The organism is Streptomyces sp. NPDC029044 (assembly GCF_040637495.1).
GTDB lineage: Bacteria > Actinomycetota > Actinomycetes > Streptomycetales > Streptomycetaceae > Streptomyces.
In genome coordinates this window covers 55,119-136,851 of sequence record NZ_JBEZWN010000014.1, presented here as the reverse complement: position 1 = coordinate 136,851, position 81,733 = coordinate 55,119, and the positions used below count along the sequence as shown (strand labels likewise).

Below are 81,733 nucleotides of genomic sequence, written 5' to 3'. Positions count from 1 at the left end.
AAACGCCCGGTTACATTCCGAACCCGGAAGCTAAGCCTTACAGCGCCGATGGTACTGCAGGGGGGACCCTGTGGGAGAGTAGGACGCCGCCGAACTTCCTTTAGAGCTCTGGCTCTTGGGCACACAGCCCAAGAGCCAGAGCTTTTTTGCGTTGAGGTAAGGTCAGGGGGCATCGTCGGTACATTTCCCACAGGAGGCCCCCGGGTGGAGGTTCAGGAGACTCGCGTCCAAACGGACCGTGTGCTCACCATCCCGAACATCCTCAGCATGGCGCGCCTCGTCGGCGTGCCCGTGTTCCTGTGGCTGATCCTGCGGCCTGAGTTCGGTGGGCCCCAAAGTGACGGCTGGGCCCTTCTGGTACTGGCCCTGAGCGGTGTCAGTGACTATCTGGACGGCAAGCTCGCGCGGCGCTGGAACCAGATCAGCAGCCTCGGCCGGCTCCTCGATCCCGCGGCCGACCGGCTCTACATCCTCTCGACCCTCGTCGGCCTCACCTGGCGCGAGATTCTGCCCCTGTGGTTGACCGCTCTACTTCTGGCGCGAGAGCTGGTTCTGCTGATCATGGTCGGCATCCTCCGCCGGCACGGCTATCCGCCGCCCCAGGTGAACTTCCTGGGTAAGGCCGCGACCTTCAACCTGATGTACGCCTTCCCCTTGCTGCTGCTCAGTGACGGAGACGGCTGGATCGCGTCACTGGCTGCTATTTTCGGATGGGCGTTCGCCGGGTGGGGTACAACGCTGTACTGGTGGGCAGGAGTCCTCTACGTGGTACAAGTCCGCCGCCTGGTCCGAGCGGACGCCACGACCGATTGAACCTCCGGATGGTCCTGCTGCCGTAGCGGAGCGATGGCCCGTACTGGATATGTGCGGGACAATCCTGGCGGGGGAAGTCGGCCAGACCGTCTCTTCGAGGAGGACGCTTCCGACATGAAGGCCGTCGTGATGGCCGGAGGCGAAGGCACGCGCCTTCGTCCTATGACCTCAAGCATGCCCAAGCCGCTCCTGCCGGTGGCCAACCGGCCGATCATGGAGCATGTTCTGCGGCTGCTCAAGAGGCATGGGCTCAACGAAACAGTCGTGACTGTCCAGTTCCTGGCGTCGCTCGTCAAGAACTACTTCGGTGACGGCGAAGAGCTCGGTATGGAGCTCACCTATGCCAATGAGGAGAAGCCACTCGGTACCGCCGGAAGTGTCAAGAACGCAGAGGAAGCGCTGAAGGACGATGCCTTCCTCGTCATCTCCGGCGATGCTCTGACGGATTTCGACCTCACCGAGCTCATCAATTTCCACAAGGAGAAAGGCGCGCTCGTCACGGTCTGTCTGACGCGTGTGCCCAATCCGCTGGAATTCGGTATCACCATTGTCGATGAAGAAGGCAAGGTGGAGCGCTTCCTGGAGAAGCCCACTTGGGGCCAGGTCTTCTCCGACACGGTGAACACCGGCATCTACGTGATGGAGCCCGAGGTCTTCGACTATGTCGAGCCCGACGTGCCCGTCGACTGGTCTGGCGATGTCTTCCCGCAGCTGATGAAGGAAGGCAAGCCCATCTACGGCTACATCGCCGAGGGCTACTGGGAGGACGTCGGCACGCACGAGAGCTATGTGAAGGCCCAGGCCGATGTCCTGGAGGGCAAGGTCGACGTGGACGTCGACGGGTTCGAGATCTCCCCGGGCGTATGGGTCGCCGAGGGAGCGGAGGTCCATCCCGACGCCGTCCTGCGAGGGCCCGTCTACATCGGTGACTACGCCAAGGTCGAGGCCGGCTCCGAGATCCGTGAGCACACCGTCGTCGGGTCCAACGTGGTCGTCAAGAGCGGTGCGTTCCTGCACAAGGCCGTCGTCCACGACAACGTCTACGTGGGGCCGCACAGCAATCTGCGTGGCTGCGTGGTCGGCAAGAACACCGACATCATGCGGGCGGCGCGAATCGAGGACGGGGCGGTCATCGGTGATGAGTGCCTGATCGGTGAAGAATCGATCGTCCAGGGCAACGTGCGGGTCTATCCCTTCAAGACCATCGAGGCCGGCGCCTTCGTCAACACCTCGGTGATCTGGGAGTCCAGGGGCCAGGCGCATCTCTTCGGCGCCCGCGGTGTGTCCGGCATCCTGAACGTGGAGATCACGCCGGAACTCGCGGTCCGTCTCGCAGGCGCGTACGCGACGACGCTGAAGAAGGGCTCGACCGTCACCACGGCCCGGGACCACTCCCGTGGTGCCCGTGCCCTCAAGCGGGCGGTGATCTCCGCGCTGCAGGCCAGCGCGATCGACGTGCGTGACCTGGAGAACGTTCCGCTGCCGGTCGCCCGCCAGCAGACCGCGCGGGGCAGTGCGGGCGGCATCATGATCCGTACCACGCCCGGGGTGCCGGACTCCGTGGACATCATGTTCTTCGACGGGAACGGCGCGGACCTGTCGCAGGGCAGCCAGCGGAAGCTGGACCGGGTGTTCGCACGGCAGGAGTACCGGCGGGCGTTCCCCGGTGAGATCGGGGATCTGCACTTCCCGGCCAGTGTCTTCGACTCGTACACCGGGTCGTTGCTGCGGAACGTCGACACGACGGGCATCTCCGAGTCCGGGCTGAAGGTCGTCGTGGACGCGTCCAACGGAAGCGCGGGACTCGTCCTGCCTAGCCTCCTCGGCAAGCTCGGGGTGGACTCGCTGACGATCAACCCCGGCCTCGACGAGTCCAGGCCCACGGAGACGGCCGACATGCGGCGGTCGGGGATGGTGCGTCTCGGGGAGATCGTGGCGTCCTCGGGGGCGGCTTTCGGTGTGCGGTTCGACCCTGTCGGTGAGCGCCTGTCGCTCGTCGACGAGAAGGGGCGGATCATCGAGGACGACCGGGCGCTGCTCGTGATGCTGGACCTGGTCGCCGCCGAGCGGCGCAGCGGCCGGGTCGCGCTGCCGGTGACCACGACCCGGATCGCCGAGCAGGTGGCGGCGTACCACGGGACGCAGGTCGAGTGGACGACCACCTCACCGGACGACCTCACGCGCGTGGGCGGTGAGGAAGGGACGATCTTCGGCGGTGACGGCAAGGGCGGCTTCATCGTCCCCGAGTTCAGCAGCGTGTACGACGCGACCGCGGCGTTCGTGCGGCTCATCGGGCTCGTGGCGCGGACGCAGCTCACGCTCAGCCAGATCGACGCGCGGATCCCGCGGGCGCACGTCCTGAAGCGCGATCTGGCGACCCCGTGGGCCGTCAAGGGGCTCGTGATGCGGCGGGTCGTCGAAGCGGCCGGAGATCGCTTCGTGGACACCACGGACGGGGTGCGGGTGGTGGAGACCGACGGCCGCTGGGTGATGGTGCTGCCCGATCCGGCCGAGGCCGTCACCCACCTGTGGGCCGAGGGGCCGGACGACGCCTCCGCGCAGGCCCTGCTGGACGAATGGTCGGGGGTCGTGGACAGCGCCGGCCGGTAGAAAGGGCTGCACGCGTGCGTGCCGGACAAGTGTCCCCAACGGGGCCTGTCCGGCACGCCGGTGGGGCCGTTCGGAGGTAGTGCTCGCGACGTGCGACGATGTGCGGCATGCCGCAGCAACCCCCCATTCGGAGCACACCCGCGCGGCCCCGGCGCCCGGATGCGTCCATGTCGTTGCTGACCAACGTCATGGACCACAGCCTCGACGACGGATATGCCGAGGCCGCGGCGCGCAAGAAGGCCGCGGGAGACAGCGGCATGCCGAAGACGCTGCGGGCGAAGCTGGGGCTCGCCGCCGGACTGGTGCTCGCGGCCCTCGTCGTGACCCTCGGAGCGGCGCAGGCGCAGGTCGCGGCTCCGGTCGTCGCCAAGGAGCGGGAAGAGCTCGTCGACCGCATCGACCGGGAGACCGAGGCGGCGGACAAGCTGGAGGACTCCGTCGACGAGCTGCGCGCGGACGTGAGCGCACGGCAGCGCGAGGCGCTGAGGAACAGCGGCGGCAGCGCCGACTCCGACCTGGTGGGCATCCTGTCGGGCGCGGCCGCGGTGCACGGCCCCGGCGTGAGGCTCGTGGTGAACGACGCCAAGGAAGCCGCCTCGGGGGGCGACGGCGACCCGCGGGAGGCCTCCGGGTTCTCCGACACCGGCCGGGTGCGGGACCGGGACATGCAGCGTGTGGTGAACGGGCTGTGGGAGTCGGGTGCCGAGGCCGTCTCGATCAACGGGCAGCGGCTGACGGCGCTGTCCGCGATCAGGGCCGCCGGGGACGCCATACTGGTCGACAACAAGCCGCTGGTGCCGCCGTACACGGTGCTGGCGGTGGGGGACGGGCAGCGGCTGAGCACGCGGTTCCAGAACAGCGCGGACGGTTTGTATCTGAACGCGTTGCAGGAGAGCTACGGCATCAGGACAGGCATCTCCGTGGAGGACGACCTCCGGCTGCCTGCCGCACCGAGTGTGACCGTACGCACAGCACAGCCGAGCGTTGAGAAGAGTGAGAAGGGCACATCGTGATCGCCGTACTGGGCCTCGTCGTGGGAGTCGTGGCCGGCCTGTTGGTCCGGCCTGAGGTTCCGGCGGTGGTCGAGCCTTATCTGCCGATCGCTGTCGTGGCGGCGCTCGACGCCGTCTTCGGCGGCCTGCGGGCCATGCTCGACGGCATCTTCGACGACAAGGTCTTCGTGGTGTCGTTCCTGTCGAACGTCGTCGTGGCCGCGTTGATCGTCTTCCTGGGCGACAAGCTCGGCGTGGGCGCCCAGCTGTCCACCGGTGTGGTGGTCGTCCTCGGCATCCGGATCTTCTCCAACGCCGCGGCGATCCGCCGGCACGTGTTCCGGGCGTGAGGCCGATGAGCGATCACGACGAGAAGACCGCCGAGGACCGGGGCGACACGCGCGACGGCGGTGAGTCCGGGAACAGGCTGCGCAAAGAACTGCCTCAGGAGGTGCCCTCGGCGGCGCCTGCCGCCGAGGAGGCGCCGAAGGAGCCGGAGCCCGAGCAGGCACCGGCACCGCAGCCGGATCCCGGGCCGCGGCTGACCGGCCGGCAGCGGCTGGTGCAGGGGCTGTGGCCGCCGCGTGTCACCCGGGCCCAACTCATCGTCGCGGTCCTGCTGTTCGGTCTCGGGTTCGGGCTGGCCGTGCAGGTGGCCTCGAACAGCGACAGCGACAGCGCCCTGCGCGGTGCGCGGCAGGAAGATCTTGTCCGCATCCTCGATGAACTGGATGACCGTACTCAGCGTCTTGAGGACGAGAAGCGGGGTCTCGAGCAGCAGCGCGACGAGCTGGAGAACAGCTCGGACCAGGCCGAGGAGGCCAGGAAGCAGACGATCGAGAAGGAGCGGCAACTCGGCATCCTGGCGGGCACTGTGGCCGCGCAGGGGCCCGGCATCACCATGACGATCGTGGACACGAAGGGGACGGTCGAGGCGGACATGCTGCTCGACGCGATCCAGGAGCTGCGCGCCGCGGGCGCGGAGGCGATTCAGGTCAACGGCGTCCGGGTCGTCGCCGGCACCTATCTCGCGGACTCCGGCAAGGGCGTGAGCGTCGACGGGAACAAGATCAACGCGCCCTATCGTTTCAAGGTCATCGGCAAGCCGCAGGACCTGGAGCCGGCGCTCAACATCCCCGGAGGCGTGGTGCAGACTCTCGAGAAGGAACAGGCCACCGTCACGATCGAGCGGTCCACCGACATCGTGGTGGACGCCTTGCGAGCAGCGAAGCGGCCTGACTACGCTCGGTCGTCCTCGCAGTGAACCGGGGGTGCATGGGCGGCGTCGGGCGAGGGCATGAGGTTGCGGGGGGTCGACGCACCGAATGGGCGGTGCGTGGTGGAAACTGTCTGGTGCAGACGGACGTTGTCAGGATGTCCGGGTCGGCCAGAGTGTTCAGTCAGGGTTCGTCCTGCCCCACGGGCGGGTCTGTTTCGGTCAAGGGGAATCGCCCGTGAAGTTGTTTGCGAAGTTGTTCGGCAAGAGCGCGCGAGAGGGCAGCGACAACGCGACCGCCCGTCATCGCGCACAGCCTGACGCGGAAGGTCAGCGGCCGCTGTTCCGGGACCAGGTCGGCGGCCCGGGCGGCGATGTTTCCGGTGGTCAGGGCGCGCCGTCGGTTGACCCTGCGCAGCCCGGCGGCATAGGTTTCGGGCAACCGTCAACCTCAAGTGCGGGTGGAGGGTTTTCCGACCCGTACGCGTCCAACGCCCCCGGTGGGCAGCCGCGGCAGGAGGATCCGATGTCGGCCCTGGTGTGTACGAGGTGCGGTAACCGCAACGCGGAGAACAGCCGTTTCTGCTCCAACTGCGGCGCGCCGCTGCGGGCGGGAGCGACGCCGGAGCGTCCCTCGGAGACGACCTCCACGATCTCCATCTCCGGTCTCGAGGCCTACGACAGCGAGACCACCGGCCAGACGCCGATGCCGACCCTGTCCCCGGAGGCTCAGGCCGCCGTCGAGGCGCTGCCGCTGGGTTCCGCGCTCCTGGTGGTGCGCCGCGGCCCGAATTCGGGCAGCCGCTTCCTGCTGGACGGCGACCTGACCACGGCCGGCCGGCATCCGCAGAGCGACATCTTCCTGGACGACGTGACGGTGTCCCGGCGCCACGTGGAGTTCCGCCGCGGCCAGGACGGTTCGTTCACGGTGGCCGACGTGGGCAGCCTGAACGGCACGTACGTGAACCGCGAGCGGATCGACCAGGTCGCTCTGAACAACGGCGACGAGGTGCAGATCGGCAAGTACCGGCTGGTCTTCTACGCCAGCCAGCGGGGCTACTGACCGGGCTCCGTCCGGGCAGACCCCAGCGAGGGTCCATCCGTCAGGGAAGGTCCATGCTGCAAAAACCGAGCGGCGGTGCCGGGCACGGCGCCGCCGCCACGGACAGTGGGCTGATGAGCATCGGCGCCGTGCTGAACGCGCTGCGCGACGAGTTTCCCGAAGTGACCATCTCCAAGATCCGCTTCCTGGAGTCGGAAGGGCTCATCGAGCCGCAGCGGACCCCGTCGGGGTACCGCAAGTTCAGCGCCCATGACGTCGAGCGCCTCGGTCACGTCCTGAGGATGCAGCGCGATCACTATCTGCCCCTGAAGGTGATCCGGGAGCACCTGGCGGCCATGGAGCGCGGTGAGGCCGCCCCGCTGCCGGTCGTGGGCCGTCAGCGGGACGGAGAACCGGCTCCCGAGCCGGTCGAGGGGCCCACAGCGGCCAGGATCGGGCGTGAGGAGCTGCTCGTCGCCGCGGGTGTCGACGAGCAGGAGCTCAAGGAGTGGGAGTCCTACGGTCTTCTCACCCCACTGGAGGACGGGGCTTATGACGCCGAGGCGGTCACCGTCGCCCTGCTCGTCATCGAGCTCGGACGGTTCGGGATCGAGCCGCGGCACCTGCGGGCGATGAAGGCCGCCGCCGACCGGGAGGCCGGGCTCGTGGACCAGGTGGTGGCCCCGTTGCGGCGGCACCGGAACCCGCAGACCAGGGCTCATGCCGAGGCCCGCACCAAAGAGCTGGCGGGGCTCACGGTGAAGCTGCACGCCGCGCTGGTGCGGACGGCGCTCGGCCTGCGGCTGCCCTGAGGAGAGCGTGTGCAGGGGGCCGGATCAGGCGCCCGATACCGGCCCGACTACCCAAACATCCCGGGCACGGCCTAGGGTTGCTGTGTGAACGAGCTCGATGTCGTAGGTGTCCGGGTCGAAATGCCCTCCAACCAACCGATCGTGCTGCTGCGTGAAGTGGGAGGCGACCGTTACCTCCCCATCTGGATCGGACCGGGGGAGGCGACGGCGATCGCCTTCGCCCAGCAGGGCATGGCTCCCGCGCGGCCGCTGACTCACGACCTCTTCAAGGACGTGCTGGAAGCCGTCGGCCAGGAGCTCACGGAAGTGCGCATCACCGACCTGCGTGAGGGCGTCTTCTACGCGGAGCTGGTCTTCGCCAGCGGCGTAGAGGTGAGCGCCCGCCCGTCCGACGCCATAGCGCTCGCGCTGCGCACCGGAACGCCGATCTACGGCAGTGACACGGTGCTCGACGACGCCGGCATCGCGATTCCGGACGAGCAGGAGGACGAGGTGGAGAAGTTCCGCGAGTTCCTCGACCAGATCTCCCCGGAGGACTTCGGCAGCAGCAGCCAGTGAGTGCCTCGGCAGGGGCAGCGGCCTGAGAAGGCCAGTGGGCGGCCCGGCGGACGGTGTGGTCCGTGGCGGGCCGCCCGCCGTGTGTGAGACGGGTGAAATTGCCCGCATGTGCCGGTGGCGAGTGAGAGCGTCACACGGCTCGCGCCGCATACATTCGGCTAGCCTTTCCCCGCGGTGGGGCACGGGAAACCACTCTCAGGGTGATTATCACTCGGCGTGGCGAGTGTGGCGATCGTTGACGCACCCCAGGTGACTGCCTACCGTCGAGAAGGCAGGTCAAGGACGGAGGTCGGCGTGAGAAGCAGCGGCGACGGTACGGCTGGGGGCGGCCCCGAGCGCAGTCTCAGGGCGAGCGGTCCGTACCCTCCCCCCGGCTCACGGCCCCTCGCGGGCGGAGGATGCCCTCAGCCCGGAGGCGCGGCCGAGCACGTTCCGCAGCGACCGACAGCGGTGCCGAGCAGCGGAGGGACGACGTCCATGGCGTCCGAGCAGATCGGCTATCGCGGCCCCACGGCCTGTGCGGCCGCCGGTATCACCTACCGGCAGTTGGACTACTGGGCCCGCACGGGGCTCGTCGAGCCGAGCGTGCGCCCCGCCTACGGGTCCGGGACGCAGCGGCTGTACAGCTTCCGCGACGTGGTCGTCCTGAAGATCGTCAAGCGGTTCCTCGACACCGGGGTGTCGCTGCAGAACATCCGAACGGCCGTCCACCACCTCAGGGAACGCGGTTTCAGCGATCTGGAGCGCATGACGCTGATGAGCGACGGCGCGACGGTCTACGAGTGCACTTCTCCCGACGAGGTGCACGCCCTGCTCCAAGGCGGCCAGGGCGTGTTCGGGATCGCCGTGGGCGTGGTGTGGCGCGACGTCGAGAGCGCGCTGTCCCAGCTGCACGGCGAGCGGATCGACACCGGCGAGACCCTGGTCGGGCCCAATCCCGCGGACGAGCTCGCGCGTCGGCGGAACCGGGCCGGCTGAGCCCTCCAGCAGCGCAGGACCGCACGCGGTCGCAGGAGGCGTGACGTTTCCGCATCGCGGCGCAAGCGGTTTCCCGAGCGGCGTTCAGGGCGGTCGCGCGGGCGTTGTCAGTGGCGTAGGGCAGCATCGGAGGTGTGAGAACCGCGCCCACGATCCTGCATCTCGACATGGATGCCTTCTTCGCCTCGGTGGAGCAGGCGTCCAAGCCGAGTCTGCGCGGGAAGGCCGTGGTCGTGGGCGGGCTCGGGCCGCGGGGCGTGGTGGCGACCGCGTCGTACGAGGCGCGGGTCTTCGGGGTGCATTCGGCGATGCCCATGGGTCAGGCCCGGCGGCTCGCGCCGAACGCCGCGTATCTCGTACCGCGCTTCACCTTCTATCGGTCGATCAGCGAGCGGGTGATGGAGCTGCTGCGTGCGCTGTCGCCGCTGGTGGAGCCACTGAGCCTGGACGAGGCGTTCGTGGACCTGGAGGCCGGGGGTGTGGCCTGGGACGAGCGGTCGGCGCGGCTGGCCGGGGTGAAGCTGCGCGCGGACATACGGGCCGTCACGGGGCTCACCGGGTCGGTGGGTCTCGCCGCCTCCAAGATGCTCGCGAAGATCGCCTCGGAGGAGGCCAAACCCGACGGGCTGGTGGTGATCGAGCCGGGGACGGAGCGGGCCATGCTCGGCCCGATGTCGGTGCGGATCCTGCCGGGGGTCGGGCCGGCCACCGGTGACCATCTGAGGCGGGCCGGGATCACCACCGTCGAGGAGATCGTCGAGGCCGGAGAGGACGAACTGGTCCGGCTGCTGGGGAAGGCGCACGGGCACGGGCTGTACGCCATGGCGCTGGCACGGGACGACCGGCCCGTCGTGGCGGAGCGCGAGGCGAAGTCGGTGTCGGTCGAGGACACCTACGACGTCGACATCCACGACCGGACGCGGGTCGGGCTGGAGGTGCAGCGGCTCGCCGAGCGGTGCGTGCGGCGGCTGCGCGGGGCAGGGTTGTCCGGGCGGACGATCGTGCTCAAGGTGCGGCGGTACGACTTCTCGACGCTCACCCGCTCCGAGACGCTGCGCGGGCCCACGGACGACCTCGCGGTGATCCGCGAGGCGGCGGCCAGACTGCTGGACTCGGTCGACACGACCGGCGGGGTGCGGCTCCTCGGGGTGGGCGTCAGCGGGCTCGCCGACTACACCCAGGAGGACCTGTTCGCGCAGGCGGCGGGGGAGCGGGCCGTCGCGGAGGGCCCGGTCGAGGAGCACACCGTGGCGCCGGCCGAGGAGCAGCCGCCGCTCGCCGAGCGGCGATGGCCCGCCGGGCACGACGTGCGGCACGCCCGGTTCGGGCACGGCTGGGTGCAGGGCAGCGGTCTGGGGCGGGTCACCGTGCGTTTCGAGACGCCCTCCTCGGAGCCCGGGCGCGTGCGGACCTTCCGGGTCGACGACCCGGATCTGGAGGCGGCGGAGCCGCTGCCGTTGGTGTTACGAGGGACCCAAGGGGGAGACGAGGCACCCGAGGCGGGGCCTCAGGCCGTTTCGTCGGTGCCCGCCAGCTTGCCGAAGTCGTGGTCCGGGAGCGGGGGCGGAGCGGCGACGTCGAGACCGTAGTGGTGGTAGAGCTGTAGCTCCTGCTCGGGGGAGAGGTGGCGGCCCACCCCGAAGTCGGGGGCGTCCTTGATCAGGGCGCGTTCGAAGGGGACGTGCAGGGCGCCCTCGATCAGTTCACTGGGCTCCAGGGGGACGAAGGCGTCCCTGCTGAACAGGCCGGTCCGTATGGCCGCCCACTCCGGCTCGCCGGTGGCGTCGTCGAGGTAGACCTCGTCGATGGTGCCGATCCTGGTCCCGTTGCGGTCGAACGCCTTGCGGCCGATCAGGTTGCGCGGATCGATATCGGTTCGCACGGGCCCTCCACATGGTCGCACCTCATCCGTAAACACTACAAAACGGTACAAGTGGGGATGCGGCCACTCGAAGGTTCGTGCGTTGACCTCGCTGGTACGCTGGCAGCGGCTGTTGACCCCGTGCGGGAGAGTCCTCCAGACATCACCGGAGGCGCCGAAGGAGCAAATCCTCCCCGGAATCTCTCAGGCTCACGTACCGCACGGACGAGGTCACTCTGGAAAGCAGGGCGGGTGTCGACGGCTTCCGCTCTCACCGACGGTGAAAGCCGGAGGCCTTCGGGCGATCCGGTGAAGCTCTCAGGTTGAGATGACAGAGGGGGAGGCCGTTCGGGTACCCGTGCCGTGGTGCCCCTCGAAGGTCGTGTCGACCAGGAGGCCTCCGTAATGACCGCCCACCGCATTCCGCTCTCCGAGCTCGAAGAGGCAGTCCCCTTCGAGCAGCGCCACATCGGCCCCGACCACGAGGCCTGCGCCAAGATGCTCGCGCACGTCGGTTACGGCTCGCTGGACGAGCTGACCGCTGCCGCGGTCCCGGCCGTGATCAAGAGCGCCGAGGCGCTGGACCTTCCGGGTGCCCGCAGCGAGGCCGAGGTGATCGCCGAGCTGCGCTCCCTCGCCGACCGCAACGAGGTCCTCGGCTCCATGATCGGCCTCGGCTACTACGGCACCTTCACGCCGCCCGTCATCATGCGCAACGTGATGGAGAACCCGTCCTGGTACACGGCCTACACGCCGTACCAGCCGGAGATCTCGCAGGGCCGGCTGGAGGCGCTGCTGAACTTCCAGACGATGGTCGCCGAGCTGACCGGTCTGCCGACCTCCGGCGCCTCCCTGCTCGACGAGGGCACCGCGGCCGCCGAGGCCATGGCGCTGTCGCGGCGGCTGGGCAAGAACAAGAAAGGCCTGTTCCTGGTCGACGCGGACACGCTGCCGCAGACCATCGCCGTGATCCAGACCCGCGCCGAGCCGACCGGGGTCGAGGTCGTCGTCGCCGACCTGAGCGACGGCATTCCCGCCGACATCGCCGAGCGCGACATCAACGGCGTGCTGGTCCAGTACCCGGGCGCATCCGGTGCCGTGCGGGACATCAAGCCGGTCATCGACCAGGCGCACGCGCTCGGGGCGCTGGTCACCGTCGCCGCCGACCTGCTCGCGCTGACGCTGCTGAAGTCGCCCGGCGAGCTCGGGGCGGACATCGCGGTCGGCACGACCCAGCGCTTCGGCGTGCCCATGGGCTTCGGCGGACCGCACGCCGGATACATGGCGGTCCAGGACAAGATGGCGCGCAGCCTGCCCGGGCGGCTGGTCGGCGTGTCCGTGGACGCCGACGGGAACAAGGCCTACCGGCTGGCGCTGCAGACGCGTGAGCAGCACATCCGCCGCGAGAAGGCCACCAGCAACATCTGCACCGCGCAGGTGCTGCTCGCCGTCATGGCCGGCATGTACGCCGTCTACCACGGCCCGGAGGGCCTGAAGGGCATCGCGCGGCGCACCCACCGGTACGCCACCGTCCTCGCCGCCGGACTGGCGAACGGGGGCGTCGAGGTCGTGCACGGCTCCTACTTCGACACCGTGACCGTGCGGGTCGAGGCCCGGGCCGCCGAGGTCGTGGCCGCCGGCCGGGACAACGGCGTCAACCTGCGGCTCGTGGACGCCGACCACGTCTCGATCGCCTGCGACGAGACCACCACGCGTGCCCAGCTGCGTGCCGTATGGGCCGCCTTCGGAGTCGAGGGCGTCGTCGAGGCGCTGGACGCGGCCACCGAGGACGGGCTTCCGGGCGCGCTGCTGCGCACCGACGACTACCTGACGCACCCCGTCTTCCACCAGCACCGCTCCGAGACCGCCATGCTGCGCTACCTGCGCAAGCTGGCCGACCGCGACTACGCGCTCGACCGGGGCATGATCCCGCTGGGCTCCTGCACCATGAAGCTCAACGCGACCACCGAGATGGAGCCGGTCACCTGGCCCGAGTTCGGGCAGCTGCACCCCTTCGCGCCCGCCGAGCAGGCCGGGGGCTACCTCACCCTCATCCACGAGCTGGAGGACCGGCTCGCCGAGGTCACCGGCTACGACAAGGTGTCCCTCCAGCCGAACGCCGGGTCGCAGGGCGAGCTGGCCGGTCTGCTCGCCGTCCGCGGCTACCACCGGGCCAACGGCGACGAGCAGCGCACCATCTGCCTGATCCCGTCCTCCGCGCACGGCACCAACGCGGCCAGCGCCGTGATGGCCGGCATGAAGGTCGTCGTCGTGAAGACCGCCGAGGACGGCGAGATCGACGTCGAGGACCTGCGGGCGAAGATCGAGCAGTACCGCGACGAGCTGGCCGTGCTGATGATCACCTACCCGTCCACCCACGGTGTGTTCGAGGAGCACGTCGCCGACATCTGCGCCCAGGTGCACGAGGCGGGCGGCCAGGTCTACGTCGACGGGGCCAACCTCAACGCGCTGGTCGGGCTCGCCAAGCCGGGGCACTTCGGCGGCGACGTCTCGCACCTGAACCTGCACAAGACCTTCTGCATCCCGCACGGCGGCGGCGGTCCCGGCGTCGGCCCGGTCGCGGTGCGCGAGCACCTCGCGCCCTACCTGCCGAACCACCCGCTGCAGCCGGAGGCCGGACCGGAGACGGGCGTCGGTCCCATCTCGGCGGCTCCCTGGGGCTCGGCCGGCATCCTGCCCATCTCGTGGGCCTACGTCCGGCTCATGGGCGGCGAGGGGCTGAAGCGCGCCACCCAGGTGGCCGTGCTCAGCGCCAACTACATCGCCAAGCGCCTTGAGCCGCACTACCCGGTGCTCTACACCGGTCCCGGCGGGCTCGTCGCGCACGAGTGCATCATCGACCTGCGCCCGCTGACCAAGGCGACCGGTGTGAGCGTCGACGACGTCGCCAAGCGGCTGATCGACTACGGCTTCCACGCGCCGACCATGTCCTTCCCGGTGGCCGGGACGCTGATGATCGAGCCGACCGAGTCGGAGGACCTGGCCGAGCTGGACCGGTTCTGCGAGGCGATGATCGCCATCCGCGCGGAGATCGAGAAGGTCGGCTCCGGCGCGTGGCCCGCGGAGGACAACCCGCTGCGCGGCGCCCCGCACACCGCCGGCGCGCTCGCCGGGGAGTGGGAGCACACCTACAGCCGTGAGGAGGCCGTCTTCCCGGCCGGGGTGTCGACCGCCGACAAGTACTGGCCGCCGGTGCGCCGCATCGACCAGGCCTACGGCGACCGGAACCTGGTGTGCTCGTGCCCGCCGCTGGACGCGTACGAGGACTGATCGGCCGACCGGTCGCAGGGAGGGGCTCCGCGGTGCGGGGCCCCTCTCGCCGTCTCCCGGCGGGTCAGGGGGTGGCGAGTGACACCTCGGTCGCCTTGATCAGGGCGACGACGGGGATCCCGGGGGACAGGGCCAGCTCGTCCGCCGCGTCCCGGGTGATCGCGGCGGTCAGTTCGCCGCCCTCGACCGTGACGCGGACCGACGCCATCGCGTCGCCGACCGCGATGTCCGTGACCGTCCCGGGGAGCTGATTGCGGATCGACAGGCCCTCGATCGGCGCGGTGGCCAGGGACACCTCCGTCGACTTCATCAGGGCGCGCACGGCGGAGCCCGGGGTGAGACGGAGTTCTTCCGCGGCCTCGCGGGTGATCGCCGCGGTGAGGTCCTGGCCGCCGGTGAGGCGGACCCTGACCGTCGCCATGGCCTCGCCGGGAGTGACGGCCGTGACGGTGCCGGGGAGCTGGTTGCGGATGCTCAGGCTCATGGGTGCACGGTAGCCCGGTGGCGGCGTTCGCCCTGGCAGGCGTGCGTGTGCGTCGCCTCCGCCGCCCCTCGGGGTTCAGACGCGGTCGATGTGGACGTTCGTCGACTTCACGCGGGCCGTCGCCTCCATGCCGACCTCCAGGCCCAGTTCCTCCACCGCCTCGCGGGTGAGCAGGGAGACGAGCCGGTGCGGGCCGGCCTGGATCTCGACCTGGGCGGCGACGTCGCCGAGTTTGATCGCGGTGACGATGCCCGGGAACGCGTTGCGGGCCGAGGTGTACGGCGTGTCCTCCTCGGCGGAGCCTGACCGGGCCAGTTCGACCGAGAACGCGGCCAGGTCCCGTCCGTCGATGAGCCGACGCCCGGTCTCGTCGCGGTGGGTCGTGATGCGGCCCGCGTCCGCCCAGCGGCGGGCGGTGTCCGGGCTCACGCCGAGCAGCCGTGCTGCCTGGCCGATCGTGTAGGACTGCATGCCGGTCACGATAGGCGCGGAGGAAGGGAACGACGGATGCGGGGTTGGCCGTTGGGTATAACGCGATATAGCGTTAGTCTCGATTGGTCGGCCGGGCGTCGTGCCCGGGGGATCGGGGTGGAGTGATGACGGTGGAGATCGTGCGGACCGGTGGATCGCCCGCAGTGAGGGCGTCGCACGCGGACCGGGACCGGACGGTGGATGTCCTGCGTGTCGCCGCGGGCGACGGCCGGCTCACCCTGGACGAGCTCGAAGAGCGGCTGGAGGCCGCGTTGTCCGCCAGGACGATGGGCGAGCTCGCCGTGCTGACGGAGGACCTGCCCGGGCCCGCGGGCGGGACGCCCGCCGGGGCCGACGGCGTGGTCCGGATCCGCCAGGAGGGGGCCTCGACCCGGCGGGGCGACGGCTGGGTGGTGCCGCGGCGGCTGGAGATCCGTTCGGCGTGGGGTGAGGTGACGCTCGACTTCACCGACGCGGTGATCGCACACGACACCCTGGACATCGACCTGGACCTGCGCGCCGGCTCCCTGAAGCTGCTGACCGGGCCGGGTGTCGTCGTGGACACCGACGGCCTGGTCATGAACTACTCGGCGCTCAAGGCGCGTCGGCCGGCCGACGCCCCCGTCCGGCTGCGGATCCGGATCACCGGCGAGGTCACCTACGGACAGCTCGTGGTGCGCTCGCCGCGCAGGGGCCTCGGCAGGAGGAGCGCGACGGCCTGACTCAGCCCACGTGCACCTTCGGCCGCCGCTTCCGGTCCGGCTCCGCCTCGCGCAGGACCTCGCGGGTCACCGGGGCGACCTCGCCCTGGCCGAACAGGAAGAAGCGCAGGAAGTTGGCGAAGGGTCCGCCCTCGGTCCACTCGAAGTAGATGTGCGGGGTGCGGCCCGTCGCGTCGCGGACGTGCAGCAGCAGCGCGGCCAGGGCGTTGGGGATGGAGGACGACTCCAGGGTCAGCACGCGGTAGCGGCCGTGCAGCACCTCACCGCGTACGGTCAGGCCCGCCTCGAACTCGGACGGGTCGGTGACCGTCACCTCGACGAAGACGAAGTCCTCCTGGCCGGGTACGTCGTTGTCCTGCCGGATCTGCTCGATCTTGTCGCGGTACTCGGCGAGGTCGCGCCGGTCCGGCTCGTTGGCGATGAACTGCATCCGGCGGCTTGCCATGTCGCGGACGAAACGTTCCGCCATGTCGTCCAGCGTCACGCTGGTCACGCGGAGTTCGAACGCCCGGGCCAGCCGTGACAGCAGGGAGACCAGGATGATCCCGGCGATGAAGCAGGCGCCGATCTTCACGCCGTCCGGGCGCTCGATCACGTTGAGCACGGTCGTGTACAGGAACACCGCGGAGATCACCGCGAAGGCGATCGTCCACTTCCGCTGCCGGGCCTTGCGGGCGGCGATCGTCACCGCGATCGCGGCGGAACTGATGAGGACCAGCACGCCGGTGGCGTAGGCGCCGCCCTGGGCGTTGACGTCGGCGTCGAAGATCCAGGTGACCACGAACGCGATCAGCGTGAAGACGATGACCATGGGCCGTACGGCACGGGCCCAGTGCGGGGCCATGCCGTAGCGGGGCAGGTACCGCGGCATCAGATTGAGCAGGCCGGCCATCGCGGAGGCGCCGGCGAACCACAGGATGGCGATCGTCGAGGCGTCGTAGACGGTGCCCAAGGTGTTGCCCAGGTAGTCGTGCGCCAGGTACGCGAGAGCACGGCCGTTGGCCTGGCCGCCCGCCTCGAACTCCTTCTCCGGTATGAGCAGCGTGGTGATGAAACTGGTGGTGATCAGGAAGGCGCTCATGATCAGCGCGGCGGTGGTGAGCAGCTTCTTCGTGTCGCGGATGCGGCCGGTCGGCCGGGCCTCGGTGTCGCCCGGGTCGCCCTTCACATGCGGCATCACGGCGACGCCCGTCTCGAACCCGGAGAGGCCGAGCGCCAGCTTCGGGAAGACGAGCAGGGCGACGCCGATCATGGCGAAGACGTTGCTGTGCTGGGCGGTGAGGGCGCTCGACCAGTCGGTGACCACATGGCCCGCGGTGATGACGTGGTACAGGCCGACCACCACCACGACCACGTTCAGCGCGAGGTAGACGCCGACGAGGGCGACCGCGACGCCGATCGCCTCCAGGAAGCCCTTGAGGAACACCGCGCCCAGCAGCGCCACCAGGACCAGGGTGATCAGCATCTGCTTGTCGTGCAGGACGCCGGTCAGATGCGGATTCTCGACCAGGTGGGTGGAGGCGTCGGCTGCCGACAGGGTGATGGTGATGAGGAAGTCGGTGGCGGCGAAGCCCAGCAGGGTCAGCACGAACAACTTGCCCTGCCAGAAGGAGAGCAGCCTCTCCAGCATCGCGATCGAGCCCTCACCGTGCGGGCTCTCCTCGGCCACGCGGCGGTAGACGGGCAGGGCGCCGGCCAGCGTGACGACGACGAGGACGATGGTCGCGATCGGCGACAGCAGCCCGGCGGCGAGAGCCGCGATACCGGGCTGGTAGCCGAGGGTCGAGAAGTAGTCGACGCCCGTCAGGCACATCACCCGCCACCACGGCTGGCCCCGATGCGGGGGCTCCGGCTCGGCATGGGGCCCGGTGTGGCCGCCGCCCTTGCCCATGTCGGACAGGCCCTCCAGCATCCAGGTGCGCAGACGGCTGGAGGAGGTGGGCTCAGGACGGCTCGGTGCCGGGTGCTCAGTGGTGGCCATCGACGTGCTCCCGAAGTGCGGCTCAGCGTGGTTCCGGCCATCACTGGACGGCCCGATCAGCGTAAGCGGAGCGTGATGCCATGGCCCCTGAATGCGGGGGCCGTACGCGTCAAACTTCCGTTAAGACTCGCGGCCGGGGCGGACGTGGAGGTGAAAACGCGAGCTGAGAGCGCGTGGGGCGGCTCGTCGTGCGCGGAGTGCGGAGCTGATCTTCAGTCCCCCGAGTGGACACCCTGTGTGATCAGGAGCCGGTCGGCTTCGTAACGTTCGTCTGTCAAGCCGAATGTTTCGTCCATTCCTCCCGTCCCTGTCCCGGTCGCAAGATTCAGCGTGCACGAGGGGTTGCCACCGTTTACCCACTGTCTCTAGGGTGCGGCAGCAGCGAACCTTTCTGGAACTACTTCGAAACTTTCGAGGAGCGCATGATGGGCGACCCCGCACTGTCCCGCCGCGGCTTCCTGGCGGCCTCCGCCGCGGCCGGGCTGGGGATGACGGCACTGACGGCATGCGGCGGGGACTCGGACGGAGGGTCGTCCGGGACGACCACGATCGAATGGTGGAACATCTCCACCACCGAGCCGTCCAAGACCGTCTGGGCCGCCCTCGCCCGGAAGTTCGAGGCGCAGAACCCCAAGGTCAAGATAAAGATCGTGCAGATGGAGAACGACGCCTACAAGTCGAAGATGACGGCCCTGACCGCCTCCGGGAAGCTGCCCGACATCTTCCACACCTGGGGCGGCGGCGTACTGAAGCAGCAGGTCGATGCCGGGCTCGTCGAAAACCTCACGGACAGCACCAGACCGTGGGGCGAGGCCCTGCTGCCGGTCGCCAAAGAGCCGTACCTGTTCGACGACCAGGTCTACGGCATCCCGTTCGACATCGGCATGATCGGCTTCTGGTACAACAAGGCGCTCTTCCAGAAGGCGGGCATCGCCGAACCCCCGACCACCTGGGACGGCTTCCTCGACGCCGTACGCAAGCTCAAGGCCGCCGAGGTCACCCCGCTGGCCCTGGCCGGCAAGGAGAAGTGGCCCGGCATGTACTACTGGGCGTACCTGGCGATGCGCACCGCCGGCGCGGAAGCCCTCCAGAAGGCCTACGACAACAAGGACTTCACCGGCGCCCCCTTCGTCGAGGCGGGCGAGCACCTGGAGGAACTCGTCGGACTCCAGCCGTTCCAGAAGGGGTTCCTCGGCGCCGCCTACTCCTCACCCACCGGCCAGGCCGCCACCGTCGGCAACGGCAAGGCGGCGATGGAGCTCATGGGCCAGTGGGCGCCCACGGTGCAGGCCGACGCGGGCAAGGGCCTCGGCAAGGACCTCGGCTTCTTCCCGTTCCCCGCGGTCGAGGGCGGCAAGGGAGCCATCACCGAGGTGTTCGGCGGAGGCGGGGGGCACGCCCTGCGCCGGGGCGCCCCGCAGGAGGCCGTCGACTTCCTCAAGTTCTTCGCGTCCGAGGCGACCGACCTGGAACTGGTCAAGAAGACCGGCGTCCTGCCCGTGGTCCCCGCGGCCGAGAGAGCCATCGCCGACCCCAACATCAAGGCCGTACAGGCCCAGCTGAAGGCGGCCACCGGCTTCCAGCTCTACCTCGACCAGGCCTACGCGCCCGCCGTCGGCCAAGAGGTCAACGACAGTGTGGCGGCTCTCATCGCCGGCTCCAGGTCGCCCGGACAGGTCGCCCAGTCGATCACGAAGACCGCGAAGGAAGAGCAGTAGCCGGCGATGACCTCCACGTTCCTGCCGGACAAACGGACCGGCCCCGGCGCCGGTTCCCCGCCGCCGGCCGCCGGCCCACGGCCCTCGGGGCGGGCCCGGCGACGCGCGCTGCACTGGCTCACCGCGGCCGGCTTCCAACTCCCGGCCCTGGTGCTGTTCATGGGGCTCGTGCTGCTGCCGATGCTGTTCGCCCTGTACGCCGCGTTCTTCCGCTGGGGCGGCTTCGGCATGCCCTCCGACTACATCGGCGGCGAGAACTTCAGCCGGCTCCTCCAGGACGACGTCTTCCTCGGCGACCTGTGGCGCTGCCTGCTCCTGGTGGTGCTGTCACTCGCAATCCAGCTGCCGTTCGCGCTCGCCATGGCCGTGCTGCTCAACCAGCGGATGCGCGGCCGGGCCGTCTACCGGATGCTGTTCTTCGCCCCCTACGTCCTGTCCGAGGCCATCACCGGAATCCTCTTCGGCATGATCTTCGCCCCGGACGACGGCTTCGCCGACCAGGTCCTCGGCAAGGTCGGCCTGGAAGGGCTGGGCGGGGAGTGGTTCGCGGATCCGTCCACCGTCATGGCGACCGTCTTCCTGGTCATGACCTGGAAGTACTTCGGCTTCCACATGATGCTGTATCTCGCCGGGCTCCAGGCCGTCCCCCGGGAACTGACCGAGGCGGCGCTCATCGACGGGGCGAGCGCCTGGCAGCGGTTCCGCAACGTCACCCTGCCGCTGCTCGCACCCACCCTGCGCATCAGCGTGTTCCTGGCGGTCATCGGGTCGATCCAGCTCTTCGACCTGGTGTGGGTCACCACCGCGGGCGGTCCCGACCACCGCTCGGAAACCATGGCCGTGACCATGTTCCAGTACGGCTTCAAGCGCTACCAGGTCGGCTACGCCAGTGCGATCAGCGTGGTCATGTTCGGCATCAGCCTCGTCTTCGCTCTCGCCTACCAGCGGTTCGTGCTCCGGCGCGATCTCGAAGGGGCCACCACGACCATGCGGGGGGACGGAAAGTGACCGCCAGTCGGAAGACCCGTGAAGGCGGCAGGACCTGGGGCCTGCACCTCGTCCTCACCGCCGTGGGCGCGGTCATGGCCGTCCCCCTGCTCTACGCCGTGCTCTCCGGCTTCAAGACCACCGACGAGCTCTCGCGCAACCCGGTCGGTCTGCCGGAGTCGTGGGTGACCTCCAACTACGCCCAGATCCTCGGCTCGGGCGACTTCTGGCGGCTGATCGGCAACAGCACGCTGATCGCGGTGGGCACGACCGTCCTGATCGTCGCCGTCTCCGCCCTGTCGGCGTTCTCCTTCGCGCGGTTCGCCTTCCGGGGCCGGGAGGCGCTGTTCACGCTGTTCACCATGGGGCTGATGTTCCCCTTCGCGGTGGCGGCCCTGCCGCTGTTCCTGCTGCTGCGCTCCCTGGACCTGCTGGACAACCCCCTCGGCGTGATCCTCCCGCAGGCCGCCTTCGGACTGCCCATGACGATCATCATCCTGCGCGGCTTCTTCCGGCAGATCCCCGGCGAGCTGGAGGAGGCGGCCACGCTCGACGGGTGCAGCTCCTTCGGCTTCTTCTGGCGGGTGCTGCTGCCCATGGCCCGGCCCGCGCTCGGCACCGTCTCCGTGCTGGCCGTCGTCACCAGCTGGAACAACTTCTTCCTGCCGCTGCTGGTGTTCACCGACGCGCAGTGGTGGACGCTGCCGATCGGCGTCCAGCAGTTCCAGGGGCAGTACTCCGCCGAGTACGCCAAGGTCTTCGCCTATCTCGTGCTGGCCATGGTGCCCGCGCTCGCCTTCTACTCGGTTGCCGAGCGTCAGCTCGTCGGCGGCCTCACCGCCGGCGCCACCAAGGGCTGACGCGCTCCGTCAACGTACGGCTCTGCCCACCCACCTGTCGTGAGGAGTCGCACCATGCGCACCACCCGTCTGAGACTCGCCGGCGCCGTCGCCGCGCTCCTGGTCGCCGCCGGCCTCGCAGCCGGCACCCCCGCCCAGGCCGACCACCAGCAGCCCACCCTCGCCGACCTCGCCCAGCGGCACGGCCGCTACTTCGGCAGTGCCACCGACAACCCCGAGCTCGTGGACGGGCCCTACAAGGCCCTGCTCGGCAGCGAGTTCGACCAGATCACACCCGGCAACGGCATGAAGTGGTACGCGACCGAGCCCCAGCAGGGCGTCTTCGACTTCTCCCAGGGCGACGAGATCGTGAACCTCGCCCGGGCCAACCGGCAGAAGGTACGCGGCCACACCCTGGTCTGGCACAGCCAACTGCCCGAATGGCTCACCAGCAGGGAGTGGACGGCCCCGGAGCTGAGGGCCGTACTGAAGAAGCACATCCAGACGGAGGTACGGCACTACCGGGGCAAGGTGTTCGCCTGGGACGTCGTCAACGAGGCGTTCAACGAGGACGGCACGTACCGGGAGTCGGTCTTCTACAAGACGCTCGGCCCCGGTTACATCGCCGACGCGCTGCGCTGGGCGCACCAGGCCGATCCGCGCGTCAAGCTGTACCTCAACGACTACAACATCGAGGCGACCGGCCCGAAGAGCGACGCCTACTACCGGCTGGCCAAGGAGCTGAAGGCCGCGGGCGTCCCGCTGCACGGCATCGGCCTCCAGGCCCATCTGGCCCTCCAGTACGGCTATCCGGCCACCCTGGAGGACAACCTCCGCCGCTTCTCCCGGCTCGGCCTCGACACCGCGCTCACCGAGGTCGACATCCGGATGGAGCTGCCCGCGACCGAGGAGAAGCTGGCGCAGCAGGCCGAGTGGTACGCCGACCTGACCAAGGCGTGCCTGGCGGTACGCCGGTGCGTCGGCATCACCCTGTGGGACTACACCGACAAATACTCGTGGATCCCGGCGTTCTTCCCGGGCGAGGGCGCGGCCCTGCCGTGGGACGAGGAACTCCGGCGGAAGCCGGCGTACTTCGCGCTGCGTGAGGCGCTCGGCGGGAGGTAGCCGGGGCTGACGGCGCCTCCGGCGGCAGGGGGCGCCGTCGGCACGCGGTCAGCGCTCCTGCCGGTCCAGCAGCGCGGCGAGCTGCTGCGCGGTGAGCGGCCCACCGTCGCGTACGGGCCTGCCGATGTCGGACGGCCAGACGGGTCTGACACGAGCGACGAAGTCCGCGAAGTCCTTCCGCAGGTACCGCGGATCGGACGGCTTCAGCCGGACCTGCTGACGGCGGTCCGCCCACCAGACCTCGAAATCAGTGACGGTGCCTTCGGCGGGCCATTCCTCCGCCCGCCCTGGCAACAGCAGGACGTCGACGAAGCCCCCGACGCCCAGGCCGACATCCACGAAGATCCCGATCGCCCCGGGGCTGGGCACCTTCACGACCGTGCCCCGCAAGACCTGCCCGTAGCGCAATCTCCCCCGAATCCGCTCCCACTCCGCATCCGTAGCCACACGGCAATTCTCGCAGCCGCCCGGCTCAGGCCGGAGGTGCGGTGCTGGCCCGTACCACCAGGTCGGTGCCCAGTTCCACCCGCGGTGAGTCCGGCTGTTCGTCGCGGGTCAGCCGGAGCACCGTGCGCACGGCCAGTTTGCCCATGTCGGCCAGGGGCTGGCGGACCGTCGTCAGCGGCGGGGCCGACCAGCGGACTTCCGGAAGGTCGTCGAAGCCGACCACACTCATGTCCTGCGGCACCCGCAGCCCGCGCCGGCGCAGCGCCTCGATCGCGCCGAGTGCCATCTGGTCGCTGGCCGCGAACAGGGCGGTCGGCGGCTCGGGGAGGTCGAGCAGGGCGGCGCAGGCGGTGAACCCCGATTCGGGGCGGAAGTCGCCGGGGACGACGAGGGACGCGTCCGGCGTGATGCCGGCGCCCTCCAGGGCCGCGCGGTAGCCGTCCAGACGGGCCCGGGAGCACAGCAGACGGGGCGGGCCGGCGATCAGGCCGATCCGGCGGTGGCCGAGGGACAGCAGGTGCTCGGTGGCCGCCAGGCCTCCCGACCAGTTCGCCGCGCCGATCGTGGGGGCGTCCAGGGCGGGGGAGCCCGCCGGGTCGACGACCACCAGGGGCACGCCGAGGATCCGCAACTCCTCGTGCAGCGTGGGCTCCAGGGCCGATGTCACGAGGATGACGCCGTCGGAGGCGCGGGCCCTGAGGTTGCGCATCCACTCCCGGGCGTCGCCCGAGCGCCCGTGGATGGCCGACACCACCGTGCCCACCCCGGCTGCGTGCGCGACCTCCTCCACCCCGCGGATGATCTCCACGGCCCAGGGGCTGTCGAGGTCGTTGAAGACCAGGTCGAGCAGGGCGGCACGGGCGCCGGGGGCCGCGGGACGCCTGCGGTAGCCGTGGCGGCGCAGGAGGTCCTCGACCCGGGCCCGGGTCTGCGGCGACACGTCGGACCGGCCGTTGACGACCCGGGACACCGTCGGTACGGACACGCCGGCCTGCCGGGCGATCTCCGTGATCGTGACCTTGCCCTCGGCGTCGGCCCCACCTGCTCCCACTTGCCCACCTCCGTCGACGGGTGACCGCGAAACTTCCAGGAGTCTTCCGGAAAACGGGCATCCGTGGGAAGGCGTACGAGCCGGGAACGGCACGTCGCGAGGGGTGACGGTGAGTGACGTCCCCCGGACATGCGTCGGGGCCGGTTCGCAGGGTGTCCTGCGGCCGGCCCCTCAAGTGTGCCGGCGGGGCGTCGCCCCGCCGCGCGGCCTCAGGCGGCCGTCATCACCTGGCCCGCCAGCGGACGGTGCGGGGCGATGGCCCGGCCGTCCGGCAGGAGTTCGCCGGTGTCCTCGAAGAGCACCACGCCGTTGCACAGCAGGCTCCATCCCTGCTCCGGGTGGTGCGCCACGAGGCGGGCGGATTCCCGGTCGGCGGATTCCGCTGAGGGGCACTGGGTCTGGTGCTGGCACATGGGTGGGATCTTTCGCTGGGTCGAGATGGACGATGAGACTGAGTTGTCCGAGTCGGCTGTCGTGTCTGTTCCGCGGCTAGAAGTGTCGTTCATGGCCGCCCCCCGTTGTGATAAGTCGTCGGAACCCAGTGTTGCCCCACGGGCGTCAATCCGCAGGGATTTCGCGGCACCGCTTCTCACAGGTTCATGACGCGTCACCCGCGCGGACGGTTCATCCCAACTGCACTGTCCCTTTGGGTGGTTCGCGGTGGCCGAATGGGGCTAGTCCGCTCGGGCGGCATCCCTTTCCGGCTCGTACGAGCTGTTAGTTGCTCGTACGAGCGATCGTGTGAGGGGTAAAGCGATCGTGTGAGCGACCGGGCGCACCATTGACGCCGGACGGAGAAATGAACGACCCCGCCGCCGTAATTCGGCGGCGGGGTGCGAGGGGCTGCGCGGCGCTTCAGGCTGGTGAGCCGAGCAGTCTGGTGGGAGTCACCCGGTGGGTCAGCACCGGGAGGAGTTCGGCGACGCGGTGCGGGCGATGGGCCGCGATGCCGGGAGGTGCGGGCGCCAGTGGGACGAGCAGGTCGGTGGCGGCGGGGTGGCCGGCGGCACCGTCCGCGGTGCAGTCCTCGTGCAGCCAGAGCGTCAGCATGTACAGGCCGGGCACCGACAGCAGGCGGGGCTGGTACGACTGCGGCATCGTCTCCGCCTGGCGCAGGGCGCGTTCGGTGGACGTGATGTACGGGCCCTCGAAGAAGTGGGAGAAGGTCCAGCCGTCGGGAGTCAGCATGGTCTCCGCCGCGGCCACGGCGTGGTCGCCGCAGCGGATCAGGAAGCGCCACCCGGCCAGCCGGGTCGCGGACACGCCCTCGGCCGTCACGTGGTCGAGGACGTGCACGGGCAGGGGGAGCTCGGGTGTGGCGGGTCCCTGGGTGCCGAGCAGGGAAGGTGTTCGGGCTTCGCGGACCGCGGTGGGAGAGGAGAGCGCGGTGAGGACGGAACGGAGTGCGGGCGCGGGAGCCGGAGGGACATGCAGCGGCATGGTGGGTCGCCTCTCATTCAAAGGCACGGTGGCGCGAGGGCGGGGGCGGACGGCGCTGTCAGCTCACGAGGGTCAGAGAGGCAGGGGCCGGGGTCATGAGAACGCGAGGGGGGTGGGGTCCGCGTCGCCTCGACGGCAGGACCCATCGACCGTGGGCGCCAACCTTCTGCCTTGTTCGCGGAGTTTATACGACACGGGTTCAGACTGTGTTTCGTCTAGCCGTTTCCGGTGAGTAGAACAAGGATACATTCGGTCGGCGATACGCGAGAATCATCCTGATTTCAGGTGGGGGTGCACTGCGGTGACCTCGGCGAATGCCCGCGAACCGGTCGGCCCATTCTCGTCGGCGTTTTTCACGAGTTCCTGGGGCCCTGAAACCTGTCCTGTGCGTCATGCCGAGTGAATGTGCCACCGGTCACTCGTGACCAGCGTAACGGCCGACGGGTCCGGCCGGGACGTTATCGATCGCTTTGGCTGGGCATCCTCCACCTGACCGGGACCCCGGCGGCCCTGGATCCTGGCCCGCAACACCGAGGAAGGACGTTCGATGGGGGAGAAGGTCGCGGCAGGCCGGTTCGACCTGGCCGATCGCCAGCGCTACCGCGACAAGCTGCGTCAGTGCCTGACCGGCTTGGAGCGACTCCTGGCGGAGAAGCGGTTCGATCGCCCCAGGAACCTCATGGGGCTGGAGATCGAGCTGAATCTCGCGGGCGCCGACGGCATGCCGAAAATGTTGAACGGGCAAGTCCTCGAACGCATCGCGAGCCGTGATTTCCAAACAGAACTCGCCATGTTCAATCTGGAAGTCAACATTCCCCCACACCGTCTGGGGGGCCGGGTATTCGACCGCCTCGCAGAAGAACTCCGTACGTCACTGGCATATGCCGACCGGAAAGCCGGCGAGGTCGACGCCGGTATTGTGATGATCGGTATTCTGCCGACTCTCGACCGTGACGACCTGGTGTCGTCGAACCTCTCCGACGTCGACCGGTACACCCTCCTCAACGACCAGATCGTGGCCGCCCGCGGCGAGGAGTTCACCCTCGACATCGACGGCGTGGAGCACCTGAGCTGCACCTCCAAGTCCATCGCGCCGGAGGCCGCCTGCACCTCCGTGCAACTGCACCTCCAGGTGACCCCGGCCCGCTTCTCCGACGTGTGGAACGCCGCCCAGGCGGTCGCCGCCGCGCAGATCGCCGTCGGCGCCAACTCGCCCTTCCTCTTCGGCCGTGAGCTGTGGCGCGAGTCGCGGCCCCCGCTGTTCCAGCAGTCCACCGACACCCGCCCGCCCGAGCTCCAGGCCCAGGGCGTCCGGCCGCGCACCTGGTTCGGGGAGCGCTGGGTCACCTCGGCGTACGACCTCTTCGAGGAGAACCTGCGCTACTACCCGGCCCTGCTGCCGATCTGCGACGACGAGGACCCGCTGAAGGTGCTCGACCAGGGCGGCACGCCGTCGCTCGCCGAACTCGTCCTGCACAACGGCACGATCTACCGCTGGAACCGCCCGGTCTACGGCATCGCCGACGGCGTTCCGCACCTGCGCGTGGAGAACCGCGTCCTGCCGGCCGGGCCGACGGTCATCGACGTCATCGCCAACGCGGCCTTCTTCTACGGCGTCGTCCGGGCCCTCGCCGAGGAGTCCCGGCCACTCTGGACGCGGCTGCCGTTCGAGGCGGCCGCCGCCAACTTCGACGCCGCGTGCAAGGAAGGCATCGACGCCCGCTTCACCTGGCCCCGGCGCGGCCGCTACAGCGGCACCACCCAGGTCGACGCCGTGAGCCTGATCCGCGACGAACTGCTGCCGCTCGCCGAGGCCGGACTGGACGCCTGGGGAGTCGAGCCGGCCGACCGTGATCTGTACCTGGGCGTGATCGAGGAGCGGTGCCGCCGCAGGGTGAACGGGGCGAGCTGGCAGGCCGCCACGTTCCACAAGGCACTGGACGCGGGCCTCTCCCGGGACGACGCGCTGGCCGCCACGACCCGGCGGTACCGCGAGCTGATGCACAAGGGCGACCCGGTCCACACCTGGCCGGTGGGACCGCCGGAGCCGGTGTCGCCGGACTGACCGCCGCCGTCGGGGTGACGTCCCCCTGCCGCCATACTGATCCGACACGTCGGTGAAGTGGAGGCAGGTGTGCAGGCGGAGGCGAGCCCGGCGGGCGGTTCCATTCCCCAGCAGGGGCTCTCACGGCGGATGCTCCGCAACGAGACGCTGCTGGTCCTCGCGCTGTCGCTGGGCGCGAGCGGAGTGTCCGCGCTGATCAGCTTCATCGGGTCGGTCACCAAGCCGGGCGGCCTCAAGGACCAGGCGGCCACGATGAACGCCTCGGCCGCGCCGGGCCGGCCCTGGCTCGACCTCGCCTGGCAGCTCTTCGGCATCACCACGGCGCTCGTTCCCGTCGCGCTCGTCGCGCACTTCCTGCTCCGCGAGGGCGCGAGCCTGCGCACCATCGGCTTCGACCGCACCCGGCCGTACTTCGACCTCGGCCGCGGGGCGGCGATCGCGGCGGTGATCGGCAGCACCGGCATCGCCTTCTACCTCGCGGCCCGCGGGCTGGGCTTCAACCTCACCGTGGTGCCGGAAGCGCTGCCGCCGGTGTGGTGGAAGTATCCGGTGCTGATCCTCGCGGCGATCCAGAACGCGGTGCTGGAGGAGGTGATCGTCGTCGGTTACCTGCTGCGGCGCCTGGACCGGCTGGGCTGGACCCCCGCGGCCGCGCTGGCCGGCAGCGCCGTGCTGCGCGGCTCGTACCACCTCTACCAGGGCATCGGCGGCTTCATCGGAAACATGGTCATGGGCGTCGTCTTCGTCTACCTCTACCGGCGCTGGGGGCGAGTCGGCCCGCTCGTGGTGGCCCACTCGCTGCTCGACATCGGGGCGTTCGTCGGGTACGCGCTGCTGGCGGGCAAGGTGGGCTGGCTGCCGACGGCGTGACGCACCACGAAAGGGGGCGTACGACTCTGTCGTACGCCCCCTTCCCGTTCCTCAGGCCAGCAGGTCGCCTTCGATGACGGTGACGGCCCTGCCGGTCAGCAGGGTGCGGTCGCCGCGCAGCTTCGTCCGGACGCGGCCGGAGCGGGGGGAGGCCTGGAGCCCGGTGAGTCCGGAGCGGCCCAGGCGCTCGGACCAGAACGGGGCCAGGGCGGTGTGGGCACTGCCGGTCACCGGGTCCTCGTCGATGCCCACGTTCGGGAAGAAGCAGCGCGAGACGAAGTCGTAGCCCCGGGCGGGGTCCTCGGCGCGGGCGGTGGCGATGAGGCCGCGCTCGGAGTGGGCGGCGAGGGCTTTCAGGTCGGGGCTGAGGCCGTGCACCGTCTTCTCGTCGGCGACCTCGACGAGCAGATCGCCCACCTTCGGGCCGGTGTCGAAGGCCGTGAGCGGTTCGGCGCCCAGCGCCTCGGCCAGGCCGCCGGGCGGGTCGACGCGGGTGAGCGGGGCCGTCGGGAAGTCCATGGTCACGGAGCCGTCCCCGGCGGGTGTGGCGACGAGGACGCCGCTGCGGGTGGCGAAGCGCACGGGGCCCTCGTGGGCGCCGGTCGTGTGCAGCACGTGGGCGGTGGCGAGGGTCGCGTGGCCGCACATCGCGACCTCGGTGGCCGGCGTGAACCAGCGCAGCGCCCAGTCGGCCTCGGCCCCCTCGGGGAGCGGGTGGGCGAAGGCCGTCTCGGCGTGGTTGACCTCCAGGGCGACGTTCTGGAGCCAGGTGTCGTCCGGGAAGGAGTGGGCGCCGGTCAGGAGCAGGACCCCGGCCGGGTTGCCGGAGAAGGGGCGATCGGTGAAGGCGTCGACGATTCGGATGCGCATGCCCCGACGCTAGGGCTCCCACGAAGCCGCAGGCCAAGGCCAATTCACGGGGGCTGGACCGATTCTGCCGCCCGGGCTTCGCCGGGAGGGCCTTGTCGTTCGAGCTTCACCGATATATCGTTGAAGCATCGCGACAGATCAACGATGGAATGGAGAGTGGTTGCGATGCGTACCCACGGATTCGAGCGTGGACATGGACACGGTGGCCCGCACCACGGTCGGGGCGGCTTCGAAGGGCTGCGTGCGGCCTTCGGTCCGTTCGGGCCGGGCGGCCCCGGCTGGGGCGGGCCCGGCGGACCGGGCTTCGGTCCCGGCCCCTGGGGCGGACGAGGACGCGGGGGGCCGAGGGGAAGGGCACGGCGCGGTGACGTGCGCGCCTCGATCCTGGCCCTGCTGAAGGACCGGCCGATGCACGGCTACGAGATGATCCAGGAGATCGCCGAGCGCAGCGGCGGGGCGTGGAAGCCCAGCCCCGGCTCGGTCTACCCGACGCTCCAGCTGCTGGAGGACGAGGGGCTGATCACCAGTGCGTCCGAGGGCGGCAAGAAGCTGTTCTCACTCACCGAGGCGGGCCGCGAGGCTGCCGAGGAGGGGCCCGAGGCGCCTTGGGAAGAGGCCTCCCGCGGGGTCGACTGGGAGGCCCTGGGGGAAATCCGCCAGGCCGGCTTCGGTCTGATGGAGGCCTTCGGGCAGGTCTGGAGGACGGGAAGCAAGGAGCAGCGGGAGAAGGCGCTGGCCGTCATCAACGAAGCTCGTAAGAAGCTGTACCTCATCCTCGCCGACGAGGACTGAACCTCGTAGCGGGAAGGCGCCCCCGGTTTGTTCCGGGGGCGCTTGTGCGTGCCGGGGCCGGACTCAGGTCACGAGACCGTCCAGCCTGCGCAGTGACTCGTGCAGGGCCGCCGTGGCCGAGTCCTTCAGCTTGCCCGCCATCAGGGACACCGTCGCGCCCGTGAACTCGCCGTCGATGCGGACCCTCGTGGCGTCGCCGTCGGGTGTGAGGGTGTAGCGCGTCGCCACCGTGACGGCCATCGGGCCCTTGCCGCGGATCGCCAGCACGCGTGCCGGTTCCAGTGCCTCGACGGTCCACGCCACCTCGGCCGGGAAGTTCATGAGCCGCATGTTCTCCTGGAACGTCGCACCCACCTCCAGGGGCTCGGGGCCGCCCGACGGGAAGCTCGTATGGGTCGCGTTCCACTCGCTGTGGGAGGACCAGTCCGTGAGCCTGGCCCACACCTTCTCGGCCGGTGCCCCGATACGTGCCTCCGCGCTGACTTCGGCCATGCGACCACCTCTTCGTGTCGGGGCTGGGTGTCGCGGAACGTAGCCGTGGCGGCCGCAATGTTCAATACTGACGAACTGTCAGGTGCGAGGCCTCCGTCCGAGTCTGTCTGATCTCCTCCCTAAGGAGGAGATTCCGCTCACTGAGGTCCACTCCCCGTGGGACGCGAAAATGCTTCCCGCCGGGGATGACCCGGGCCCGCGGGACTGGTGGGGTAGAGGACGTGCAACCCCTTATCCCCCGGCAGTCGGCCCATGAGCACGGCATTCAGCGCGTGGACAACGATGCCAGGCTCAGTGACGAGCTGGCGTCGGTGGTCGGCGGTGCCCGGCGCCGGGCCGTCCGGGACGGGGACCGGCAGATCGACACCGCCCATCTGCTCCACTCGCTGCTGGAGTCCGACCCCGAGGCGCGTTCCGTCTTCGGGGAGGGACCGCAGATCGCGCGGCTGCTCGGCTATCTCGTCCAGCGCAGCATCGGCTACGGCCTGCGCTGGCAGAGCGGCGTCGAGGACTCGGGCGCCGTCCCCGTGGTGACGGAGACGGCGGGATTCTCCCCGCTCGCCGCCGCGTGCATGGAGGACGCCTGCGAACGCGCCGCCGTTCGCGGCGGACCGGCCCGTGGCACCGACCTGCTCGCGGCGATCGTCGCCGACCCGCAGGCCCGTGCGGTCGAGGTGCTCGAACGGGCCGGCGTCGACCCGCGCGAGGTGACTGCCCGGCTCGACGACCGGTCCGGCCGCTCCGGGGAGTGCGGCGAAGCCACCTGCTGAGCGGTGGCGTGAGCAGGTATCCCCGTCCAGGCAGTGAGACAGGTGCCATAGGGGATGACGCTCCTGTCGCGGCCTGCCATCATGTGCCGGTGCGTACCTCTGACAGCAGCGTGAGCGGACGCGGCAGGGGTGTGGGGCTCGGCCTCGCGCTCCTGTCCGCGGTGGCCTTCGGCGGATCCGGTGTCGCGGCCAAGCCGCTGATCGAGGCGGGCCTGGACCCGCTGCACGTGGTCTGGCTGCGCGTGGCCGGGGCTGCCCTGGTCATGCTGCCGCTCGCCGTGCGCCATCGCGCGCTGCTGCGGCGGCGCCCCGGCCTGCTCGCCGGGTTCGGGCTGCTCGCCGTCGCCGGTGTCCAGGCCTGCTACTTCGCGGCCCTCTCCCGCATCCCCGTCGGAGTGGCGCTGCTCATCGAGTACCTGGCACCCGCGCTCGTGCTCGGCTGGGTGCGGTTCGTGCAGAAACGGCCCGTGACGCGGGCCGCGGCCGTCGGTGTCGTGCTCGCGGTCGGCGGACTCGCCTGTGTCGTCGAGGTGTGGTCGGGCCTCGGCTTCGACGCCCTGGGACTGCTGCTCGCGCTCGGCGCGGCCTGTTGCCAGGTCGGCTACTTCGTCCTGTCCGACCAGGGCAGCGACGCCGGGGAGGAGGCGCCCGACCCGCTGGGCGTCATCGCCTACGGGCTGCTCGTCGGCGCGGCCGTGCTGACCGTCGTCGCCCGGCCCTGGACCATGGACTGGTCGGTGCTCCAGGGCACCGCGAGCATGGACGGCAGGCCCGTCGCCGCCGCCGTCCTGCTGGCGTGGATCGTCCTCGTCGCCACCGTCGTCGCCTACGTCACCGGTGTGGTCTCCGTGCGGCGGCTCTCCCCCCAGGTCGCGGGCGTCGTGGCCTGCCTCGAAGCGGTCATCGCCACCGTCCTGGCCTGGGTCCTGCTCGGCGAGCACCTCTCGGCACCGCAGATCGCCGGTGGGGCGATCGTGCTGGCGGGTGCCTTCATCGCGCAGTCGTCGACGCCCTCGAAGGGTTCCGCGCAGCCGGTGGCGAGCGGCGGCCCCGAAAGGGAATTGTCCCGGCGCGGAACCAGCGCATAGGGTGTCGATCATGCCTTCGAACGCACTCGTTCTTCCGCCTCCGGCCGTCTGAGGCGGGCCCTCCGGACACCGCGCCCGGCGATTCGCCGCCGCGCAGAACGGTGCTGCCCGCAGACGAAGTCCGTGGACCCCTGATCCGACCGATCCGGGGTTCTTCCCGAACTTCCGCGCACCTGCCGCCGCTTGTCGTGCGGTGTGCCGTGCGCGTCTGCGGAGAGAACGCGTGTCGAACACTGCCTTCGGCCTGCCCGTCGGGCGAGGCCTCCTCTATCTGATCGTCGCCGGTGTCGCCTGGGGCACCGCGGGCGCGGCCGCCTCCCTGGTCTACCGGGCCAGTGACATGGGGCCCGTCGCCCTTTCCTTCTGGCGCTGCGCCGCCGGTCTCGTGCTGCTGCTCGCCGTCCGCCCGCTGCGGCCCCGCGCCGGAACTCCCGTGCGTGAACCGCTCGGCCGCCGGGCGCTGCGGGCCGGAGTCACCGGGCTGGGGCTCGCCGTCTTCCAGACGGCGTACTTCGCGGCCGTCTCCGCCACCGGCCTGGCCGTGGCCACCGTCGTCACTCTGGGGGCGGGGCCCGTGCTCATCGCGCTCGGCGCCCGGCTGACCCTGGCCGAGCGGCTCGGCAGGGGCGGAGCCCTCGCCGTCACGGGCGCCCTCGCCGGCCTCGCGGTCCTCGTCCTCGGGGGAGGGGGCACGACCCTGCAGCCCGTGGGTGTGCTGCTGGCGCTGCTGTCCGCGGCCGGGTACAGCGCCATGACCCTCCTCACCCGCCGGTGGGGCCGCGACGGCGGGACCGACGCGGCGCGGACGACCGCCGAGGCCTTCGCCGTCACGAGCCTGTGCCTGCTGCCGTTCGCCCTGGCGGAGGGACTGCTGCCGCACACCGAGGAGCCCGGCCGGCTCCTGCTCCTGCTGGTCTACGTCGCCGCCGTCCCCACCGCGCTCGCCTACGGCCTCTACTTCGCGGGCGCGGCCGTCGTGCGGTCCGCCACCGTCTCGGTGATCATGCTGCTCGAACCGGTGAGCGCGGCGGTGCTCGCCGTCGTCCTGCTCGGCGAGCACCTCACGGCGGCGACGCTGGCCGGGACCCTGCTGATGCTGGGCTCGGTGGCGGGCCTCGCGGTGGGGGAGGCGCGAGGCTCCCGGACGCGCGAGGAGGCGGTGACGGTCGTGTGACGCCGTGACGGCCGGGTGAGGCGGCAACGGCCGCGTGAGGCGGTGACGGCCGTGTGGCGCGGGGCCGCGACCTAGGCTTCCTGCCTGCGCAGGAGGTGGTCGCGAGCCCTCGCGTCACCCGGGCCGCCGCGGGCCGCGAGGCCCGCGGCGATCCGGTCCCGGACTTCGGCCGGCCGGTGGTTCGCGTACTTGAACTTCGCCCGAACGTCCGTCACTTCGAGGCGCAGGACGCGAATGCCGGCGAGCATCCTGCCGTACGGGGCCTCACCCGCCGCAGCCCGTGCGGAGCCGCCCCGCGGCTGGAAGTGGTCGACCTGGCGGTTGAGCAGCGCGGCCTTCTCCGCCGGGTCGTCCACGACCTGGGCGCGGCAGCGGAGCTGTACGGCCGTGTAGAAGCTCGTCGGGGTGCCGTGCTCGGGCGGGACGTCCGGGGCGGCCTGCCAGGGCCCGGGTACGAACACGTAGTCGTCGACCACGCTCAGCAGGACGTCCGGGCAGGCCTCCAGCGCGGGCCAGAGCGGGTTCGGACGGGCGAGATGGGTGACGATCTCGTGGCTCCCGGCGTCGTAGGCGAAGTGCAGGGGCTGGACGTGGGGCGGTTCGCCCGGCGGGCCGTTGACGGCGAGCTGGCCGAAGTCGTGACCGGCCAGCCACTGCTGCCACTCCTCGTCGTCGCGGGGCGCGTCCCAGGGGTGGATCAGCATCACAGGGTCCCGAGGTAGCCGGGCAGTTCGGTGCCGGGGGCCAGGCCGGGGTCGGAGACCGGGGTGCCGTAGGTGCGCCGCACCGGGACGACACCGGCCCAGTGGGGGAGGGCGAGGTCCTCCGGTTCGTCGTTCACGCCGCCGGTGCGCAGCTTCGCGGATACCTCGTCCAGGTCCAGACGGATCACGGCGGTCGCGGCGAGTTCCTTCTTGTTGGCGGGGCGGGAGTCGGCGGAGCGGCCGGGCACGACGTGGTCGACCAGCGCGTCCAGGGCCTGCCGCTTCTCCTCGGGGTCCGTCACGTCGTGGGCGACGCCGTGCACCACGACGGAGCGGTAGTTGATCGAGTGGTGGAAGGCCGAGCGGGCCAGCACCAGACCGTCGACGTGCGTGACCGTCAGGCACACCGGAAGACCCGGGTCGGCCTGGCCGGCCGCCCGCAGCGGACGCGAGCCGGTGGAGCCGTGCACGTACAGCCGCTCGCCGACCCGGGCGTACAACGTGGGCAGCACGACCGGCGCGCCGTCGCGGACGAAACCGAGATGGCAGACGTAGGCCTCGTCGAGTATCGAGTGCACCAGGTCCTTGTCGTAGGAAGCCCGCGCCGGGGAGCGGGTGGGGACGGTGCGGTCGGTCGGGGTGTAGCCGGTCTCGGGCTGCGACGGCGTCTGCGCGGTCCCCTGCATGGCGCTCTCCATTGCACTAGTGCATACTTGGCTTTGTGCTAGGAGAGTATCCGATCAGTGGGCGTCGCGCAGCGGACATTTCCGCGAGCATTGAGCGTGCGGTGGGGGCCGGTGAGCTGCGGCCGGGGCAACTGCTGCCTCCCATGCGGGAGTTGGCGGAACGGCTGGGGGTGAACCCCAACACGGTCGCGGCCGCGTACCGGACCCTGCGCGAGCGCGGGGTCATCGAGACCGCGGGCCGACGGGGCAGCCGGGTACGGCCCGCGCCGCCGACGACCGGGCGGGATCACTTCCGGATGGACGTCCCCGAGGGCGTGCGGGACGTCGCGCAGGGCAATCCGGACCCGGCGCTGCTGCCGCCGCTCGCGGGCGCGTTCGCTGCGGCGGCCGCCGAGGGCGACCGGGCGCCCGTGCTCTACGGGGACACGGCCGTGGAGCCGGAGCTGGCCCGGATCGCGCGGGCCGGCCTCGATGCCGACGGGGTGCCGGAGGGGCCGGTCGCCGTGGTCTCCGGGGCGCTGGACGGCGTCGAACGGGTGCTGGCGGCCCACCTCAAGCCCGGCGACACCGTCGCCGTGGAGGACCCCGGCTGGGGCCGCACCCTTGATCTCGTGCCGGCGCTCGGACTGCGGACCGTCCCGGTGGGCGTCGACGACGAGGGGCCTCGCGCGGAGGACGTGCGCCGGGCACTGGAGGCCGGGGTGCGCGCCCTGATCGTGACGGACCGCGCGCAGAACCCGACCGGCGCGGCGGTGAGCGCGCAGCGCGCGCGTGCCCTGCGATCCGTGCTCCGGGAGCACCCGGAGGTTCTGCTGATCGAGGACGACCACGGGCACGGCATCGTCGACGTGCCCCTGCACCCGTTGGCCGGAGTCACCCGGCACTGGGCGTTCGTCCGTTCGGCGGCCAAGGCCTACGGCCCCGACCTGCGGCTCGCCCTGCTCACCGGGGACGCCCTCACCGTGGACCGGGTCCTCGGACGGCACCGGCTCGGACCGGGCTGGGTCAGCCGGCTGATGCAGCGGGCCCTGGTGCGGCTGTGGGCCGACGGCGCGGTGGACACGGCCGAGGTGGCGGCGTCGTACGGGTCGCGGCGGGACGCGCTGATCGACGCGCTCGAACGGCGTGGTGTCGCGGCGCACGGGCGCAGTGGCATGAACGTGTGGGTGCCCGTGCCCGACGAGACCGGCGCCGTCTCCCGGCTGCTGCACGCCGGCTGGGCCGTGGCCCCCGGAGCCCGCTTCCGGCTGGCCGCCCCGCCCGGCATCCGGGTCACCGTCTCCACGCTCGCCGGGGGCGAGATCGAGACGCTGGCCGACGCGATCACCTCGGCGGTCGGGCCCGCTCCGGCGCGGAGCTACGACTGAGACAGGGCCTCGGGCCGACGGTGGGGGCTCCTTGCCGGACGCTCCGCCGGACGGCCCGCCCGAGTCGTCGTCGGGCGGCCCGCCCGCGACGGGGCCGGGGCGCGGGCTGTGCGCGGAACCACGACCGGGTTGCGGCTTCCGGGTCCCGGACCGGCGCGCAGCCACGGCCATGGCCCCGGGCCTCCGCGGAGGCGGGCCGGCCGGGCTTTTCGAGCCGCGCGCAGTGAGGGGCGAACTACAGCTGAGGGCATCCGGCCTCCGTCGAGCTGGGAGGGAGAAGTCGCCAGGGGTTTCCGGACCCGCGAGGGGTGGCGACGGAGCTGCCACGTCACCCCTGACTCGCGCCCGGCCACGGCCGGGGCGGTGCCCGAGCGTTGGGTCCTGTGGGGCTGTTCCCGTGGAGCTGGGGCGCGGGCTCCGGTCGGGGTTTGGGGGGGCCGTGAGGGGCGGGGCTGAGGGGCGGCTGCGCTGGGCTTTGGCTGGTGGCGATCGCCGCCTTGGGCGTACTGGGTGCGGGCCCTCGTGTCGGGCTGTGGCTGGGGCGCTGCCCGAGCGTTGGTTCCTGTGGGGCTGTTCCCGTGGAGCTGGGGTGCGGGCTCCGGTCGGGGTTTGGGGGGCCGTGAGGGGCGGGGCTGAGGGGCGGCTGCGCTGGGCCTTGGCTGTTGGCGATCGCCGCCCTGGGCGTACTGGGTGCGGGCCTTCGTGTCGGGCTGTGGCCGGGGCGGTGCCCGAGCGTTGGGTCCTGTGGAGTTGCTGCCGTGGAGCTGGGACCGGAGCTCCGACCGGGGCTTGCCGGGCCGCGCGGGGCGGCGGATGAGACGCGGCGCAGGCCGGGCTCGCGCCCGGCTGCGGCCGGGGTGCCGCCCGGGCGTTGGGTCTCTGCGGGGCTGAACCCGCGGCAGCGGCCAGGGTGTTGGGCCCTGCGGAGCTACGGTCGAGATGTCCGGCGGGGCTTCGGGCGTATCTGGGTGAGGGCCGCCCCCGTCAGGACGATCACCGCGCCGACCGGGGTCGACCACGTGAGCGCCTCGCCGAGGAGAGCCACGCCCGCGGCCGTGGCGATGACCGGGATGAAGTACGTGACCATCTGGGCGGTCGTCGGGCCGACCTCGGCGACCAGGCCGTACTGGAGGAGCACCGCCAGTCCCGTGCCCAGTGCGCCCAGGGCGGCGATCGCCAGCAGCGGGCCGACGGACACGTGGGCGGGCAGGGTCGTGAACAGCGGGGTGACGACCGCCAGCTGGACCGTCGCGAGCAGCAACTGGGCACCGGTCATCGACAGGTGGGAGTTCCCGGTGCCGGCCAGGGTGCGGCGGACGTAGATCCAGCCGATCGGGTAGCTGAGGGAGCCGAGCAGGGCCAGTGCCGTCCCGGTGGCGTCCAGGCCGTGGAAGCCCTGCCAGGCTCCCAGCACCGTGAGCACCCCGAGGAAGCCGACGCCGAGCCCGGCGACCCGGACCCGGGTCGGACGGTCCTCCGACAGGGCGACCAGCGACAGCGCCATGCCCCACAACGGTGAGGTCGCGTTGCAGATGCCGGCCAAGGTGGACGGAATGGTCAGCTCGGCGTAGGCGAACAGCGAGAACGGCAGGGCGTTGAGCAGGAACGCGGCGACCGTCAGATGCCCCCAGACTCGCAGCCCGCGGGGCAGCCGCTCACGCCGCACCGCCATCGCGGCGGCCAGCACCGCCGTACCGAACAGCAGCCGCCCGAACGTCACCTGGAACGGCGCGTACGCCCCCGTGCCCACCTTGATGAGGAGGAAGCTGAAGCCCCAGATCAGGGACAGGGCGGCGAATCGGAGGCGCCAGTCGAGGCGACGGCGGGCCGGTGCGGACGGGGCGTCGGCGAGCCGGCCGGGCGGTGTGGTGACGGTGCTCATGTCAGCCACGATGTGGCACCGGAACCTTGTAGCACAATCGAGATTTCGCACTCGGTACTGCGTAGCATTGCTTACATGTTGAACCTGGAGCGCTTGCGCACCCTCGATGCCCTGGCCCGGCACGGCTCGGTCAGCGGCGCGGCCGAGGGGCTGCACATCACCACGTCCGCCGTCTCGCAGCAGCTCTCCAAGCTGGAACGGGAGGTCGGGCAGCAGCTCCTCGCCAAGAACGGCCGGGGCGTGCGGCTCACCGACGCGGGCCGGCTGCTCGCCGAGCACGCCGCGCGCATCCTGTCCCAGGTCGAACTCGCCCAGTCGGACCTGGAGGCACAGCGCGGCCAGGTCGTGGGCGAGCTCAGACTGTCGGCGTTCCCCACGGCCGCGCGGGGGCTGTTCCCTCACGCGCTGTCCGCGCTGCGCCGGCAGCACCCCGCGCTCCGGCTGCGCTCCTGCGAGCTCGAACCGGAGCTCGGCATCGCCGCAGTCGTGCGGGGCGACCTCGACCTCGCCGTGGTGCTCGACTGGTACAACAAGCCGATGGCCCTGCCCGACGGCTTGGTCAAGGCGTCGATCCTGGACGACCCGGCCGAGGTCGCCATGCCGGAGGCCCACCGGCTCGCGGCGCGCGAGGAGGTGGATCTCGCCGAGTTCGCCGACGACGAGTGGATCACCTGGGGCGAGGGCGAGTTCTGCCACGAGTGGCTGATGTTCACCCTGCGCTCCAAGGGCGTCGAGCCGATCGTCGGCCACCGCGCCGCCGAGAACCACACCCAGCTGGCGCTGGTCGCCGCAGGGCTCGGGGTGTGCATCGCCCCGGTGCTCGGCCGCCGTCCCGTGCCCGCCGGGGTCGTGACCGTGCCGCTGAGACAGCGCGTGCGGCGGCATGTGTACGTGGTCTGGCGCGCGGACGCGGACCGCCGCCCGTCGATCCGGGCGGCGGTGCAGGCCTTGCGGGCGGCGGGGGAGAGCGTCGGCTGACGTTCCGGGAGCGGCTGCTGCCCGGCCCTCGGCCGGCGCTTCGGAGGAGCGGCTACTGCCCGGACAGTTTGCGGAAGTCCCAGGAGACGATCTTCTCCGGAGTCAGCCGGATCCAGGCGTGACGGCCGTCGTGCGGCATCTCCTCCAGGCCGAAGTTCTTCCGCGCGAACAGCGTCTCAGGGACGTCGAGTTCGGCGCGCAGCTCGCCCGTGCGCGGTATCTCGCCCACGAACTCGACCGTGCCGGACAGCTCGGCGCCGCGCAGCTCGTCGTACTCCTCGCCGGTGTCGACCACGATCGCCACCCGCGGGTCGCGCCGCAGGTCGGTCCAGCGCTTGCTGCGCACGACCGAGTACAGCCACATCGACGCGCCGTCCCAGGCGAACCACAGCGTGCTCACGTGCGGTGCGCCGCCGGCCGAGACCGTGGCGACCCGGCAGGTGCGCTGGGTGGTCAGGAAGTCGTCCAGCTCGCCCGGCGTCATCATGATCTTCCGGCCCCTGCGCTGCTGCGTGACAGTCATGCGCCCCCTCTTTCTCCCACGTCGTGCCAGAGGAGATCCTCTGACATCACGTCAGAAAAGGATGGGTTCTCTTCCGTCCGTGCGCAATGGTGGTTACGCTCGCCCGCCCAGCCGCCGGTGACAGGGGGAACCGTGCCCTCGTACGAACCGCTCAGCCGACTCCTCGAACCGGGCACCACCGTCCTGCTCACCGTCGAGTGCCAGGAGGGCGTCGTCGGGGCGGACAGCGCCCTGCCCGAACTCGCCGAAGCGGCACGCGCCGGCGGTGCCCTCGCCAACGTCGCCCGTCTGGTCGCGGCCGCCCACGCAGGGGGCGTCCAGGTCGTGCACGCCGTCGCCGAGCGCCGCCCCGACGGCCGCGGGGCCAGCCGCAACGCCCGTCTCTTCCGTGCCGCCGCACGCCTGCCCGTCCAGCAGGTGGCCGGCACCCCGGCGGTGCGGGTGGCGGCCCCGATCGAGGTCGCCGAGGAGGACCTCGTCGTACGGCGGCTGCACGGGCTGTCACCCCTGACGGGCACCGACGTCGACCCGCTGCTGCGCAACCTCGGCTGCCGCACGCTGATCGTCACCGGGGTCTCGGCCAACGTGGCCGTGCCCAACGCCGTGTTCGACGCCGTGAACCGCGGATACACCGTCGTCGTCCCGGCGGACGCCATCGAGGGGGTGCCTTCCGACTACACCCCCGCGATGATCCGCCACACCCTCGCGTTGGTCGCCACGGTCGCGACCACGGACGAGGTACTGGCGTGCCTGGAGCGGCCGGGCGGAATCAGGCGAGCGTGATGGAGTCGCCGTTCACCGCCACCTTCTTCGCCTCCAGCGGCTTGACCGCGGGGCCCTTCTTCACACTGCCGTCGAGGACGGAGAACTGACTGCCGTGGCATGCGCAGGAGATGATGTCGTCCTTGAGGTCCACCATCGGACAGTTCTGGTGGGTGCAGATCGTCGAGAAGGCCTTGTAGTCGCCCGCGGCCGGCTGCGAGACCACCACCTTCTCGTCCTTGAAGATCTTGCCGCTGCCCTCGGGGATGTCGGTGGTCTTCGCGAGCGCCGCACCACCGGCTCCCGCTCCGGCGGACGAGCCGCCCCCTTCGTTCGTCGCGCCGCCGCCCTGTTCGGTGGACGGGTCGGACGCCTTGTCGTCCGACCCGCACGCCGTCAGCGCCACGGTGAGCCCCGCCGCGCCAACCGCCGCCACGACGGTGCGGCGGCTCGGTCCCGACATCGGCTGAACTGATTCGCTGGTCATGCTGACGTTCCTTCCGGGGGTTTCGTGATCTGCGGAGAGGTACGGCCCTTGCGGACCGGCTGTTCAGACCCTGCCGAAATCCTGGCCCGTTCGCGGAAGGACACGGGTAAAGCGGAGCTGTCGGTTGGCTGTCGGGTTCCGGCCCGGTGCCGCGAGGCCGTCGCCGTGACCGCCGCGAACGTCAGTAACCTGGGGCGATGCTCAAGGAAGTGATCGCGACCCGTTTCATCGCGCCCCTGCGCGAGGGCGGTTCGCTGCCCGGCCTGGTCGAGGCCGACGACTCCGGCACCTACGTCCTGAAGTTCACCGGTGCGGGGCAGGGCCGCAAGACCCTGGTCGCCGAGGTCGTCTGCGGTGAACTCGCCCGCCGGCTCGGGCTGCGGATGCCGCGCCTGGTCACCGTCGAGCTCGACCCGGAGCTGGGTCTGGGCGAACCGGACGAGCAGGTGCAGAGCCTGCTGAGGTCCAGCGGCGGCACCAACCTCGGCATGGACTTCCTCTCCGGCGCGCTCGGGTTCGACCCGCTCGCGTTCCCGGTGAGCCCCGAGGAGGCGGGCCGGGTGGTCTGGTTCGACGCGCTGGTCAACAACGTCGACCGGTCCTGGCGCAACCCCAACCTGCTGAGGTGGCGGGGCGAGTTGTGGCTCGTCGACCACGGCGCGACGATGATCTGGCACCACAACTGGCCCGGCGTGGACGCCTCCGCCGCCCGCCCGTACGACGCCTCCGACCACGCGCTGGCGTCCTTCGCGCCCGATGTCGCCTCCGCCGCCGCCGAGTTGGCGCCCCTGGTCACGGAGGAACTCCTCGCCGACGTCACCGCACAGATCCCGGAAGCCTGGCTCACGGACGAACCCGGCTTCGCCGCGCCCGACGACCTCAGACAGGCCTATGCGCGCCCGCTGCTCGCCCGGGCCGCCGTCATCCACGACCGCATCCAGGGGCTGAAGTGAACGACCGGCACATCATCAAGGGCGGACCGCGGGACCGCCACGTCTACGAATACGCCGTCCTGCGCGTGGTCCCGCGCATCGAACGCGGCGAATGCGTCAACGCCGGGGTGCTGGTCTACTGCCGCGCCGAGGCGTACGTCGGTGCCCGCACCCACCTCGACGAGGCCCGCCTGCTGGCCCTCGACCCCCGGGCCGACGTGGCCGGGGTCCGAGCCGCCCTGCGCGCCGTCGAAAGCCTCTGCGCGGGCGGCTCCGCGGCCGGCCAGGCGGCGTCCGACGACCCGGGCCGCCGCTTCCGCTGGCTCGTCGCACCCCGCTCCACGATCGTCCAGCCCGGCCCCGTGCACACCGGCCTGACCAGGGACCCGGCGGTGGAGGCCGAGCGGTTGCTGGACCTGCTGGTGCGGTGAGGACGCCCCGCGCGTCCGTCAGTGCCGGCGACGGCGCCTCACCAGGCAGCCGGCCGCGAGGACGGCACCCGCCGCGAAGGTCAGGCCGATCCCCGTCTCCCAGTCGCTCGGCCCCCAGGACACGGCGCCCCCGGCCCCACCCCGCACACCGCGGGAAGGGGCGGCGGACGCGGGCGCACCGGTGCCGGGGCCGGACGGACTCGCGGACCCGGACGGGCTGACGTCCCCGGACGGGCTGACGGACGGGCTCGCGGACGGGCTCGCCGATGGGGAGGGGCTCGCGGAGGCCGACGGCCGGACGGGGGAGATGACACCCGAGCCGACGCGGGGCAACGCCTCGCACGCGATGCCGTCGTCCGGACCCGGGTCCTCGTCGAGTCGGTGGGGGTCGCGCGGATCCGCCTCGAAGGCGGCCTGCGCGTCCTCCTGGAAGGCGAAATCACGGCAGTCCAGGTCCTGCCGGGCATGAGCGGGGTCGGCCAGCGGCACGATCGCGGCGATCGCGAACAGCGCGCCGATGGCACCGGTGCGACGGCGCATGGAGCGCCTCCCTTCCGGCCACGGTTGGCTCGCGCTCCGACGCTAGGCGCCGGGCGGTGCGGCGGCGCGTGTCCGTAGGCCGATCGGGTGTCCCGGAAGGTGCCGCCGGGCAAGGTGGGCCCGGGTGATGGATCACATGCCGCCCCCGGCCGTTGACACCGCGTGCCAGGGCTTCTAGCGTCACACCCACTGAAGGTACTAAGCGGTCGCTCACCTGAGGAGTAGCAGTCATGTCCACCACTGAGCAGCGGGTTGCCGTCGTGACCGGTGCCGCGCGCGGCATCGGTGCCGCCACCGCCGTACGACTGGCCGCCGAGGGCCGCGCGGTCGCCGTGCTCGACCTCGACGAGGCGGCCTGCAAGGACACCGTCGAGAAGATCACCGCCGCCGGTGGCAAGGCCATCGCCGTCGGCTGCGACGTCTCCGACGAGGCCCAGGTCGAGGCGGCCGTCGCGCGGATCGCCGAGGAGCTCGGCGCGCCGACGATCCTGGTCAACAACGCGGGCGTGCTGCGCGACAACCTGCTGTTCAAGATGAGCGTCTCCGACTGGGACACCGTCATGAACGTGCACCTGCGCGGCGCCTTCCTGATGTCCAAGGCCTGCCAGAAGCACATGGTGGACGCGGGCTTCGGCCGGATCGTCAACCTGTCGTCGTCCTCCGCGCTCGGCAACCGCGGCCAGGTCAACTACTCCGCCGCCAAGGCCGGCCTCCAGGGCTTCACCAAGACCCTCGCCAAGGAGCTCGGCAAGTTCGGCGTCACCGCCAACTCCGTCGCCCCCGGCTTCATCGCCACCGAGATGACCAAGGCCACCGCCGACCGTGTCGGCATGGGCTTCGAGGACTTCAAGGCCGCCGCCGCCACCCAGATCCCGGTGGCCCGGGTCGGCGAGCCGGAGGACATTGCCAACGCCATCGCCTTCTTCACCGGTGAGGCGGCCGGATTCGTCTCCGGCCAGGTGCTGTACGTGGCCGGCGGACCGCTCGACTAAGGGACGAAGAACATGACTTCCGTGGAACTCTCCGGCAAGGTCGCCCTCGTCACGGGCGCCAGCCGCGGCATCGGCTACGGCGTCGCCGAGGCCTTGGTCGCGCGCGGTGACCGCGTGTGCATCACCGGCCGCAACGAGGACGCCCTCAAGGAGGCCGTCGAGCAGCTCGGCGCCGACCGAGCCGTGTACGTGGCGGGCAAGGCGCACGACGAGGCCCACCAGGCCGTCGCCGTCGAGCGCACGATGGAGGCCTTCGGCCGCGTCGACTACCTGGTCAACAACGCCGGCACCAACCCGGTGTTCGGGCCGATCGCCGACCTCGACCTGAACGTCGCCCGCAAGGTCTTCGAGACCAACGTCGTCTCGGCCCTCGGATTCGCCCAGCGGACCTGGCACGCCTGGCAGAAGGACAACGGCGGCGCGATCGTCAACATCGCCTCCGTCGCGGGCCTGTCGCCCTCGCCCTTCATCGGCGCGTACGGCGTCAGCAAGGCCGCGATGATCAACCTGACCGTGCAGCTCGCGCACGAGTTCGCGCCCAAGGTGCGGGTCAACGCGATCGCCCCGGCCGTCGTGAAGACCAAGTTCGCCCAGGCCCTGTACGAGGGCCGGGAGGAGGAGGCCGCCGCGGCCTACCCGCTGGGCCGGCTCGGCGTGCCCTCCGACATCGGGGGCGCGGCCGCGTTCCTCACCTCCGAGCAGTCCGACTGGGTCACCGGCCAGACGCTCGTGGTGGACGGCGGCATCTTCCTCAACGCCGGGACCGGCTGACGCGGACCGCGCACGGGGACCGGGACGGGCGTCGTCGACTTCGACGGCGCCCGTCCCGGCGTAAAGGCACGGCAAAGGGCGATGACAACGTCGTCAAAGGTTTATCGATCAAGCGGTCATGGACGGGGAGGGTCAGGGGGCGCGGCACTGCGGTATGGTCTGCCGACCCTTGGTATGGCAGATCGAGGAGCGTGCGCGTGTTCAAGCGGAACCGGTGCCTGTGGCAGGTGGCGGCCATCGCGTCCATATCGTCCCTGCTCGCCGGGTGCGGCGTGCTGTCGTCCGACACCCCGGAGGACGAAGGGCCGATCGTCGTGGGCACCACCAGCTCGCCCAGCACGCTCGACCCTGCCGCGTCGTGGGACAGCTCCTGGGAGCTGTTCCGCAACATCTACCAGACGCTGCTGAGCTATCCGACGGGCGCGAGCACGCCCCAGCCGGACGCCGCCGAGAGTTGCGGCTTCAGCGACTCCTCGAACCAGGTCTACCGCTGCGAGCTGCGCGAGGGCCTGAAGTTCTCCAACGGCGACGCGCTCGACGCCCAGGCCGTGAAATATTCGTTCGACCGGATCCGCAAGATCAACGTCAACGGCGGCCCGGCCGGTCTGCTGGGCAGCCTGGAGCGGGTCCAGGCGCCGAACGACCGTGAGGTGATCTTCCACCTCAACAAGCCGGACGCCACCTTCCCGTTCGTGCTCGCCACCCCCGCGATGTCGATCGTGTCCCCGCAGGCCTATCCGCGGAACAGCCTGCGCAAGGGCAGCGACGTGGTCGGATCCGGGCCGTACACTCTCGACTCCTACGCCGAGGGCAAGGAGGCCGTCCTCGTCCGCAACGACTCCTACACGGGCTTCGCGGAGCGCCGGAACGACGCGGTGACCGTCCGCTACTTCCAGGACTCCGGCACCATGGTGAAGGCGCTGCGGGACAAGGACATCGACGTGACCTACCGCGGTCTGGCCGCCGGAGACGTCGTCGACCTCCAGAGCAAGTCCTCCAAGGACGAGGAGATCCAGCTCGTCGAGGGCACGGGCACCGACATCAACTACCTGGTGTTCAATCCGAAGGACTCCTGGGCGAACAAGAAGGCCGTGCGGCAGGCCATCGCGCAGGTCGTCGACCGGGCGGCGATCGCCCACAAGGTCTACAAGGACACCGTCGACCCGCTGTACTCCATGGTCCCCAAGGGCCTCACGGGCCACACCACGGGCTTCTTCGACGACTACGGCGACCCCGACGTCGGCAAGGCCCGCAAGATCCTCAACGAGGCCGGCATCAACCAGCGCGTCCCGCTCACCTTCTGGTACACCAGCGACCGCTACGGCTCGGAGACGGCCGGGGAGTTCAAGGAGCTGGAGCGCCAGCTGGAGGACTCCGGCCTGTTCACGATCAGCCTGAAGAGCCGCCCGTGGAAGACGTACGTGGAGGGCTACCGGAAGGGCGAGTACCCCGTCTTCGGGCGCGGCTGGTTCCCCGACTTCCCGGACGCCGAGAACTTCATCGCGCCGTTCGTCGGTGACCAGAACGCCCTCGGCACGCCCTACCCGGCCCCCGAGATCACCGGCGATCTGCTGCCCAGGTCGCGCCGCGAGAGCGACCGCGCGAGTGTGGAGAAGGAGTTCGAGGAGGCCCAGCGGATCCTCGTGGACGACGCGCGGCTGCTGCCGCTGTGGCAGGGCAGGCAGTACGTGGCGGCCAGCCGGGACGTCTCGGGCGCCGAGCGGGCCCTGGACCCGTCGACGATCATGATGTTGTGGGAGCTGCACCGCAAGACCGCCTGGTAGCGGGTCGGCTTCGGGCTCGCGCGGGGCACGGTGTCAGTGGTCGCCTGTAGGTTCTGTGGCCTGAAGTGACCGCACATCGTGAGGACGTTGACGTGACCGACATCGCCATGCTGCCCGAGTCCTGGCGCGGGGTTCTGGGTGACGAGCTGGAGCAGCCCTGGTTCAAGGAGCTGACGGAGTTCGTCGAGGAGGAGCGGGCGAAGGGTCCCGTCCATCCGCCGCGCGAGGAGGTCTTCGCGGCGCTGGACGCCACGCCGTACGACGGGGTCAAGGTCCTCATCCTCGGTCAGGACCCGTACCACGGCGAGGGGCAGGGGCACGGGCTGTGCTTCTCGGTCCGGCCGGGGGTGCGGATCCCGCCTTCCCTGCGCAACATCTACAAGGAGATGCACCAGGAGCTGGGCACACCGATCCCGGACAACGGCTATCTCATGCCGTGGGCCGAGCAGGGCGTGCTGCTGCTCAACGCGGTGCTCACGGTCCGCGGCGGCGAGGCCAACTCGCACAAGGGCCGGGGCTGGGAGAAGTTCACGGACGCCGTGATCCGGGCCGTGGCCGAGCGCCCCGACCCGGCGGTCTTCGTGCTGTGGGGCAACTACGCGCAGAAGAAGCTCCCGCTGATCGACGAGTCCCGGCATGCCGTGATCAAGGGCGCGCATCCCTCGCCCCTGTCCGCGAAGAAGTTCTTCGGCTCGCGGCCCTTCACACAGATCAACGAGGCCGTGGCGGCGCAGGGGCACACGCCGATCGACTGGACGATCCCGAACCTGGGCTGACGCACCCCCGCCGACGGCCGCGCCACGCCGGGTCCGGCGGTGTCCGGAGCCGCCTGAGCCGGATCGCCCCCGCCTGCGGTTAGCGTCGGCGGGAACAGCCGGCGAGTGCGCGGAGGGCGTCGTGGCGGAGCGACAGGAGCAGGCGGCGCCCGATGCCGTACTGACGCGGATCGGGCAGGTCGTCATGTTGCACCACGCCGGGGACCGGGAGGAGGCCCGGCACCGCTACCTCGGCCTGTGGGCGGAGATCGGCGAGCACGGCGACCCGCTGCACCGCTGCACCCTCGCCCGCTACCTGGCCGACACCCAGGACGACCCGGCTGACGAGCTGGCCTGGGACCTGCGTGCCCTGGCGGCGGCCGCGGAGGCCAGGGAGGAGGCCGTAGCGGTGGCCGCGGTGCTCGCGATCTACCCCTCCCTGCACGTGAATCTCGCGGACGACTACCTCGGACTCGGCCGCCGCGACGCCGCCCGGTCCCACCTGCGGTGGGCCCGGGAAGCCGCGGCCGCCCTCGCCGACGACAGCTACGGCGAGGGCGTCCGGGCGGCCATCGACCGCTTGGAATCCCGGCTGGGGGAGGGCGGCCCGGGAACCTGGACACCGCCACGGCAGCGGCCCTGAGACGACGAGGCCCACGAGTCCGACGGGTCGGTGTTCCTGGGGGCGGGCGCGCCGACGGGCCCGACGCGTCAGCGGCCCTGGGGCGACCGCGCCGACGGGTCTTACGGGCGGCGCCCTGGAGTGAGCGTGCTGATGAACCCGAGGTGGCTGCGGCCCCGGGGTGACCGCGTCGACGGGCCCGCCGGGGCGGCGATCCTGGGGACGGGCCCGCCTACGGCCCCGACCTGCCGGCGGCCCTGGGCGGCCCCGCCCACGGGCCCGACGCCTCGACCAACATGGGGTGAAAGCGCTGATGAGCTTGACGTGTCAGTGGTTCTGAGGTGACCGCGCCAACGGGTCCGACGAGTCGGTGATCCCGGCCTGCCGTATCGGCGATCGGCCGGTGCCCGTTCAACGCCCGTACGTGTCGCGGCAGATCGTCGCCTCCGGGCTGTCCGCCCGCCATCCCCCGTAGCGTTTGCCCAGCGCGCACACGTCCGCGTTGTCCTTCGGGACGCTCCTCTCGACGTCCTGCCGTACCGACTCCGACACGTCGGGGAGGCCGGCGTGCGACCGCTGGGGGCGCCGAGCGGGCTCGGGGTGTTCCGGGCGGGCGGGGTGGGGGCGGACGGCGCGGGGGCCGGGCCGCGGCGTCCCCGGTTCCGGGGCGGCCGCCGCAGGTGCGGCCGGGCCGGTCGCCGGCGCGGCCCGCTCCGGGCGGCGGGGCGCTTCCTCGATGAGCTGAAGGGCCTCGCGGGCCGGCGCCTGCACGATCTGGGTCTCCGCCTCCTCCTCCCGCTCCGGCGCCGACGGCCGGGACGGTGCCGGAGCGGGCCCCGGCGCGGAGGGATGCGGGACCGTCGTCGTACAGCCGGAGAGGGCCGAGACCGCCACGGTCAGCAGGAGCGTCGCTGTGGTCGTCGTTCGATGCACCCGCGCAACTCTGGTGCGTCCGGTCCTCGGTGGGGCCGCGGACCTGGCGCAGGATGCCCCGCACGGGTGATCTCGCGCCCCGTACGGAGGGCGCCGGTGCGACGGGGGTGACGTCAGTCGCCGGTCGCGCCGTCCACGCGCTCGCGGATCAGGTCGGCGTGGCCGTTGTGCCGCGCGTACTCCTCGATCATGTGCGTGTAGATCCAGCGCAGGTTGAAGCGCTCGCCGGTGCGGCGATGTTTGCCCTCGGAGACGTCGTCGAGGCCGAAGCGGGCCGCGTTGCGCCGGGCGGTCTCGATCTCGGACTGCCAGGTGGCGTACGCCTCCTCCCACGTGTCCGACGCGGAGAGATGGAACTCGCCGTCCGGATCCTCCTCGGTGTAGTAGATCGGGCCGGCCTCCTCGGCCGCGAGTACCTTGCGGAACCAGCCCCGCTCCACCTCCGCCATGTGCCGCACCAGTCCCATGAGGCTCAGCTCGGACGGCTCCACCGCGGCGGTGCGGAGCTGGGCGTCGGTCAGGCCCTCGCACTTCCAGGCGAGGGTCTGGCGGTGGTACTCCAGCCAGCCCTCCAGCATGGTGCGCTCGTCGGCGGTGCTGGCGGGCTCTTGGCGTTCGTTCGTCATGGACGCATCCTTTCCGAGCCGCCCCCGCCGCACCACAAGATTTTCAGCCCCCGAGCATGCCCTCCAGCAGTTCCCGCAGCCCGGCCCGCACCTCCTCCAGGCTCGGCACCTCGGCGCCGAACGACCCCGCCACACAGCTGAACATCAGCCCGTCGCCCCAGGCGATGAGCGACAGGGTGTGCCGGGCCGGGTCGGTCGAGCCCAAGCCGCCGACGAGGGCGGCGAGTTGGTCCCGGAAGCGGGCGCCGGTGGCGTCGAAGAAGGCCCGCAGCTCGGGGCGGCGCGTCGCCTCCAGGGCCAGTTCGTAGCGGGCGAGCGTGAGGGCGCGGTGGCCCGTCAGGGCCCGGTGCGCCGCCAGGGCCAGCGCGTCCGCCAGAGGGCCGGGCCCGGCCCCGGGGTCCGGCATCTCGTGCAGGGCCAGGACCCGGGCCTCGCGGTCGGCAAGGCGCCGCACCGCGAGCTCCAGCAGGGCCTGCCGGGTGCGCGCGAGGTTCGACGTGGACCCCTGGGGGAGCCCGGCCGCCTCGTCGACCGCCCGGTGTGTGAGGCCGCGCATGCCGCGTTCGGCGAGCAGGGCGAGGGCGGTGTCGGCGACCAGGTCGGAGCGGGAGGGGCCGGCGGTGCGTACGGACATGGGGTCACGCTACCCGTCCGACTACACCTGTAGTAACGTCGATGGCGTCACTACAGGTGTAGTCACATTCGAGGAGGGGCCATGACACAGCTCACGCATGCCGTCGTGATAGGCGGCGGTATCGGAGGCCTGACGGCGGCGGTCGCCCTGCACCGGAGCGGCCTGCGGGTCACGGTGCTGGAGCGCGCCCCGTCGCTGGAGCCGGTCGGTGCGGCGATCTCCCTCGCCCCCAACTCCCTGCGCGCGCTGGACGCCATCGGACTCGGCGACGAGATCCGCGATCTCGCCGCCTGGTCCGGCGACGGCGGGCTGCGCGCCCCCTCCGGGCGCTGGCTGTCGCGGTCCTCAGCCGACGCCGCCGCCGAGCGCTTCGACGGACCGCTCGTGCTGCTGCACCGCGCCACCCTCATCGCGAGCCTGGCCTCCCGGCTCCCCACGGGCTCCATCCGCACGGACGTCGCCGCCACCCTCACCGACAGCGGCGGCCCCGACCGGCCCGCCCGGGTCAACGCCGACGGCAGGGTGCTGGAGGCGGACCTGGTGGTGGGGGCGGACGGCATCCGCTCCGCGGTGCGCCACGCGCTCTTCCCCGCCCACCCCGGGGCCGTGTACTCCGGCTTCACCGCCTGGCGGCTGGTGATCCCCGTGCCCGGCGCCGAGTTCGCCTCGCACGAGACCTGGGGCAGGGGCCGCATCTGGGGCACACACCCGCTCAAGGACGGCCGCGTCTACGCCTACGCCGCCGCCGTCACGCCCGCCGGCGGCCACGTGCCCGACGAGAGGGCCGAGCTGCTGAGCCGCTTCGGCGACTGGCACGACCCGATCCCCGCCGTTCTCGCCGCCGCCCGGCCCGAGGACGTCCTGCGCCACGACGTCCACCACATCACCGAACCGCTGCCCGCCTACCACCACGGCCGGGTCGCTCTGCTCGGCGACGCCGCGCACGCCATGCCGCCGACCCTCGGCCAGGGCGGCAACCTGGCCATCGAGGACGCGATCGTCCTCGCGCACCACCGCGACGACTTGCCCGCCTACACCGCCGCCCGGCTGCCCCGCACGACCGCTGTCACACGCCGGGCCGTGCGGGTCGCCCGCCTCAACCTCATGAGGAACCGCGCAGCGATCGCCGTACGCGACACCGCCCTGGCCGCACTCTCGAAGGCCGGGCCCGCCCTCGTCCTGCGCGGCTTCGACGGCATCGCCGACTGGCGGCCCCCGCGGCCGGACGCCGTATGCTCCGAGCAGACCCCGGCAGGCAACCGTTAGAGGAGATCACCCCGTGAAGGTCGGCTGCATCGGACTCGGCGACATCGCGCAGAAGGCGTACCTCCCGGTCCTCGCCTTCCTGCCCGGGGTGGAACTGCACCTTCAGACCCGTACGCCCGCCACCCTCGACCGGGTCGCCGAGGGCCTGCACGTCCCGCCGGAGCGGCGGCACACCACCCTCGACTCCCTGATCGCGGCGGACCTCGACGCGGCGTTCGTGCACGCGCCCACACTCGTGCACCCGGAGATCGTGACGCGGCTGCTGGAGGCGGGCGTTCCGGCGTACGTCGACAAGCCGCTCGCCTACGAGATCGATGACTCCGCGCGGCTGGTGGCGCTCGCCGAGGAGCGGGGCGTGAGCCTCGCCGTCGGCTTCAACCGGCGCCACGCCCCCGGCTACACGCAGTGCGCGGACCATCCGCGCGAACTGATCCTCATGCAGAAGAACCGCATCGGGCTGCCGGAGGAACCGCGCGCGATGATCCTCGACGACTTCATCCACGTCGTCGACACCCTCCGGTTCCTGGTGCCCGGCGAGATCGACGACGTCACCGTGCGCGCCCGTGTCCAGGACGGGCTGCTGCACCACCTGGTGCTCCAGCTCGCCGGGGACGGCTTCACCGCCCTCGGCGTGATGAACCGGCTCAGCGGTTCCGCCGAGGAGATCCTGGAGGTGTCCGGGCAGGACACCAAGCGGCAGGTGATCAATCTCGCCGAGGTCGTCGACCACAAGGGCCAGCCGACGGTGCGGCGGCGCGGGGACTGGGTGCCGGTGGCCCGGCAGCGCGGGATCGAGCAGGCGGTGCTCGCCTTCCTCGACGCCGTCCGCACCGGCCGGGTGCTCAGCGCCCGGGACGCGCTGGAGACCCATGAACTGTGCGAGCGGGTGGTACGGGCGGTTCAGGAGCGGACCGCCTGAGCCGCACGGTCCGTACACCCTCGCCGACGGCCCACAGGGCGAGGATCAGCATCGCCGTGTGCACCGTCCAGTCGCCGTGGCGGACGTAGGGCGTGGTGCCGTGGGCGAGGGGGAGGTCGTAGACGCGCACGGCGGAGGCGTCCGTGCCGAGCCATGATCCGACGCGCTGCCCGTCCGGGCCGTAGACGGCGGAGACGCCCGTCAGGGTCGCGTGCACCATGGGGCGGCCGGTCTCGGCGGCCCGCAGCGCGGCGAGCGAAGCGTGCTGCCCGGGCGCCCAGCTGTGCTGGAACGTCGACGTCGACGACTGACCGATCAGCACGTCGACGCCCTCCCGGGTGAGGTGGCGGGTCATGTCGGGGAAGGCGGTCTCGAAGCACACCAGCGGGCCGACGCGCAGATCGTCCCCGACGTTCATCACGATCGGCTGCGAGCCGCGCCTGCGGTCCTCGCCCGCGGCCTTGCCGACGGAGGTGGCCCAGCCGAGCAGGGACCGGGCCGGGATGTACTCGCCGAAGGGCACGAGCCGCATCTTGTCGTAGCGCTCGCCGGTCAGGCCGTCGGGGCCGATCAGGACCGAACTCTTGTAGATGCCGGGCTTGTCGGAGCGCCGGGCGTCCACGTTGACCAGGATGTCGGCACCCGTCGCGCGGGAGAGGTCCGCGAGCCGCCGGGTGAGGTCGGGCCGGTCGTCGAGGTCGAAGCCGACGCTGCTCTCGCCCCAGACGATCAGGTCGACGTCCTGGCCGGCGAGCCGGCGGGTGAGCTGCTCCTCGCGGGCGAACCGGGCGTCCGGGCCCGCGATGACGCCCGGCTGCACGACGGCGATCCTGACCTGGCCGTCGACGGCGGGGCGGGGCGAGAACGCCCAGGCGGCGGAGGTGACGGCGGCCGTGGCGACGAGACCGGCCACGGCGGGCACCCGGGCCCGGGGGACCGCGACGAGGACGGCGATGGCGACGTTGACGGCCACGAGCAGGTAGCTGAGCAGCCACACGCCGCCCACCGAGGCGAGACGCAGCGCGGGCTCGGCCTGCCACTGACTGCTGCCGAGCATGCCCCAGGGGCCGCCGAGCCCCTGCCAGGAGCGGACCAGCTCGACGGCCAGCCAGCCCGACGGCAGGACCAGCAGGGCGGCCGTGACCCGCCCGAGGGAGGGGAGACCTCCGAGGAGACGGCGCACCAGCCAGCCCCACGGTGCCCACAGCGCGCCCAGCAGGGCGGCGATGAGGAACGTGAACACGTGCAGGCTCGGCAGCAGCCAGTGGTGCATGGCCAGCATGAAGCCGAAGCCGCCCCACCAGCCGTCGTACGCGGCCCGCTTCCCGGTCGGCGCGGTGCGCAGCAGCAGGAGCCAGGGGACCAGGGCGGCGTAGGCGCACCACCACAGGGACGGCGCGGGGAAGGCGAGGACGGGGAGGGCGCCCGCGACCGCCGCGGCGGCCGAGCGGCGCCAGGGGGAGGCGAGCCAGTGGCCGAGCGTCTTCATAGGCGCCTCCTACCCGCGGGTGCCTCCAGTGTGCGCCTTGCGGACGATCTAGGACACAGGACGCCGGGTCAGTTGATCACAGGCGCCGTCCGGGGCTCGGGAAGGCGCCGCCACTTCTCCTGTACGACGACCTCGCGCAGCCGCCAGCCGTCGTCCGTGCGCAGCGCCCCGAAGGCGTACCGGCCGCCGCACACGAAGTCGGGAGCGGGCCCCGCGGTGGCCATGGGGTTGACGTAGTCGGCCTGCACCTCGGCCGTGTCGCCGGTGTCCTGCTCCCAGATCCCGAAGCGCACCCGTCGGTTGACGATCAGATGCTGCCGCATCGGGAACAGCCGCAGGCTCTCCGCCAGCCAGGCGGCCACCGCCCGGGCCTCTCCCTCGATGCCGCCGGCCGAGCGGTAGTCCGCCCGCCCCCGAGGGGCGAACAGCCCCCGGTACGCCTCCCAGTCACCGTCGTCGACCGCCACCGCGTAGTCGGTGATCAGCCCGTCGACGGCCAGCCGGTCCCTCACGGTAGCGAGCTCCACGCGCTGCGCCATCGGCTCAGTGTTGGGCATGGCGGGGCACGAACCAAGAGCCGTGCGCGCGAGATATTCGGTGGCCGCCGCAGGGCGTCGGGGGCCAGCCTGTCCTCCGTGAACGATCTGCACGAACCGAGATTCCGGGTGCGCGCCCGCCACACCGACTCCACCATCACCGTCTACCAGGCCTACCGCCCGGAGATCGGCGGCCCCGCCGCCCGCCTGGGCCGCTTCCCGTCGTCGTGGAAGCGGGAGCGCATGACCTGGATCAAGCCGTCGTTCCTGTGGATGATGTACCGCTGCGGGTGGGGCACCAAGGAGGGCCAGGAGACGGTCCTGGCGATCGAGATCGACCGCGAGGGATTCCTGTGGGCGCTGCGCAACGCCTGCCTGTCCCACCACGTCCCCGTTCTGCACGGCGACCGGGCCTCCTGGAAGCGGCAGTTGCGGCAGGCGCCCGCGCGGGTGCAGTGGGATCCGGAACGGGACCTGCACCTCAACCCGCTGCCGCACCGGTCGCTCCAGCTGGGGCTCGCGGGGGAGGCCGCCACGCGGTACGCGGACGAGTGGATCGTGGGGATCGAGGACGTCACGCCGCTCGCCAGGGAGATCCACAGGCTGGTGCGGGCGGGACAACCGGACGCGGCCGCTGGGCTGTTGCCCGAGGAGCGGCCCCTCGACATCGAGGACGAGGTGCTGGCGCGGCTGCGCGCCTAGGGGGAACGGGAGGGAAGGGGGCCGCTCAGGCCGCCGTGACGACGCCGCCTCGGATCGCGGTCGCCCACTCGACGACGAGGAGCTCGTACTCCGCACGCTCCTCGGCCGACAGGGTGCCGCCCGTGCGCTGCCACAGCGCACGGATCTCGTCGTTGACCTCGGCAGCGGGCCGCACGGAACCAGGGGTCACGAAATCGGGGGACATGCGGACAAGCCTAGGGGCAGCCACTGACAGCCCGCTACCGGACGGCTACCCGATCCCTATGCGGTTGGTCACGAGACCGGGGTCACAAGGCCCCCGGATCAGCCCGCCGACTCGGCCGCGTGCGGGCTCAGCGCACCCACGCTGACCAGCACGATGATGACGATGCCGAGGGCGATGCGGTAGTAGACGAAGGGCATGAAGCTCTTGGTCGAGATGAACTTCATGAACCACGCGATCACGGCGTACCCGACCCCGAAGGCGATCACCGTGGCGAAGATCGTCGGGCCCCAGGAGACATGGCCGCCCTCGGTGGCGTCCTTCAGTTCGAACACGCCGGAGGCGAGCACCGCGGGGATGGCGAGGAGGAAGGAGTAGCGGGCCGCGGCCTCGCGCTTGTAGCCCATGAACAGGCCGCCGCTGATGGTGGCGCCGGAGCGCGAGACGCCCGGGACGAGCGCCATGGCCTGGCAGACGCCGTAGATCAGGCCGTCCCGGACGCCCAGGTCCTCAAGGGCCTTGCGCTGCTTGGGTGCGCGGTGCTTGCCGCCGCTCTCGTCGCGGGCCGCGAGGCGGTCGGCGATGCCCAGGACGATGCCCATGCCGATCAGCATCGTGGCGGTGATGCGCAGATCGCGGAACGGTCCCTCGATCTGGTCCTTCAGTGTCACGCCGAGCACGCCGATCGGGATCGAACCGACGATCACCAGCCAGCCCATCCGGGCATCGGGGTCACTGCGCAGCGCCTTGTCGGTGAGCGAGCGCGTCCACGCCGAGATGATCCGTCCGATGTCCTTGCGGAAGTAGATCAGCACGGCTGCCTCGGTGCCGATCTGCGTGATCGCCGTGAAGGCCGCGCCCGGGTCCTTCCAGCCCGAGAAGGCCGCCGTCAGCCGCAGGTGGGCGCTGGAGGAGACGGGGAGGAACTCGGTCAGCCCCTGGACGAGTCCGAGGATGAGTGATTCGAACCAAGACATGAGGTAACGGAGTCCAAGTGCCGATCGTGGGACGGACGACGGGCGCACCGGGCCGTCGTCGCGAGGAACGGGTGATCAGGTGTGCCGAGGGGGAAGCGTAGCGCCCCTGGAAGGCCGCCCGGACACAGGGGTTTGGATGCCGCTCCCGACCAGCGGAGATCAGGCGGCGGTGGGTCCGGTCACCGTCCAGCCGGGTGTCTGGGGGCGGGCCGTGAGGTCCTCGTGGCGCACCTCGTCGCCGCACGCCCGGCAGGTGACGGCCGGGGTGAGGGCCTGGCCGCAGGAGTGCTCCAGGAGCATCGGGCGGTCGCCGTCGGGCCGGAGGTGGCGGTCGCCCCAGGCCATGAGGGTCACCAGGACCGGCTCCAGTTCCAGTCCCGCCCGGGTCGGCCGGTACTCGAAGCGCTGCGGACGCTCGCTGTAGAGGTGTTTGGCCAGGATCCCGGCGTCGAGGAGCCGGCGCAGCCGGGTGGCCAGGATGTCGCGCGGGGCGCCGGTGTTGCGGACCAGCTGGTCGAACCGGCCGTTGCCCAGGCACACCTCCCGCAGGACGAGCAGGGAGTACTTCTCGCCGACGAGCGCGAGGGTGTCGGCGATCGAGCAGGGGCGCGGGTCTTTGCGGGCGGCCATGAGCCCCAGTCTAGGAGAGGGTTGGAATTTCCAACCCTCCGGGCTACGGTGAGTTCGGATTTCCTACTCACCGGTAGTCGTGGAGGCCCGCACATGCGTGACGCAGTCATCGTCGAAGCCGTACGCACCCCCATCGGCAAGGGCAAGCCGGACGGCGCCCTGGCGCACGTCCACCCCGTGGAGCTCCTCGCCCACACCCTGCGCACCCTCGTCGAACGGTCCGGGATCGACCCGGCGCTGATCGACGACGTCATCGGCGGCACCGTCGACCAGGTCGGCGAACAGGCCATGAACACCACCCGCTACGCCGTGCTGTCGGCGGGATTCCCGGAGTCGGTGCCCGCGACCACCGTGGACCGCCAGTGCGGCTCCTCCCAGCAGGCCGTGCACTTCGCGGCGCAGGGAGTCCTCTCGGGCGCGTACGACCTGGTCGTGGCCTGCGGGGTCGAGTCGATGAGCCGGGTACCGATGTGGTCGAACGTGCCCGCGGGCGCGGATCCCTTCGGCCCCGGGGTCGCCGAGCGCTACCCCGAGGGGCTCGTCCCGCAGGGCATCAGCGCCGAGCTGATCGCCGCGAAGTGGTCGATCGGCCGCGAGCAGCTGGACGCCTTCGCCGTCTCCTCGCACCGCAGGGCCGCCGAGGCCTGGGAGAAGGGCCTGTTCGACGCCGAGGTCGCGCCGCTGGAGGGTGTCGCGCGCGACGAGTGCGTCCGGCCCGGCAGTACCACCGAGATCCTCGCCGGGATCAAGCCGGCGTACCACGACCCGGTCTTCGCCGAGCGCTTCCCGCAGATCGAGTGGAACGTCACGGCGGGCAACGCCAGCCCGGTCAACGACGGGGCCTCGGCGGTGCTCATCACGTCCAGCGAGACGGCGGCCCGGCTCGGACTGCGCCCCCTCGCCCGGCTGCACAGCTTCGCCGTCACCGGTTCCGACCCGCTGCTGATGCTCACGGGCGTGATCCCGGCGACCGAGAAGGTGCTGCGCAAGGCGTCACTCACCCTCGACGACATCGACCTGTTCGAGGTCAACGAGGCGTTCTCCAGTGTCGTACTGGCCTGGCGGCAGGAGACCGGCGCCGACCTCGACCGGGTCAACGTGCACGGCGGGGCCATCGCCCTCGGGCATCCGCTCGGCGCGAGCGGAACCCGCCTGACGACGACGCTCGTACACGCGATGCGGGAACGGAACGCCCGCTACGCGCTCCAGACCATGTGCGAGGCGGGCGGACTCGCCAACGCCATGGTGCTGGAACGGGTGTAGCCGGACGGCTGTGACAGCGCGTCAGAGACGGCGCAGCCGGTGCCGCTTGTGCCAGGCCACCACCACGCCCGCCAGAGCGGGCAGGGCGATACAGGCCAGGGCGATCAGGAAGGCGGGTGAGGTCGGGGTGGAGGCACGGGCGCCCGCGACGGCGTAGGCGGCGGTGTTCGGGATCGAGCCGAGGCCCGTGGCCAGCAGGAACGGCAGCAGGCCCATGCGGGAGACGGAGGCGCAGTAGTTCGCCGCCCAGAACGGCACACCCGGGAACAGCCGCACCGCGAGCATCGATCGGAAGCCGTGCCGGCTGAGCTGGCCGTCCGCGGCCTTCAGCCAGCGCCCCCGCAGCAGCGGGCGCAGGGCGTCCTGGCCCAGCGCCCGGCCCAGGCAGAAGGCGATCCCGGCGCCGAGCACCGTGCCCGCGAGGGCCACGCCGAGGCCGAGCTGCGAACCGAACAGCGCGCCCGCCGCCAGGTTCAGCAGCGGCCTCGGCACGAACGCCACGGTGCACACGCCGTACGCCAGCGCGAACACCGCCGCTGCCGCGGCACCGCCGAGCTGTGGCGGCCAGCCCTCCGTCAGCAGCCGCTGCGGCTCGAAGAGCAGCACCCCGCACGCGCCCGCGACGAGCAGCACGACCAGCAGCGACAGCCGCGACCACGGGGACAGCAGAACTCTCGTGCAGCGGGCGGCGAAACGAGTCGGTACGGCGGGCGAGGCGTTCGTTGCCGGGGGAACGGCGACGGCGAGCTCCGCGGCGGCGGCCCGGGGAGAGGCCGTGGCGGTGCCCCCAGAGCGGGTGGTGGCATCGAGCATCCGGTGACACTAACCGACAAATGTGTGTGATCGCCGTATGGTTCGTCTCACGAGCGTCACAGGCCGGCGGGCGCAGCCGGGGGCGCGGACCCGTGCGCAGCGCTGTGCGCGGGCAGCCGAAAACCATTCGACGTGCGGTAAAGCGTCGGCAATGATCGACGGCATGTTCCGGCACGCCTTCACCCTCGCAGCATCCGTGGTCACGGATGCCCCGAAGGCTGCTGTCGCCGATCTCACGGCCGTCATGGACGGCGCCCGAAGCTGACCCTCTCCGGTTCGTCCGGCGGACCCCGCAAGGGGAGGGTCGGGCAGGTCCTCGGGGTCCCACTTCTTCTTCGCCGAACACACGCTTCGAGGTACAGCCATGTCCAAAACGGCCTATGTCCGTACGAAACCGCATCTCAACATCGGCACGATGGGTCATGTCGACCACGGCAAGACCACGTTGACGGCCGCCATCACCAAGGTCCTCGCCGACCGCGGCAGCGGCGCGTTCGTGCCGTTCGACCGGATCGACCGGGCGCCCGAGGAGGCGGCGCGCGGCATCACCATCAACATCGCGCACGTCGAGTACGAGACCGACACCCGGCACTACGCGCACGTCGACATGCCGGGCCACGCCGACTACGTCAAGAACATGGTCACCGGCGCCGCCCAGCTCGACGGGGCGATCCTGGTCGTCTCCGCGCTCGACGGGATCATGCCGCAGACCGCCGAACACGTGCTGCTCGCCCGGCAGGTGGGCGTCGACCACATCGTGGTCGCCCTCAACAAGGCCGACGCGGGGGACGAGGAGCTGACCGACCTGGTCGAGATGGAGGTCCGCGACCTGCTCACCGCGCACGGCTACGGCGGCGACTCCGTACCGGTCGTACGCGTCTCCGGCCTCAAGGCGCTGGAGGGGGACCCGCGCTGGACGGCGTCGATCGAGGCGCTGCTCGACGCGGTGGACACGTATGTGCCGATGCCGGAGCGGTATGTCGACGCTCCGTTCCTGCTGTCCGTCGAGAACGTGCTGACCATCACCGGGCGGGGAACCGTGGTGACCGGGGCGGTCGAGCGGGGCGTGGTGCGGGTCGGTGACCGGGTCGAGGTGCTCGGGGCCGGCGTCGAGACGGTGGTCACGGGGCTGGAGACCTTCGGCAAGCCGATGGAGGAGGCGCAGGCCGGGGACAACGTGGCGATGCTGCTGAGGGGAGTGCCGCGGGATGCCGTGCGGCGGGGACATGTCGTCGCCGCCCCGGGGAGTGTCGTGCCGAGCCGCCGGTTCACCGCGCAGGTGTACGTGCTGTCTTCGCGTGAGGGCGGGCGTACGACGGCTGTCTCCAGCGGGTACCGGCCGCAGTTCTACATCCGTACCGCGGATGTGGTCGGGGACGTCGACCTGGGGGAGACGGCGGTGGCCCGGCCCGGTGACACGGTGGTCATGACCGTGGAACTCGGGCGGGACGTGCCGTTGGAGGCGGGGCTCGGGTTCGCCATCCGCGAGGGCGGCAGGACCGTGGGGGCGGGGACCGTGACCGCGGTGGGTTGAGGCGGCGGGGGACTGCGGGGCCGTTGTGGCTGGTCGCGCAGTCCCCGGCGCCCCCTGGGGGCGTTGCCGCACAGGCACAATGAGGGGGTGAATGAGCCTGTACCAGTCGCCCGGTCCGTCGATCACGGGTGTGCCAAGCTGATGCCCGACGTCGACCGGGAACGGGCCTGGCTGCTGACCGTGGACGGGGCACCGCAGTCCTACGTGGATCTCGACGAGCCCGCGCATCTGGAGTTCGAGTACACGCGGCGGCTCGGCCACGTGCTGGATGTCGTGGCCGAGCCGGGACGGGCGCTGGACGTGGCGCATCTCGGGGGCGGGGCGCTCACCTTGCCCCGGTACGTGGCCGTGACCCGGCCGGGCTCGCGGCAGGACGTCGTCGAGGCCGACCGGGGGCTGCTGGAGCTGGTGTCCGAGCATCTGCCGCTGCCGGAAGGCGCGGACGTCGCCCTGCACGCGACGGACGCCCGGGTCTGGCTGGAGCACGCTCCGGCGGCCTCGGCGGACGTCCTCGTCGCGGACGTCTTCAGCGGATCGCGGGTTCCGGCGCACCTCACCTCCGTCGCCTACGTCCGTGCGGCCGCACGGGTACTGCGGGGACACGGGGTCTACCTGGCCAACCTCCCCGACGCCGCGCCGTTCGCGTTCCTGCGGTCACAACTGGCCACCCTGGCCACCGCCTTCGAGGAGCTCGTGCTGATCGCCGAGCCGGGGGTGCTGCGGGGACGGCGGTTCGGGAACGCCGTGCTCGTCGCCGGGCATCAGCCGGCCGATATCGCTGCCCTGGCCCGGCTCACCGCCGCCGACGCCTTCCCGGCCCGGGTCGAACACGGCGCCGGGCTGCGGGAGTTCATCGGCGACGCGCGGCCGGTGGAGGACGCGGACGCCGTGCCGTCACCCGTGCCCCCGGACGGGGCGTTCGGCATCGGCTGACACACGCTCGGCCTCGCCCCGGCCGCAGGCGGGGTCCGGCGGCTCACAAGTGCCCTCCTGCCAGAACGTTTGCGCAACGCAACGGGCCGCCGCTAAATTGATCTTGATTTGACCTTGGAACGGGGAAGGAAGACAATGCGCAAGCGTTCTGCGACGCTGCTGGCCTCGGCGGTACTCATCGGTGCCACGCTGCCCCTCATGGGTGCCGGCTCCGCCTCGGCGGCCGCCTTCAAGTGCCACCCGACGTCCCGCGACTACGTGGTCGCCAAGGAGAAGGCCGCGGTTCACGCGAGCTTCTCGGCGAACGCCAGGGTGGTCGACTACGTCTACAAGAACAACAAGGTGCACGCCGACTGGGACTGCACCAACTCCTCCGGCAACCCCTGGGTCTGCATCGGCAGCTGCCGTGTGGACGAGGGATCCGTCTCGGGGCGCTGGGTCTACCGCGGGCACCTGAAGGGCTGACCCCCTCACGATGCTTCGGTGAGCCGGGCCCGCCCCTGTCGCAGGGGGCGGGCCCGGCTCCGTTTCCGTTTCCGGGTCAGCCGCCGGTCGGCTCGCCGTGCAGCCGGACCGTGCTGAGGATCTTCAGAACGGTCTTCTCGGGCACCTCGCCCTTGACGCCCTTGGCGCCGAAGAAGCTCCACGCGACGAAGTCGCCCGCGGAGTTCTTGAAACCGAACGTGACCGCCTTGCCGTCACTCGCGCACTTGCCCTTGTCGGGCGTGTCCTCCGAGTGCGCCCAGGCGACGCTGCCCTTCACGCCCGAGGCGGTCGTGTAGGGCTTGGCCTTGTCGTCGGCCTTGACGCTCTTCTTGTCCGGCTGTGTGTAGCCGCCGTACACCCACCAGGCCACCTGGTTGACCGCGACCTCGTCGGTGTCCTTGGCGCCGTCGGCTCCCTTGGTGCCCGCCCCGGCCAGCGACTCGGTCTCTTTCCGGCCGTCCTTGTCGTCGTCGCTCGTGCACCACTTGGACTTGTAGAACGCCGGTGCCGACATCAGGATCAGCGGCTTGCCGTCCTCGGACTTCTCGTCCTCGAAGAAGACGGACGAGGTCGGGGAGGCCACCTCCCAGTCCGCCGGGACGTCGAAGGCGGTGCCCCACTTGGGGTTGATGACGACCTTCCAGCCCTTGACCGTGGGCTGCGCCGCCTCACCGCCGCGGGGGTTGTCGCCGGTGGCACCGGCGCTCGGGTCCTCGGCCGGCGGGCTCGACGCGGCCTTGTCCTTCTTGCCGTTCTTGCCGCCGTCCGCCGTGTCGTCCTTGTCGCCGCCCAGCACCAGGAAGCCCGTGACACCGGCCGCGACGACCACCGCCGTGGCGGCGATGATCGCGACCAGCTTCGTCCGGTTGCCGCCGCCACCGCCCTGCGGGGGCTGCGGCGCGCCGGCCGGCGCGGGGGTGCCCCACTGCGGCTGCTGCCCATAGGGGTTGGGCTGCTGCTGGTACCCCGGCTGCTGGTACGGATTCGGCTGCTGGTACCCCGGCTGCTGGTACGGGTTGTTCGCTTGCGGGTTCTGCTCGCCCCCGGGCGGCTGCTGTCCTGGCCACATGAGCAGTCACCCTAGCCGCGCCCCGGACACGATTCGGTCACTGCCCGTGGACGGAGACGTAGCAACCCGGGGAGCGGACGGTGCGGATCTCGTGGGGACCGGTGCGGCGGTCGTCACACGGCCTGGTCAGCCGTCTCTACTCGTGAGTAACATGCGGCCATGAGCGCAGACCAGATGTCCATCGGCGAGATGCTCGCCGCCACGGTGCCCATGGCCCGGACCCTGAATCTCGAGTTCCTCGAGACCTCGCCGGAACGGGCGGTGCTGTCGCTGCCGGACCAGGCCGAGTTCCACAACCACGTGGGCGGCCCGCACGCCGGTGCGATGTTCACGCTCGGCGAGTCCGCGAGCGGGGCGATCGTGCTGGCCGCGTTCGGGGACCAGCTCTCGCGTGCCGTGCCGCTCGCCGTCAGCGCCGAGATCTCCTACAAGAAGCTGGCGATGGGCGCCGTCACCGCCACGGCCACCCTCGGCCGTCCGGCCGCCGAGGTCGTCGCCCAGCTGGACGCCGGGGAGCGCCCCGAGTTCCCGGTGGCCATCGCCCTTCAGCGGGCCGACGGTGCCGTCACCGGCGAGATGACTGTCGTATGGACCCTGCGGCCCAACAGCTGAGCGTTCCGTCGCGTGTGCGGGAACCCCGGCCGGGTGCCGGGGCTTTCGCATGTCAGGCCGCCGCGTCCCGGTGCCCGCGGCGTGCGCCGTCCAGCTCCCCGGGGAACCCCCTGAGCCATGTCACGAACTCCGGCCCCGGGCCGGGGCGTTCACGGGCGAGCCTGACCGCCGCGCGCAGATGGTCGGTCTCGTCGCCGGTGCCGTGGCGCAGGCCCTCGAAGACGCCCCCGTGCACGGTGCCGCCCGCGGCCTGCTCCTGCCGGGCGTCGGTCGGCTGGATCTCGCCGCCCCGGCCGGGCGGGGTGCGTTCCAGGAGGGTGAAGACGTCCGGGCCGAGGGCGTAGCGGCCGAGCCCGAGCAGATCCACCGCTGCGGCTGCGCCGCCGTCGAGCCGACCGGCGAGGAGGGCGTCGCCCGCGTCACGGGACGTCGGGCATCCGGCTCAGCAGTGTCTCGCGAGGGTCGATCAGGTCGTCGCCGAGGAGGACCGCGAACGGCTTGTCGCCGACGTGGCACGGGCGCACAGCACGTCGTTGCCCAGGCCGGGCGGATCGCCCTGCCGGATGTGGTGGATGCTCGCCGGCCGCGCCGGGTCGCGCACGGCGTCCAGCCGCACGGTGTCACCCTGGGCCGCGAGGGCCTGCTCCAGCTCGGAGGCGTGGTCGAAGTGGTCCTGGACGGCCCGCTTGTGCCGGCCGCTGCCATCTGGACATCGTCCAGCCCGGCCGCTGCCGCCTCCTCGGCGACGTACTGGACGGCGGGCTTGTCCACGACCGGCAGCATCTCCTCGGGTGTCGCATGCGTGGCGGGCAGGAAGCGGGTGCCGAGACCGGCGGCCGGGATGACCGTCTTGCGGACTGGGCCGGACCGGGCCGGACTGGGCCGGGCCGGGCCGGACTGGGCCGGGCCGGGCCGGACTGGGCCGGGCCGGGCCGGACTGGGCCGGGCCGGGCCGGACCGTGCGGATCGCGTGGGCGGCGGGAGCGGGACCCGGGGTGGCCCGGGCGGAAGGGTGGGCGTGCTCAAGCGGCCCGTGCTGGAGGTCTGAGAGCCCGCCGGGAGCCGGATGGGAGCGCGCCGCGGAGTTGGAGATTTCGTGTGCCAACCGCCTTTGCGTGCACACAACTTGTGCCCCCCAACGGCCTCCTTTTCGAAAGCCGGTACGGATACCGCCGGTAACAGATCTGAATTGCTTGCGTTTTGAACTTGGGTCATCCGAACTCCTTGTTACCAGTGAGTCGCGTGTGCGAAAGTGAGCCACCTCACAGCCGGGTCCGCAGCTGACACGGCACAGGTATGCACCAATCACGCACCTGCTTTCCGACGGACGCGCAATTCGCCTGCCGTTCTGCGGCTGGAAGGAAATGGTTCCGTGCAATCCCCCAACCCCCCACGCCCGCCGTACCCGCCACGACCCGGAGCGGGGCCCGCGGAGTCCGACCGCAACCTTCTCGCCCGGGTCGGCGAACCCGCCGAAGCGCCGCGCGCCGTCGCCCTGTTGCTGGCACGGCACTGGCGCCCGGTCTACGAGTACGCCGTGATCTGCCTGGCGTCCTCGGAGGACTCCGCGGCGATGGCGGCAGCCGCCGCCTTCCGGGAGGAGCTGGCCCGGCCGGGCGGTGGCGCCCTGCGTCCCCGGCTGCTCAGGGCGGTCCGGGACACGGTCGGGAAGTGGGCCGCCGATGACGGTATTTCCGGAGTCCTGCCGGAACTCCGCAAAACCGTCGGGGCCCGCGGTCTGCGCGCCGCCCGCTCCAGCACAGCCGAAAGGCGTCGCCTCGCGGAGCGCGCATTCAGGGGCCTTCCGGGTGCGTCGCAATGCCTGCTGTGGCACACGGAGGTCGAAGCCGAGCCCATATCCGTACCGGCCGGTCTGCTGGGGGTGGACGCCGCCACCGCTTCGGCCGCCCTGCTCCAGGCGCGCGAGCAATTCCGCTCGGGATGCGTACGGGCGCACCGGGAACTCGCACCGTCGCAGGAATGCCGCTACTACAACCGCCTGCTGGACGTTCCCATGCGCCGCGGAGGGGCCCTGCTGCCGGATGTGCAGCGGCATCTCATGGCGTGCCGCTACTGCCGTCACGCCGCCGAACAGCTCAGCCATTTCGAGGGCGGTCTGGAAGACCTGCTCGTGGAGACGGTGCTCGGCTGGGGTGCCCGCCGCTACCTCGCGTCACGGCAGGGCCGCGACGAGGGCCGGAGCACCCTGCCCGCCGGCGGGCGGCACCGCTTCCGGCCCCGGGCCGACGCGGCGACCGGCCGGTCCCTGTCGTCGAGGAGGCACACGAAGGCACTGGCCGCCGCGATCGGGGTGACCTCCCTCGTGCTGCTGGCGACCCTGCTCACCGCCCGGGGCTGGACGGAGGAGAGCGGGGCCGCCGGCCCACGGGCCACCTGGGGCGCGGTCAGCGGCCACTCCGTCGCGCCGGACGGCGGGGGCCCCGCCCCCAGGGAACCGGACTCCACGGCTTCCTCGTCCGAGCGGTCCTCGTCCGCCGGCGCCCCGTCGGCCGCCACCGCCGGCAACTCCGCGGAAGCAGCCCGGGGGCGCCTGCGCAACCTCGACGACGGCCTGTGCCTCGACGTCCGGGGCGGCCGGGCCCGGGCCGAGGCCCGCATCGTGCTGACCACCTGCTCCGCGAACGGGTCCCAGCAGTGGTCGTACCAGGAGAACGGGGTCCTGCGCAGCGGCGCCGACCCGACCCTGTGCCTCGAGTCCGACCCCGCCGAGGGCTCGGTCGTCCTGGCCGACTGCCTGGCGCACGCGGGAGTCGTCCGCTACGACCTGACCGTGCGCGGCGAACTGCTGCCGCGCTGCGGCAGGGGACTTGCCGTCGCCCCGGGCAAAGGCCGGAACGTGACCGTCACCGGTCGGGACGGCTCCGCGGCGCAACGCTGGGCGGTGGAACCGCCGGATGCCACCGGCGCGCCGGGGGAACCCCGGCGGAAGAGGGCCGAGGACTCATCACGGGAGAGCCGCGAAGAGCGCGAGCAGCAGCCGTACGGCGGGGCCCCGCCCGGGCAGCGGCCCGAACCACCGCGCAGCGGGTCCGGGGAACTGACCCAGCAGCGGTACGAGGCGCGGTTCGCGCCCGTGGACTGCTGCGCTGAAGCCGAACCCGGGGCCGAAGCCGAGCCAGGGGCCGGCGAGACCGGCCCGCGGCCCGGCGCCGACGTCGTCGGTCCCGTGACCGCCACCGTGACCGACGCGGTGACGGCTCTCCACACCGCCCTGCCGTAGCACGGGCCGGGGGGGGCGCCCGCCCGGGCGTCCCCCAGGGGTGCGACTCGTGCTGCGGCGAGGACACCGGCGGCTCGCCCTGCGCGCCACGACCGGGCGCCCGGCCCCGGGCGCCGCGCCCTGTGACGGGGCGTCGTCACGGGATGTGCGACGGAACGCGCGGGCGGGCGGCTCACACCCGGCGGTGCGACCGGCACGGCCGAGAGGCGCCAGGCATCGAACCGGAACAGACTGGTACTCCTCCTGAGGCCGCCCGCAGAACCCAGGGAGTCACTCATGCCCGAGGCCCCGCGCCAGGACAGCAGGACCGACAGCACGACCGCCCCGACCGACGAAGAACTGCGCACGCTGGACGCCCACTGGCGGGCCGCGAACTATCTGGCGGCCGGTCAGATCTACCTGCTGGCCAACCCCCTGCTCACCGAGCCGCTGCGGCCCGAGCACATCAAGCCGCGGCTGCTGGGCCACTGGGGCACCTCACCCGGGCTGAACCTCGTCCACACCCACCTCAACCGGGTGATCAAGGCACGCGGGCTCGACACCCTGTGCATCTGGGGCCCGGGCCACGGCGGACCGTCGGTCCTCGCCAACTCCTGGCTGGAGGGCAGCTACAGCGAGAAGTACCCGGACGCCTCCCGGGACGTGCACGGCATGGAGCTGCTGATGCGGCAGTTCTCCTTCCCCGGCGGCGTGCCCAGCCACGTCGCCCCCGAGGTGCCCGGCTCGATCCACGAGGGCGGCGAACTCGGCTACTCCCTCGCCCATGCCTACGGCGCCGCCCTCGACCACCCGGACCTGCTCGTGGCCTGCGTGATCGGCGACGGCGAGGCGGAGACCGGGCCGCTCGCCGGATCCTGGCACGCCAACAAGTTCCTCGACCCCGTCCACGACGGTGCCGTCCTGCCGATCCTGCACCTCAACGGCTACAAGATCGCCAATCCGACCGTCCTCGCCCGCCTCCCGGAGGAGGAGCTCGACGCGCTGCTGCGCGGCTACGGGCACGAGCCGATCCACGTCGCCGGCGACGAACCGGCCACCGTCCACCGCGCCATGGCAGCGGCCATGGACACCGCGCTCGACCGCATCGCCGGGGCCCAGCGCGCCGCCCGCGAGGACGGCGTGACCGAGCGCCCGCGCTGGCCGGTGATCGTGCTGCGCACCCCCAAGGGCTGGACCGGCCCGTCCGAGGTCGACGGTGAACCGGTCGAGGGCACGTGGCGGGCCCACCAGGTGCCGCTGTCCGGCGTCCGCGACAACCCCGAGCACCTGCGGCAGCTGGAGTCCTGGCTGCGCTCGTACCGGCCCGAGGAACTGTTCGACGCCGAGGGCCGCCCCGTCCCGGACGTCCTCGCCTGTGTCCCCGAGGGCACCCGGCGCCTCGGTGCCACCCCCTACGCCAACGGCGGACTGCTCGTCCGCGACCTTCCGATCCCGTCCCTGGAGGACTTCGCCGTCCCCGTCGACAAGCCCGGCACGACGACGCACGAACCCACCCGGGTCCTCGGCGACCTCCTCGCCCGGGTGATGCGCGACACCGCAGAGCGCCGCGACTTCCGCCTGGTCGGCCCGGACGAGACCGCCTCCAACCGGCTCCAGGCCGTCTACGGCGCGAGCGGCAAGACCTGGCAGGCCGGGACGCTGCCCGTGGACGAGCACCTGGACCGGCACGGCCGGGTGATGGAGGTTCTCTCCGAGCACCTGTGCCAGGGCTGGCTGGAGGGCTACCTCCTCACCGGCCGGCACGGGCTGTTCTCCTGCTACGAGGCGTTCGTGCACATCGTCGACTCCATGGTCAACCAGCACATCAAGTGGCTGCGCACCTCCCGCAGGCTGCCCTGGCGGGCGCCCATCGCCTCCCTCAACTACCTGCTGACCTCCCATGTGTGGCGGCAGGACCACAACGGCTTCTCCCACCAGGACCCCGGCTTCGTCGACCACGTCCTCAACAAGAGCCCCGAGGTCGTCCGGGTCTACCTCCCGCCGGACGCCAACACCCTGCTGGCGGTGGCCGACCACGCTCTGCGCAGCCGCGACTACGTCAACGTCGTCGTGGCCGGCAAGCAGCCCTGCTTCGACTGGCTGTCGATCGAGGAGGCCCGGGTGCACTGCGCCCGCGGCGCCGGCGCCTGGGAGTGGGCGGGCACCGAGGACGGCACCGAGCCGGACGTCGTGCTGGCCTGCGCCGGTGACGTCCCGACCCAGGAGACCCTGGCCGCCGCGCACCTGCTCCGCCGGTACCTGCCCGAGCTGTCCGTCCGGGTCGTCAACGTCGTCGACCTGGCCCGGCTGCTGCCCCAGGGGGAGCACCCGCACGGCATGAGCGACTTCGAGTACGACGGCCTGTTCACCACGACCAAGCCGGTGATCTTCGCCTACCACGGCTATCCGTGGCTGATCCACCGCCTCGCCTACCGCCGCACCGGCCACCAGAACCTGCACGTGCGGGGCTACAAGGAGGCCGGCACCACGACCACGCCGTTCGACATGGTCGTCCGCAACGACCTCGACCGCTACCGCCTGGTCATGGACGTCATCGACCGCGTCCCGGGCCTGGCGGTGCGCGCCACGGCCGTGCGCCAGCGGATGGCCGACGCCCGCACCCGGCACCACGCCTGGATCCGTGAGCACGGCACCGACCTGCCCGAGGTCGCCGAGTGGAGCTGGAACGCCTGAGCCACAAGGGACGTCTTCACAGCCGGTAGGCTTCCCGGGGCACGCAGGGAAGCTCAGGGAAAGGAACCGGCGTTGCACGTCCAGGAGTGGCTCGAAACCGTACCCGCGGTCGCCGTCTACGCACTGGTGGGGCTGGTCATCGGCCTGGAGAGCCTGGGAATCCCGTTGCCCGGCGAGATCATCCTCGTCTCCTCGGCGCTGCTCGCGTCCCAGCACGGCGAGATCGACCCGGTCGTCCTGGGCGCCAGCGCCACGGCCGGTGCGATCATCGGCGACTCGATCGGCTACGCCATCGGCCGCAAGGGCGGGCGGCCCCTGCTCGCGTGGCTGGGCAACAAGTTCCCCAAGCACTTCAGCGAGGGGCACATCGCCACCGCCGAGCGCTCCTTCGAGAAGTGGGGCATGTGGGCCGTCTTCTTCGGCCGCTTCGTCGCCCTGCTGCGCATCTTCGCCGGCCCTCTCGCCGGCGTGCTCCGCATGCCGTACTGGAAGTTCGCCATCGCCAACGTCCTCGGGGGCATCCTCTGGGCCGGCGGCACGACGGCGGTCATCTACTACGTCGGCATCGTCGCGGAGTCCTGGCTGAAGCGCTTCTCGTGGCTCGGACTGGTCGCGGCGGTCCTGGTCGGTGTCACGTCCATGCTGGTGCTCAAGCGCAGGGCGAAGAGCGCGGGCCAGAACCTGGAAGCGGCCGGGGAGCCGGCGCCCTAGGGGGCGCAGGGGCGTATCGACAGGCGGCTCCGCCGCGTGGGCCCGACCAGTGCCCACGACGCCGCATCCGCCGCAGCACCTACGCGTGCACCTCCCGATGCGCCTTCGCCAACTCGGCGTACATCGTGCCGTTGAGGGTGACGCCCTGCTTCTCTTCCTCCGTCAGGGGCCGCTTGACCTTGGCCGGCACCCCGGCGACGAGCGAGCCGGCCGGCACCACCATCCCCTGTGGCACCAGCGCCTGTGCGGCGACCAGCGACCCGGCTCCGATCACCGCCCCGTTCAGCACCGTCGCACCCATCCCGATCAGACAGTCGTCCTCGACCGTCGCCCCGTGCACCACAGCGTTGTGCCCGATGCTCACCCGCTCACCGACGCGCACCGGAAACCCCGGGTCGGCGTGGAGCGTGCAGTTGTCCTGGACGTTGCTGCTCGCCCCGACGGAGATCGCCTCGACGTCGCCGCGCACCACCGCTCCGTACCAGACGCTCGCCCCCGCCCCCAGCGTCACGCCCCCTATCACCGACGCCGTCGGCGCCACGAAAGCCGTCTCGTCGATCTCCGGCTCCCTGCCGCCGATCCCCGTGATCATCGCGCGCCGACCCATGTCCGCCTCCCAGCGTCGTAGACAACGCGCAAACCGTACGCCACCCGGTGGGGCGAAGATCACAGGTATCCGACGCCGCGGGTGCAGCTACCGCTGAGTACCGTGAGTTCGTGCCGAAGCGCAAGAACACGTTCTCATCCTGGCGGCGGGGCCTCGCGCAGCGCGTCGTCCACGCGGGCTGGGCCTGGGTGCGGCGCACGGGCTCCGTCACCGCCGAGCACCCCGGCCGCTACCGGTTCGGCACGATGGGAACAGGTACCAGACTCGCCTTCCCGTTCGGCACGGTCTTCGGTGAGCCCTGGATCCACCTCGGCTCCTACTGCATCATCGCCGAGCAGGTCACCCTCACCGCGGGCCTGATGCCCGACCTCGACCTCGGCCCGGACCCGATCCTGCGGATCGGCGACGGCGTCGTCCTGGGCCGCGGCAGCCACGTCATCGCCGACACGACGGTCACGATCGGCGACGACTGCTACTTCGGCCCGTACGTCTACGTCACCTCCACGAACCACTCCTACGACGATCCGCACCAGCCCATCGGCAAGCAGTGGCCGCGGATGGAGCCGGTGGAGATCGGCCCCGGCTGCTGGATCGGCACCGGAGCGGTGATCCTGCCGGGCGCCCGGATCGGGCGGAACGTGGTGGTGGCCGCGGGGGCGGTCGTGCGGGGCACGGTGCCCGACCACGCCGTGGTCGCGGGCGCACCGGCCCGCGTCGTACGGCGCTGGACACCCGCCGACGGCTGGCAGCCGCCGCTGCGCACCCCGGCGCCGGTGCCGATACCGGACGGCGTCACCCCCGAGCAGCTCAGCGCGCTGGCGGACCTGGACGAGGAGGCGGCGGCCCGGCTGGCCGAGCTGGACGAGGAGGCGGCGGCCGGACTCGCGGAGGCGGAGCCGGGTTCCTGACGGTCCGTTCAGCCCGACGCCAGCAGCACCGTCCCCACCAGGGCCAGTCCGGCGCCCGCGGCCTGCACGGCCCGCAGCCGTTCTCGCAGGACCCCCCGCGCGGCCACGGCCGTCACCACCGGGTACAGGGAGGCCAGCACGGCGGCGACCGTCACCGGGCCGTGCTGCGCGGCGATCGAGTACGTGCCGTTCGCGGCGACGTCCGCGAGGCCGACGAAGGCGAGGGCGGGCAGGGTCCGCCAGGGGAAGCCGTCCGCCGGGAGGGCGGGCCCGCCGCGTCGCACCGACACGAACAGCGCGAGACCGCCCGCGGCGACGTTCGTCACCCGCTGCACGAACAGGGCGAGGAACAGGCCGGTCAGTGTCGTCGACGCCTCGGCGATCAGGGCCATCACCGCGCCGAAGCCGAACGCCGCGAGCAGGGTCAGGGCGATGGCCCGGCGCTGGACGGGGGCGCCGCGGAGCTGGGGGCCGCCGGCGAGGCAGACGCCGGCGACGGCGACCAGGATGCCGACGAACTGCGGCAGGCCCGGGCGCTCGCCCAGCATGAGGCCCACCCCGACCGGCACGGCCACCCCGATCGACCCCAGCGGCGAGACCACGCCCATCGGGCCCAGCGCGAGCGCCTTGTAGAAGGCGAGCATCGCCACCGGCCCGACCAGCCCGGCCGCGACGGCGAACCACAGCAGCGGCCCCGCCTCGCTCCAGCCGCCGGTCGCCACCACGAGGGCGCCGAGCACCGCCACCGCGATCGACTGCGAGACCACGACCACCGTGAGCGCGGGCGTGCGCCGGGTGAGCAGGCCGCCGCCGAAGTCGGCCAGTCCCCACAACAGGCTCGTGGCCAGGGCGAAGAGCGCTGTCATGGGGTGGATACCTCGCAGTACAGTTCAGTGAACGATCAGGTCAACCACACCATAGTGCAGTGCATTGCACTGTGTCATACAGAATATTGGACGGAACGTGTCGGACCTCGACCTGCTGACCCAGTCCCTGGCGCGGAGCGTCAAGCACTGGCGCGCGGTGCGCGGCTTCACCCTGGACGTGCTCGCCGCTCGGGCGGGCGTCAGCCGCGGCATGCTCATCCAGATCGAGCAGGCGCGCACCAATCCCAGCCTCGGTACCGTCGTCAAGATCGGCGACGCGCTCGGCATCAGCATCACGACCCTGCTCGACTACGAGCAGGGCCCGAACGTCCGGGTCGTCCCGGCCGAGCAGGCCGTACGGCTGTGGCACACCGACGCCGGCAGCTACAACCGGCTCCTGGCGGGCACCGAGGCGCCCGGCCCGCTGGAGATGTGGGACTGGCGGCTCATGCCCGGTGAGAGCAGTCCGTCGGACCCGCACCCCGCCGGCACGACCGAACTGCTGCACGTCACTGCGGGCGAACTGACCCTCACCGTCGACGGCGTCGAGCACCGGGTGCCCGCGGGCGCCAGCGTCCACTTCGAGGCCAACGTCCCGCACACCTACGGCAACACCGGCGCGGAGCCCATGGAGATGGTCATGGCCGTCTCGGTGCCGCCCGTGGCCTGAGACGCCCGGTCCCGTACAGGCCCGCTGTTGTTAGCGTGCGGCCATGCGCGCACCCATCGGACACTTCGACAACGCCCGCCCGGCCCCCGCCTGCCTCGACGAACTCACCACGCCGGTCGCCGACGCCGTACGCCACTGGCCCGGCAGCGTCCCGGCCGAGCAGATCGTCTACGTCGACACCGACCCCGAGTGGGCCGACACCGCCACCTTCGTCGAGCACTACGGGCAGGACCTCCTGGAGCGGTCAGCCAACTGCGTGGTCGTCGCGGGCAAGCGGGGCGGCGAGTCCACGCTCGCCGCGTGCGTCGTGCTGTCCACCACCCGGGTCGACGTCAACGGCGTGGTGCGCCGGCAGCTCGGTGCCCGCAAGGCCTCCTTCGCCTCCATGGACACGGCCACCGGCGAGACCGGCATGGAGTACGGCGGCATCACCCCGCTCGGTCTGCCGGACGGCTGGCCCGTCCTGGTGGACGCGGCCGTGGTCGACCTGCCGTACGCGCTCGTCGGCAGTGGCCGGCGGCGCGGAAAACTGCTCGTTCCCGGGAAGGCGTTCGCGGAACTGCCGGGCGCCGTGGTGCTGGACGGTCTCGGGGTCTCCTGAGCTACGCCGCGCCGTGGTGGGCCAGGGGGAGATGGGGGTCGCTCTCGCCCGGGGCCGGTTCCGGATCCGCGTGCACCAGGGCCGCGGTCAGGCGCGGTACCGCGTGCAGCAGCGCGTGCTCGGCGTCCACGGCGATGCGGTGGGCCTCGCGCACCGTCGCGTCTCCGTCCACCACGACCGCCACCTCGGCGCGCAGCCGGTGGCCGATCCAGCGCAGCCGCAGCTCGCCCACCCCGCGCACCCCGGGCACCTCGGCCAGGGCCCGCTCGGCCCGGTCGACCAGGGCCGGGTCGACGGCGTCCAGCACCCGGCGGAACACCTCCCGGGCCGCGTCCCGCAGCACCAGTGCGATCGCCGCGGTGATCAGCAGCCCGACGGCCGGGTCGGCCCATTGCCACCCGAGGGCGGAGCCGCCGGCGCCCAGCAGCACGGCCAGCGAGGTGAAGCCGTCGGTGCGGGCGTGCAGCCCGTCGGCGACCAGCGCCGCCGAGCCGATCGAGCGGCCGACGCGCATGCGGTAGCGGGCCACCCACTCGTTGCCCGCGAAGCCGACGAGGGCGGCCGCGGCGACCGCCGGGACGTGCTGGACCGGGCGCGGATCCAGCAGCCGCTCCACCGCCGTCCAGCCCGCGAAGACCGCGGACGCCGCGATCGTCAGCACGATCACGAGACCGGCCAGGTCCTCGGCCCGCCCGTAGCCGTAGGTGAAACGGCGCGTGGCCGCGCGCCGGCCCAGCACGAAGGCGATCGCGAGCGGGACGGCGGTCAGCGCGTCCGCGGTGTTGTGCACCGTGTCGCCGAGCAGCGCCACGGACCCGGAGGCGGCCACCACGGCCGCCTGGGCCAGCGCCGTCACACCGAGGACGGCGAGCGAGACCCACAGCGCCCGCATCCCGCGGGCCGAGGACTCCAGGGCGGAGTCGACCTTGTCGGCCATCTCGTGGGAGTGCGGGGCGAGGAGGTGACCCACCCGGTGGCGCAGGCCGTGGCGATGCCCGCGCCCGTGGGTGTGGTCGTGCTCGTGCGCGTGCTCGTGCCGGTCGCTCACGTGGATCCCCTTTCCGGTGCGCGCGAGAGTGGACGTACCCGCGCCCGGGCGCCATTATGTGCGTATGAGCGCACGCATGCACCTGTCATCTGCGCATGATGCGCATCCGCGCAGCTCCGGCGAGGAACAGCTGGCCCTCGCCGCGGAGCTCCTCGCCCTGCTCGGCGACCGCACCCGGCTCGCCCTGCTGCACGCGCTGACCGGGGGAGAGGCCGACGTCACGACGCTCACGGAGGCGTGCGGGTCGGCCAGGCCGGCCGTCAGCCAGCACTTGGCGCGGCTGCGCCTCGCGGGCCTGGTGAGCACGCGCAAGGAGGGCCGCCGGGTGATCTACTCACTCCGCGACGGCCATCTGCGCCGGCTCGTCGACGAAGCGCTGAACGTGGCCGATCACCGCCTCAATGATCGTCCGCCGCACGACTGAGTCAGTACCGCGCGGCCGTCCCCAGGTACTGCTCGGCGAAGGCGGCGGCGGCCGCCGGCGAGGTGAACAGGCGGCGCAGCCGGGCGAGCGTGGTGCCGGCGCGGAACGGGTCGCCCGCCGCCGTGCCGTGGTACACCTCGGACAGCCACTGCGAGAACTCCTGGTAGTCCCACACCCGCCGCAGACACGCCTCCGTGTAGCCGTCGAGGCCGCTGCCGTCACCGGAGGTCAGCCGCGCGACCAGGGCGTCACCGAGCAGGAAGGCGTCGTGCAGGGCGAGGTTCATGCCCTTGGCGGCGATCGGGGCGACCAGATGGGCCGCGTCACCGGCGAGGAAGAGCCGTCCGTGCGCCATCGGCTCGACCACGTAGTCGTGCATGTCCAGCACGCGCTTCTCGATCAGCCGCCCCTCGGTCAGTGGCGGCACACCGGCCGCCCCGAGCCGCTCCCGGAGCTCCGACCACACCCGCTCGTGCGGCCAGTTCTCCGGGTCGTCGCCCGGCGGGCACTGGAGGTAGTAGCGGGTCACCTCCGGGCTGCGGGGCATCTGGCCGGCGAAGCCGCGCGCATGGCAGCCGAACAGCACGCAGTCGGTGGACGGCGGTGCCTCGGCGAGCAGGGCCAGCCAGCCGATGCCGTAGTCGTGCCGCGCGATCCGGACCCGCTCGGGCGGGAGCGAGGCCCGGCTGGCCCCGCGCGCCCCGTCGCAGCCCGCGACGAAGTCGCAGTGCACGACCTGGCGTTCACCCGTCCCGGGGCAGGTGTAGGACACCCGGGGCCGGTCGGTGTCGAGGTCGTGGATCCGCACGTCGCGGACCCCGAAGCGGATCTGTCCGCCCCGGACGTCGGCGTACTCGCGGACCAGGTCCGTCACCAGCAACGGCTGCGGATAGACGAAATGGTGACTGCCCGTCAGCTCTCCGTACGGGAACCGGTACCGCTCTCCGTCGAAGCGGAACTCGCACGCGGTGTGCAGTTCCGCCCGGTCCAGCAGGTTACGGGCGAGGCCCCGCTTCTCCAGCCCGCGTACGGCCCGTTCCTCGATGACCCCGGCACGGGGCCGGTGTTCGATGAAGTCGCGGGTCTCCGTCTCCAGCACCAGGCAGTCCACGGACGCGGCCCGCAGGATGTTGCCGACGGTGAGACCGGCGGGACCGGCGCCCACGACAACGACCGGGAAGCGTTGCGGGGCGCCGGAGCCGGCGGGCGGAAGGGGGCGGGTCATGCGCACATTATGGAGGCGGCCTCAGTGGACGGGCACTGCCTCGACCGACACCTCCTCGATGCTCCGCTCGATCTCCCCGGCCCCGGAGGCCGAGGCCCGCGCCCAGTAGTAGATCGCCAGCGAGAACACCGCGACGACCAGGATGTCCCACCACAGGGCGAGGTGCCCCTGGCCGCCGAAACCGCCCTGCCAGGAGATGACGCCCATGCCCAGCAGGTAGACGGGCAGCCACTGGGCGGCCCTGAAGTCGAGCCGGGGAGCGTCGGGCAGGCCCTTGCGGGTGGCGTACCAGGCGTAGCCGCCGAGCAGGACGTAGCCGAGGACGATGGCCACACCGAGCCGCCACAGCGTGTCCCAGGTGGACCAGTAGATGATGAGGTTGGCCACCACGAACGACAGCGGCGAGAGGACCTTCCCGGCGGGCAGGCGGTAGGGGCGCGCCCGGTGCGGCAGCCGGTCCGCGAAGACGCCGTAGGCCAGCGGGGCACCCGCGTACATCAGCACGCTCGCCGAGGTGATGAAGCCGACCAGCTGCTGCCAGCTCGGGAACGGCAGGAAGCAGACCACGCCGGTCACGAACGACACGATCAGCCCGAACCACGGCACGCCGCGGGCGTCGGTGCGGACGAAGAGCTTCGGCGCGTAGCCGTTGCCGGCCAGTCCGTAGGAGACGCGGGATGTGGCCGTCGTGTAGATCAGGCCGGTGCCGCCCGGGGAGACCACCGCGTCCAGGTACAGCACCACGCTCAGCCAGCCGAGGCCCACCAGGGTCGCCAGACCCGCCCACGGGCCGGTGATGCCGGGGTAGTCGAGCTTGGTCCAGCCGTGCGCGAAGGAGCCCAGCGGCAGGGCGGCGATGAAGACGACCTGGAGCAGGACGTAGATGGCCGCCCCGATGGCGACCGAGCCGATCGTGGCGCGCGGCAGATCCCGCTGCGGGTCGCGGCTCTCGCCCGCGAGCTGGATGGCCTGCTCGAAGCCCAGCAGGGCGAAGATGATGCCGCTGGAGCTGACGGCGCTCAGCACGCCGTGGGCGCCGAACGGGGCGAAGCCGTGCTCGGTGAAGTTGCCCGGGTGGAAGTTGCCGGCCGCGATGATGAAGATCGCGGCCAGTGGCACGGCCACCTTCCACCAGGTGGCGGCGCTGTTGGTGTGCGCCAGGATCCGCACGCCGAGGAAGTTGACCACGACGAACACGGCCATCAGCAGGACGGCGACGACGAAGCCGCTCGTCGTCAGCGTCCCGTCCTTCGCGTGCTGGAAGCCCTGGGCCCAGTGCCAGTGCCCGGCGTAGCCGATCATGGCCTCGACCTCGATCGGTGCCACGGTCGCCGCCTGGAGCCAGGAGAACCAGCCGAAGGACATGCCGGCCAGCCCGCCGAACGCGTAGTGCGGATACCGGGCCGTGCCGCCCGCGACCGGGAACATGCCACCCAGTTCCGCGTGCACCAGCGCCAGCAGCACGATCGCCACGGCGCCGATGAGCCAGGACAGGATCGCCGCGGGGCCGGCCACCACGACCGCCTTCTCGGCGCCGTACAGCCAGCCCGAGCCGATGATGGAACCGACGGACGCCCACATGAGCCCGATCAGCCCGACATCCCGGCGCAGGCCGTCTCTTTCCATGAATACAGGGCCTCTCGAAGATGAACTCGGGGAGTTCGGGGAGCAAGAGGCCTCAGGTTAGGAATCGGCCGGCCGGCCGCAGAAGACGAGTTGTGCACCCTTGACCGGGTGCGGGTATTTCGTGGGGAACGCTTCAGGATTCCTGTACGCGGTGATGAGACAGCCGTGGGATCTCGATCGCCGGGCAGCGGTCCATCACCATCTCCAGGCCCGCCGCGCGGGTCCGGTCGTACGCCGCCTCGTCGATGACACCCAGTTGGAACCAGACGCCCTTCGCGCCCTTGGCGACCGCCTCGTCCGCGACGGCTCCGGCGAGGTCGCTGTTCACGAACACGTCGACGACGTCCACGTCGAAGGGGATGTCCGCCAGGCTCGCGTACCCCTTCTCCCCGTGCACCGTCTCCGCCTTCGGGTGCACCGGCACGACGCGCTTGCCGAAGCGCCGGAGCACGGCTGCCACGCCGTACGCCGCCCGCTGCCGGTTCGACGACAGGCCGACCACGGCCCAGGTGTCGCCGAGCTCGGTGAGGATCCTGCGGACCGTTGCCTCGTCGCCGTACACCGGCGGCCTCCTCGTCAGTCGTGGACGCACTGCACTGCTCTGCGGGCAACGACGCAGGACGCGCGGTGATTCCCGGACGTCCCGTGATAGCTTGCCGAGGCCAGTCGAACCCATGTACGTGGGTCAGGGAATCCGGTGTGAATCCGGAACTGACGCGCAGCGGTGAGGGGGACGGGCGGGGCCTCGGCCACTGGACTTCCTCGCGGACGTCCGGGAAGGCGCCCCGATCCGGGTGAACCCGAGTCCGAAGACCTGCTGGCGGCCCCCGCGGCCGCGTGCGGCGGGGGAGCACCGTACGACCGGGCCCCGCGAATGGGCCCTCGACGCCTGAGGACTGGTTCTTCGTGCCCCTCGCCCGACCCGCCCGTGCCGCCGCCCTGCTCGCGGCCGGCTCCCTGCTCCTGACCGGCTGCGGCGGCACCGCGTCCACCGACGCCAAGGCCGCCGTCACCCTCAACAACTGCGGGCACGACGTCCGGGTGGCGGCCCCGCCGCGGCACGCCGTGTCCCTCAACCAGGGCACCACCGAGATCCTGCTCTCCCTGGGCCTCGCCGACCGCCTCGCGGGCACGGCCACCTGGACCGACCCCGTGATGAAGGGGCTGGAGAAGGACGAAGCGGAGGTGCCGCGCATCGCCGACAACAACCCCTCCTTCGAACGCGTCCTGGACACCGAACCCGACTTCGTCGCCGCCTCCTTCGTCTCCACCCTCGGCAAGGGCGGCGTCGCCACCCGCGAGCAGTTCGAGAAGCTCGGCGTCCCCACCTACGTCTCCCCGTCCGACTGCGCCGGCAAGGACAACTCGGGCGGCGGCGACGGCGCCCGCGACAAGGCCCTGGGCATCGACACCGTCTACGGCGAGGTACGCGACCTCGCGACCGTGTTCGGGGTGAAGAAGCGCGGCGACGCGCTCGTGGCCTCCCTCCGGCAGCGCGTGAAGAAGGCCACCGCCGGTACCGACGCCTCCGACGTCACCCTCCTGTACTGGTTCGCGAACTCCGAGTCCCCCTACATGGCGGGCTGTTGCGGGGCGCCCGGCATCATCACCCGGGCCCTCGGCGCGAAGAACGTCTTCGACGACACGCACGAGGAGTGGCCCCAGATCAACTGGGAGACGGTCGCCGACCGCGACCCCGACGTCCTCGTCATCGGCGATCTGACCCGTAAGTCGCAGACCGCCGAGTCGGCCGCCAGGAAGATCGCCTTCCTGGAGTCCAACCCGGTCACCCGGAACATGGACGCCGTCCGGCACAAGCGGTACGTGCTGCTCAGCGGGCAGGCCATGAACCCGACCATCCGCACCGTAGAGGGCGTGGAACAGGTGGCCGCCGGACTGCGCCGGTTCGGGCTGGTGAAGTGACCGCCGGGAGTGTGCCGGGTGTCGCGGCCCGGCCCCGGCGGCGGACCGGGCTCGCACTGGGGGCGGCCGGGGCGGCCGCCCTCGTCGCCTCCCTCGCCGTGGCCATCACCATCGGTCCCGCCGACATCCGCGTCGCCGACGTGTGGTCCGTCGTGGCCGCCCGCGTCGGCCTCGGCAGCTCGGACCTGACACCGATCCGGGACGGCATCGTCTGGCAGCTGCGGCTGCCCCGCACCCTGCTCGCGGCCGTGTGCGGGGCCGGACTCGCCGTCTGCGGGGCGGTGATGCAGTCGCTGCTGCGCAACCCGCTCGCCGACCCCTTCGTGCTCGGGGTGTCCTCGGGCGCCTCCACCGGAGCGGTCCTCGTGGTCGTGCTCGGCGCGGGCGGCGGCGCCCTGTCGGTGTCCGCCGGCGCGTTCCTCGGCGCCCTGCTGTCGTTCGCGCTGGTCCTGCTGCTCAGCCACACCCTCGGCGGCACCACCGACCGGGTCGTCCTCGCGGGCGTCGCCGCCATGCAGCTCTTCTCGGCGCTCACCTCGTTCGTCGTGATGACCTCCGCCGACGCCGAGACGACCCGCGGCGTGCTGTTCTGGCTCCTCGGCTCGCTCGGCGGCGCCGGCTGGACCGACGTGTGGCTGTGCCTGGCCGTGCTGGCCGTGGCACTGGTGGTGTGCCTGTCCTACGCCCGCACCCTCGACGCCTTCGCCTTCGGGCAGGACGCGGCGGCCGCGCTCGGGGTGTCCGTCGCCCGCACCCGCCTGGTGCTGCTGTGCGTCACGGCCCTGCTCACGGCCGCGCTGGTCAGCTCGGCCGGGGCGATCGGCTTCGTGGGACTGGTCCTGCCGCACGCTGCCCGGGCCCTGACCGGCCCGGGGCACGCGCGGCTGCTGCCGGTCACCGCCCTCGCGGGAGCGGTCTTCCTGGTGTGGGTGGACACCCTCGCCCGGACGGTCCTCGAACCGCAGGAGGTTCCGGTGGGGGTCGTGACGTCGCTGATCGGGGTGCCGGCGTTCGTGGCGGTGCTGTACCGGACGCGGAGGGCACGGTGAGCGGCGCGGGGGCACCGGTGGGGGCGGAGGGCGCGGTGAGTGGCGCGGGAGCATCCGTGGGGGCGGGGCTGCGGGCCGACCGGGTCAGCCGCCGCGCCGACGGGAACCTCATCCTGGACGGCGTCACCCTCGCGCCCGAAACCGGCTCCACGGTCGGCGTCCTCGGCCCCAACGGCTCCGGCAAGTCCACCCTGCTGCGGCTGCTGGCCGGGCTGCTCACGCCGGCCTGCGGAGTCGTCACCCTCGACGGCACGCCGCTGGGCGACCTGCCCCGCCGCACGGTCGCGCGCCGCCTCGCCGTCGTCGAGCAGCAGTCGGACACCCAGGTGGAGCTGACGGTCGAGGACGTGGTGCGGCTCGGCCGCGTCCCGCACCGCCGCGCCTGGACCCCCGCCTCCGCCGACGACGAACGGGCGGTGCGTGCCGCCCTGGAACGCACCGGGCTCGACGACCGTTCCGGCCGGCTCTGGCACACCCTCTCGGGCGGTGAACGCCAGCGGGTGCAGATCGCCCGCGCGCTCGCCCAGGAACCCCGCGAGCTCCTCCTCGACGAGCCCACCAACCACCTCGACGTCCACCACCAGCTCGACCTGCTCACCCTGGTCACGGGCCTGCCGGTCACCACCGTCGTCGCCCTGCACGACCTCAACCTCGCGGCGATGTACTGCGACCGGGTCGTCGTGCTGTGCGCGGGGCGGGTCGTGGCGGGAGGCACCCCGCAGGACGTCCTCACGGCGGAGCTCATCGCCGAGGTGTACCGGG

General features: G+C 71.6%; 82 protein-coding genes, 1 rRNA gene, 1 pseudogene and 2 riboswitches (1 of these 86 running past the window's edge). Of the genes and pseudogenes, 51 read left to right on the top strand and 33 right to left on the bottom strand.

What is annotated here, in order from left to right:
* The 11 genes from rrf to AB0E85_RS15295 form a co-directional block, all read left to right on the top strand.
* Window positions 1–95: ribosomal RNA gene (rrf, locus tag AB0E85_RS15345) — 5S ribosomal RNA — on the top strand; the annotation flags it as partial.
* Between the two features lie 109 nt (window positions 96–204).
* Complete coding sequence (locus AB0E85_RS15340; RefSeq protein WP_361926545.1) at window positions 205–813, top strand: CDP-alcohol phosphatidyltransferase family protein; 609 nt, start codon at window positions 205–207, stop codon at window positions 811–813.
* Window positions 814–927: 114 nt separating this feature from the next.
* Entirely contained in the window at window positions 928–3,423 is a 2,496-nt protein-coding gene (locus AB0E85_RS15335) for a mannose-1-phosphate guanyltransferase (protein ID WP_361926542.1), read from the top strand.
* Between the two features lie 98 nt (window positions 3,424–3,521).
* The gene (locus AB0E85_RS15330; RefSeq protein WP_361926540.1) at window positions 3,522–4,436 is read left to right on the top strand and encodes a DUF881 domain-containing protein; all 915 of its coding nucleotides are present in this window, start codon (window positions 3,522–3,524) and stop codon (window positions 4,434–4,436) included.
* Window positions 4,433–4,765, top strand: coding sequence for a small basic family protein (locus AB0E85_RS15325; RefSeq protein ID WP_003988855.1), 333 nt, complete (start codon window positions 4,433–4,435; stop codon window positions 4,763–4,765). Before AB0E85_RS15330 ends, AB0E85_RS15325 begins: the two co-directional genes overlap by 4 nt.
* A gap of 5 nt (window positions 4,766–4,770) precedes the next feature.
* Window positions 4,771–5,679, top strand: a complete 909-nt coding sequence (locus AB0E85_RS15320) for a DUF881 domain-containing protein (protein ID WP_361926537.1) — start codon at window positions 4,771–4,773, stop codon at window positions 5,677–5,679.
* A 61-nt stretch (window positions 5,680–5,740) separates the two neighbouring features.
* Window positions 5,741–6,694, top strand: a complete 954-nt coding sequence (locus AB0E85_RS15315) for an FHA domain-containing protein (protein ID WP_079128888.1) — start codon at window positions 5,741–5,743, stop codon at window positions 6,692–6,694.
* 53 nt (window positions 6,695–6,747) lie between these two features.
* Window positions 6,748–7,485, top strand: a complete 738-nt coding sequence (locus AB0E85_RS15310) for a MerR family transcriptional regulator (protein WP_361926533.1) — start codon at window positions 6,748–6,750, stop codon at window positions 7,483–7,485.
* An 84-nt stretch (window positions 7,486–7,569) separates the two neighbouring features.
* Window positions 7,570–8,043, top strand: coding sequence for a bifunctional nuclease family protein (locus AB0E85_RS15305; protein WP_003988851.1), 474 nt, complete (start codon window positions 7,570–7,572; stop codon window positions 8,041–8,043).
* 294 nt (window positions 8,044–8,337) lie between these two features.
* Window positions 8,338–9,021 carry a MerR family transcriptional regulator gene (locus AB0E85_RS15300; protein WP_361926530.1) on the top strand — a complete coding sequence of 228 codons (684 nt, stop codon included), beginning with the start codon at window positions 8,338–8,340 and terminating at the stop codon, window positions 9,019–9,021.
* A 134-nt stretch (window positions 9,022–9,155) separates the two neighbouring features.
* Entirely contained in the window at window positions 9,156–10,610 is a 1,455-nt protein-coding gene (locus tag AB0E85_RS15295) for a DNA polymerase IV (RefSeq protein WP_361926527.1), read from the top strand.
* On the opposite strand, the gene AB0E85_RS15290 is transcribed toward AB0E85_RS15295, so the two are convergent.
* A complete protein-coding gene (locus AB0E85_RS15290) occupies window positions 10,529–10,903 on the bottom strand; it encodes a PRC-barrel domain-containing protein (protein ID WP_031104789.1) in 375 nt (124 codons plus the stop codon). The two genes, AB0E85_RS15295 and AB0E85_RS15290, sit on opposite strands and share 82 nt — an antisense overlap.
* A 113-nt stretch (window positions 10,904–11,016) precedes the next feature.
* Window positions 11,017–11,112: riboswitch (glycine riboswitch) on the top strand.
* Between the two features lie 175 nt (window positions 11,113–11,287).
* Between AB0E85_RS15290 and gcvP the strand changes: the two genes are divergently transcribed.
* Window positions 11,288–14,173 carry an aminomethyl-transferring glycine dehydrogenase gene (gene gcvP / locus AB0E85_RS15285; RefSeq protein ID WP_361926524.1) on the top strand — a complete coding sequence of 962 codons (2,886 nt, stop codon included), beginning with the start codon at window positions 11,288–11,290 and terminating at the stop codon, window positions 14,171–14,173.
* A 64-nt stretch (window positions 14,174–14,237) separates the two neighbouring features.
* Here gcvP and AB0E85_RS15280 read toward each other — a convergent pair whose 3' ends face one another.
* Together AB0E85_RS15280 and AB0E85_RS15275 are read right to left on the bottom strand one after the other, a co-directional pair.
* The gene (locus tag AB0E85_RS15280) at window positions 14,238–14,657 is read right to left on the bottom strand and encodes a TOBE domain-containing protein (protein WP_361926522.1); all 420 of its coding nucleotides are present in this window, start codon (window positions 14,655–14,657) and stop codon (window positions 14,238–14,240) included.
* A 75-nt stretch (window positions 14,658–14,732) separates the two neighbouring features.
* A complete protein-coding gene (locus tag AB0E85_RS15275; protein WP_062925674.1) occupies window positions 14,733–15,128 on the bottom strand; it encodes a helix-turn-helix transcriptional regulator in 396 nt (131 codons plus the stop codon).
* Between the two features lie 125 nt (window positions 15,129–15,253).
* On the opposite strand from AB0E85_RS15275, the gene AB0E85_RS15270 reads away from it, so the two are divergent.
* Window positions 15,254–15,850, top strand: coding sequence for a DUF1707 domain-containing protein (locus AB0E85_RS15270; RefSeq protein ID WP_361926520.1), 597 nt, complete (start codon window positions 15,254–15,256; stop codon window positions 15,848–15,850).
* Between the two features lies 1 nt (window position 15,851).
* Here the strand turns inward: AB0E85_RS15270 and AB0E85_RS15265 are convergent, their stop codons facing one another.
* Window positions 15,852–17,831: an amino acid transporter gene (locus AB0E85_RS15265; RefSeq protein WP_361926517.1), complete on the bottom strand. Its 1,980-nt coding sequence runs from the start codon at window positions 17,829–17,831 to the stop codon at window positions 15,852–15,854.
* Window positions 17,832–18,256: 425 nt separating this feature from the next.
* On the opposite strand from AB0E85_RS15265, the gene AB0E85_RS15260 reads away from it, so the two are divergent.
* Genes AB0E85_RS15260 through AB0E85_RS15245 form a run of 4 tightly spaced genes read left to right on the top strand, consistent with a single transcriptional unit; the run spans window position 18,257 to window position 22,500 of the window.
* Complete coding sequence (locus AB0E85_RS15260) at window positions 18,257–19,549, top strand: extracellular solute-binding protein (RefSeq protein ID WP_361926515.1); 1,293 nt, start codon at window positions 18,257–18,259, stop codon at window positions 19,547–19,549.
* 6 nt (window positions 19,550–19,555) lie between these two features.
* On the top strand, window positions 19,556–20,557 hold the full coding sequence (locus AB0E85_RS15255) for a sugar ABC transporter permease (protein ID WP_361926512.1): 1,002 nt from the start codon (window positions 19,556–19,558) through the stop codon (window positions 20,555–20,557).
* Window positions 20,554–21,396 carry a carbohydrate ABC transporter permease gene (locus AB0E85_RS15250; RefSeq protein ID WP_361926509.1) on the top strand — a complete coding sequence of 281 codons (843 nt, stop codon included), beginning with the start codon at window positions 20,554–20,556 and terminating at the stop codon, window positions 21,394–21,396. The genes AB0E85_RS15255 and AB0E85_RS15250 overlap by 4 nt, the downstream gene beginning before the upstream one ends.
* Window positions 21,397–21,450: 54 nt before the next feature.
* A complete protein-coding gene (locus tag AB0E85_RS15245; RefSeq protein ID WP_361926507.1) occupies window positions 21,451–22,500 on the top strand; it encodes an endo-1,4-beta-xylanase in 1,050 nt (349 codons plus the stop codon).
* Window positions 22,501–22,548: 48 nt separating this feature from the next.
* Here AB0E85_RS15245 and AB0E85_RS15240 read toward each other — a convergent pair whose 3' ends face one another.
* The 4 genes from AB0E85_RS15240 to AB0E85_RS15225 form a co-directional block, all read right to left on the bottom strand.
* Window positions 22,549–22,947: a hypothetical protein gene (locus AB0E85_RS15240; protein ID WP_361926504.1), complete on the bottom strand. Its 399-nt coding sequence runs from the start codon at window positions 22,945–22,947 to the stop codon at window positions 22,549–22,551.
* Window positions 22,948–22,972: 25 nt separating this feature from the next.
* A complete protein-coding gene (locus AB0E85_RS15235) occupies window positions 22,973–23,998 on the bottom strand; it encodes a LacI family DNA-binding transcriptional regulator (RefSeq protein ID WP_361926501.1) in 1,026 nt (341 codons plus the stop codon).
* 209 nt (window positions 23,999–24,207) lie between these two features.
* On the bottom strand, window positions 24,208–24,411 hold the full coding sequence (locus AB0E85_RS15230) for a DUF5999 family protein (protein WP_033307435.1): 204 nt from the start codon (window positions 24,409–24,411) through the stop codon (window positions 24,208–24,210).
* A gap of 442 nt (window positions 24,412–24,853) precedes the next feature.
* Entirely contained in the window at window positions 24,854–25,438 is a 585-nt protein-coding gene (locus AB0E85_RS15225; protein ID WP_361926497.1) for a hypothetical protein, read from the bottom strand.
* Window positions 25,439–25,985: 547 nt separating this feature from the next.
* On the opposite strand from AB0E85_RS15225, the gene AB0E85_RS15220 reads away from it, so the two are divergent.
* Window positions 25,986–27,503: a glutamate--cysteine ligase gene (locus tag AB0E85_RS15220; protein ID WP_361926494.1), complete on the top strand. Its 1,518-nt coding sequence runs from the start codon at window positions 25,986–25,988 to the stop codon at window positions 27,501–27,503.
* A gap of 69 nt (window positions 27,504–27,572) precedes the next feature.
* Complete coding sequence (locus AB0E85_RS15215) at window positions 27,573–28,373, top strand: type II CAAX endopeptidase family protein (protein ID WP_361926491.1); 801 nt, start codon at window positions 27,573–27,575, stop codon at window positions 28,371–28,373.
* Between the two features lie 51 nt (window positions 28,374–28,424).
* Here AB0E85_RS15215 and AB0E85_RS15210 read toward each other — a convergent pair whose 3' ends face one another.
* Window positions 28,425–29,243, bottom strand: a complete 819-nt coding sequence (locus AB0E85_RS15210) for a PhzF family phenazine biosynthesis protein (protein ID WP_361926489.1) — start codon at window positions 29,241–29,243, stop codon at window positions 28,425–28,427.
* 165 nt (window positions 29,244–29,408) lie between these two features.
* On the opposite strand from AB0E85_RS15210, the gene AB0E85_RS15205 reads away from it, so the two are divergent.
* Window positions 29,409–30,035 (top strand): PadR family transcriptional regulator, encoded by a 627-nt coding sequence (locus tag AB0E85_RS15205; protein ID WP_361926487.1) that lies wholly within the window; start codon window positions 29,409–29,411, stop codon window positions 30,033–30,035.
* Between the two features lie 63 nt (window positions 30,036–30,098).
* Here AB0E85_RS15205 and AB0E85_RS15200 read toward each other — a convergent pair whose 3' ends face one another.
* The gene (locus tag AB0E85_RS15200) at window positions 30,099–30,527 is read right to left on the bottom strand and encodes an SRPBCC family protein (protein ID WP_361926485.1); all 429 of its coding nucleotides are present in this window, start codon (window positions 30,525–30,527) and stop codon (window positions 30,099–30,101) included.
* A gap of 185 nt (window positions 30,528–30,712) precedes the next feature.
* On the opposite strand from AB0E85_RS15200, the gene AB0E85_RS15195 reads away from it, so the two are divergent.
* The 3 genes from AB0E85_RS15195 (at window position 30,713) to AB0E85_RS15185 (ending at window position 33,559) form a co-directional block, all read left to right on the top strand.
* Window positions 30,713–31,297 (top strand): Clp protease N-terminal domain-containing protein, encoded by a 585-nt coding sequence (locus AB0E85_RS15195; protein WP_361926483.1) that lies wholly within the window; start codon window positions 30,713–30,715, stop codon window positions 31,295–31,297.
* An 83-nt stretch (window positions 31,298–31,380) separates the two neighbouring features.
* Window positions 31,381–32,385 carry an EamA family transporter gene (locus tag AB0E85_RS15190; RefSeq protein WP_361926480.1) on the top strand — a complete coding sequence of 335 codons (1,005 nt, stop codon included), beginning with the start codon at window positions 31,381–31,383 and terminating at the stop codon, window positions 32,383–32,385.
* Window positions 32,386–32,608: 223 nt separating this feature from the next.
* A complete protein-coding gene (locus AB0E85_RS15185) occupies window positions 32,609–33,559 on the top strand; it encodes an EamA family transporter (RefSeq protein ID WP_361926477.1) in 951 nt (316 codons plus the stop codon).
* A gap of 71 nt (window positions 33,560–33,630) precedes the next feature.
* On the opposite strand, the gene AB0E85_RS15180 is transcribed toward AB0E85_RS15185, so the two are convergent.
* Window positions 33,631–34,263 carry an FMN-binding negative transcriptional regulator gene (locus AB0E85_RS15180; RefSeq protein ID WP_361926474.1) on the bottom strand — a complete coding sequence of 211 codons (633 nt, stop codon included), beginning with the start codon at window positions 34,261–34,263 and terminating at the stop codon, window positions 33,631–33,633.
* Window positions 34,263–34,949: a pyridoxamine 5'-phosphate oxidase family protein gene (locus AB0E85_RS15175; RefSeq protein ID WP_361926471.1), complete on the bottom strand. Its 687-nt coding sequence runs from the start codon at window positions 34,947–34,949 to the stop codon at window positions 34,263–34,265. The genes AB0E85_RS15180 and AB0E85_RS15175 overlap by 1 nt, the downstream gene beginning before the upstream one ends.
* A gap of 35 nt (window positions 34,950–34,984) precedes the next feature.
* On the opposite strand from AB0E85_RS15175, the gene AB0E85_RS15170 reads away from it, so the two are divergent.
* Complete coding sequence (locus AB0E85_RS15170) at window positions 34,985–36,316, top strand: aminotransferase class I/II-fold pyridoxal phosphate-dependent enzyme (RefSeq protein WP_361926468.1); 1,332 nt, start codon at window positions 34,985–34,987, stop codon at window positions 36,314–36,316.
* Between the two features lie 928 nt (window positions 36,317–37,244).
* Here AB0E85_RS15170 and AB0E85_RS15165 read toward each other — a convergent pair.
* Window positions 37,245–38,198 (bottom strand): DMT family transporter, encoded by a 954-nt coding sequence (locus tag AB0E85_RS15165; RefSeq protein ID WP_361926466.1) that lies wholly within the window; start codon window positions 38,196–38,198, stop codon window positions 37,245–37,247.
* A 75-nt stretch (window positions 38,199–38,273) separates the two neighbouring features.
* On the opposite strand from AB0E85_RS15165, the gene AB0E85_RS15160 reads away from it, so the two are divergent.
* A complete protein-coding gene (locus tag AB0E85_RS15160) occupies window positions 38,274–39,176 on the top strand; it encodes a LysR family transcriptional regulator (protein WP_361926463.1) in 903 nt (300 codons plus the stop codon).
* A 52-nt stretch (window positions 39,177–39,228) separates the two neighbouring features.
* On the opposite strand, the gene AB0E85_RS15155 is transcribed toward AB0E85_RS15160, so the two are convergent.
* Window positions 39,229–39,699, bottom strand: a complete 471-nt coding sequence (locus AB0E85_RS15155; RefSeq protein ID WP_361926460.1) for a pyridoxamine 5'-phosphate oxidase family protein — start codon at window positions 39,697–39,699, stop codon at window positions 39,229–39,231.
* Between the two features lie 132 nt (window positions 39,700–39,831).
* On the opposite strand from AB0E85_RS15155, the gene AB0E85_RS15150 reads away from it, so the two are divergent.
* A complete protein-coding gene (locus AB0E85_RS15150) occupies window positions 39,832–40,482 on the top strand; it encodes a cysteine hydrolase (protein WP_361926457.1) in 651 nt (216 codons plus the stop codon).
* On the opposite strand, the gene AB0E85_RS15145 is transcribed toward AB0E85_RS15150, so the two are convergent.
* Window positions 40,469–40,948 (bottom strand): Rieske (2Fe-2S) protein, encoded by a 480-nt coding sequence (locus tag AB0E85_RS15145; RefSeq protein ID WP_361926454.1) that lies wholly within the window; start codon window positions 40,946–40,948, stop codon window positions 40,469–40,471. The two genes, AB0E85_RS15150 and AB0E85_RS15145, sit on opposite strands and share 14 nt — an antisense overlap.
* A 197-nt stretch (window positions 40,949–41,145) precedes the next feature.
* Between AB0E85_RS15145 and AB0E85_RS15140 the strand changes: the two genes are divergently transcribed.
* Together AB0E85_RS15140 and AB0E85_RS15135 are read left to right on the top strand one after the other, a co-directional pair.
* The gene (locus tag AB0E85_RS15140; RefSeq protein ID WP_361926451.1) at window positions 41,146–41,901 is read left to right on the top strand and encodes a HipA family kinase; all 756 of its coding nucleotides are present in this window, start codon (window positions 41,146–41,148) and stop codon (window positions 41,899–41,901) included.
* Window positions 41,898–42,311, top strand: coding sequence for a DUF3037 domain-containing protein (locus AB0E85_RS15135; RefSeq protein WP_361926448.1), 414 nt, complete (start codon window positions 41,898–41,900; stop codon window positions 42,309–42,311). Before AB0E85_RS15140 ends, AB0E85_RS15135 begins: the two co-directional genes overlap by 4 nt.
* 18 nt (window positions 42,312–42,329) lie before the next feature.
* Here the strand turns inward: AB0E85_RS15135 and AB0E85_RS15130 are convergent, their stop codons facing one another.
* Window positions 42,330–42,851, bottom strand: a complete 522-nt coding sequence (locus tag AB0E85_RS15130) for an excalibur calcium-binding protein (RefSeq protein ID WP_361926445.1) — start codon at window positions 42,849–42,851, stop codon at window positions 42,330–42,332.
* A 230-nt stretch (window positions 42,852–43,081) separates the two neighbouring features.
* On the opposite strand from AB0E85_RS15130, the gene fabG reads away from it, so the two are divergent.
* The 5 genes from fabG to AB0E85_RS15105 all read left to right on the top strand — a co-directional run bounded on the left by fabG (window position 43,082) and on the right by AB0E85_RS15105 (window position 47,796).
* On the top strand, window positions 43,082–43,843 hold the full coding sequence (fabG, locus tag AB0E85_RS15125; protein ID WP_020270157.1) for a 3-oxoacyl-ACP reductase FabG: 762 nt from the start codon (window positions 43,082–43,084) through the stop codon (window positions 43,841–43,843).
* 12 nt (window positions 43,844–43,855) lie between these two features.
* Entirely contained in the window at window positions 43,856–44,614 is a 759-nt protein-coding gene (locus AB0E85_RS15120) for an SDR family oxidoreductase (RefSeq protein WP_033307414.1), read from the top strand.
* Window positions 44,615–44,811: 197 nt separating this feature from the next.
* On the top strand, window positions 44,812–46,398 hold the full coding sequence (locus AB0E85_RS15115) for an ABC transporter substrate-binding protein (RefSeq protein ID WP_361926441.1): 1,587 nt from the start codon (window positions 44,812–44,814) through the stop codon (window positions 46,396–46,398).
* Window positions 46,399–46,490: 92 nt separating this feature from the next.
* Window positions 46,491–47,174 carry a uracil-DNA glycosylase gene (locus AB0E85_RS15110; protein WP_361926438.1) on the top strand — a complete coding sequence of 228 codons (684 nt, stop codon included), beginning with the start codon at window positions 46,491–46,493 and terminating at the stop codon, window positions 47,172–47,174.
* A 121-nt stretch (window positions 47,175–47,295) separates the two neighbouring features.
* Window positions 47,296–47,796 (top strand): hypothetical protein, encoded by a 501-nt coding sequence (locus AB0E85_RS15105; protein ID WP_361926435.1) that lies wholly within the window; start codon window positions 47,296–47,298, stop codon window positions 47,794–47,796.
* A gap of 390 nt (window positions 47,797–48,186) precedes the next feature.
* Here the strand turns inward: AB0E85_RS15105 and AB0E85_RS15100 are convergent, their stop codons facing one another.
* From AB0E85_RS15100 to AB0E85_RS15090, 3 genes are all read right to left on the bottom strand, one after another.
* Window positions 48,187–48,708: a hypothetical protein gene (locus AB0E85_RS15100; protein WP_361926432.1), complete on the bottom strand. Its 522-nt coding sequence runs from the start codon at window positions 48,706–48,708 to the stop codon at window positions 48,187–48,189.
* A 113-nt stretch (window positions 48,709–48,821) separates the two neighbouring features.
* Window positions 48,822–49,334 (bottom strand): DinB family protein, encoded by a 513-nt coding sequence (locus tag AB0E85_RS15095; RefSeq protein WP_361926429.1) that lies wholly within the window; start codon window positions 49,332–49,334, stop codon window positions 48,822–48,824.
* Window positions 49,335–49,377: 43 nt separating this feature from the next.
* Entirely contained in the window at window positions 49,378–49,968 is a 591-nt protein-coding gene (locus AB0E85_RS15090; RefSeq protein ID WP_361926426.1) for a TetR/AcrR family transcriptional regulator, read from the bottom strand.
* 81 nt (window positions 49,969–50,049) lie between these two features.
* On the opposite strand from AB0E85_RS15090, the gene AB0E85_RS15085 reads away from it, so the two are divergent.
* Both AB0E85_RS15085 and AB0E85_RS15080 read left to right on the top strand, forming a co-directional pair.
* The gene (locus tag AB0E85_RS15085) at window positions 50,050–51,234 is read left to right on the top strand and encodes an FAD-dependent monooxygenase (RefSeq protein ID WP_361926423.1); all 1,185 of its coding nucleotides are present in this window, start codon (window positions 50,050–50,052) and stop codon (window positions 51,232–51,234) included.
* 13 nt (window positions 51,235–51,247) lie between these two features.
* On the top strand, window positions 51,248–52,153 hold the full coding sequence (locus tag AB0E85_RS15080; protein ID WP_361926420.1) for a Gfo/Idh/MocA family oxidoreductase: 906 nt from the start codon (window positions 51,248–51,250) through the stop codon (window positions 52,151–52,153).
* Here the strand turns inward: AB0E85_RS15080 and lnt are convergent.
* Both lnt and AB0E85_RS15070 read right to left on the bottom strand, forming a co-directional pair.
* Window positions 52,077–53,642: an apolipoprotein N-acyltransferase gene (gene lnt, locus AB0E85_RS15075; protein WP_361926417.1), complete on the bottom strand. Its 1,566-nt coding sequence runs from the start codon at window positions 53,640–53,642 to the stop codon at window positions 52,077–52,079. The genes AB0E85_RS15080 and lnt overlap by 77 nt on opposite strands.
* A 68-nt stretch (window positions 53,643–53,710) precedes the next feature.
* On the bottom strand, window positions 53,711–54,181 hold the full coding sequence (locus tag AB0E85_RS15070) for a nuclear transport factor 2 family protein (RefSeq protein WP_361926414.1): 471 nt from the start codon (window positions 54,179–54,181) through the stop codon (window positions 53,711–53,713).
* 96 nt (window positions 54,182–54,277) lie between these two features.
* Here AB0E85_RS15070 and AB0E85_RS15065 point away from each other — a divergent pair, with 96 nt between their 5' ends.
* Window positions 54,278–54,880 (top strand): DUF4291 domain-containing protein, encoded by a 603-nt coding sequence (locus AB0E85_RS15065; RefSeq protein WP_361926412.1) that lies wholly within the window; start codon window positions 54,278–54,280, stop codon window positions 54,878–54,880.
* Window positions 54,881–54,905: 25 nt separating this feature from the next.
* On the opposite strand, the gene AB0E85_RS15060 is transcribed toward AB0E85_RS15065, so the two are convergent.
* From AB0E85_RS15060 to AB0E85_RS15050, 3 genes are all read right to left on the bottom strand, one after another.
* Window positions 54,906–55,085, bottom strand: a complete 180-nt coding sequence (locus AB0E85_RS15060; protein WP_361926410.1) for a hypothetical protein — start codon at window positions 55,083–55,085, stop codon at window positions 54,906–54,908.
* Between the two features lie 98 nt (window positions 55,086–55,183).
* Window positions 55,184–56,059 carry an undecaprenyl-diphosphate phosphatase gene (locus AB0E85_RS15055; protein ID WP_361926407.1) on the bottom strand — a complete coding sequence of 292 codons (876 nt, stop codon included), beginning with the start codon at window positions 56,057–56,059 and terminating at the stop codon, window positions 55,184–55,186.
* Between the two features lie 159 nt (window positions 56,060–56,218).
* Window positions 56,219–56,689 carry a helix-turn-helix domain-containing protein gene (locus AB0E85_RS15050; protein ID WP_361926405.1) on the bottom strand — a complete coding sequence of 157 codons (471 nt, stop codon included), beginning with the start codon at window positions 56,687–56,689 and terminating at the stop codon, window positions 56,219–56,221.
* Window positions 56,690–56,782: 93 nt separating this feature from the next.
* Between AB0E85_RS15050 and AB0E85_RS15045 the strand changes: the two genes are divergently transcribed.
* Complete coding sequence (locus tag AB0E85_RS15045) at window positions 56,783–57,952, top strand: thiolase family protein (RefSeq protein WP_361926402.1); 1,170 nt, start codon at window positions 56,783–56,785, stop codon at window positions 57,950–57,952.
* Window positions 57,953–57,973: 21 nt separating this feature from the next.
* Here the strand turns inward: AB0E85_RS15045 and AB0E85_RS15040 are convergent, their stop codons facing one another.
* Window positions 57,974–58,765, bottom strand: coding sequence for a VTT domain-containing protein (locus AB0E85_RS15040; RefSeq protein ID WP_361926399.1), 792 nt, complete (start codon window positions 58,763–58,765; stop codon window positions 57,974–57,976).
* Window positions 58,766–59,129: 364 nt separating this feature from the next.
* Here AB0E85_RS15040 and tuf point away from each other — a divergent pair, with 364 nt between their 5' ends.
* The 3 genes from tuf to AB0E85_RS15025 all read left to right on the top strand — a co-directional run bounded on the left by tuf (window position 59,130) and on the right by AB0E85_RS15025 (window position 61,697).
* Entirely contained in the window at window positions 59,130–60,299 is a 1,170-nt protein-coding gene (tuf, locus tag AB0E85_RS15035) for an elongation factor Tu (RefSeq protein ID WP_361926396.1), read from the top strand.
* 87 nt (window positions 60,300–60,386) lie between these two features.
* Entirely contained in the window at window positions 60,387–61,232 is an 846-nt protein-coding gene (locus AB0E85_RS15030; protein ID WP_361926393.1) for a fused MFS/spermidine synthase, read from the top strand.
* Window positions 61,233–61,367: 135 nt separating this feature from the next.
* Entirely contained in the window at window positions 61,368–61,697 is a 330-nt protein-coding gene (locus AB0E85_RS15025) for a hypothetical protein (protein ID WP_361926391.1), read from the top strand.
* A 76-nt stretch (window positions 61,698–61,773) separates the two neighbouring features.
* Here AB0E85_RS15025 and AB0E85_RS15020 read toward each other — a convergent pair whose 3' ends face one another.
* The gene (locus AB0E85_RS15020; RefSeq protein ID WP_361926388.1) at window positions 61,774–62,787 is read right to left on the bottom strand and encodes a hypothetical protein; all 1,014 of its coding nucleotides are present in this window, start codon (window positions 62,785–62,787) and stop codon (window positions 61,774–61,776) included.
* A gap of 159 nt (window positions 62,788–62,946) precedes the next feature.
* Between AB0E85_RS15020 and AB0E85_RS15015 the strand changes: the two genes are divergently transcribed.
* Window positions 62,947–63,399, top strand: a complete 453-nt coding sequence (locus AB0E85_RS15015) for a DUF4442 domain-containing protein (protein ID WP_209442554.1) — start codon at window positions 62,947–62,949, stop codon at window positions 63,397–63,399.
* 52 nt (window positions 63,400–63,451) lie between these two features.
* Here the strand turns inward: AB0E85_RS15015 and AB0E85_RS15010 are convergent.
* Window positions 63,452–64,242: pseudogene (locus tag AB0E85_RS15010) on the bottom strand (sugar phosphate nucleotidyltransferase).
* 529 nt (window positions 64,243–64,771) lie between these two features.
* Here AB0E85_RS15010 and AB0E85_RS15005 point away from each other — a divergent pair.
* The 3 genes from AB0E85_RS15005 (at window position 64,772) to AB0E85_RS14995 (ending at window position 70,024) form a co-directional block, all read left to right on the top strand.
* Window positions 64,772–66,640, top strand: coding sequence for an RICIN domain-containing protein (locus tag AB0E85_RS15005; RefSeq protein ID WP_361926384.1), 1,869 nt, complete (start codon window positions 64,772–64,774; stop codon window positions 66,638–66,640).
* Window positions 66,641–66,916: 276 nt separating this feature from the next.
* Window positions 66,917–69,313, top strand: a complete 2,397-nt coding sequence (locus AB0E85_RS15000; RefSeq protein WP_361926381.1) for a phosphoketolase family protein — start codon at window positions 66,917–66,919, stop codon at window positions 69,311–69,313.
* 72 nt (window positions 69,314–69,385) lie between these two features.
* On the top strand, window positions 69,386–70,024 hold the full coding sequence (locus AB0E85_RS14995) for a DedA family protein (protein WP_361926379.1): 639 nt from the start codon (window positions 69,386–69,388) through the stop codon (window positions 70,022–70,024).
* A gap of 79 nt (window positions 70,025–70,103) precedes the next feature.
* Here AB0E85_RS14995 and AB0E85_RS14990 read toward each other — a convergent pair whose 3' ends face one another.
* The gene (locus tag AB0E85_RS14990) at window positions 70,104–70,631 is read right to left on the bottom strand and encodes a gamma carbonic anhydrase family protein (RefSeq protein ID WP_361926377.1); all 528 of its coding nucleotides are present in this window, start codon (window positions 70,629–70,631) and stop codon (window positions 70,104–70,106) included.
* A gap of 110 nt (window positions 70,632–70,741) precedes the next feature.
* On the opposite strand from AB0E85_RS14990, the gene AB0E85_RS14985 reads away from it, so the two are divergent.
* A complete protein-coding gene (locus AB0E85_RS14985; protein WP_361926375.1) occupies window positions 70,742–71,539 on the top strand; it encodes an acyltransferase in 798 nt (265 codons plus the stop codon).
* Window positions 71,540–71,547: 8 nt separating this feature from the next.
* On the opposite strand, the gene AB0E85_RS14980 is transcribed toward AB0E85_RS14985, so the two are convergent.
* On the bottom strand, window positions 71,548–72,405 hold the full coding sequence (locus AB0E85_RS14980; RefSeq protein WP_361926372.1) for a DMT family transporter: 858 nt from the start codon (window positions 72,403–72,405) through the stop codon (window positions 71,548–71,550).
* A gap of 97 nt (window positions 72,406–72,502) precedes the next feature.
* Here AB0E85_RS14980 and AB0E85_RS14975 point away from each other — a divergent pair, with 97 nt between their 5' ends.
* Both AB0E85_RS14975 and AB0E85_RS14970 read left to right on the top strand, forming a co-directional pair.
* A complete protein-coding gene (locus tag AB0E85_RS14975; RefSeq protein ID WP_361926369.1) occupies window positions 72,503–73,075 on the top strand; it encodes an XRE family transcriptional regulator in 573 nt (190 codons plus the stop codon).
* A 43-nt stretch (window positions 73,076–73,118) separates the two neighbouring features.
* Window positions 73,119–73,676, top strand: coding sequence for a YbaK/EbsC family protein (locus AB0E85_RS14970; RefSeq protein ID WP_361926367.1), 558 nt, complete (start codon window positions 73,119–73,121; stop codon window positions 73,674–73,676).
* Between the two features lies 1 nt (window position 73,677).
* Here the strand turns inward: AB0E85_RS14970 and AB0E85_RS14965 are convergent, their stop codons facing one another.
* Complete coding sequence (locus AB0E85_RS14965) at window positions 73,678–74,724, bottom strand: cation diffusion facilitator family transporter (protein WP_361926364.1); 1,047 nt, start codon at window positions 74,722–74,724, stop codon at window positions 73,678–73,680.
* A gap of 64 nt (window positions 74,725–74,788) precedes the next feature.
* On the opposite strand from AB0E85_RS14965, the gene AB0E85_RS14960 reads away from it, so the two are divergent.
* Complete coding sequence (locus AB0E85_RS14960; protein WP_361926361.1) at window positions 74,789–75,148, top strand: metalloregulator ArsR/SmtB family transcription factor; 360 nt, start codon at window positions 74,789–74,791, stop codon at window positions 75,146–75,148.
* Window position 75,149: 1 nt separating this feature from the next.
* On the opposite strand, the gene AB0E85_RS14955 is transcribed toward AB0E85_RS14960, so the two are convergent.
* The 3 genes from AB0E85_RS14955 to AB0E85_RS14945 all read right to left on the bottom strand — a co-directional run bounded on the left by AB0E85_RS14955 (window position 75,150) and on the right by AB0E85_RS14945 (window position 78,561).
* Complete coding sequence (locus AB0E85_RS14955; protein ID WP_361926358.1) at window positions 75,150–76,373, bottom strand: 4-hydroxybenzoate 3-monooxygenase; 1,224 nt, start codon at window positions 76,371–76,373, stop codon at window positions 75,150–75,152.
* A gap of 21 nt (window positions 76,374–76,394) precedes the next feature.
* Entirely contained in the window at window positions 76,395–77,999 is a 1,605-nt protein-coding gene (locus AB0E85_RS14950) for an APC family permease (RefSeq protein ID WP_361926355.1), read from the bottom strand.
* A 133-nt stretch (window positions 78,000–78,132) separates the two neighbouring features.
* Window positions 78,133–78,561 carry a CoA-binding protein gene (locus tag AB0E85_RS14945; RefSeq protein ID WP_361926352.1) on the bottom strand — a complete coding sequence of 143 codons (429 nt, stop codon included), beginning with the start codon at window positions 78,559–78,561 and terminating at the stop codon, window positions 78,133–78,135.
* Between the two features lie 84 nt (window positions 78,562–78,645).
* A riboswitch (cobalamin riboswitch) is annotated at window positions 78,646–78,836 on the top strand.
* 69 nt (window positions 78,837–78,905) lie between these two features.
* Here AB0E85_RS14945 and AB0E85_RS14940 point away from each other — a divergent pair.
* The 3 genes in view from AB0E85_RS14940 to AB0E85_RS14930 are tightly spaced (at most 56 nt apart) and all read left to right on the top strand, a layout consistent with a single transcriptional unit that may run on beyond the window.
* On the top strand, window positions 78,906–79,922 hold the full coding sequence (locus AB0E85_RS14940) for an ABC transporter substrate-binding protein (protein ID WP_361926349.1): 1,017 nt from the start codon (window positions 78,906–78,908) through the stop codon (window positions 79,920–79,922).
* Window positions 79,923–79,978: 56 nt separating this feature from the next.
* Entirely contained in the window at window positions 79,979–80,971 is a 993-nt protein-coding gene (locus AB0E85_RS14935; RefSeq protein ID WP_361926556.1) for an iron chelate uptake ABC transporter family permease subunit, read from the top strand.
* A gap of 35 nt (window positions 80,972–81,006) precedes the next feature.
* Window positions 81,007–81,733 carry the 5' portion of an ABC transporter ATP-binding protein gene (locus AB0E85_RS14930; protein ID WP_361926554.1) on the top strand. 71 nt of this gene lie beyond the right edge of the window, so only the first 727 of its 798 coding nucleotides appear in the window; it begins with the start codon at window positions 81,007–81,009; the stop codon falls past the right edge of the window.

Coding starts and splice junctions, on each gene's coding strand:
- AB0E85_RS15335 (WP_361926542.1), top strand. CDS start 928: ATGAAGGCCGTCGTGATGGCCGGAGGCGAAGGCACGCGCCTTCGTCCT.
- AB0E85_RS15330 (WP_361926540.1), top strand. CDS start 3,522: ATGTGCGGCATGCCGCAGCAACCCCCCATTCGGAGCACACCCGCGCGG.
- AB0E85_RS15320 (WP_361926537.1), top strand. CDS start 4,771: ATGAGCGATCACGACGAGAAGACCGCCGAGGACCGGGGCGACACGCGC.
- AB0E85_RS15315 (WP_079128888.1), top strand. CDS start 5,741: ATGGGCGGTGCGTGGTGGAAACTGTCTGGTGCAGACGGACGTTGTCAG.
- AB0E85_RS15310 (WP_361926533.1), top strand. CDS start 6,748: ATGCTGCAAAAACCGAGCGGCGGTGCCGGGCACGGCGCCGCCGCCACG.
- gcvP (WP_361926524.1), top strand. CDS start 11,288: ATGACCGCCCACCGCATTCCGCTCTCCGAGCTCGAAGAGGCAGTCCCC.
- AB0E85_RS15280 (WP_361926522.1), bottom strand. CDS start 14,657: ATGAGCCTGAGCATCCGCAACCAGCTCCCCGGCACCGTCACGGCCGTC.
- AB0E85_RS15275 (WP_062925674.1), bottom strand. CDS start 15,128: ATGCAGTCCTACACGATCGGCCAGGCAGCACGGCTGCTCGGCGTGAGC.
- AB0E85_RS15270 (WP_361926520.1), top strand. CDS start 15,254: ATGACGGTGGAGATCGTGCGGACCGGTGGATCGCCCGCAGTGAGGGCG.
- AB0E85_RS15265 (WP_361926517.1), bottom strand. CDS start 17,831: ATGGCCACCACTGAGCACCCGGCACCGAGCCGTCCTGAGCCCACCTCC.
- AB0E85_RS15260 (WP_361926515.1), top strand. CDS start 18,257: ATGGGCGACCCCGCACTGTCCCGCCGCGGCTTCCTGGCGGCCTCCGCC.
- AB0E85_RS15255 (WP_361926512.1), top strand. CDS start 19,556: ATGACCTCCACGTTCCTGCCGGACAAACGGACCGGCCCCGGCGCCGGT.
- AB0E85_RS15245 (WP_361926507.1), top strand. CDS start 21,451: ATGCGCACCACCCGTCTGAGACTCGCCGGCGCCGTCGCCGCGCTCCTG.
- AB0E85_RS15230 (WP_033307435.1), bottom strand. CDS start 24,411: ATGTGCCAGCACCAGACCCAGTGCCCCTCAGCGGAATCCGCCGACCGG.
- AB0E85_RS15225 (WP_361926497.1), bottom strand. CDS start 25,438: ATGCCGCTGCATGTCCCTCCGGCTCCCGCGCCCGCACTCCGTTCCGTC.
- AB0E85_RS15220 (WP_361926494.1), top strand. CDS start 25,986: ATGGGGGAGAAGGTCGCGGCAGGCCGGTTCGACCTGGCCGATCGCCAG.
- AB0E85_RS15210 (WP_361926489.1), bottom strand. CDS start 29,243: ATGCGCATCCGAATCGTCGACGCCTTCACCGATCGCCCCTTCTCCGGC.
- AB0E85_RS15205 (WP_361926487.1), top strand. CDS start 29,409: ATGCGTACCCACGGATTCGAGCGTGGACATGGACACGGTGGCCCGCAC.
- AB0E85_RS15200 (WP_361926485.1), bottom strand. CDS start 30,527: ATGGCCGAAGTCAGCGCGGAGGCACGTATCGGGGCACCGGCCGAGAAG.
- AB0E85_RS15195 (WP_361926483.1), top strand. CDS start 30,713: ATGACCCGGGCCCGCGGGACTGGTGGGGTAGAGGACGTGCAACCCCTT.
- AB0E85_RS15180 (WP_361926474.1), bottom strand. CDS start 34,263: ATGCTGATCCACCCCTGGGACGCGCCCCGCGACGACGAGGAGTGGCAG.
- AB0E85_RS15175 (WP_361926471.1), bottom strand. CDS start 34,949: ATGCAGGGGACCGCGCAGACGCCGTCGCAGCCCGAGACCGGCTACACC.
- AB0E85_RS15165 (WP_361926466.1), bottom strand. CDS start 38,198: ATGAGCACCGTCACCACACCGCCCGGCCGGCTCGCCGACGCCCCGTCC.
- AB0E85_RS15160 (WP_361926463.1), top strand. CDS start 38,274: ATGTTGAACCTGGAGCGCTTGCGCACCCTCGATGCCCTGGCCCGGCAC.
- AB0E85_RS15155 (WP_361926460.1), bottom strand. CDS start 39,699: ATGACTGTCACGCAGCAGCGCAGGGGCCGGAAGATCATGATGACGCCG.
- AB0E85_RS15145 (WP_361926454.1), bottom strand. CDS start 40,948: ATGACCAGCGAATCAGTTCAGCCGATGTCGGGACCGAGCCGCCGCACC.
- AB0E85_RS15140 (WP_361926451.1), top strand. CDS start 41,146: ATGCTCAAGGAAGTGATCGCGACCCGTTTCATCGCGCCCCTGCGCGAG.
- AB0E85_RS15130 (WP_361926445.1), bottom strand. CDS start 42,851: ATGCGCCGTCGCACCGGTGCCATCGGCGCGCTGTTCGCGATCGCCGCG.
- fabG (WP_020270157.1), top strand. CDS start 43,082: ATGTCCACCACTGAGCAGCGGGTTGCCGTCGTGACCGGTGCCGCGCGC.
- AB0E85_RS15120 (WP_033307414.1), top strand. CDS start 43,856: ATGACTTCCGTGGAACTCTCCGGCAAGGTCGCCCTCGTCACGGGCGCC.
- AB0E85_RS15095 (WP_361926429.1), bottom strand. CDS start 49,334: ATGACGAACGAACGCCAAGAGCCCGCCAGCACCGCCGACGAGCGCACC.
- AB0E85_RS15090 (WP_361926426.1), bottom strand. CDS start 49,968: ATGTCCGTACGCACCGCCGGCCCCTCCCGCTCCGACCTGGTCGCCGAC.
- AB0E85_RS15085 (WP_361926423.1), top strand. CDS start 50,050: ATGACACAGCTCACGCATGCCGTCGTGATAGGCGGCGGTATCGGAGGC.
- lnt (WP_361926417.1), bottom strand. CDS start 53,642: ATGAAGACGCTCGGCCACTGGCTCGCCTCCCCCTGGCGCCGCTCGGCC.
- AB0E85_RS15070 (WP_361926414.1), bottom strand. CDS start 54,181: ATGGCGCAGCGCGTGGAGCTCGCTACCGTGAGGGACCGGCTGGCCGTC.
- AB0E85_RS15060 (WP_361926410.1), bottom strand. CDS start 55,085: ATGTCCCCCGATTTCGTGACCCCTGGTTCCGTGCGGCCCGCTGCCGAG.
- AB0E85_RS15055 (WP_361926407.1), bottom strand. CDS start 56,059: ATGTCTTGGTTCGAATCACTCATCCTCGGACTCGTCCAGGGGCTGACC.
- AB0E85_RS15050 (WP_361926405.1), bottom strand. CDS start 56,689: ATGGCCGCCCGCAAAGACCCGCGCCCCTGCTCGATCGCCGACACCCTC.
- AB0E85_RS15045 (WP_361926402.1), top strand. CDS start 56,783: ATGCGTGACGCAGTCATCGTCGAAGCCGTACGCACCCCCATCGGCAAG.
- AB0E85_RS15040 (WP_361926399.1), bottom strand. CDS start 58,765: ATGCTCGATGCCACCACCCGCTCTGGGGGCACCGCCACGGCCTCTCCC.
- tuf (WP_361926396.1), top strand. CDS start 59,130: ATGTCCAAAACGGCCTATGTCCGTACGAAACCGCATCTCAACATCGGC.
- AB0E85_RS15025 (WP_361926391.1), top strand. CDS start 61,368: ATGCGCAAGCGTTCTGCGACGCTGCTGGCCTCGGCGGTACTCATCGGT.
- AB0E85_RS15020 (WP_361926388.1), bottom strand. CDS start 62,787: ATGTGGCCAGGACAGCAGCCGCCCGGGGGCGAGCAGAACCCGCAAGCG.
- AB0E85_RS15015 (WP_209442554.1), top strand. CDS start 62,947: ATGAGCGCAGACCAGATGTCCATCGGCGAGATGCTCGCCGCCACGGTG.
- AB0E85_RS15000 (WP_361926381.1), top strand. CDS start 66,917: ATGCCCGAGGCCCCGCGCCAGGACAGCAGGACCGACAGCACGACCGCC.
- AB0E85_RS14990 (WP_361926377.1), bottom strand. CDS start 70,631: ATGGGTCGGCGCGCGATGATCACGGGGATCGGCGGCAGGGAGCCGGAG.
- AB0E85_RS14980 (WP_361926372.1), bottom strand. CDS start 72,405: ATGACAGCGCTCTTCGCCCTGGCCACGAGCCTGTTGTGGGGACTGGCC.
- AB0E85_RS14970 (WP_361926367.1), top strand. CDS start 73,119: ATGCGCGCACCCATCGGACACTTCGACAACGCCCGCCCGGCCCCCGCC.
- AB0E85_RS14960 (WP_361926361.1), top strand. CDS start 74,789: ATGAGCGCACGCATGCACCTGTCATCTGCGCATGATGCGCATCCGCGC.
- AB0E85_RS14955 (WP_361926358.1), bottom strand. CDS start 76,373: ATGACCCGCCCCCTTCCGCCCGCCGGCTCCGGCGCCCCGCAACGCTTC.
- AB0E85_RS14950 (WP_361926355.1), bottom strand. CDS start 77,999: ATGGAAAGAGACGGCCTGCGCCGGGATGTCGGGCTGATCGGGCTCATG.